The following is a 92,832-nucleotide window of genomic DNA, read 5'->3' on the forward strand; positions in this document are numbered from 1 at the left end:
TTAAAATTGCTGACGCCGACGTGCCGGACTTTCCCGGCGCGTACGACCGAGTTAAGTCCCGCGATCTGTTCGTCTAGCGAAACGTCCGATCCCGGCCAGTGCAGCAAGAGCAGATCGATATAGTCTGTTTTGAGTTTTCGAAGACTCTCGTTGACAGACGCTTCGAAATGTCTTTCGGAGTAGTTGCTTACCCAGACCTTGGTCGTCAGGAACACTTCGCTTCTTGGAATCCCGGACCCGGCGACGCACTCGCCGATTTCGCCCTCGTTACGGTAGATCTGCGCAGTGTCTATATGACGGAAGCCGGCACGAAGGGCAGCAGGAATCAGTCGATAGACGTCGGCGGCACCCATTCCGCAAGTGCCGAAACCGATGGCCGGAATTACCGCGTTACTAACTTGAACGTTTAGCATGAGGTGTTCCCGATAGAGCACGTGTATTGGAAAACGCGCCGAAACCGCTTTTTAGAGACTAGCCGATACGACCGATGCGACGCAGCTGTGCCCCAATCTCCTTTATCCTGGTTTCCCCCGCACGCAACGCTTCTGAAGACGTATGAACAGAGTAATAGCCAAGCACGAGATCGTGCGGATGTTCGACCGCGGAGCCGAGGACGAACTCCGAATCTTCGTCGGCAGTGAATGCCAAAACGTCTTCTATCTCGCCAAACACAACAAGCTCGTCGGAGACGTGTTCGTCACCGATGTGCAGTGCGCCACGTTGAATACATATCCAAACGACGTTATGACCGGCCGGCAGCGTGTAGTGCCACTGCTCTCCCGCCGAAAGCTGCACGAGCAGATAGTTGATACCAGGGGGTGCAGATACCGGGCTTTCGACATTTCCATAGCGACCCAGGATAACGCGGGCTGGACCGACGCGAGGGATTTCGCTCGCAGCTAAATACTCGCTATGGGGTGCGCCCAGTTCGAGTTCAGGTGGCAACGCGACCCACAACTGGTACCCGCGCGCCGGTCCGTTGCCGGTGGCACGGCCATCATGCCAAACGCCGATACCCGAATTCATCCACTCGACGCTGCCGGCTGGCATGATCCCCGATGTGCCAGTGGTGTCTTCGTATTCGACTTCACCTTCCAGCAACACGGTCGTCGTGGCGAGGCCGGAATGGGGATGCATGGAAAAGCGCATTTCAGCACCCACCGAACTATCGAAATAGTCGAGAAATACAAAGGGTTTCAGGAATTCCCCCAAGTCGCCCGGGCTGACCAGCCGCTTTACGGGACCGTGCTGTCTGCCTGTCGTACGTTTGACAATCGATTTCTGGCCCCGCAGTGGACCGGAGCGATGTGCAGTAGTTTGCACATCGCGCAGCGCTTCATCTTCTGCGTCACTTTGCGACGAGACTCGCGAAGGCATCGTTTTGAAAGACATGGTGTTGGCTCGCACTAATACTCCGACAACAGAGAAGCCTCGCGACGAGGCGGTCGCATACCGGATAAGGCAAGCGATCACCTCGACGAGTCCGTTTTCCTAGCCCGCGTTCAGAGCCGAAGCACCCGGAGCTACCCGCCGCGAGCGCGCGTCCATGCTAAACGCGCCGGCACCGAACCAGGTGATCTGCAGGAGGCCACCGGCCATCATCACGTTCTTGAGAAAGTGAATCATCTGGTTCTGATCTGCGAGGTTGTGGTGAAAGAAAATCGCAGTGACCACGCAGAACACTGCCATCGCCAGTGACACGGCGCGGGCCCGGTAGCCCGACAGTAGCAGCAGGCCGCCGCCCAGTTCGGTGAGCACAGCAACAATGAATGCGAGTGGTGGCACGGGTAGACCCATGGCTGCGATATAGCCAACCGTCGCGCCGTACGCCGCCAGTTTGCCCAGCCCGCTCATGACAAACGGTGCACCGATCAGAATGCGGCCGAATAGCGGCAGAAATTTGAAACGTTCCATGACAAGCTCCTTAAATGAATTTGCGGAGGTGGAATACGAAATAGGGAATTAGCCGGCGTCCACCATCACCAGCTCGGAATCTTCAAGCGCCGTAATCCGCGCTATAGCGACATGTGTGATCGCGACGCCGTCTAGCGGCCCAACGACCTCACCATTTACTTCGATGCGTCCCGAGGCCACGACGAGATAGGCGCGACGTGCCGGATTCAACTCGTGTGAAACACTTTCGCCAGCCGTTAGCATCGCGCCAAGCACACGCGCGTCGGCGCGAACAGGAAGCGCACCTTCATCGCCGGCGAAGCCGCTGGCAAGGACAACAAAGCGTCCAGACCGGTCGCTTTTCGGAAACGGCCTGGTATCCCATGCGGGTTCTCCGCCGGCTTCACGAGGTCGAAGCCAGATCTGATAAAGCTTGAGCGGCACCTCGCCCCGGTTGAACTCGGCATGGCGTATGCCCGTGCCGGCGCTCATGACCTGGACATCGCCTGCGCGGATCGTTCCTTCGGACCTCAACGTGTCTCGATGCCCGAGCAGGCCCTGGCGCACATAGGTGATGATTTCCATATCACGGTGTCCGTGCATGGGAAAACCGCTGCCAACAGCGATCTCGTCATCGTTCCAGACAATCAGGGGACCCAACGCGGCGTGCGCGGGATTGCCGTCAGCGCTGACGACGAAATGATGTTTCGCGCGCAGCCAGCCGAGTTCCGCCTTGTCCAACGATTGCCAACGCCTGTGTGTGAGCATCCCCGCCTCCGTTTCCCGCGACCGCAAAATGCGACGCCTGTCACCTGCAATCGACCGAACCAAACGTTGATGCAGGCGATGAGTAGAATGCTATATTTGCAACGAACCCATGCCTAGATCTGCAATTGATATGCATCGTTGCTGTAATTAGAATGATCAGAAGGAGCGAAAGTCTGCCCATGAACGCAATCACTGACCTTAACGATCTTCGGCTCTTCGCAGGGGTGGTCGAGTATGGAAGCTATACGGCGGCCGCTCGCAGCCTCGGCCTGCAGACGTCGAAACTGAGCCGGCGCGTTCGCGCCCTCGAAGAAGAACTTGGCGTCCGCCTGCTCAACCGGACCAGCCGCAGCCTGTCTTTGACGGAAACCGGACGGCAGTTTCACCAGCATTGCCTTGCGCTGGTGGCGGAGGCAAAGGCAGCCAAAGACGTCGTGGACCGGACGCAATCGAGGCCCCAGGGCACTGTCCGGATCAGCTGCCCCGTGGCGTTACTGGAGTGCGGCATCTCCACGATCATCGCGCGATACGTTCAGGACAACCCCGATGTACAGGTTCTGCTTGATGCAACCAACCGCCGCGTGGATGTCGTCGAAGAAGGCCTGGACTTTGCCATCCGGGTCAGACTTCCGCCGTTGGAAAACACTGATCTTGCCGTCCGCCAGTTGGGCCAATCGATCCACATTCTGGTTGCAAGTCCCGAATTGATGGCGCGCCATCCGGCGCCCGCCTCGATCGAATCCGTGAAGGAATGGCCTACCCTCTCCATGGCCAGCAGCAGCGAGCGATTCGTCTGGAACCTGGTCGACGTTGACGGGCAAGTGACATCATGGGTGCATCAGCCGCGCCTTGCGACCGATGACCTCGCCAGCCTTCGGGTTGCAGCGATAGCGGGTGTCGGCGCGACATTGCTACCCAGGGAGCTGGTTGAGGCCGATATTCAGGCCGGTCGCCTGCAGCACCTGCTGCCGGGTCTGGCTACAACGCCCGGGCTTGTACATGCGCTCTTCCCAACACGCCGAGGCATGGTTCCAGCCGTCCGTCACTTTCTCGACGCACTCGTTACAGGATTCGAAGGTCTGAACCGGCAGCACTAGAGCGGCCGCCCGGACTTGTGCATTCCAGCGAACCAGCCTCGATGCGCTCATGCGGCATGCCCGGCGTCCACGCGTTCAGCCAGACACCTGGTCCCAGGCAGAACACCTACCAGGATGGCTGCTGCCAATCAGGAAGGGGCGTACTGGCCATGTCTACCACGCTGATTGACGATCAGAACTGGCACACGAGGCCCGCGCAGCATGCCAACCTGCGGCGCGTAACGCAGATTTCGCCGGGAAGCCCTCGCCAGAAAAGCGGCCCATGCGTTGATCAGTCGACTCGTACCCGCCGACCAGTCTGATCAGACTCTTCAATCGCGGCGAGAACCTTGTGAAGTACGAGCGCGTCATTGAAACTGGGAGCCGTGTGGCTTCCAAGACGCAGATCGTCAGCCATTAACCGGTATATCCCTGCCACGTTTCGAGCCGCTATCGCATCCTCAAGACCGAAGTAATACGTTTGAGGTATCTCGAGCTCAATGTACCCGTCCTCGCCTCGACGGCCCGCTTCCACGCGCAGTGGCGAGATGTTCACCACAGGAGCCTGTTCAACCGCTGCGGTGATCCGCAGGTCCCCTTCGGTTCCATTGATCTCCCAAAGCAATCGGGTTCCGCGCGGCAGGCCACCGCGAAGTTGCAAAGACAGAGGCGCGCCAGACTGAAGCACTGCGTTGATCATTACATGATCGGGAGTCTTCATCGGGAGGCTCTCTCCCGTTTCTACGATGCTCACTGTTTGCCGACGGCGCGACAATATGGCATCGATCTCGCGGATAGGCCCCAGTACACTTTGCGCCGCCGCAATGGCATGTCCACCAATGACTGAAAGCAGGGTTGCGCCGTTTCTTGAATCCATAGCATAAGCGTCACCGCGCGATATGTGTTCGCCCCAGCTGACCCCAGCGCTGATGTAAGTCGACGACAATACGTCCCCTATGTACCCCTCGGCAACGAGCTTGCGAATGAATTTCACTTCAGGTGACGCAATCGCTTGAGTTCCAATAACGGCTAGCGCCTTCGTTTCATTGGCGAGACGAGCGAGTTCAGTGGCTTCGGCAAGTCCATTTCCAAGCGGCCATTCACAATAGACCGTTTTTCCGGACTTAAGCGCTGCCGCGACCACTTCCTTATGGTATGGAACCTTTACCGTTACGACCACGACATCAATGTCTGGAGACGCAACGAGCTCCGCCACGTTCTCGAAGGCGCGTGGAATGTCAAAAGCGGCGGCGGCGGCCCTCGCACTCGCCAGACTGGTGTTTGCCACACCGGCAAGCTCAAACACATCAGGCAAGCCGCGCAAGGCAGGAATATGGGCGGTAGTGGCCCAGCCCCGCTCAGCGCTCAAACCGACGATGCCCACACGAAAACGATTTTCCATTGCTTCCTCGAAACCATTGAGTGACTTCCATACTGACCATCAGAGACCGCCAGGAACCGCTTATACAAGCCCATACGTGTACGACGGATCATCCTTACCGCGCCGCCCAACGTTCGAGTTCTCCAACGGCGCCGACTCGGCGGGGACCGGGTCCGAACGCTGGGAATCCAGTACGACAACCCGGTCGGCAATGCGCCACTCCCCGTTTCGTCGTTCCATCCGGTCCACATACCGGACATTCACAACCCAGTCCATCGCCATCTCGCCGTCGACGGGTTTTGTCCTGTGCGATGCCTGCGCGTAATGCTCCGCGTAAGCCACATCGCCATCTACCTGCACGTACTGATTGCCGGTAAAGTGCTGCGTGCACTCAAATTTCGGCAGCAGTTCTGCAGCCCATTCAATGAAGCCTTCCACGCCGCCGTTATAGGCCCCGTGACGATCAACTGCATCCGGGTGATAGCAAGACCGCACAAGGTCCCAGTCCATCCGGTCGATGCCACGGCAGTAGCGGATATGGACGCGCTTGATTTCCGCCTCGTCTAGAAACTGTTGAATCCTCGAATCCACTTTATGTCTCCTGTGTCGGCTGGATCTAGCGCTCTAGCTGTCGACCAGAGTTCGCGCCTTAGCGCTTACTCCCGTCCCCTGCAGAGCACTTGCTCCAGCCCCATTCAAGATGGTTAGTGTTTGCGCTACGAACGGTGAAGCTCGCTCGGATGCGGTCCGTATTCGCCCGTTTCCATCAACTGTGATGCCGCAATCGCATCCGGCGTCCAACGAAGCGTTGCACGCGTTTCGAGCAACCACGCCTGATAGGTATCCGGAACGTTCTCGGAAGGTCCATGGTGAATCACACCTTTTGGCACCCAGGTCAACGTTCCTGGCTCCGAGCACCCTCCCCAGACACCCGGACCACGCACATAACAGATCACCTCATCGAAGTCCGCATTGATATGAATCGGTGGTCGATTCGAGATGCGTGAACTGAGGTTGAACATCAGAACATCACCCGCGGAGGATGACAAAAACTGACTCGGAGGTCCGCCATCAGGTAGGTAGGTGAGAACCTGAATCTTGTTCAGGTTGAGTTTCCACACCGGAACTGACTCCGACAGTTGCATGCCTAGCGAGAGCGGATCATGCGGCATCGTGAACACCGTGTTCTCTCCGTCAATGGTGTTCAGCACCAGTTTCGTCGGACCGCCCACGGGGATGTCGGGAGCAACCCTGGCATACTTCACGTCCCGCGCGACGTTGACCATTCCTGTAGGCGCCGGAGGTGAAAGTTTCAATGCCGATGGGCTCTCGACGATGATGCTGCGCATGGCATCGCCCGTCGGTGCGTATCGATACGCTATCGCGCGCGGAATGCAAACAAAGTCGCCTTCGTCAGCCGTGATACAGCCGACGTCCGTTTCGAATTTGACATTGCCGGACTGGATGAAATGGATTTCGTCCGCCTCGACATTTCGAATCACATACGGCATCGGCTTGCGCCGGCCGGACACAAGCAACTTGACACCCAGCCTGGACGTCGCCACGGTGGTCGGAAGAGCATCCGCATTGTCCCGATCGTCTGGTATCAACTTGTCAAGCACCGCCCGTCGCGGTGCATGCGGACCCTCCACAGAAAGGTAATCTGGCGCGTATGTCGACCGGGTAACGACAGAAATTGCGCCCATAAACCCATCCCGGGTCCACAGTTGCACAGGAGGCTCTCCGCCATTTGTCTGATCACTCATTTGTCACTCTCCTCGGTTATAGAACGCTCACAGTCGGCTTGGCCCATGGAGCGTCCAGGCACGCGTCGAGCACGCCAGGGCCTGAAGAATAATTATTCAGACTTGCACCAGCCACAGAATCCGACCGCCAACCGTATTGTCAGGATTCCTGGCATTGCATTTCATCGTCAACGTCGAACAACCGCTCTTTATGAATGGCGCCGCTCTCACAGCGCCACAGCAGCTACACGTTACTAGCGCGTTGGCTTTCCAACGAGCGCCCGGTACTCATTCGCAGTTGCCGGAGTGCGTCCGAGAAGGCCTGCGATGTCACGCGCCATGCTGAACATTTCGAGGTTGTCCTTGAGACGCTCGTCGCTGTTAGGGTACTTCCAGGGTGTATCTTCCGTCCCGATCCGGATGTGCAAGCCCATCATCGTGGCAAGCGTCGTCATGTACAGACTTGCGCGTCCCGCCGCACAGACACTGATTACTGAGGTTGGATCAATCTGGCGAATCTGGTCGACCATCAGGAACATGTGATGGGTCATGTCCTGAGCATTGCTGACCCAGGTGCCCGAAACCAGAGTGCGGCCAACGTTGAATGGCAGCCCGTACAGAATCAGCCAGTTGTACGGTTTCTTGAGAATGCCTGTATCAATGAGCTTGCGCTTCGCAAGTTCAATTTCTCCGGAGCTATGGATTGCCAGCTCCGGCTTGACGCCGGCGGCCTCGAGCGCCTCAATTGCCGGCACCATGAAGGCCTCCGGGTGACCCGGAGCACATGGCGCTACCTCAGTCAATCCGGCGCGCGCTGGACTCATGCACATGTCGAAGGTCGTTCCGTGGAGCACATTCAGGTTCGGAACAAAGTCGTTGCCAAAGCGCGCCCTGAGCGGCTCGAGAACGGCAGAATAGGCTTCGACCGGAGGAATGTCCCGGTCAAGGCGCCGACCCTGTGCGTCGGTCATCCATGAAAAGTCGATGTGAACGCCACATGCACCGGCCTCGATCACGCTTGACGCTGCATCCACGTATTCCTCAAATGACGTGCTCGTTTCAAAGCGTCCAGACACAGCCGCGTTGATTGCGATTTTTTCTGGAACGTCCCATTTGGGCTGCAATTCAGGTCCAGCGAGGAACTGGTACTCCTCCATTTCGCGCTTGGCGGCTTCCCAAAGTGGAAGTTTTTCCATGATGATGATCCTCGACGTAAGTAGTGAAGTAAGGGTTCGAATTTTTCTGAACCAACGGCAATCAGACAGGCATCGAACGTTCCGACGGGGCTGGTGCCTCATCAAACAACAAAGCCATAGACTCACGAAAGCCTACCGCTCTCCCAATCGAATCATTTGTGCTAAGATGATTCCGTGCACGATCGATTTATATCGAATGATGCGTTTCGGAATTAATAAAGTCAAGAGCACCAGGGAATCCCCCTGGAAAGACGCTATGACTGATTTTTCCGGGCGATCCGGCGCGTAGCCGGTTCACATTTACCCGTCGAGGAATAAGCGAATGGTTAAGCGCTACCCCACCGCAATCGATATCGCCCTGGATACGATCGAGTCGCCTTGCGACCCAGCGGAAAAGGAACCGCGGGAGATCTTCGACGATCGCGGCAGAACCGTTCCGTGGATGACCCGAACTTTGCATCGGTTGTACAACGTCGAAGCGCAGAAGATCCTCGACAGGGAGAAAGTCTCCATCGCGCATTGGTACTACCTGCGGGTGCTGGCCCAACGCGGTGAACTGAATCAACTGGAACTGAGCAAACGCGTGGGGATCGCCTCGACCACTGCTGTGCCTGCTTTGGACAGCATGGAAAAGCGCGGCTTATTAACGAGAACTCGCGATCCGAAGGACCGGCGCAAGTACTACGTCAGCCTCACTGACGACGGCAGACGTCTGGTTGATGAACTGATGCCGGAGATCGTGCACATGATTTCCGGCTCCTTTGATGGGGTGGCACCCGAGGAGAAGTGCATCTTCTGGAAGGTTATGCATCAGATCGCGCAAAACCTCACGGAGAAGTCTAATGACGGCACGATCGTAGACTAGATGACTGGCGCTGGCTTGCGTGACGCGCTGGCCTCGATCAGCGCGCGGCGAAGCACAGTAAACTGCGGCCTGGCTGCCGCAGTTCACGATATAGCTAAGCGTTACAGGCCCTGCGAGTGACCTGAATGAGAGGTCCCGCCGGTTGCACCACCGTAGCCCGACACGTCACCTTGTGCTGCGGCATTCTGTGCTGCGACTTTTGATTCAGCAGCCTGGATGTTTTCCGGGTAGTGAATCCCGTCGCGCGGGTTATAGCCAGCGCTCTCGATCCGAGCGAGTTCGTCACGTACCTGTGCACGGCTGAGCGACTGATTGGACTGCGCGAACGACGCAACGGGTGCCGCCGCGATTAGGGCCGCGATAAGGACCGCCTTAGTGAACGACTTCATGATCATGTACCTCAAGGATTGTGTGAGTGGCGTGACGAAGCAACTTTTCTGCCACGGCTGAAAATAGTCTAAGAGAAAGGAACTCCTGGGGTAAGTACCCACTCCACCGATTCACCGTTGCGTGGCGGACAACAGTCCGGACGCGACACGTTGCCTCCTTTCGCATGCGGAAACGGCTGCCTGGTTTTCCTCAGCGCAGACCGAACCACCTCAATACCCTCCGCTAGGGACATTCCCTAGGGTTCTTGACTTTGTTCATCCCGAAACACATTATTCGATATAAATCGATCTTGCATAGCACGATTCCATATCAACTTATACGTTCGACGGACATTGGGCACGGGACACGCGTTTTCTGGCATGTCCAACACAAGATCTGAACGAAGATTTCATTGAATACATAACATAGGATTGCTAACTTCACGCCTCGGATTTATGCCGGGATGTGCGCGACCTGTTCCGGTTTGCGCGATGGCACAACTCGTCATCGTCTGTTCTCGTGCGAGCTTTATCCAATAGCGAGGCTGGTGTTCAAAAGAGTGCTGTTGGGTTCGAGATGTGCCTCAACTCATTTTCGAATCCGGGTCATTACCTACCTTGAGGATCGTCATGTTCGATAAGTTTCGAGTTTGGCAAGCTGCGGCGCCAAAAATGCAGAACCAGTTCATTGCGGGAGGCGAGTCACCTGCCGGGCAGGAGGTCTGTACAGACCACACAGGCAAGCAGGACCGAGGATACCGTCCGCTCGGGCTATTTGTTCCGCTTCCGCTCCGCAGCATTGCACTGCTCATCTCGGCAGGCCTGATTGGTACTGCCGCACACGCGGCAGGCGATTCACTAACGAACCGCCAAGGCGATATAACGCCCCTTTGCGGGTCGAAGCCGATGATCGTCGGCGTGTCCGATGGATACGGTGGCAACACCTGGCGCAAGACGGGTCTGGCCGAAGTCAAGGACGAGCTCAGCCGCTGCAAGAACGTCAAGCGGATCATCTACAGCAACGCCAACGGCGATCCGCAAAAGGCGAATTCCGACATTAACAGCATGGTCGCGCAAGGCGTCAATGTGCTGATCATGCTTCCGGATTTTGGCGCCGTGCAACTCCCGGCCATGCGTGCGGCCATGAAAGCGGGTGTATCGGTCGTACCGTACTCGGCACAGATATCCGGGGTGGACGGACGCGACTATGTCGTCAACGTCGTCGGGGACACCAAGCAGATTGGTGTGCTTTGGGCCGACTGGCTCGGAACAACCCTCAAGAAAGGCAACGTCGTGTTCATGGGCGGATCGCCTGGCGCCGCCGGATCCCAGAACTTCATGGACGGTCTGAAGGGCGGCCTCAAGAAATATCCGAACCTGAAGCTGTTAAACGAGCAATTTGTCGTTACGAACTGGAATCCGGTGGATGCGCAGAAAGCCACCGCGGGCCTTATCGCGCAGTACCCGCACATAGACGCGATCGTTACAGACTATGGAGTGACCGCGCTCGCAGCGGCGAAAGCATTCGAGCAGGCACACCTCCCGGTCCCCGCCATCGTAACCATCGCAAGCGATAACGAGCTGAACTGTCACTACCTGTCGGCCAGGAAGTCGGGCGCAGCATTTCCTTACTACACGCTCGACGGCACGACAACTTACGTGCGCTTCGCAGTGCGGCATGGAGTCGCCAGCTACCAGGGTACGACTGACAACGAATCGCCCTCAATACTTCCTTTCGCATACGCCGACAGCGCCAAGGGCCTTGATCCCAAGTGCGACCCTGGCGCGCCGCCTGATGCCGACCTGTCCTCCGCCCTCCCCCCTGAAAAGCTCAAGGCAGTGTTTGAGCAGTAACGCTCGAGACGAATTATGAACGACCAGAACACTCTGCTTCAGATCGACGGTGTCACAAAAGTCTTCCCCGGTGTACGGGCACTTGATAACGTCACGTTCTCGGTGCTCGCGGGCGAAGTACATGCACTCGTCGGCGAGAACGGCGCAGGTAAGTCCACGCTCATGGCGGTTGCGTCCGGCGCACTTGTCCCCGAAAAAGGGCGCGTCGTTATCAACGGCGTAGAAACCAAAGGCGACACCGACGCGGCGCGACGGCTCGGCCTGGCGATCGTGCGACAGGAACCGGCTCTCATGCCAGATCTGACTGTTGCAGAGAATCTCTATCTCGGCGTGCCGGCCGAACAACGCCCTTCTCTGATGAACACAGCACGATGGGCACAACAGCTCCTGCGACAGTGGAGTGGCGACGTCGCGATTGACGCAAACGAGCGGGTTTTGAGCCTGAATCCAGAACAGCGCTTTATCGTCGAGATCGTGAAGGCTCTCGCTGCCAACCCGAAAGTTCTCGTCCTCGACGAGCCCACCGAGCATCTACTGGCGGAAGACGTCGACCGTCTATTTGCGCATATCCGCAAAGTGGCGGCCTCGGGTTGCTCGGTCGTCTATATCTCACACCGCATTCGCGAAGTGCAGAAGATTGCCAACCGCCTTACCGTTCTGCGCGACGGGCAAGGACAAGGCACGTATGACGCTGCCAGGCTCAGCGAACAACAGATCGTCGAACTCATCGTCGGCGGAACGCTTGACCGCGAGTTCCCCGCGAAAGTCGCAAACGACCGTGCCGGGGTGGTCCTCGATGTTATATCGCTTCGCGGAACTGGCTTCACTGACGTATCGGTGCAGATAAGGAAAGGGGAAATCGTGGGCCTGGCAGGTATAGACGGCAACGGACAGCGGGAGTTCATCCGCGCCCTCGCGGGTCTTGCCCGAAGCCGCGGCGGCGTCACCGTCAACGGAAAGCCAGCGAGAATTCAGACGTCTCAGGCTGCCGCCACCTCGGGCATCCGCTACCTCCCTGGTGACCGCCATCGGGATGCCATCTTCGGTGAATTATCCGTACGTGAGAATTTCTCACTCCGCAGTCTTCCGTTCGATTCCATTCGTGGCTGGATCAGCCAGAAAAGCGAAGCGAGACGCACAAAACTGGCAGTAGCAGGTTTCGCGGTCAAAACACCGTCTGTTGAGACGCCAATTCGCTCTTTGTCGGGAGGCAATCAACAGAAGCTGGTGCTGGCCAGTGTTCTAGCAAGCAATCCCGAGGTTCTGCTCGTCGACGAGCCAACGCAGGGTGTGGACATTGGCGCGCGGATGGAGATTTACAAAGTGCTCCGCCAGGCTGCTGCAGCCGGCACCGCCGTTATCGTGGTCTCGTCAGATGCGCTCGAGGTGGCCGGCCTGTGTGATCGTGTGTTGATCTTCTCTCGCGGGCATATCGTCAAGGAACTGCGCGACGCTGCGGTCAACGAAAACAACATCACGTCCGCGGTGCTGACTGCGACCACGGAGCGCGAGAGAGGTTCGGCAAGCATCCCTGGATTCTGGAAGTGGGCATCGGGAGACTGGGCGCCCCTCGTCATGCTCGCACTGGCAGTCTGTGCACTCGGCATCTATGCAACGCACGTCAACGAAACCTATCTGTCCGCGCGCAACCTGAGTGGGGTGCTAGCGCTCGTGGCGACATTGGCCATCGTCGCATACGGGCAGCAAGCGCTCATGCTCGTTGGAGGTATCGATCTATCTGTTGGACCACTGATGGGGCTGATGGTCGTCATGCAGTCGTTTTTCCTGAACGACGGAGCCTCATTGGGACACCAGTTGTCGGGATGGGCGATTGTCTTTCTGGTCGCAGTTGCAGTCGGGTTAGTGAACTGGATACTGGTCGACCCCTTCCGACTACATCCAATGGTCGCAACGCTAGCCACCTACATGGCTTTGCAGGCGGCGTCCCTCCTGTTACGCCCCGTTCCAGGCGGATTGATCGCAGATTCGGTGGTCGAGGTAATCGGTACGCAGGCCGGCTTTGTGCCGATTATCGCAATCTTCGCTGTCGTTCTCGCGATCGCGCTCGAGTTCGCTCTCTTCAAGACCCGGCTTGGTCTCACGTTTCGCGGCGTGGGCTCGCGGATCGAAGCAGCCCGTATGGCGGGTGTGCGTCCACATCTGACGTTACTTACTGCGTACGTGGGTTGCTCGCTCCTTGCCGGCGTTGCCGCCGTGCCGATGATGGCACAGGTCGGTTCAGGCGACCCGGGCGCGGGCATCAACTACACACTCGCGAGCATTGCCGCCGTCGTCATCGGCGGGGCCAGTCTGTTCGGCGGACGCGGGTCCTTTGTCGGCTCCCTCCTTGGCGCCCTCCTCATCATCCAGGTCAATGTGGTCACCTCATTCCTGGACATTGGAGATTCGTGGCAATCGTATCTGTTGGGCGGGATGATCCTCGCGTCTGTCGCCCTCTATTCCAAGAGCAGAGAAATGGCGGTGGCGAAATGAGACACGTCGTAAGCAATCAGGCAAATAGGGTATCGGACCTTCTGCGGTCATCCTCTTCGAAGTCGAAGTCCGGTCGGATTCCAGTGTTCGGTGATTACTGGTGGATCTGGATTGGACTGATTCTTCTCTTCTCCGTCAGTTCGGTGGTCGCACCGGGGACCGTGACCCGTGGTTCCATCCTGGCCATGCTTCCGTTTGCGGGCATCCTGGCCATTGTCGCGACGGGCCAGACTCTGGTCATCCAGCAGCGGGGCCTCGACATGTCAGCAATCGGGATGGTCTCGCTTGCGGGCGTGGTGATGGCCCGCACCGGATTTGGTCTCGAATCCGTCGGCCTTGCAGTGGTCTTCACGGTGTGCGTGGGTGCGATTGTCGGAATCGTTAATGGAACATTGGTCTCGAGGTTTGCGATTACACCCCTGGTTGCGACGTTGGCAGTCAACGCGCTTCTTGTTGGCGGCGTCCGTTCGTTGACCGGCAATGTTCCGGTCAACGTCCCGGTCATCATGCAGACCATCTCACACGCCCAGTTTATTGGCTTGCCCGCTAATGTACTGTTCGCCTGTGCTTTCGTGGTGACGGCGTGGTTCATCACCCGAAAAACCGCGATCGGCCGTCGTTTTGTCGCTGTGGGTGTCAATCCGCGCGCGGCAGAAGCCGCTGGGGTAAGGGTCCTGCAGTACAGGATTGGCGCTTATGTGGCGTCGGCGGTGTGCTTCTCTGCAGCCGGCATGCTTCTCGCCGGATTCATTGGTAGCGCGTCGCAAACGTCGGGAAATGACTACCTGCTCCCCGCCATCGCAGCAGTAGTGGTTGGCGGCACACCCTTTACCGGCGGCAAAGGCAGTGTTGTCGCCAGTGCTGTAGCGGCGCTCTTCATGGCGCAGCTCGGTCAGCTTGTGCTGGCACTCGGCTCAGGCCCCGCAGTTCAACTGCTCGTGCAGGCGGGCGCAATCCTGCTCGCAACCACCGTGCGCCATCTGCCAGCGGCCGCGAGAATTTTTCGCAAAAGCAACCAGTAGAAGATCGTTGAGTGGTGCAGGTCTTCAAGCCCACTCGTCCTGCCGGTTCGACGTTGCGTCAAAACGGCAAGCCTGACCTGGCAAGCTGATTGCATAGACCCGAAAGAGGTCACAAGGAAATTCCTGGAGATTCTTTTTTATGCTAAGGATAACGAAATGAGAAAGATCACTTTATGTACTGCGTTGATGGCGTGTGGCGTCTGCAACACCTATGCGCAGAGCACTGTGACCCTGTATGGGCGCGTCGCATCGGGGCTCGATTTCGTCACGAACGTCGCGACGCCGACCGGCCAGTCGAAGAATAATTTCAGGTTCGGCAGCAACCAGTACGGATACAGCTGGTTTGGCCTTAAAGGCGATGAAGACCTCGGAGGAGGCGTGCATGCAGTCTTCAAACTCGAAAGCCTCTTTACTTCCGGAAATGGTCAGATTCCACCTAACACGATCTTCACGCGCGATGCGTATGTCGGTTTGGCCGACGATAAATACGGAAGTATCTGGTTCGGACAGGCGATGAGTCTGACCGACGAAACCGGTTGGTACATTGACCCACTGGGGGAACAGGTGGGGATAGGTGTTGGCAACTTCGCATTCGGGCGAGCGTGGGGTCCGCGATCAAATGTCGTCACTTACAATTCACCTACCTGGGCCGGCTTCTCCTTCCGGGTCCAGGACGGATTCGGCAACCAGGCCGGCAACTTCCGTGGCAATCGCCAGTTCAGTGTGAGCGCACAGTACACACTGACCAACTTCGCCGCGTACGGAGTTTATGAAGAAATCCATGACGCCAACGGGCATTTTTCAGACCTGTATACGGCGTCACGAGAATATATGGCGGGTGCCACATACCAGTTAGGCGGACTCAAGTTCTACACCGGCTATCAGCAACTGGTCTCATCCGGACAGGACACGGTCGCCACTTCGTTTAATCCTTTCGCCGCCACACGCAGCCAGCAGGTCTGGGTAGGCGCCTCGTATCAGGCTACCCCTGCCCTCGCCTTGCAGGCCGGCTGGTATCACGGAAACGTCAATCATGGCGGCGGACAGGGAAATCTCGGTGCCATCGCCACCACCTACAACCTGTCAAAACGGACATTCCTCTACCTGACCCTCGGAGCGATGTTCAATGGCAAAAGCTCAGCTTTCCCTGTTGAGACGGCCGATTCCCAGCCTCTGCCGGGCCATAACCAGCAAGGCGGCTACTTCGGCATCATGCACTTCTTCTAACCGATGCCACGGTAGCGTACAGACACATGTACGCCAGCGCCTACAGCCGCGCGCAAGCGCGCTCGCAGCGTTGCAACATCCCCTTCCCGTAATCCGGGTAAGGTTCGCGTCCCGGGGCTGTTATTTCCCCCTGGACGCGAGCGCGCAAAAGAGCATGTGTACCTGCCCGTCCTGCTCGAGCTTGCTCCATCTCGGGTAAGACGGGCACAGCCGCGCAATCAGGTTGCTCGTGGCTACACCAGCGGCGTAACTGTGTTCTCCACACCCAGCCGGGCTTTCCCGTAAAGCTCGGCCCCAATGGCACGAAGGACAATCGCATGACAGGCCGCAGTATTCGAATCGCGCCACCAGCGTTGCATCGATAAGCGATTTCCTGAAAGGGGCATCAGCGCACAGCATTCAGGCAATCATGGAAGGGGTGGAGGACCCCAATTCATACATGGACGCCAGCGTGCGAATGACGCACATGGGACCTGGATGCACAGCCGGGCTATGCGAGAAAGGCGTCACGTTCTCACTCGATTATCTCCAGTTCTTCGTGGGAGACGACGCACATGCAAAAGAAAAAGTGGGCGCACTGATCGAGCAGCCCGGCTTCTTCGGCATCGACCTGGGTTTGCTCGAGGCCGGGGGCCGGCTGGTTCAAACCCCGGGCGGTCCGCTGCCGGTGCTCAATCTCGTCAAGTTGGGATAACCAACCAAAGGCGACCCGTGCCGTTATCCCTGGGCGGCGCCATTCAGACAGTCTTCGGCGCGCCAGCCATGCAACCACGCCAACGCGTCGTAGAACTGCTCCTGCGTGCGGCCGACCCAAAGCGAATTGCGCACCAGACGCTCGACGCCCTTCGCATGATAGATGCGGCCCATTTCACGCGCCGAGTAGAGCACGCGCGCCGTGCGCGGAATGCGCACCGACTCGTACAGCTTGAACGCCGCTTCGAAATCGCCTTCAGTCGCGGCAACGGCCGCGCCGAGCGTGACTGCGTCTTCAAGCGCCTGACAGGCACCCTGCGCGAGGTACTGAGTCATTGGGTGCGCCGCGTCGCCGAGCACGGTGGCGCGCCCCTCGCTCCAGCGTTCCACGGGATCGCGGTCCGCCGTGGCCCAGCGCTTCCATGAAGTCGGCCGGTCGAGCATCTGGTGCGGCAGCGGATGGGATCTCGGGAGCCTGCTCGAGCAGCTGCACGCGAATGCCCTGCCGTGCGAGCGCCAGCGCAGCAGCCAGTCCACCAATACCGCCGCCGATTACGAGCATGCGGCGCGCCTTGTTTGTCTCACTCATGACTGTCTCCTTTGTCGACGGGAGTGAGCGCTTTAACGCTTATGTCGATCCGGAGTTAGTGCTTCAGGACTGACTCCGGTCCCACGCAAAAGCGCTCCCGTCCCATGCAATCAAGCAACGTAATCGGGCTGGCGCTGCGGCTCTGCTGCAGCGAATGCCGGATGTTTCGAAGCGTGTTCATACACAGCGAGGCTGCGCGGACAGGCGCCCAAATCGCAGTCCATGCGCAGCGCGTTGGCGATCTGCGGCACAAGGGACACGTCAGCGAGCGTCGGTTTCGCACCGAAGCACCACGGGCCTTCGTTGCTGCGTTCGAGCAGGCGCTCGACGGCCGCCATCCCTTGAGCGATCCAGTGTCGATACCACGCGGTTTTTTGCTGCGGCGTCACCTTCAGTTCCGTTTCCAGATAGCGCAGCACGCGCACGTTGTTGACGGGATGGATGTCGCAGGCAATCAGCGTCGAAAGTTCGAGTACGCGCGCCCGCACTGCTGGTTCGAGCGGAATCAGGCGCGGCTCGGGATGGGTCTGGTCGAGATAGTCGATGATCGCGAGTGACTGGCCGAGCTTGAAATCGCCGTCGATCAGCGCGGGCACCGATGCGGATGGATTCACGTTCGCCACGTAATCCGCTGCGCGATGCTCGCCGACACGGATATTGACGGGCAACGTGTCGTATGCGAGACCTTTGAGCGCGAGCGCAATTCGCACGCGGTACGACGTCGAGCTGTTGAAGAAGCTATGGAGTTGCACGAGTAGACCTCCGTCCAATGCAAATTACGTAGGTGAGGCCACGCGTACCGTCACTTCCCCCAGACGCTCGACGCCGACCCTCATCGTGTCGCCCGTCTTCACTGCGCCAACGCCTTCGGGAGTACCTGTGAAAATGACATCACCCGGTTCGAGGCGGAAGTACTTCGACAGATCTGAAACGGTTTCGGCGACCGACCAGATCAAATGCGACACATCGCTCTTCTGCTTCGTCTCGCCATTGACGGTGAGCCACAAACCGCCGCTTTCGAAGTGACCTACCGCGCTGACCGGATGAATCGGGCCCATCGGCGCGGAACGGTCGAATGCCTTGCCGATTTCCCACGGGCGGCCCATCTCGCGCATCTTCATCTGCAGGTCGCGGCGCGTCATGTCGAGACCGACCGCGTAGCCCCAGACATAATCCAACGCCTGTTCAACCGGAATATCCGAACCGCCCTTGCCAATCACCGCGACGAGTTCCGCTTCATAGTGATAGTTCTGCGTCTGCGACGGATAGACCAGTTCGAGCGTCTCGCCATACGCGACAGGCACCACGGCATCGGCCGGCTTGCAGAAGAAGAACGGCGGCTCACGATCGGGATCGAAACCCATTTCGCGCGCGTGCGCCGCGTAGTTACGGCCCACGCAATAGACGCGGCGCACCGCGAATTGAGCGTCGCTACCGGCGACGGGAACGGCAACGGGTGCTTCGGGCGGGAAAACAAAAGTCATGATGATTTCGACTCAATAGATAAAGGAGAGCACACACGCAGGTGCAGCATGCGCGGCTGAAAAAGCAGGTTGGTCAGCCGCGTTCTTCGCGCAGCAGATTCAGCGCGGCGAGCACGGGGCGATCCGAATAGCTGAACAGCACACTTTCCGCCGACGCCGACAGTTGCACGGGCGCCCACGACGGCGCGACGAACACGTCGTGCGGTTCGAACGTGAATTCGTCATTGCCGATCTTCACGGCGCCCTTGCCTTCGACGACGCAGTAGACGGTCGCATCGGTGCTGCGGTACGGGCGGCCCTTGAAGCCTGTGGGCAGGTATTGCATGAACGTCGCGATGGTCGGCATCGGCCAGCCGCCCGTCGTCGGGTTCACATACCGCAGCTTCACGCCGTCCCACTCGTCGAGTTCGCCGTTCCGATACAGCGCGTCGAGCGCTTCGCGGCTGCGCTCATACGGATAGCTGAAAATCGGCGAGGTGGGATCGGACACGCGATGCCGCACGGGCACCATGTTGTGACCGAAGCGCGCGAAGCTGTCGCCCTCGGGGCGCGCAAGCGGCTGCGTCGCCTCGGGGTAGTTTTCGGCAAACCCGGCGTCCATCTGGGCAACGAGGGGAATATCGAGGCCGTCGAGCCACACGACGGGCTCGCCGCCGTCTTCCACCGACGGATTCCCGTGGTCGTGCCACGTCCACGACGGCGTGATGATGAAGTCGCCCGGATGCATGATCGTGCGCTCGCCATTCACGGCCGTCCACGCGCCCTTGCCTTCGACGATGAAACGCAGCGCCGACTGCGTATGCCGGTGACTCGGCGCGATCTCGCCAGGCAGGATCAGCTGCAGTCCGGCGTACAGATTCGGTGTCATGCTCGACTTACCAGGCAAGCCTGGGTTTTCGAGTATCAGCACACGACGGACGGCCTCTTCGGCGCTGATCACGGAACCGGCCAGCATCACCAGATCGCGCACCTGCGCATATTTCCAGATGGCGGGCTGGGCTTTCGGTTGCGGCGCTTTGGGTACGAGGTTGTGCAGCGATTCCCACAGCGGCGCCATACGCTGCCGCGCGATCTGCTCGTAGCAGGCTGCGCGTGATGCGCCCGGATTGTTGCTGGTCATTCGCGTCTCCTGTCGTTGTCACGTGTGGGGTACGTCGGCTGATCACGCGTCGCGCTCGTAGACCCTATGCATGATTTATATGCGACACAGTCATATCCCGTAAAATTGCGAAAACATCTAATCCATACGTTTTTGGATATATCCCGGCAGCCGTAGCGGGAATGTGGGCAACAAGTTGCATGTGACCAGAGCAGGCGCTCTGCGCTAACTCCGATCGACATGGAGGATTGGGCGATGGACTGGACTTACCGCCTTCGTCTGAGGCATCTGCAGGTGCTGCTGAGCCTCGCGAGCACAGGCAATTTGAGTCAATCGGCGGCGGTGCTCAACACCACGCAACCGGCGTTATCGAAGTGGCTCAAGGAGCTGGAGGAGGATGTCGGCCTGCCGCTATTCGAGCGACACGCACGCGGCTTGCGGCCTACGTCGTATGGCGAGGCGCTGATCGAACACGCGCGCCGCATCGAAGCCCATCTCGATGTCGCGCGCGACGATATGCAGGCCATGCGTGAAGGCGGCAGCGGTCTCGTGAGCATTGGAACGTCGGGTGTATCAGCGGCCGATACCGTGCCTCTCGCGGTGGCCCGGCTTCTGGAGCGGATGCCCCGCGCGCAGGTGCGGATCGTGGAGAGCACGATGAACCAGCTGATGCCGCAGCTTGCGCGCGGCGAACTGGATATCGTCGTTGGACGATCCGGTCAGCAGTACGACGATCCGCAGTTGCAGACGAAAACGCTCTACACGGAGCCGATCAACTTCGTCGCAGGGCCGCAGCACCCGCTCGCTGGAAATGCAACGCTCACCTGGGACGACGTGCTCGCCTATTCGTGGATCGTCTGGCCGCAAGGCACGCCTGTGCGAACTGCACTGGAGGCGGCGCTGGCGGCGGAAGGACGCGCGCCGCCAGGCCATTGCGTCGAATCCAACTCGTCGATTCTCAATCTGACGCTGCTGAACAACACGGAACTGGTGGGCGTCGCGTCGCATCGGGCCGCCCTTCGATTCGAACAATTGAACGCGCTGCGTATTTTGCCCATTCGACTCGAGGGCTTCGGATCCGTCTCTGTCTACTGGCACGCCGAAAACGTAAATCGCGTCGCAGTGGCCATGGCATTGGAGAGTCTCCGCACATTTGCGGACCCACACATGAAGGAATGGCACACCGCTTAAGGGTTATTCAATCCACCATCGTGTCATCCTGGGACATCTGGGTCAGGTTGGCTTCGATCTGATGCATGACCTTCCAGAAAACGCGCATATCCCGTTGAGTGATGCCGTCGAGTGATGCAGAGATCATCTCCGTCAACTCAGGCAAAAGCTCATCCACGAGACGTTTGCCTTCACCCTGCAGCGTGACGAAATACTTTCGTCTGTCGTTTGGATCGCGGGTTCTTTGCACGAGGCCACGCTTTTCGAGGTTGTCGAGAGCAGGCACTGCCGTGGTCGACGCAATACCCACGCGCTTGCTCAACTCAAGCTGGTTGATCTCGCCACGTTCCGCCAGCACCCGAAGGTAGTACCAGTACGCAATGGCGATGTTCTCCCGGTCGAGAATCTTCTGGGCCTGGGCGTCGTAGAGCCTGTGCACCGTTCTTGCCATCCACGGAATGGTTCTGCCACGATCATCAAATACCTCTAAGGGTTGCTTCTCCTCGGCAACCACTGGCACGGCAGCGTTTCGGGTCGCTTTGACCGCATTGGTGTTCGATTTGGGCATTCGCTCTTTCCTTGACGTTGGGATCGTCACTCAGGGATGGATCCGTATGGCGAAACAAAAGCAGCTAACAGAAGCGCGGACCAGGGCATTCCCTGGGGTTCTTGACTTTGTTCATCCTGAATCACATCATTCGATATAAATCGATATGAGATGGAATTATCTTTTTGCAGATGATCCGTCGCAAGAAAGATCATACAACACGTGGCCAGATGTGCGGCCGTTTTGTGGCGCTGACCCAGAATGCGCCGCTTGACGGGGTCGTTGCCTTGCGCGACGCAGATAGCGTATTTCAGCTCAGGATCCAGACTCACATGCAACGGTACCTTCTTGTATTCATACTTTGGCTGATGCCGACCGCCCTGCGGATCGCTGCACGCAAGCTTCCCAGCATGCGCGAACACCTCGCGTCAGGAAACTGGGTGATCCAGTTGCGACTGCGGGACAACAGTCTCGCGAGACAACTTCATTTCAGGAACGGCAGCATCTCTGCACGCTGGGGAGTATTGCCCAAGCCAGACGCTGAACTCATCTTCATGGATGCGCCAACCGCACGCCGGATGCTCGCGCCGACGACCGATCACGCCTTCCTGATCGATGCACTCAAGAACTTCAAGATCACGCAGGGCGGAAGTGATCAGGCGCTGGTGTGGTTCGGTCAGCTGGTCAACATCATGAAGACGGCTTCCTGGCGCCGGGGCATGAGGATGAAGGACGGGACAACCCGCTACGTCACGCTCACCAACGGCGGCCCGGTTTTTGTCTTCGTGAAGGATGGCAAGATCATCCGGACAACCCCAATCGATCTTGCTGACGAAGACGGACCGAGCTGGAGCATCACGGCAAGGGGACGCCGTTTCTCGCCGGCTCGGCGCGCAACGGTCAGCCCGCACGCGCTTTCGCTGAAATCGCTCGTGTACTCCGACAAGCGGATTCTCTACCCGATGAAGCGGGTCGACTTCGACCCGAAAGGCGAACGCAATCCCCAGAACCGCGGCATTTCGAAATACGAGCGCATTAGCTGGGACGAAGCGCTCGACATTGTCGCAGGCGAAATCACGCGCATGAAACAGCAGCATGGCCCGGGCGCGATCGCCATGGCCACAGGGGCACATCATCAGTGGGGGAACATTAACTACTACCTGAGCGCCATGCAGCGCTTCGGCAACCTGATCGGATACACGCGCGTCGAAATGAGCCCGATCAGTTGGGAAGGCTGGTACTGGGGTGCCATGCATCACTATGGCAACAGCCTGCGTCTGGGCACGCCAGGCTTTTACGGCACGACGGAGGACTGCCTCGAACATGCCGAGGTAATCGTATTCTGGTCGAGCGACCCGGAGTCGACCAACGGCGTCTACGCCGGCTTCGAAGGCACGGAGCGTCGCCTGTGGGCGAAACAGCTTGGCATCGAGTTTGTCCATATCGACCCGTACCTGACGCAATCCGCCCAGCTTCTTGGTGGCAAGTGGCTCCCTGTTCGCCCCGGTACCGATGCGGCTTTCGCGATTGCCATCATGCATGAATGGATGCTGAACGAAACCTATGACAAAGAGTACGTGGCCTCGAGGACAACGGGCTTCGACGAGTGGCGCGCTTATGTGCTTGGGGAGGAAGACGGCTTGCCCAAGACGCCCGAGTGGCAGGAAGCCGAAACCGGTATTCCGGCGAAAGACGTCCGCAGTCTTGCCCAGCTGTGGGCATCGAAGAAGACGTATCTCGCGGCAGGCGGCCTGGGCGCGGGCTTCGGTGGCGCATGCCGCACGGAAACCGGTGCCCAGTGGGCACGCAATGTCGTGATGATGATGGCGATGCAGGGTTGGGGAAAGCCGGGTATCAATTTCGGCAACCTGCAAATTGGCGCACCGCAGGATCTGAACTTCTACTTCCCGGGCTATGCCGAGGGCGGAATCTCCGGCGACCTGAACTACACAGCGAGTGCAGCGCACAACTACTGCCGCATGCCGCACATCATCACGATCAATCCCGTGAAGCAGTCCGTGCCTCGCCAACGGTTTGCCGAAGCGATCACCCAGGGCACGGCGGATGGCTACCTGTGGGAAGGCTTCTCGACAGAAGGACAATTTGCCCACTACTCGTATCCGCGGCCAGGCTATTCGCCCATCCACATGCTGTATCGCTATGGTTCATCGTCGTTCGGTACGGTCCCGGGATCGAACCGGCTCGTCGATGCGTACCGTCATCCGTCGCTCGAATTCATCGTCAACCAGTCGATCTGGATGGAGAACGAGGCGCAGTTTGCCGACATCATCCTGCCGGCGTGTACCGCGCTCGAACGCGACGACATCTCCGAATGGGCAAATTGCGGCGGCTATATCCAGCACGCTCAGAGCCAGCTCAATCATCGGATGATGATCATGCAGCACAAATGCATCGAGCCGCTTGGCGAATCCAGGTCCGACTACCAGATCTTCCTGGACATCCTCTTGCGGCTTGGATACGGCGGCATGTACTCCGAAGGCGGCGGCTCGGAACTGACGTGGTGTGAACGGATGTTCAACTCGACGGATCTGCCGAAGCAAACGACCTGGAAGAAATTCCTCAAGAAGGGTTATCACGTCGTGCCGCCGCCCGCGGACAACGACCGGCAACCGGTCGACATGCGCTGGTTTGCCGAAGGTCGCCCGAAGGATCTGCCGGAGGCCAACCCGCTTCCCGGCGTGTACTCGACAAAGTTTGGAGAGAGCCTTCCCACGCAGTCGGGCAAGTTCGAGTTCGTTCCATCAAGTCTGCGCCGCATCGAGAAAATCGATCCTGCACGGCCGGCAGTCAACCGGTATATGAACGGCGATAGTGCCAGACGGCAACGCTTCCCTCTGCAACTCGTGACCAACCATCCCGTGTATAGCTTCCATTCGCAGGCGGACGGAAAGAACAGCCACATCAGCACCATCAATGAGCACCGGATGAATGTTGGAGGCTATCGCTACTGGGTGCTGAGAATGAACCCCCAGGATGCTGCAGCCCGAGCGCTGAAATCCGGCGATCTGGTTCGCGTTCATAACGCGCAGGCATCGGTGATCTGCGCGGTGGACGTTTCCCAGCTTGTCAAAGAAGGCGTCGCGCGCGGCAATGAATCGTGTGCTGAACTCGACCTGATCCAGACTTCGGTCGGTCTGGTCGATCGTGGAGGTTGTCTCAACCTCCTCACTCCCGGTCGAAAAATGAGTCCGACCTCGGACGGGATCATGCCGAACAGCTGCTGGGTGGAGGTAGACAAATGGGACGCAACACTGGAGAAGGCAGCATGACCGGCTGGGCATTGATCATCGACGTTTCGCTCTGCATCAACTGCAGAAACTGTGTCATCGCGACCAAGGATGAATACAGCGGAAACGCTTTTCCAGGCTATTCGGCGCCTCATCCCCCGGAGGGTCTCGAAACGATCCGGATCGAACGTCACGTTCGCGGAGAAGGCACGCTCGTCGACGTGACCTATATCCCGAAGACATGCAACCATTGCGACAACGCACCGTGCGTCAATGCAGCCAAAGATGGATCCATCTACAAGCGCCCGGACGGTGTCGTTGTGATTGACCCGGTCAAGTCACGCGGCCGACGCGATCTGGTCAAGTCGTGCCCGTACGACATGATCGAGTGGAACGAACAGGAACAGGTGCCGCAGAACTGGAACTTTGACGCACACCTGCTCGACTCCGGCTGGAACGAACCCCGTTGTGCGCAGGCTTGCCCGACCAGGGCGATTCGCGCGTTGAAGGCAGAAGATGCCGAGTTGCGAGACATGGTCGAGAAGGAGCATCTGTCTGTCATTCACCCCGAGTTCGGAACGAAGCCACGCGTCTTCTACCGCAATCTCGACGATGCGCTCAGCCATCTGGTCGCAGGCAATGTTTGCGAAAACATGGGTGATGGTCGTATGCGCAACCTGGAGGGTGTGGAAGTTGTACTGCTCGACTCCGCCGATGGCAGCGAACGCACGACGCAGACCGACCATTTCGGCGACTTCCGGTTCTCCGGTTTGACTGAGCTGTCCTCGTCCATTGAAGTGCGAGTGCGAAAGGACGGGACTGAAAAAATCATCGCGGCGAGAGAGCGCACAGGAAGCGTCAATCTCGGCACGTTGCTGTATTGATGCCGCACGTCGTGTGGCCTCGCATCGATCGTGCAATCGCCGCGCGAGGCAGCGCGTTCCGATTCGAAGGTAATCCGTTTCGAAACCCCACAAACCTCGGAGTCACGCATGCAGCTTAAAGATAAGGTCGCGGTTATTACTGGCGGAGACAGTGGAATCGGGTTGGCTTCGGCGCGACTCTTTCTCGAGGAAGGAGCGAACGTTATCCTCATGAGCAACAATGCGGATACGCTTCATGCCGCACGTGGTCAGCTTGGCGCAAAGCTCGTGACGATCGAGGCGGATGTCACGAACGCTAATGCACTCGTCGACGCCTTCACGGAAGCCGGTCGCCAGTTTGGCCATATCGATGTGCTGCTTGCCAGTGCTGGCGTCGTATCCCCCACACCTTTGGACAACACGCCCAGCGACCTCGTTGAACGCATACTCAGGATCAACGTCGCCGGGAGCTTCTACACTGTGCAGGCCGCACTGCCACATCTGCGGTCGGGCTCGTCGGTCATTCTCATCGGCTCTGTCGTCGCGACTATGGGTATCGGCGGATTCGGCATCTATGCTGCAAGCAAAGCGGGAATATCAGGCATGGCACGCGCGCTTGCATCCGAACTGACGCCGAAAGGCATTCGCGTCAATACGCTGGTTCCGGGCCCGACTCGCACGCCGATCTGGAACACCATCGTTCAGACAGAGACGCAGTTGCAGGAGCTCGAAAAGAGCCTGATCCGAAGCATTCCGATCGGCCGCCTCAACGATGCCGAAGAAGTAGCACAGGCCGCCCTCTTTCTCGCTTCGGACTACTCGAGCAGCATGCAGGCCGCGGAAATGGTCATCGATGGCGGTGCGTCGCGAGCGCCCCAAGGTGCGCCTGCGTATCGCCAATGAGCGCCAGTTCGACCATAGTTCCGTCACCTGCGGGAGGGTGAAATACGGATCGGCATCTGCGCGCGTTACATACGACTCACCCGACAGTGTCAAATCCGTCACTGGTGATAGTGCGGCCACTCCGACAAGCCTCGCCTTGCCGGAGAGGGCATCTTCGGAAACGCGTGCGGCAAGCGCGCGCCTGCCGCAGCGCACGCCATGGCCGCTGCCCGTCCAATACCCGTGCCACCGCCCGTAACGATGATCGTCTTACCTTCAAGAGTCCGGTTCATCGGCTTACGCTCCCTTTGTAATCAATGCGCAAACAGCGGTGCAACGTCGATGTAGATACGGTAATCGTCGATCTGCCTGTCGCGTAGCCGCCAGATGGTCACCCCCGGCACCGTCAGTGTCGATCCATCCTTGCGCGTGTAAGTCACGTCGAGCCGCGATATAACGACGTCGTCGAACGACCAGACATCAAGCAGGTGATGCTTGATGCCGGCGATCAAAGCCATGAACGCCTTTGAAGCCTCGGCAACATTTGCGCGTCCGGTGACCGGGTCGCTATTGGCATAGACAAACGTGCAGTTTTCCGTCAGGTAGCGCGCTAGCTGCTGCTCGTCTTTCGAATCAATGGCTTCATACACTTCAGATACGTATTCGAATGCTGCTGTGGGCGCCTCAGTGAACATGCCAGGTCTCCTCCTCGAAGGCTGATTGAGTACGATGTTGTTGATAGCTCGGAGCACTCCCCGCACGGCGGCTGGTATCTGCATCCAGTACGACGGGGCAACCACTGCCGCCCGCTCAGTGACTCAGTGATCGCACTCCGCCGGGCGTCGGTCTGAAGACGTGCGGCAGAGCAAACTGCTTGACCAGCAAAGCGATACACGAAAGCGCTCCGGCAACGGCGATCGTCGCAAAGACACCTACGAACGTAAAATGCGACCTTACGAGTTCGGCGACGAGAAACGAGCCTGCGATCCCGCCAAAGCGGGCCATGCCGAGCATCCACGCGACACCCGTGCCGCGACCCTCAGTCGGATAAAACGCAGCCGCAAGCGCATTCATTGAGGCTTGCGCAGTGTTCATCAGCACGCCGCACACAACAACGATGGGCACAAGCAGGCCTATGTGTCCCGCTGTCTCTCCAATACAAAAGAGACTGATCGCAGCGAGTGCGTAGCACGCGGCAATCACTAAATTTGCATTGAAGCGATCCATCAGTGCGCCGCACAACACCGCGCCGATACCACCCAGCGGGAACAGTGCGGAAATTACCGTCGCGCTTCTCAGGCTCAGGCCCGCGTCCTTCAGCAGAATCGGCATCCAGTTGATTAACGCGTAGATCACCAGAAGGCCCATGAAGGCCGCGATCCATAGCATCAATGAACCGACGATGTATGCACGCGACAACACAACGCCGAGCCCCTTGTCGCCCGTCCCCGGTGCGCTTTCGGTAAGAGCGAAACCGCGCGCGTGGGTCGCTTCATCGGAGATACGCGACAGAATCGCGCGAATGCGCGCGACGGGCTTGCCGTTTGCAACCATAAAGCGCACCGATTCCGGCATCCAGAACAGCAGCAAGACACTGTGAAGTATCGGCGTGACGCCGCCCAGTATCAGAACACTTCGCCAGCCAGCGTGAGGAATCAGCCATGCTGCAAGCAGCCCGCCGCAAGCCGCGCCGAGTGGGAATCCGCAGCACATCAGGCTGGTCACAGTTGCGCGGCGCCGGGTCGGGCAGAACTCGTCCATCATGGTCACCGCGCCAGGCATCGCTGCGCCGAGGCCAATGCCCGTGATGAAGCGCAGCAGAGTCAGTTGCCCGATGTTCGTTGAGAACGCGGATGTAACGCAGGCAACACCGAAGAGAAACACGGATCCGACCATCAGCGACCGTCGTCCGACGCGATCGGACAAAGGGCCGGACACGAGCGCACCGAACGCGAGGCCGAACAGTGCGGCACTCAGGACTGGTGCGAGGTCAGGCTTCGCGAGATGCCACTCAGTCAGTAACGACGGCGCGATGAAACCGATTGCCGCAGTGTCGAAACCATCCAGCATGACAATCACGAAGCACATGAAAAAAATGAGTCGCTGAAAGCGGCCGAATGGGTGCTCGTCGATGAGCTTCTGGGCATCGATGACCGAAGCAAGTTTCATCGTTTGTCTCCTGCCAGTCGCGAAGGAGTGCACTGGCCGCGTCTATCGCGCTGGTTGTCGATCAGAACGAATGCACCACGTCCGCGCCGCGCGGATCGACGCCGCGACACGGGCTATTCCGGCCTATCCCTGCGTCTCTTGTTCAAATTGCAAAGCTTTCGAGGGTTGCCGGGTGGAATAGCTCGCGCGGTTGAAGCTGGCGAGCCGACAGTCCCTCTGCAAAATGGCGGGCAAGAAAACGGTCAATAGCATGCTCATTGTTCGCAAAGCCATACGACCAGAAGTCGGTACCCATCAGTTTGCGAGCGGCACGTAAATGGTCCTCGACGAACGGCAGCGTGACCTTGGTGGCCGCCGTATCGCTCAACCGCGTCAACGCAAGCGCTTTAGACTTCTCAAATGCCTTCATCACTGCGCCTGGCAGCCAGGGATGGCGCTCTGCCAGCGTCTTCCTGACTCCCAGCGTGTGCATGATCGGAAACAGCTTCGTACGTGTGTACCAGTCTGCTGCGGCTTTGTGCGGATCGTCGAACAGGTACTTGACCTGGGGATGCCCACGGTCGAAGCATGAAGGCGCTCGCGGTCCAATGACAGCATCGATTTCCCCGTCCGCCAGCAGGCTCGAGATCGTCTTCCCTTCGGGCGCGTTCTCCAGCTTGACGTCCGCAGGCAAGTTCAGTGTGATCTTCTCCACCCTGGTCGGATCTTCGTATCCGCCACGCACCCAGGTCACATCCGAAGGCTTGACGCCGTACTCTTCTTCGAGAAGCAGACGTACCCAGACGTTAGCCGTTAGCTGATATTCCGGCACACCGATGCGCTTGCCTTTCAGATCTTCCGCGCGGTTAATGCCCCTATCCGCGCGCACATAAATCGACGTATGTCGAAAGGCTCGCGACGGAAAGACCGGCACGGCGATGTACGGGGAAGTTCCCGCAGCGGTCTTCACCGAGTAGCTGCTGAGCGAGAGTTCGCAAATGTCGAAGTCGGCGTGCCTGAAGGCGCGAAAAAAGATCTCTTCGGGATCCTGCAACATGAAGACCGGATCCACGCCCTCGATTTGAACCTCGCCGTCGACCAATGGCCTGATCCGGTCATAGTTGCCTACCGCGACGGACAACTGAAGCTTGCTCATTGTTTCTCCTGTTGTTGCTGCAAATACGACCCCAATCCGCGACCGCCAGATAGTCGATTTATATCGAATGATCTGTCACAGAACGATCTCTGTCAAGAAATTGTGGAGACTCTCCAGCCATGTCACGGCGTCGAACCGAACGGGCTGCCTGGTGAGGCCAGGGGATTCCCTAAAACGCTTGACATCGCCCACTCCGAAACACATCATTCGATATACATTTATCCCTATCAGTATAATGCCATATCGATCTATTTGACTGCGGCATGAGGCGCACTACGCTAGTGTTGTGCGATCGGTGTTCAGGGAGTGCGTGAACACCGCTTTTCGAATCGATCTGCCAGAAACGCTTAAAACAGGACGAACACCATGGGCACCGCAACGACGGAGAATTGGGACCGCGAGGTCGACGTCATCATCATGGGTGCAGGTGCCGCTGGCTTGACGGCGGCGATCGTGTCGAAGAACGAGGGGCTCGAGCCGCTCGTTCTCGAGAAGACCGATCAGGTCGGCGGAACTTCCGCGTGGTCGATGGGAATGTTGTGGTTCGTCGATAGCGCGCCAATGCGGGCCGCCGGCTTCAAAGATTCATTCGATAAAGCGCGCCAATACTTTGCGAGGACTGTCGGTACGAGCGTCGATCGCTCATTGCAGGAGGCCTACATCCTCAAAGGCCGGGTCGCCCTCGACTATATGTTGCGCAACTCGGCGCTAGAGGTGATGGCAGTCGACTACCCGGACTACTACCCCGAGCTGGAGGGCGGCATGTTTGGCCGCGCTCATGCCCCGCTGGAATTCGATGCTCGCAAACTTGGCCAGCACTTCAAGAATTTACGTGCCCCACTACCGGCGTTTGCACCGTTCGGTGGAATGATGCTGGACCTGGTTGACCTGCTTCACTTCCTTTCCTTCACCAGATCACTTCGCTCGTTCCGCCATGTGATGAAGCGCTTTTTGCGCTATGGCGTGGATCGGTTGAGTTATCACCGTGGCACCCGGCTCGTTGGCGGAAATGCGCTCATCGCTCGCCTGTACAAGACAATTCTGGATCGGCAAATCGATATCTGGCTGCAGTCGTCCGCCACCAGACTGATCATCGATGACGGTACTGTCGTCGGTGCAGAAGTGGTTCGGGACGGACGCACAATTCGAATCCGCGCTCGCCGGGGTGTGGTGATTGCGACCGGAGGGTATCCAGGCAGCCGGGAAATGCGCAAGGAACACTCACGCAAGCCCACCGTCGAGTTGGGACTCGGACTGCCTGGTAACGTTGGCGAGGGTATTCGTCTAGGTCTGTCGGCCGGGGGGCGAATTGACCACAACTCCGAAGACACCGGTTTCTATGTGCCAATGTCCGTGCTTTCGAATGAGAAGGGCGATGAGGTCTTGTGGGGGCACTTCATGCTCGATCGTCCCAAGCCCGGGTTCATTGCAGTGGGCAAGGACGGAAACCGCTTCACGAACGAGGCAGCGTCTTACCACGCATTCACGCTGGGGATGTTCGATGCAGGCGCCATCCCCGCCTATCTCATTGCCGACGCGGCAACCGTAAAGAAGTACGGCATTGGCGTCATTCTTCCCGGTAGCTTGTCGCTGCGGCGCTACGAGAAGGCGGAATACCTCTTCAGTGGCCGGACGCTGGTTGAACTTGCCGGCAAACTCGGCGTCGACCCGAGCGGACTCGAACGCAGCGTCGCGCGCAATAACGAATTCGCAGCCACCGGCGTGGACGCCGATTTCGGGAAGGGATCGTCCGCCTACAACATTTACAAGGGCGACCCGACGCATTCACCCAATCCCTGCCTGGGACCCATCGAGCGTGGGCCCTTTTACGCTGTCAAGCTGATGCCGGGCGACTTCGGTACAAGCCGTGGTCTCGTGACCGGAAGTAACGGCGAAGTGCTCGATCACGATAACCGTCCAATCCCTGGACTCTACGCTTGCGGCAACGATATGAACTCGCCGGTGGGCGGACACTACATTGGCGCGGGGATAACACTCGGGCCCGCGTTGACGTTCGGATATCTGACCGCCATGTCCATTGCCGGAAACAGGCAGGCGGAGGTGGACAGCAATGCAAATATCCCTTCGTCCTCCACCTCTAAATCGCGCATTGCCTGATCGTTAAATTGCTTGCTGCGTAACAGAAGACAGCGGTGTCAGCTGCATCGACGAAATGAGGTGACTGCCATGAAGCGACTTGTTTGCGTGACGGGCGTGCTTGCTGCTGCAGGTTTGGCAGCCCTGGCGCTCGTATGGAGTGAGCCGGAACCGTCAAACGAGCAGTCAGACAAGATTACGTGTACCTACTACGGAGAGACTTGCGTGCCTCCGATGGCTTTTTCCAAAGCATACTTCCGCCTTTTTCCATAAGATCCTCCGACTAGTAGCATGCGAGGCGTGCTGCAGTCGATTGCACCCCAAAACCGGGCTCTACACGGTCTTGTCCTGGGACTGAAAGCAAGGCTCGCAGACATCGCTTGCAACCTTGGTGCGGCGCATGACCACCTATGGCGACAGCGTCATGAGCAACCCGCTCACCCAAGACGCGACGAAACGGCGTGACAGTCACGGATCTGGATCGCCGAGACTGGCTGCGCGCAATCGGTCGAAATCGAGAATCGCGATTTCCCCGGATTTCAGGCTCAATATGCGTTGACTTTCGAGGTTCCTGAGCAACTGATTAGTGGTTTGTCGCGACAGCGACACCATTGAAGCCAGGCTGTCTTGTGAGACCCTTATCCTGCTCTGCGAGGCGTTGAGACCGCCATAACCTCCAGCAATCATCAGCAAACGGTTCGCCACGCGCTGTGCCGCGGGCAAGAGGGTCATCGCTTCGGCGTTCTCGAACGAAACCCGAAGTCTTTGCGCCATCAACAACGCAAAATCGCGCCAATAGCGGGGCGTGGAGTCGAGCAGGTCTTGCAGCGCTGACTCGGGCACGTGCAGCAGAAGCGTCCTGCTAACGGCGGTGGCGTCGTGCGGACGCGGCAGTCCATCGAACAGCGAGATTTCCCCCACCCATGCAGTCGGTCCGAGCACCGCGAGCAACGCCTCTTTCCCATCCACCCCGACTGTGCCCATAGCGAGTGCGCCGCCCAGCACAGCGTACAAGCCATAAGACTGTTCACCACGCCGATACAGGAATTGGCCCTTTTCCAGCGTGAGCAGGTTGGCATGGCTGACCAGATAGTCCCGCAACTCGACGGGCAGGCCCCGGAACCATGGAGTCGTTTCGAGTTGTGTCCGGTAGCGGTGCAGGCTGGATTCCATTGGCGAGTCGACCTGTCGGGTATCTGACAGATTTTAGGCGGGTTCGCGAACATCATGTGGACTCGCATCTGACGACGCAATGACTTTTGGCCCTTGATGCACCTGCTGCGTCGCGGGGGCCGAATGAGCGATTTCGCAGGGCGTTGTCTCAGGTTATTCCATTGCTTGAACCATCGAATAAGGAGTGTCGACGTGGCCTCATCTGTTGTCAGTCTGAAGAACGACGTTTCACCTGCCGAATGGGAAGCGCGAGTCAATCTCGCGGCCGCGTACCGTCTCACGGCGCTGTTTGGGTGGGACGATCTGGTGTTTACCCACATCTCGGCGCGCGTGCCCGGCCCCGAACACCATTTCCTGATCAACCCCTACGGGATGATGTTCGACGAAATCACCGCGTCTTCGCTGGTCAAGATCGGCCTCGACGGCCGCAAGGTTGCCGAATCGCCGCATGACGTCAATCCGGCCGGCTTCACGATCCATAGCGCCGTGCATGCGGCACGCGAAGACGCCCTTTGCGTGATGCACACTCACTCGGTCAACGGCGTTGCCGTGTCGGCACAGGAGGCGGGATTGCTGCCGCTCTCCCAGCAGTCACTTGGCGTACTGGCATCGCTCGGCTACCACGACTACGAGGGCATCGCACTCAATGAAGCCGAAAAGCCTCGTCTCGTACAAGACCTCGGAAGCAACACTTATCTGATGCTGCGCAACCACGGCCTGCTGACGGTCGGCGCTACGGCGGCGGACGCCTTCGTCGCCATGTACTTCTTTGAAGCGGCCTCTTTGATTCAGGTGCGCGCCCTGGCAGGTGGCGGAAAGCTGACTCAGATCGCACAGCCGATTCTCGACGGTATCAGGGAGCAGATCGCGCTGGCGACGCGGGGCGTCACGCCGGGGGCGCTGGTGTGGCCCGGGCTGCTCCGTCGGCTCGACCGCCGTAACCCCGGATATGCTGACTAGCACGGTCCGCTCGCACTATGCCCGACGGCATGTGCTGAGCGAACGGCGTAAGCGTCATGGGCCGCGTTTGCCGATTCAACGCAACGCGGATGTAATTGGTAGATCACGTGAGAACCTGCATGGCAAAAATCTTTATCTACGGCGCTGGCTCCATTGGTTGTTATGTCGGCGGACGGCTTCTTGCCGGGGGTAGCGACGTCAGTTTCATTGGGCGTGCACGCGTGGCCGACCAGTTGCGCAATCAAGGCATCACGCTGTCGCGGCACGACGATAGCCGCTGGCAAGTGCCGCCGGAGCGGATCGACGTATCGACGGAGGCGGCCAGCGCCGCCGCTGCCGATCTCGTGCTCGTCACAGTCAAGTCTGCTGCGACACCCACGGCCGCGGCAGAACTGGCGAACGTGCTTCGCCCCGGCACGATCGTCGTGAGCTTCCAGAACGGGATTGGCAATGCGGACGTGCTGCGCGCCGCGCTGCCACAGCACACGGTACTGGAAGGGATGGTGCCGTTCAATGTCGTCGAACGCGGCCCTGGCAGATTTCATCAAGGTTCGGCGGGCGAGCTGGAGATCAGACATACGCCGGCCATGCAGCCGTTCGTCGACGCGTTCAGCCAGGCGGGTCTGCCGCTGATCCAGCACGTCGATATGTTGCCGGTGCAGTGGGCGAAGCTGTTGCTCAACCTCAACAATGCCATCAACGCGCTAGCGAACCGGCCTTTGAAGGAGGAGCTCTCGCAACGCGCCTATCGGATCTGCCTCGCTATGGCGCAGAAAGAAGCGCTCGCGCTTCTGAAACGGGCCGGCATACGACCGGCCAGAGTGACGCCGCTTCCGGCCACCTGGATACCGCGTGTTCTCAGCGTACCCGATGCCTTGTTCGAACGGCTGGGCCGCACGATGCTGACGATCGATCCGCTCGCGCGCTCATCGATGTGCGACGACCTGGCGGCAGGGCGCGCCACGGAAATCGACTGGATAAACGGCGAGGTCGTGCGCCTCGCCCAACGCCTTGGGCAAACGGCGCCGGTAAACGAACGGCTATGCGAACTCGTGCGGGAGGCCGAGCGAGCCGACGTGCGCCCTTCATGGCCAGGCGAAGCACTGCTGGCTGAGATGCGGGCTGCAGCGCATGCCACTTTGGCACTGCACGACAAAATCTGAACGCCGGCGCACGCGCATCCGTTCTTCAACATCCGCCCTCGAAGCGCCCTGAAATCGCCCTTCGCTGCTGGTCGTACCTGGTGAGGTACGAAGAACCGCAACATGGCCGATAAAGCAACGTTCAATCATCCTCGCGAACTGAACGGCCGCTTGCTGGGTGGGTCCGACGTCTGAACGTCCGAGGTCCGCGACGGTCGAATTGTTCACGGACGACTCAATGCAGACACCGCGGAGGACAGGCCGCCCAGGAGCTGCCCGAAAATGATCGTCGCTTAAGCGCGCCTCCAGCGATCCCTGTCGCCAGCCAATCGACAAGCCGGAGTACAGACGATGACAGAACACTTATATCTGGATGACCTGAAGGTCGGCATGCAATTCGACTCGCCCACCTTTACGGTGACGGAGGCTGACATCAAGCGCTTCGCGTCAGAATTCGATCCACAACCGTTTCATCTTGACGATACTGCCGCGAGAGAATCGATTTTCCGTGGTCTTGCCGCAAGCGGTTGGCACACTGCCGCAATTACAATGCGCCTCCTGGTGTCAGGCGGATTGCCGCTCGCTGGAGGCATCATCGGTATGAACGTCGATATTGCATGGGTCAAACCCGTGCGGCCCGGCAATATCCTCCGGGTCGTCAGCACCGTGCAGGATGTTCAGCGGTCGAAGTCCAAACCATCGCAAGGAATCGCGACAGTTGCGTCAGAGACGATGGATGAATCAGGCGAAGTCGTACAGCGTCTCGTGTCGAAACTGCTCGTGGCGGCGCGTAACGCTTGAGCGTGCCACTTCACGGCTAGGTGCTCAATTCCGTTTACACGTACAGGTGCGGGCGAAAGCGGAACTGATCGGACACATCGATCCCAATTTCGCCTGCAGCGCGGCAGTGTCCGTCAGATAATCCCATTGTGGCGAAGATGTCCAGTCCGGCATCAAGGATCTCTTCCGTATGCTCTCCGAGGGTCGGCGAATTCGCCGGTATTGCATGAGAGACTCCGACAAACGGATCGGATTGGCAACCAGTGGCACCTTTTCCGATAAAGGTAGATCAGCCTTTCCGACCCAGCGCGGCAGAGACGATCGCGACCTGCACGCCAATCATTCGCCGCATGTCTGCACCATCGCGAGCAATTTCCTTAAACCCCTTGATAGCAAACACGATCGTCTGAGCCAGGTCGCCGGCTGCTATCCCGAGGCCCGATTCGGCGAGTGGTGCACTGATGATTTCCGTCAACAAGTCGCCGAACGCGGAAAATCCATTACAGACGGACGCGAAACCCAGATCAAACATGTCTTTTGCGTCCGGGTGTGCCTGTACCAACTCGAATCCCTCTGCTCCCCACGCCTCACAGGCATAGCGCAGTTTTTTTTCGAACCCGCGATAACGAGGCAGTCGCTGGCGAATCTCGCTCAGCTTGTCAGCCACCATCGCGTCCACGACTGCATGAAAGATCGCGTCCTTGTCGGGAAACGCCAGATACAGCGTCGGACGAGATAGACCCGCCGCTTGCGCGATGTCTGCCATTGTCGTGCGCGCATAGCCATATCGTAGAAATACGCCTATCGCCGCCTGGACCACCTGGTCACGGCGCGTTGAAGTTCCTTCGCTCATGACAGCGATTATGACACATCGACGGCAAGACACTTTGACGAAAACTGTCAAATGAACTAGACTGCAACTGACAGTTTTACCCAATATGTCAGCTTGTAGCGATCATCTTCTCGCTCGGGAGATTACACATTTCCGTTGATCGAACAGGTCTACGCGGAACGCCTGAAGGTTTGGGAAAGCTGGGAAAACGTCTCGAAGGCCTCGCAGGGGGCCGCAACTAAAGGGATTCACTATGTCTGATACTTCAAAAATCTGGCTGGTAACCGGCGCTGCGCGCGGCCTTGGGCGTCTGATCAGCGAGGCGGTCCTTGCCTCGGGCGATCGTCTTGTTGCTGGCGCCCGCGATCCCGAACGCCTGGTAGATCTAGTCGAGCGCTATGAAGACCGGATTCGTGCCGTCGCACTCGATGTCACCGATGAGGTTGCCGCGCAGCGCGCGGTCGACCACGCGCTCAATGCCTTTGGTCGCCTCGACGTGCTGGTTAATAACGCTGGTTATGGCCACACCGCTCCGTTCGAGCAAATGACAACGCAAGATTTCCGCGATCAGGTGGAAACTAACCTGTTCGGTGTGGTCAACCTGACCCGTGCCGTGCTGCCAGTGATGCGAGAACAGCGCGCTGGTCATATTTTCCAGGTGTCATCGGCGGGCGGCCGCACGTCGACCCCAGGGTTGTCCGCCTACCAGGCGGCGAAGTGGGCCGTCGGCGGTTTCAGCGATGTCGTGGCGAAGGAGGTTGCTCACCTGGGCATCCGCGTATGTACGCTGGAACCGGGAGGGATGCGCACCGACTGGGCCAGCGAAGCACGTCGCGGCATTGATGACATGTTGCCCGACTACGAACAGTCGGTCGGCAAGATGCTCAGGCTTCTGGAAGCTTATGGCGGTCACGAAATCAGCGACCCCGCGAAGATCGCGACATTAATCGTCGAACTATCACGTCGCGACGAACTTCCGTTGCGCCTGTTGCTCGGTGGCGATGCGCTGCACGTCTGCAGTCTCGCAGACGCTGAGCGCGCCGAGGAACTGGAGCGGTGGCGCGAAACCACGCTTTCCACGCATTTCCCGGATGCGCAGCTACCGGAAGGGCTCGATGTGCTGAAGAAGCCGAAATGACATAAGGTGGGTCAGAACTGCTCGATTGGCAGGCTCGACCCGCTCGATGCGCCGCTGCGGATCGTCTCCAGAAGCGCATTCGCTCTGGGCAAGACCTTGTCGGCGTAGAAGCGCGCGGTGGCGAGCTTGGTGCGATGGAAGTCCACGTCTTCATTCGCAGCGCTTTTTCCTGACGCAACAAGCGCTGCGCGCCCCATCTGCCACCCGCCGCACACGTAGCCGGTGAGCATCAGATAGTCGACGGAACTGGCAAGCGCTGCATCGGGCTGAGTCGCCAATGCGTGCAGCATCCAGGCGGTGGCATCGTCGAGCGCCTCTACACCGGCCGCGAGCGCCGTGCCAACGGACGCCACTTGCGTATCCGTGCTGCGCGCCAACTCCAGCGCGGCCTGACGCATCTCCGCAACCAGTTCAGCCATCCCCGCGCCCTGATCTGACGCGAGCTTGCGGCTTACGAGGTCGGCAGCCTGGATGCCCGTCGTGCCCTCATAGATCGGCGCGATTCGCGCATCGCGCAGGAACTGGCATGCGCCCGTCTCTTCGATGTAGCCCATCCCGCCGTGCACCTGCACACCCATCGATGCAATCTCGACGCCCAACTCCGTACACCACGCCTTCAACACGGGGATCAGAAGATCGACACGCGCCTGGCGACGTGCGCGCTCACCGGCGTCGGGGTCGCGGTGCGCGTGGTCCATGTCCGCGGCCATCACGTACGCGAAAGCACGCATCGCTTCGATCTCGGACTTCATCGTCATCAACATGCGCCGTACGTCCGGGTGATGGATGATGGCAACAGCGCCACCCGATTTGCTGGCCGCGAGCCGCCCCTGGACGCGTTCCTTCGCGTATTCGCGGGCCTGCTGATAAGCGCGTTCCGCCATCGCGAGCCCCTGGATACCTACCTTCTGGCGCGCCTCGTTCATCATCGTGAACATATGCGCGAGACCTTTGTTCTCCTGCCCCACCAGATAACCGATCGCCCCACCCTGATCACCGAAGCTCATCACGCAGGTCGGACTCGCGTGAATACCGAGCTTGTGTTCGAGGGACACACAGTGAACGTCATTGCGTTGCCCGGAAGAACCATCGGCATTCAGCAGGAACTTGGGCACGACAAAGAGCGATATGCCGCGCACGCCCTCGGGCGCGTCCGGCGTGCGTGCGAGGACGAGATGAATGACGTTGTCCGTCATATCGTGATCGCCCCACGTGATAAAAATCTTCTGGCCGTAGAGGCGATAGTGGTCGCCAACGGGCACCGCTTTCGTGCGCACGGCGGCGAGATCCGAGCCCGCTTGCGGCTCGGTCAGGTTCATGGTGCCCGTCCACTCGCCGCTGACGAGATTGGGTAAATAGCGTCCCTTGAGTTCTTCCGAGCCGTGCTGCCTCAGCGCCTCCGTGGCGCCCGCCGTCAGCAGAGGACACAGTGCGAACGCCATGTTGGACGAATTCCACATCTCGACGGTCGGCGCATGCAGCAACTCGGGCAGCCCCTGGCCACCGAAATCCGGGTCGCCGGAGAGGCCGCTCCAGCCGCTTTCGACGAACTGCCGGTAGGCTGTCGCGAAACCGTCCGCTGCAACGACGCCGTCCTTCGTCAGGCGCGCGCCCTGCCCGTCGCCGGGCTTGTTGAGCGGTGCCAGCACTTCAGTCGCGAGCTTCGCCGCCTCGTCGAGCACAGCCTCGGCGAGTTCGGGCGTCACCTCCTCGAAGCCCGGCAGCGAAGACAACTCGCCGAGACCGGCCAGTTCCGTCATCACGAAGCGCATGTCGCGCAGCGGTGCAATATAGGTGCTCATCCTGGTCTCCGGCATCAGTTTTGTTGCAGTTTGTCCAGTGCACCGGACAGCTCTGGCAATACCTTGAAGAGATCGCCGACGATCCAGTAATCGGCGACCTGAAAGATCGGCGCCTCCTCGTCCTTGTTGATCGCGACGATCACCTTTGAGTCCTTCATGCCGGCCAGATGCTGGATCGCGCCGGAGATGCCGACCGCGATATAGAGTTGCGGCGCGATGACCTTGCCGGTCTGGCCCACCTGATAGTCGTTTGGCACGAAGCCGGCATCCACGGCAGCGCGCGACGCGCCGACCGCTGCGCTCAGTTTGTTGGCGATGTCCTCCAGCAATGCGAAGTTTTCGCCGGAGCCCATGCCCCGGCCGCCCGAGATCACCCGCTGCGCCGATGTCAGCTCAGGACGCCCGGAGCGGGTCAGTTGCTGGCTCACGAAGCGTGAGCCCGGGACCTCGACGGCCGGCGCGAGCGATTCGATCGCCGCCGCGCCGCCTTCGGCGGGCGCCGCCGCAAAGGCTGTCGTGCGTACTGTGATGACCTTGATGCGGTCCGCGCTTCGCACTGTCGCCAGCACGTTGCCCGCGTAGATGGGGCGCACGAACGTATCGGCGGACTCGACGGCAACGATGTCGGAGATCTGCGCGACGTCGAGCAGCGCGGCCACGCGCGGCATCGCGTTCTTCGCGGTCGTAGTGGCGGGCGCCAGCACGTGGCTGTAGCCGGCCGCGACCGTCGCGATCAGCGCGGCCAGGTTCTCGGCCAGCGGATGCGCATAGTGCGGCGCATCGGCGACCCGCACGCGGCTCACGCCGGCGATGCGTGCGACCTGTTCGGCCACAGTCACGCATTGCGATCCGGCGACGAGAACATGAATGTCGTCGCCAAGACGCGCAGCGGCGGTGACGGTGTTCAACGTCGCAGCCTTCAGCGTCTGATTGTCGTGTTCTGCAATAACGAGTATGGACATGTTTCCCTCTTCCGATCAGATGACGTGTGCGACGTTCTTCAGCCTCGCCACGAGATCTGCGGCATCGGCCACGCGTATGCCCGCCTCGCGTTTCGGCGACTCCGCGAGCTTCAGCGTCGACAGCCGTGGTGCGATGTCGACGCCGAGGGCATCGGGTGTCACCACGTCGAGCGGCTTCTTCTTCGCCTTCATGATGTTGGGCAGCGTCGCATAGCGCGGTGTGTTGAGCCGGAGATCGGTGGTCACGACGGCCGGCAGATCGACCTCGATCGTCTCAAGTCCGCCGTCGATCTCGCGCGTCACGGTCGCCTTGCCTGCTTCGACGCTCACCTTCGATGCGAAGGTCGCCTGCGGCCAGCCGAGCAGCGCAGCGAGCATCTGGCCGACCTGGTTCGCGTCGTCGTCGATGGCCTGCTTGCCGAGCATCACGAGTTGCGGCTGCTCCTTGTCCACCAGCGCTTTGAGCAGCTTCGCCACGGCGAGCGGCTGCAACTCGGCGTCGGTCTCGACGAGGATGCCGCGGTCAGCGCCTGTCGCCATCGCCGTGCGCAACGTTTCCTGGCAGCTCTGCACCCCGCAGGACACGACGACCACCTCTGACGCCGCGCCGGCTTCCTTCAAAAGCACGGCCTCTTCCACGCTGATTTCGTCGAAGGGGTTCATCGACAGCTTCACATTCGCGATGTCGACGGCGCTGCCGTCGGCTTTCACGCGGACTCTCACATTCGCGTCGACGACGCGTTTGACAGGAACCAGTACTTTCATTGCCTGCTCCGTTTCGATAAAGGACTCCACCACGCCGGCCATGTGAACCGATCGCTCGAGGTTTCGTTTTGTTTGTCCGGGATACGCGCCGCCGGCCTGAGTTTGTGCGGCGCAATACGATTCGATGCGATAGGCATGTCTCCTCCCTCAGGATGGTTGGGCGTATCATTTCGTGAACAAAACACCGGTTCAGGCGGCGCCCGCCGAGGGGCGACTTCCCCATGACCGGCCGGCGTGCCGCACCGCTGTCCAGCCGTGGAACTGCGCGTCTCCTCGCTGGAATCCATAGTGTCCGAGCGCGAGACCGCGCAAAATCCCCCTTAAAGGGGAGCACGATTGCATGGACGGGGGATGGCAGCCAGGGTCAACCCGAACGCCTGGAGCAGCTGATGCACGTGACAGAAGCGACGTTCCCGAACAGGCCACCTCTGTTCCTCGCAACGAAGGTCCTTCCGCCACGCCTGCCCGCCGGCCTGATCGATCGTCCGCGCCTCGCCGGTCTTGCCGCGCAGATAGAAACGAAGCGCCTGACGGTGCTCAGGGCTCCCGCTGGATTTGGCAAGACGTCGCTCGCGCTCACCTGGCTAAACATGCTGGGGACAAGCAGTGCGCGGGTCGCCTGGCTATCTCTCGACGCCGACGATGACGAACCCGCTCGATACTTCAATCATCTCGCGCAGGCGTTACGGCAATCCTGCGGCAACGTTGGCGCCTCAGTGATAGCCTTGACCGCTGAAGCGTCGTTTGTGCCGGCGTATGCGCTCGCGTCGACGCTGATTGACGAGCTTGTCGACGTCGACGACGAGGTCTACCTTTTCATCGACGACTACCACTTGATCAGCGAGGCACCGATTCACGAAGCGATGTCGCTCTTCATTGCCAAAGTGCCCTCGCAGGTCCACGTGGTGCTGTGCACCCGAACGGATCCCCCTCTTCCTACGGCCAGGCTGCGAGCCCGAAACGATCTCCTGGAAATCGACGCGTCGACGTTGCGATTCAACTTCGACGAGACGCGCCGCTTCGTCGAGCGCGAATGCCCCGGCAAGCTCCGCACTACGGACATGAAGTCGCTGTTCGCGACCACCGAAGGCTGGGCTGCCGCGCTACGCATCTCCGCTTCGGTGCTGGCCCGGGACGATCGCCCCCGAGGCTGGCGGGCCAGCGCGCCGACCGGCGCATCAAGGCCGCTTGCAGACTACCTCGAAGACATACTCCAGTCCTTACCTGCCGGGATGTTCGAGTTCATGCTGCGTACGGCGATACTCGAACGTCTGAGCGCACCGCTTTGTGAGGCGCTCACCGGCCTCAAACCGAGCCAGATCATGCTGGACGCCATTGTCGCGCGCCAGTTGCTGCTGGAGCCGCTGGACCTGGAAGGACACTGGTTCCGCTATCACCCGCTCATGGCCGAGTACCTCCAGCGTCGGCTGGAGGTCCGGTACCACGAGGAGATCGCCGACCTGCATCGCCGCGCGTGGCAATGGTACGCGGCGCAGCGCCAGTGGACCGACGCAGTCAGGCATGCGATTGCGGCCGGCGCAACCGACGATGCCATTCGCCTCATGGAACACTGCGCCATGTCCCTCCTGAAAGGAGGCGATCTGCTCACGCTGGTCGGCTGGCAGCGTCAATTCCCAGCCGACCTGATGCGGGCACAGATCACAGTCACGCTCGCAATTGCCTGGGGCACCGTACTCGCCATGCGCTTCGATGACGCGGTCACCATGCTGGATTCGATCGAACGCGATGCCGCCGACAAGGGTATCGACGCTGACCATGTCCGGTGGGAGTGCGTCGCCATTCGCTCGGCACTTGCAGCCTTACAAGATGATCCGCAAAAGGCGCTTACGCTCGCGCAAGAATATCTGGCCCGGCCGTCGCGCGATTCATGGACCACCAACGCGGTCTCAAACGTGGCGCGCTTCGCCCACTGGAAAGCGGGTAATCTTGAGGCCCTTCACGCCACACCCTGGATTCCCGACTCGATCGAGGAAGACCAACGCAGCGTATTCTCCTCGGTCTATCGGCTCTGCCTGCTCGGCCATGTGGAAATGCAGCAACTGCACTTTTCGCATGCAGAGCGCCATTTCAGCGAAGCGATGGAGCTCGCCGAGCACCATTCGGGCCCGCAGTCGATAGCGGCGGCGTTGTGCGCCCCGATGATCGCCCAATTGCGTTATGAGCAGGGCCGGCTGGACGAAGCTGAAGCGCTGCTCGTCGAGCTCATGCCGGTCATTGAACTTGCCGTATTTCTCGACAGCGTGCTGATCGGCTATCGCATACTCGTTCGAATCGCCGTGGCGCGCTCCAATTTTGCGCAGGCGTATGCCTTGCTCGACGGTGCACAGGTGCTGGGTCAGGCGCGTCGATGGAACCGGCTGATTGCCGCCGCGCTCGCGGAAAGAACTCGACTGAATCTTGCAGAAGGCAGGCTTGCCGAAGCAGGCGCGTGCGTGGCACAGCTGCGTCAGTTGGCCACCTCCAGCTCCGGGTCGTCCGCTCCGGAGTCGCCGGAGATCGAGAACTACCGGGACCTCGCGGCTGCGTGCCTGGCGATACGAAGGCAGCAAAGCCAGGAGGCGGTCGGGATTTTGAGCGGTGCACTCGAGCGTCTCGAACACCTCCACGGAAGTTATCTCGCGCTGCGACTGCGGACCCTCCTCGCGCTGGCGTGGCTGAACGCAGGCGAGCGCGATCGGGCGCTCGAGGTATTCCACGACGTTGCGACGGTCGCAGCGCCAGCCGGGATCTGCCAGTCCATTGTCGATCAAGGGCCGGAGATCGGCCCGCTATTGAAGCTGGCGCGCGACAGCGCCCGCACCCCTGCCAAAGCGCAGGAAATAGTGCCCTGGCTAGACCGACTGCTGGATAGCTGGCGATCACAGCACGAACCCAACAGCACGCCCCGGCGAGAAGGCGAGCGGACCCAGCTCAGCTCGCGAGAGCGCGGCATTGTCGAGTTGATCGCACAGGGGCAGTCAAACAAGGAAATTGCGCGTACGCTCGGAATAACACCTGAAACGGTCAAGTCCCACGTAAAGAGCATCTTTACCAAGCTGGCCGTCGACAAACGCGCTCAAGCTGTCGCGCGCGCGCAGGTGCTTGGACTGGTCAAACATAACTAATAGCACGCAGTACGCGGACAGTACCTGGCTTACCGCAAGACAAGAAATACACATGCATGGATCAGGACGCCCACCGTGCCACCGACAAACGTGCCGTTGATTCGAATGAACTGCAGATCCCGGCCTATCTCGGCCTCGAGCTTCCGGCTCACCTCCTTCGTGTCCCAACCTTTCACGACGTCGGTGATCAGCGCCGACAGTTGATGGCGATGGCGCAACACGAGCAGGCCGGCAATATCAAGCCACCATGCGTTCAACTTGTGCTGAATGGACGGCTCACTCGCAACGCCTTTACCGATGGATACGAAGGTACCGGCGATCATGTCGCGCACCGCGGAGTGCCTGCTTCCGAGATCAGCAAGCACGTGCGCACGGACGTGACAGAGCAGGACACGGTAATAGCCCCCCTCTTCGAGATGCCGAATGCAGTCGCGCAGCAACAGTCGACCAAACCGGCGATAAACAGCTGACGTCCGCAGGTTGCTGGATAGATCTTGCACCGCCCCGTCGAACTGACGCCGAAGCGCGTGCTCGGGGTTCGCCACGACCTCATGGATGAGCGCAATGATGCCTTCGACAAACTTGTTGACGATGTATGCGTCCAGCGGCGCCGGCGTGAATTTCGACGCCTCGCCGAACTTCGCCTTGATCAGGTCCACATGGGTGCTCAACCACCTTTCCACGGCGCTCAGTCCGCGATCCAGCAAAGGCTGATGACGGTTGCCTTCGGTGAGGATATCCAGGACCTGACCCGCCATGCGAGACACCTCGAGCGTGCGCAATCGCGGAATGACGAGACGACCGAAGAGATGTTCGACGTCCGTCTCGTCCATGCCGTCGAGCAATCGGGGGAGCGAACCGGCCACCACATCCGCGATCACCGCGCTGTTTTCACGTACCGCGAGCCATCCCGCCAGCGCTTGCGCCGCGTTGAAACCACTCAGTCGCCCGACGATGATTTCGGGGGTCAGGAAGTTTTCCTCGACGAAGCTGCCCAAACTCTCGGCTATGCGCTGCTGGTTCTTCGGAATGATGGCCGTGTGCGGGACCGGAATCCCGCACGGGTGCCGGAACAACGCGACGACGGCATACCAGTCTGCAATCGCACCGACTGTACCCGCCTCGGCAAAAGCACGTGGCCACGCTAGCCAGGGATACGCAGCCTGCCAGGCCACACACGTGAGGAGTAGCACGATCATCGCCGCGAGCAAACAGGTCGCTGTCGTGCGCATGCGCTTCAGCCGAACCAGCTTTTCGTCCCCAACTGGGTCAGCCTGTGCGTGCCCGGAGTTCCTGTCTGTCCCAGTCACGAAGCTCAACTCGCCTCCTGCCGCAGGAACCGCTTCACCACCGGAGCGACTTCACTTGCCCGGGTGATCAGAAAAAGATGGCCGTCATCTATCACGTGCAGGGTCGCATTTCGAATCCTTGCCGCGAGAATCCTGGCGTTTGTGAGCGGCACGATGGGGTCGTCGCTTCCATGCACGACGAGCGTCGTTTGCCGAAGCGCGCCCAGCCACGGCAAGCTGGTCCAACCGGATGCAGCCAGCAATTGATAGAGATAGCCACGGCCGCGTGGCGCCTGGATATGGCGGCTATGTTCCTCGAGCAGCGCGGCATCGTGGCGGTAGGCGCCCCCGTATATCTCCGCCCCGATTTGCCGCAGGTACGCCGGATCGGTATAGCGTCGCGGCCCGATCAGTTTTGAAAGCACCGACAGCCGCGCAGGCACCATGATTACCCCGGGAGAGGTGGCCGCGAGAATGAGCCTGCGACAGCGCCGGGGGTAAAGGTGCGCGAACTGCTGGGCCAGCGCCCCACCCCACGATACGCCGAGCACGTCGACAGGGCCGGCGTATCCGAGCCGCGTCAGCAGCTTGTCAGACAGGACGGCAAGCGTCGAGAACCGATACGGGATCAAGGGGACGGGCGAGCCGCCAACGCCGGGGGCGTCGAAGACGATGACGGTCACGTCATCCAGTGCCGCAACGAATGGTTCAACCAGTTCGAGATTTGCGCCGATGCCATTGAATAAAAGCAGCGGCGGCGAGGCGTCGCTACCACGCCGGACTGCGACACGCAGCAACTGGCCGTCCAGATCGATCGTCTGAATTTGCATGGCGTCGACACACTCCGCGCTTGTTTGTAATCCGGTCATCCGGTTGATCCTCTGTGTCGACCAGAGTTAGCGTGTCGGCTGGAGTTAGCGCTTTAGCACTTTAGCGCTTACTCCTGCCCCATAGCGCTTACTCTGGTCCCATGCAAGATGGTTGCTGGTTGGACGCTTCGCTTCGTATCGCTATGGCGGCGGCTCGCACCAGCCCGCCAGATCACTTCCTGGGCTGCATGAGCGCTTTCAATTCCTCGACATGCTCCGCAAAGCGCTTCGTGACGACAGCGATACTGTCGGTTTGAGCCCGGTACGCCACATCCGCGAGCTCCTGCATGTCCACGAATGCCTTTTGCAGTGTCTTTTGAACCCCTTCGCCCGTCGCAGCAGCGGGTTCGCTGCCAGGGGACCTCAAGCGGGCAACGAGCGATTGCAGTTCAGTCATCGTCGAACGCACGATATCCACCTGCTTCTGACCGAGTTGCTGTACGCCAGCGAGCGCAGTCATATTCGCCTCAGCGAGCGCTTCAATGTCCTTGCGGCGCGATTCGAGGATGGCGGCTACGTCGACGCCCGGTAGCTTGAACTGCGTGATGAGCTTCGTATATTCAGCAAAGATATTGCTGGGATGGGTTGCTGTCATGATAACTCCGTTAAAGTAGTTGCAAAAAAACGTTTTCGCTATCCGGCAATGATGCCGGTCAGGCTTCCGAAACATAGGTCCCGGGTGCTTTCACACCAGCCGGGTGTTGTTCGCTGCCGGGCGCCGCAGGCGCTGCCCGCTTGTCGCCGGACCGGGCGACCAGCCAGTCTCTCCAGTTGCCCCACCACGAGTCCGTTTCAGCCTGTGCGCCGGCGAGCCACGCATCGGCGTTCGCGGGCAACTCGGGGTTGAGGTAGTACTTTGCCTTCGGATTACCGGGAGGATTGATCAGGCTCTGGATATGACCGCTTGAACTCAGGACGAAACGGGTATTGCCACCAAACGTCGTGGCGGTGTTGTACACGCCCTTCCACGGCGTAATGTGATCCGTCATGCCTGCCACCACATACTTGTCGCACTTGACCTCGGAAAGGTCTATCGGCGTGCCCAGCACCGTCAGCGCGCCTGGCTTGCTGAAGAGGTTTTGCGTGAAAATGTCGAGCAATTGCCCATGCGTCTTCGCTGGCAGCCGAGTCGTATCGTTGTTCCAGTAAAGGACGTCAAAAGCAGGTGGTGCGTTGCCCAGCAAGTAGTTGTTGACCCAGTAGTTCCACACCAGATCGTTGGGCCTCATCCAGGCGAAGACGCGTCCCATTTCCTCGCCCGCCAGCACCCCACGTGAAATGCTGTGCTGCTTCGCCGCCGCAATGGCCTCAGGCGTTGCAAAGAGGCCGAGTTGCGAGTCGGCGGTGTTGTCGAGTACGGCAACCATCAGCGTGGTCGCATTGACCGTCTTTTCACCCTGGCTCGCGAGATGTCCAAGCAAAGCCGAAATGGTCATCGCACCCGAGCAGGCGCCGTGCAGGTTGACGTCGTCGCACCCGGTGATCTCGCGCACAGCCGCAATGGCTTCCACGAGCGCGCTGACGTACGTGTCCAGATCCCAGTGCCTTTGAGCCGCGGTCGGATTGCGCCAGCTGACGACAAAAACCTGGAGCTCGTTCTTGACCAGATAGTCGACGATGCTCTTGCCCTCGGAGAGATCGAAGATGTAGAACTTGTTGATCTGCGGCGGCACGATCAGCTGCGGCCGGCTGTAGACTTCCTGCGTCGCCGGCGCGTACTGGATCAGTTCTAGCACTTCGTTGCGAAAGACGACCGCGCCTTTGGATGTACCGAGGTTCCTGCCTACGTCGAAAGCCGTCTTGTTGACCTGCGCGGGCATCCCGTGATTCTTGAGCAGGTCCATCACGACGTTGTTGCAGCCGTCCAGCAGGCTGGCGCCACCCGTATCAATGACCTTCTTGAGCGCCGCAGGATTGCCCAGCAGCGTGTTAGTCGGGGACGCCGCGTCCGTAATGAGCGACATTACAAACCGCGCGCGCTCCTTGTTATCAGGATCCAGCCCGGAGCGCTCGACGAAACCTGCAAGGGCATTGCGCCACGCGAGGTAGCCTTGCAGCGTCACGCGATACAGCGAATTGTTCTGCCATGCGGCGTCGGTGAAGCGTTTGTCGCCCTTTGGCGGCGTAGATTCCGCGCTACCCGAGAAAAGCCCGAAAAGCTCGTGAGCGAAAGCCGCTTCCTGCTCCATGACCAACCCAGGTTGCCGCCATGCCTGAGCGCCGATTTGCTGCGCAGTTGCGACGATATCGCATGGCCGCAGACCGACAAAGGGATTGGGACCCAGCATTCCCTCAGCAGCCGACGCCGCGAGATCATCGGCCTTGTCGCCTTGCTGCGGGCTTTCAGTGGTTACCGCCATTTTGCTGCTCCTTCAGGAATATCTTCCGCTGCGCCAAAAGTCATGAATCACGCGACCAGCATCGCAAGGGTTTCTGCAACCAGTGCCGGCTTGTCCTCGCCATCAATCTGCAGCTCGTTCATTGCCTTGATGAGGATGCGGCCGCCGCCCTTGTTCTCCACCGACACGAGCGTGACACGACTACGCACCCGCGCGCCTGCCTTGACGGGCGTCATGAAACGCACTTTGTCCAGACCGTAGTTGAGCCCCGCCGAAGCGTCCTTGGGAACGATGCCGATCTCGATCGCGAGGCCCGCCAGCAACGACAGGGTCAAATAACCGTGTGCGATCGTGCCGCCGAACGGGCTCTCGCGCTTCGCCCGCTCCTCGTCCACGTGAATCCATTGCCTGTCGCCCGTACACTCGGCGAACGCGTTGATACGCATCTGATCGACAACGACCCAGTTCGATACTCCCAGCTCGCGACCCACGAAGTCGCCGATGTTGGCCACGCTGTAATTGCCCGTGCTCATCGCTTCCACTCCCGGAAATTTTCTTGACAATCAGGCGAACTGCTCGCGCAGCCACTTCTTGTTCATCTTGCCGACACTCGTCTTGCTGATCGCATCGACGAACTTCACGATCTGCGGCACCGCGTATTTCGATATCTTTCCGGATGTGCTGAACGACAATACGTGCTGCTTGATGTCGTCCTCCGTGACTGCCGCCCCCTCCTTGAGCACGACCAGCGCCACCGGTCGCTCCCCCCACTTCTCATCCTTGATGCCGATGACGGCCACTTCGGAAACACCCTCGTATTGCGAAATCAGATCTTCTATCTCGAGCGATGAAACCCACTCGCCGCCGGACTTGATCACGTCCTTCGAACGGTCGGTGATTTGTATGTTGCCCGTTGGATCGATATTGGCAATGTCCTGCGTATGGAGATAGCCGCCGGCCCAAAGCTGTTGGGAAGCCTCGGGATTGTTCAGATAGCCCTGCGTGAGCCACGGGGCGCGCACGACGATCTCGCCAGTGGCTTTGCCGTCGTGGACGAGCTCGTCCATGTTGTCGTCGACGACACGCAGGTCAACGAGAGGAACAGGCCGACCGGTCTTGCAGCGCAGGCGAAGCTGCTCGTCGGCGCCGAGCTTTTCGGTCCCGGGTGGAAGTTGCGCGAGACTGAGCACGGGGCAAGTTTCCGACATCCCGTAACCGACAAACACATCGATGCCCCGGTCTAGCGCCGCCTGGGCGAGGCCTTGCGGCAACGCGCCACCGCCGATGACGATCTTCCACTTGCTCAAGTCCGTCGCCTTCCCCTCCGCGCACGAGAGCAGCATGTGCAGGATCGTGCCGACGCAATGTGAAAACGTGACGCCCTCTTCGCGCACGAGTCGTGCGAGCCGGTCCGGCAGGTAGCGCCCGGGATAGACCTGCTTCACACCCATAACCGTTGCGATATACGGCATGCCCCACGCGTGGACGTGAAACATCGGGGTGAGTGGCATGTACACGTCGCCACGATGGAAACGCTGTCCCGAGACAGGGCTCGCCAGTGCCGCCATCAGGGTGATGGTGTGCAGAACCAGTTGCCGATGCGTAAAGTAGACGCCCTTGGGAAGACCGGTCGTACCGGTGGTGTAGAACGTCGTTGCACGCGTGTTCTCGTCAAAATCGGGGAACGCGTAGCTCGTGCTGTTCGCCGCCAACATGGCCTCGTATTCAGCCGGGAAGGGAATATTGTGTACACAAGCTTCGGCGCCTCCCTCATCGATCCAGATGAAAGTACGCACTGTTTCCAGTTTGTCCTTGATCGCTTCGACGACGGGCAGAAAATCGGTGTGCACCAGCAGGACTTCTGCGCCGGCGTGATTGATCGTGTAGGCGATTTCAGCCGGGGACAGACGCACGTTCACAGTCTGCAAGACAGCGCCCATCATCGGAACAGCGAAATAGCATTCGAGATAGCGGTGGCTGTCCCAATCCATCACCCCGACGGTGCTGCCATGCTGCACGCCAAGTTGGCTCAAACCGTTGGCGAGACGTGCAATACGCTCGCGCAAGGTCGCATAGGTCATCCGGAACTGATCCCGGTAGACGATCTCCTCGTCCTGCGCCTGAACGAACGGCGTAAGCAACAGCTGCTTGATCAGCAACGGATAGACGTAGGCGGTGGACCCTGGCGTCTTGACTTCGTCGTGCATCGATATCTCCTTTAGTCCAAATATGAATTGCGAGCGAATGCTGATCTGGTTATTTTTCTCGGCCTGCTGTGGCATCGCGTTGGGACAATGATCCAGGTGTCAGGACTCGGGAAGTACCCCCTGAATGGGGGAGTGCTGTAGATACAGTCGGGGGAGACAGGTTTTTGCATGTGCGGTATTTCCCGCGTCTCGCCGCTGGACAACACAAACAAAAGCGCGCCAGGTGGACCTTGCATGGCGATTTTCCACAGGGATAGAATGAATTGAGCTTCTCGATCAGTGGCCCGAACCCGATAATGGGGTGGAGGCCTCCGGCCGCGCGGTCCGATATGGACGCGTTGGAGGCCGCATCAACTTGCGATCGTCCGTCGCGTTTTCAGCACATGTATACATTGACCGCTTCAAAATGGCATTCATGACCGACACGTCCGAAGAAATGCGGACAAACCAGTGGTTCTGCGCCTTGCCTGCGGTCGAGCAGGAGGCGCTTATCCAGCGAAGCGAATTGATCACGCTGCAGGCTGGCGAATTTCTGTTCCGCCGCGGCGATACGCCGACCAGCTTCTGTGGTCTCAAAGACGGCAGACTCAAAGCCTTCACGCTTCGCGAAGACGGCAAGGAGGCGATCCTGGCCGTCATCGAAGCCGGTAACTGGTTTGGACAGACTTCCATGACCAGTCGCCAGCCACGTGCACGTGATGTCGTAGCGATCGAGCGCTCGACCGTCTTCGTGGTCAGGACAGCAGCGTTTGAAGAACTGATGCAGAGTCAAGCGTTCCTCCGGGCCATCGCCGAATTGCAGTCCATCCACATCAATTGGCTCTATCGCATGGTCGAAGATGCCACCCTCCACTCGACGCGCGCACGTGTTGCGCGGCGCCTGCTGCTGCTCGCGGCGGGCGACGTGGCAACGTGGCCACAGAGTCGCCAGGACGTCAGCGTCTCCCAGGACACACTGGCCATGATGCTCGGCATCACGCGCCAGACACTGTCGCTGGAGCTCAAGGCAATGGCCGAAAAAGGAGCGATCGCTCTCCGGTATGGTCGAATCGAAATATGTTCGAAGGACATCCTCGCGTCCTTTCAGGATTCTTAGTGATCGCTCCCGCCGGTGCGCTCCCGAGCCGCTCGTCGTCCCGAAGCTAGAACGTATGCCGTACGCCAGCCATGATGCCTAGCTGGGTCGTGCCGTACGCCGAGCTCAGGGCGTTGATGCCCTGGAACTGGGCGCCAACCATTCCGCCGCGGTACAGCGAGTAGTCGGCTTCCAGATAGGTATCCGTGCGTTTCGACCAGCTATAGTCCGCCAGCAGCTGGAATTGCGTCGCGTTCCCGTTGGCTGCCTGCGTCTTCCCGGTCTGAATCGTGCGCCACACGTTCGCAGAAAGGTGCGTCGCGTCCCCTATCAGCTGCGTGACCCCACCATAAAACATTTGCCGGGAACTGAACGTATTGAATTTCAGCGCGGACAATTCCGGCTGGCTGAATGGACCGTTAGGGAAATTGCCGACAAATTTGGCGTCCTGCCTGTTCACGGCCCAGCCGGCAATAAGCGTCGTTTCTTCGAACGAATAGGACCCGCCGGCAGTCCAGGATTTGAAGTGCGCGGACCCGTTCACGGCATCGCGCGAGTCAAGGTACGCGGCAGCCAGGCGCAATGGCTGACCGGGCAAATAGAGAATCGATGCCCCAATCTGACTTCCCGAACCAAATGCGCCTGCATTGCCACCAAACGCGTAGGACACCTCAGCCGTCAGGTATTGCCATCGCGCGGCGTATTTGACCATGTTGCTGGTCCACACGCCCTGAGCCATCGTGACTTCCGGCCGAAACTGGTAGAAGGTCGGCAGCCATGGATTAGTTATGAAGGCGCTCAGAACAGCGTCGGCAAGCGGGTTGAGCTGGCGGCCCATTGTCAGCTTTCCGTAACTGCTCGACTGCACGCCAACAAATGCGGTATTGAAGAACGGATAAGCGGGGTCGGTCGCCCCGGAGTTCGGGAAGAAGCGATTCTCGAACTGGAATACGACCTTCGTTCCGCCGCCGATGTCTTCCGCTCCCCTGAATCCCCAAGTACTCTCGTTTGCGCCGTTGGCGAGCTGCACGCGAGAATCGCCTTGCGGATTCGCATGAGTCGTGTAGCGAATTCCCTCATCGACGAGGCCGAAAAGCGTTACCGACGACTGCGCGGCTGCTGAGACGGAATACAGCGTCGCAGTAGACATGATGGCAGCCAGCAGGCTGGCCTTGCGTCGATGCAACTCTTTTTCGGACAATCTCCTTACCTTCCTCATTTATAAACTCCGATATTATGATTATGTCGCACTACGAACTATATGAACCACATCTACAACTTATTGATTGCCAGCAAAGTTCGAGCGCTTGATTTCTGCTTGTTGCGTGACTCGACGGGCCGCGATGACTTGATCAACCTGCGGATTCGACGAAAACTTCGTCCTTGACGGCACTGGCTCCGATCAAGGCGTTGTGCCCACAACCACACGTTGCCCGGAAACGTTGACCACAACTGCCAGAAAATTTACATTCCGCGCTGCGAACGCATCGACCACTGCGGCACGCCTTATTCCATCGCATTGAACGGGCGTGCGGGATAACCCTACGCCTGGCAAAGCAGATCGCGCAGGCGCCGGCAAACGAGAACATCTCCCCCGATATGCTTCAGGGGCGACCTTCGGATTGGGCGTTTCGACTGCGCGCTTCCTCTTCCTGCAGCAGTCTCCACTGGATCTTTCCGCTCGAAGTACGGGGCAAGCTGGTGGCAAACTGAACGACACGTGGGACCTTATAGGACGCCATGCGCTCGCGGGCCCATGACACAATGTCTTCTTCCGTCGCGTATTCGCCGCTCCGTAGCACGATGAGCGCCTTTACCGACTCGCCTCGGCGCGGATCGTGAGTCGCAATGACACACGCCTCCTGGACAGCGGGATGCTCGAACAGCATGGCCTCGACCTCGGCCGGCCAGACTTTGTAGCCGGAGGCATTGATCATGCGCTTCAGCCGGTCGACGACGAAGAAATAGCCGTCCCGATCGACGTAGCCGAGGTCTCCGGTGCGCAGGTAGCGCTTCCCATCGATCAGAACGAATGCATCTCGCGTGGATTCCGGCGCCTTCCAGTACCCATCGAATACTTGAGGTCCGCTGACGAGAATCTCGCCTGTTTCTCCTTCGCCGAGAGGCTCGAGCGTCTCTGGATCGACGACGAGTGAATCCGTGCTGAAGACCGGCACCCCCATGCACTGTTGCTTGCTGTGCTTCGGTGGATTGATGTGGGTCGCCGCCATCGTCTCGGTGAGACCGTACCCTTCTACGTACGGGATGCCCCAACGCTCCTCTATCTGCCGCGCGACAGCCTGCGGCATCGCGGCGCCGCCGCCGCTCAGGTACGCAATGGAACTCAGGTCGAACCTGTCGACGTCCGCCAGGTTCAGCAGGTCGATGAGCATCGTGGGAACAGTGATCCACGTGCTTACGCGGTAGCGTTCGATCACGTGCGCGGCACATTTCGCGTCCCAGCGGGTCATGATCGCCATCGTGGCGCCGATGAATATCGGCATGTTCATGCAGTTCTGCATGCCGGTGACGTGAAACAACGGCACGGAGCACAGCATCACGCTCTTGTTCGCGAGGCTCGGCCATTCAGCGCACGAGACCGTCGAATGCATCACACTGCGATGTGTATGGATGCACCCTTTGGGACGACCGGTCGTCCCGGACGTATACGGAATGACTGCCAGATCCTCGGGCCGGGATTCGTGGTCGCGCGGAATGCACGCGCGAGAGAGCGCGTCGTTCCAGCCGATTGGGGCAGCATGGCCGTCGACAGATTCTGCATGAGGCTGCGGTCCGGGCGATGTCAGGACGTCGGGCAGCGGCAGATCGGTCTGGTCGTGAAGATAGTCGGCATAACGTGCAGGGATCACATAGTCCACGTGGCGGCCCGACAGCGACCGTACGTGCTCCATGAGTTCTTCGCCGACGAAGGCGACTCTAGCCCCACTATCTTCGAATATGTGTTGCAGCTCCGAAGTCCGGTTCATCGGATTGACGGGCACGACTACCGCATCCGCGCGCAGCACCGCATAGAAAGCGACGACGAACTGCGGACTGTTCTGCATGTACAGGACGACGCGGTCACCCCGGGTGATGCCGCAGTGCTGCTGCAGGAAACCCGCCATCGCTTGAACTTCGTATTGCAACTGCCGGTAGGTTACGGTACTGCCGTAGTAAAGGATTGCGGCCTTTTCTGGATGGCGGCTCGAGGAGACTTCGAGATTGGTGTACAGCGATGTCTGCGGCGCGGATAGTTGCCGCAGCGTGTCGACCAGTCGACGCGTTGATGTTGCCGTCATGTCTACTCCGGGCATGAGACGAAATGCAGTGATATGGCGAAGCGCCTTGAAACCGATTGCTTGCGTCACTGGCAAACCGCTTGTGACGCAAGCGGGACCTGCCCACGCCGGCGACGCGTGAGCAGGTTGTCGCATCCGAACCTGGCGCCATGCGCGAGGCGGATGCGTCTCTCTACTTCTGAAGGAGCTCGCGGCTCCACTGGCCGATTTCTTCGAGCGTCCCGGCGGTTTCCGGCAAGAACGGGAAGAGCGTGAAGACGTGAACCGAATCGGCCACCATCTTCAACTTCACGTTCGCGCCGGCTGCCTTTGCCCGCTCCGCAAAACGAGTCGTGTCGCTTTCCAGCACCTCTCCCTCGACGGCCGCAAGGAATACCGGCGGAAGCTCTGCGAGGTCCGCGAACAGCGGCGACACCATCGGATCGGTCGGCTCATGGCCCTGGAAGTAAGACGCGACGAGGTTGGACAACGTCTCGCGATTCGTGGCCGGGTCGTCTCCCGAATTCGCCATGACGGAGGGGCCACCAAGCGTGAGGTCGGTGAGCGGGCAGATTGCAATGACGCCGCCCGGCAACGGCAGCCCCGCGCGACGCAACGCAGCAGCCAGCGCCAGGGCGAGGCCGCCCCCGGACGATTCGCCGCTCAGGAACACCGTCGACGGATCGACACCCGAAGCGAGCAAGCCGCGATACGCGCTGAAGGCGTCATCGAATGCCGCCGGATACGGATGCTCGGGCGCAAGGCGATAGTCGACCGTGTAGCACGGACCGTTCAGGGCGCGCGAGAGACGGCTTGCGTATTCAATCGAGCTCTTCGCCGAACCCAGCACGTAGCCGCCGCCATGGAAATGCAACACGGTCGCCTTGTGAGGGGCTCCCGCTGCAACCACACGCAACGCGCTCACCCCGTGAAGATCGACGTCCGTCACTTCGGTGCTTGCCGGCGCCGGGAACTGCTCCAGCAGGAACCGTTCGTAGGCCGCACGCTGCCCCCGGTCGCCACGCGCAATGTCATCCGGCTTGAACACGCCCTTCCAGAGATCGAAAGCGCGCTGGCTCTCGGGGCGCGCCATCCGCTTTCCTTCGCGTGCCGCGCTCAAGCCTACGACCTCGCCCGGTGGCAGCCTGGCGGCCTCGAGGACGTCGTGCCCCCAGGCGAACGACCACGAAGCCTCTGCCAGCGGATCGATACGCGAGAGTCCCTTGAGTCGCCCGTTGCGCTGGCGTACCCGCGCCTCGTCGGGCTCGTGTGCCCAATCGACGACAAATCGCGCTCCGGCCTGAATCCGCGTTGTACGCGGCTGGCGGCGCCGTTCGTATTCCAGCAGCGCGTCCTGAACGCCGGCCGGGCCATGGTTCTTGAGACAGGTGGCAAGGACCCAGGCGTCTTCGATCGCCTGGCAGGCGCCTTGCGCCAGGTAGGGCACCATCGCATGCGCAGCATCGCCGAGCAGGGCGATTCGTCCGGTACTCCAGTGTTCGATTGGATCGCGGTGGTACATCCCCGTGATGAACGTTGAGTCGACGGCTTCCAGCATTTTCTGGACGGTTGGCTCGGAACCCGCGAACGAGCGCCGCAGTTGCGCGACGTCCCCCGACTGCGTCCACGACTCGCGGCTCACTTCGGTTGCCGGCACCGACGCAAGAATGCTGTAGAGGTCCTTGCGCACCCAGTACGAGACGATATTCCTGCCCACGCCGAACCAGTTGTTCCCCGCCACCGGCAACTTCAGGCCCTTGAGCCGGTCGGCAGGAATGAGCGAGCGCCACATCAGAATATTGGCGAACTGCTTCTCCTCGGGTCCCCGGAGGGCCGTCCGAACGGCGGAGTGAATGCCATCCGCGCCGATCACGGCGTCGCCACGAATCACTTCGCCATTTTGCAGCGTGACGCAGGCGCCCTCCTCGTCCTGGGAAACCGACGCGCATTGCGCCCCCAGCCGGATCACATTGGGCGGTACGGCCTTCGCGAGCAAGTCGATCAGGTCGGCACGGTGGACGTTGTAGAGCAGCGCGCCGTAACGTGCCTCTGCCTCCTTGCCCAATGGAGCAACGTACAGGAGACGCCCTGTCGACAGTTCGAGGTAGTCAAAGCGCTCCGGCACGGTCGCAATGCTCGCCAGCGCCGGCTCGAGCCCCAGTTCCCGGAGCAGAATCGTGCCGTTCGCGGCGATCTGAACGCCCGCTCCGACCTCCGTCAATTGCGGGGCACGCTCCAGTACAATCGGCTCGATGCCGTGGCGCAGCAGCGCCAGAGCGGTCGTTAAGCCACCAATGCCTCCTCCAACAACTACGACTTTCATGTTAAGTTTCTCCAACTGGGTTAGTTAAGCCAGTGTAGTTAATTAACTCGACACGGTAAAGTAATGACGACATCAGGGAAAACCCTTCGCTCGGATGGGGCGGAGACACGAATTCGCTTAAAAGAAGAAGCCCAACGCCTGTTCGCGCTGCGTGGATTGGACGGGGTTTCCGTGCAGGACATCATCTCCGCCGCAGGGCAGCGAAACAGCGCCTCGCTGCGCTACTACTTCGGGAACAAACTGGAACTGGCACGTGAGCTGGTAGTCGACGGTGCGCGCCTGATAGACGAAGACCGTCAGGCGCGGCTCGACAGACTGGAGGCAGAAGAAGGGATAAACGTGCGAGCGGTATTAGGCGCGCTGCTCTTTCCGATGCTTGAGCTGGCGGATCGCACGGGTCAGGCGACGTACATCCGCATGATTGCCAACTTGCAGTTGAACAATCGCGCGTTCTTGCGGGAGGCGCTGGAAAACAAGTGGAATCTGGGTTATCAGCGTTGCAACGCCCTGCTCCGAAACCTGCTTTCCGATATTCCGCCGGCAATCGTTGATCACAGACTGTCGCTCGTCGGCATCTACGGCAATGCCTCGCTTGCAGCGTGGGAAGCGAGCCGGGACAGTGGCGATTCGGGAGGACTCTGGTCCCCGCAATACGCGGTGTCCAGCTTGATGGACACCTTTGAAAGCGTACTTACTGCGGAGCCCTCAGAGGAAACGCGGTCCCTGTTGGGGGGATCTGACGGCGAGTGCTAGTCGTCTCGCCAACGCACCGGAAACCGCATTGGCACATCTTGCGCCTGGCGATGGAAGCTCAACGCACTGCGGGGGATCGACCTCCCTGGAGGGCCTTAACGTTGAGAATATTCATGCCACTCGCCGCCCAGGCCCCCCGCAGGGTCACTCTTTGAAACTGGCTCCAGGCATTACGCCGAAGCCATCAGGTAGGGATTATCCTTCCCCTGCTCATAGGGCTGCGCCTTGATTTCCATTCGTGCAATGCTCTGCAAGTGAACCTCGTCCGGGCCGTCTGCGAACCGCAACGCACGGCCCCACGTCCAGCTATCGGCCAATGGCGTGTCGGGGCTCAGCCCCATCGCGCCAAACACCTGCATCGCCCGCTCGCAAACGGCGGTGTGAACACCCGGTACGAGCGCCTTGATCATCGAGATCTCCTTGCGCGCCTCCTTCGCACCCACGTTGTCGATCATCCACGCGGCTTTTAGAACAAACAGCCTCGCTTGATCGATTTCGATTCTGGACTTCGCGATCCATTCGGCGACAGACCCATGCTCGTGCAGCATCTTTCCGAATGTCGTGCGCGCCTGGGCCCGTTCCACCATCAACTCGAGCGCCAGTTCCGCGGCGCCGATCGAACGCATGCAGTGGTGAATCCGTCCCGGCCCAAGGCGCGCCTGCGCGAGCGCAAAGCCGCTGCCCTCTTCACCGAGGAGATTCGACCGGGGTACGCGCACCCCTTTGAACTCGATCTCACAGTGTCCTTCCGGTGCCAGGTGATTGACCACCGTGATATTGCGGATCACCTTGACGCCGGGTGTATCGCGGGGCACGAGAATCATGCTCTGCTGACGGTGGCTCGGTGCGTCCGGATCCGTTTTGCCCATCACGATGAAGAGCTTGCAATTCGGGTGTGCTGCATTCGTGATAAACCACTTGCGGCCGTCAATGACATAGTCATCCCCGTCGCGACGAATCGACGTCGTGATATTGGTCGCGTCTGAGGAAGCCACCGCCGGTTCCGTCATTGCAAACGCCGAGCGGATCTTGCCGTCGAGAAGGGGCTTGAGCCACAGTTCGCGCTGAGCGGGCGTGGCAAACATATGGAGCAGCTCCATATTGCCCGTGTCTGGCGCATTGCAGTTGAACACCTCCGATGCCCACGACACCCGCCCCATGATTTCAGCGAGGGGCGCGTACTCGAGATTGGTCAGGCGGGTACCGGGCTCGTCATCGCGCAGATGCGGAAGGAACAGGTTCCAGAGACCCTCTTCACGCGCTCGCTCCTTCAAGGTCTCCATAAAGGAAACTGGATATTGACCGGCATTCACCTCCTCGTGCCATTGCCGGATGCGCGGAACGATGTGAGCTTCCATGAACGTACGCACCTGTGTGCGCAGCGCTTCGACCTTCGGGCTGTATGCGAAATCCATTTTTACGCTTCCATAATCCTGATTAATGTCGTCGAGGCATTGGCCAGCAGCGCGGCCAACAGCGTGCTTCGACCACTTGACTAGATCGTCAGTCCACCGTCGACGACGACACACTCCCCATTGGTATAGCTCGCAGCGTCGGACACCAGGTAAAGCACCGTACCCGCCATCTCACGAGGTTCCGCGTGGCGGCGCAGCGGAATGCGCGACATCCAGTTTTCGTACGTGGCCTGATCCTCGAACAGTGCCCCCGCAAATCGGGTTTTGGTCAATCCGGGAAGCAGCGCATTCACTCGAATCCCCAACGGCCCGCACTCCTTCGCGAATGCCCGCGTCATGTTGACAACGGCGGCTTTGGTGATCGAGTAGATTCCCTGCCTGTCGCCAGGCTGCAATGCATTGACCGAAGCCGTGTTGACGATCGCACCGCCGCCGTGCTCCCGCATCAACTTGCCCGCCTCCACAGACATGAAGAAGTAACCGCGCAAGTTGACTTCCACCGTTTTTTCGAATGACGACAGATCGGTATCAAGAATGTGGCCAAAATACGGATTCGTCGCTGCGTTGTTGACGAGGATGTCCAGACGGCCATGCCGTGCACGAATATGCTGGAAGATCGCGAGAATGTCCTCGACACGCCCGACATGGCACGGTTTCGCTTCAGCGCTCCCGCCCGCTTCCTTGATCTCGCGTGCCACAGATTCGCAATCTTCCAGCCTGCGGCTCGACACAATCACGTGAGCACCCTGCTCGGCGAGAAGTTTGGCGATCTCCTCACCGATCCCCCGGCTGGCGCCCGTCACCAGAGCAATCTTTTCTTTCAGATCAAACAAATTAGTAGTCACAATCATCTCCGATATGTCTACATCCCGTTTTTCCTGCCTGCGTTCAGATCAGGTCAACGCCCATCTTCGCAAGCACCCCAGCCATCTCCCCCACCTGTCGCGCCTTTTCATTCGATGCGTTGCCGCTCAAGGCCCGCTTCTTCACGCCCTGTGCGATAGCGGCGAGCCGGAAGAAGCTGAACGCCAGGTAGAAGTTCCAGTTCTCAATCGACGAAATTCCCCGGAGCTCGCAATATCGCTCGACAATCGAGGCCTCGTCCGGCACCCCTAACGCCCCTCGATCCAAGCCCTCGAGTCCGGCGATATGGCTGCCCGGCGGGAGCCGCAAACACATGCAGAAGTACGCGATGTCAGCCAGTGGATTGCCCAGCGTCGATAGCTCCCAGTCGAGAACAGCGCGAACTTGCGGCGCATCGCGCATGAAAATGAGGTTGTCGATACGGAAATCTCCGTGCACGAGCGAAGGCTTTCCGGCTTCCGGCGGGCAGTGGGCAGGCAGCCACTCGATCAGCGACTCCATCGCCTCCGATGTATCGGTCTGCGCGGCGCGATATTGCCTGGTCCAGACGTCGATTTGACGCGCGAAATAGTTGCCAGGGCGGCCGTAGTCCGACAATCCGGCTTCGTCGATATCCACGCCGTGGAGAGCCGCCATCGTGCCGAGCAGTGCGTCGTAGATGGAGCCACGCTCCTCGACGGGCACTTCGGGCAGCGCCGGATTCCAGAAGATTCGCCCGTCTTCGTAGCTCATGACGTAAAACAGGCTACCGATGACGTCACGGTCCTCGCAAAGGTGCATGGCACAGGCGACAGGGACCGGTGTCCGGCCGAGCGCCGACAGCACGCGAAACTCCCGATCAACGGCATGTGCGGACTTGAGCAGTGCGCCGGGAGGTTGACGCCTCAGCACGTAGTGACCGCTTTGCGCCTTCAAAAGAAACGTCGGATTGGATTGTCCGCCGGGAAATTTCTCGACGGACAACGGCCCTTGAAACCCGGGCACGTGCACCGTCAGATAACGTGTGAGATCTTCGATGTCGAATTGAAGGCTGGCATTCATGTTGCCTCCCGCCGGGCCGCCCAAAGGGAGGCAACGGCCCCCTCGGGGGGCAGCGAACGTAAGTGAGCGTGGGGGTAGTTCATATTGCGCAAATCCCGACTGAGGTCAGCCATAGGTGACAAATTCATGCCTCTCGGCACGTTCGAGATGAGGCAGCGAATTGAAGCTGACTAGAGACATCGCGCCGTCGTTAAAGACATATTGGCAAACGCTGCTGTTTCGAATCTGCATGTTCAGTGCAATTGCGGTCGCAGCAGGCGCCTGCAGAACCTGTTGGGCACTTACCGCAATCGGACCACCCGAACTCACCACCAGAACGCGCCTGCCGCCAGCCCGCTGGATGTCGATGCGCGCACGCTGGACACGCGTCTGGAATTGATGCCATGTCTCTGGAACACGGCCAGGCAAACGGTCATCGGCCCAAAGCTGCAGCACGTGCCTGAGTCCTTTGTAAAAGTCCTTTTTTGAACTTGTGGCCGACAGACCTGCAGACAAACCCAGCGGCAAACCCTCGTCGCCGAGGGCTGCGAACAATGCCTGGAAATCGTATTCGTTCAAACCCGCGTCTTGCGCGATCTCGACTTGCGGCCCCCCCATTGCGGCGAGAATAGCATCGGCAGTTTGACGATGCCGCTGCATCGTTCCGATGACAACGCGATCGAACCGCAATTTCGCCTGCGCGAAGTACTCGCCGAGCCAACGCGATTGGGTACGACCGGAATGAGATAGCTCGTCATAGTTTTCGGCGCCAAAAGACGCCTGACCATGCCGTACAAGATAGAGTTCTGCCATACCAACCTCGTTTCAACATGGCTAGCAGAATACCCAGCGCCGCGTCATTCGGGAAATTTATTGTCGTGATAGCCGACAATAAATTTTCGTGACACCGGGCACGTATACCCCATAGGCCTCGCAGGCCCTGGCTACTGGTTCATTTCCCGCATGAGACGGCCAACCTGCTCGCGCAGCCAGCGATGAGCCGGGTCCCCGGTCACGCTTCGATGCCAGTAGCAATGAGACTCGAGATCCGGAAGATCGAACGGCAGCGCCAGGATTCGCGCGTCATACCGCCGAAGGAGCACAAGGGGGGCCGTGAGGACGAGATCGGTTCGCATCGCGATCAACGGGGCGACCAGATAGTGTTGAACCCGTGTCTGAATCGATCGCCTGAGGCCCAGCCTGTTCAGTTCCGCATCGACGAGACCAGGTCCCTGGGGGCGGCTGGATACGTGGATATGACCGAACCTGAGGTAGTCATCGATCGTCAGCTTCTTCCTGGTAAACGGATGGTCGTGACGCAGCATGCATGCATACCGGTCGCGGCCCAGCGGCTCCTGCTCGACGTATGGGTCATCAATCAGCGGCGCGTCGATCGCAAGATTGACCGCACTGCTGGCTAGCGCTTCCGGAACCTCTTTACGCGTCGTGAAGTAGCTTTCGATGCGGATGCCAGGAGCCTGTCGCTGCAGCACTTCCTCCAGTGCGGGCAGAAGGAGCGCCTCCGTGAGGTCGGTCATGCTGAGCCGGAACGTACGCTCAGACGAGGCGGGGTCGAAGCGTCCTCCGACGTGAGTACTCGAGTCAAGCAGTTGCAGCGCCTCACGAACCTGGCCGATGATGTTTTCCGAAACAGCAGTCGGTATCATGCCGGCCGACGTACTGACAAAGAGCTGATCGTCGAATGCCTTGCGCATCCGCGCCAACGCATTGCTAACAGCTGGCTGAGTGATGAATAGCATCTCCGCCGCGCGCGTCAGGTTTCGCGTTCTGTAGACGGCTTCGAAGACAACGAAGAGATTCAGATCAACCTTTGACAGACGCATTTTCGAATTCCCCGACGCCACTCGAACTGTATTTCCGACTCCTTTTGTTCACGCGCATGCATCGGCACAAAGCGACGATCGGCGTGGTATCACGGAGCAACCCCGGCGAGTCTACTCCCGCCAGGGCAAGACAGCCAAACAGGGAAATGAGGACGCTTCGCGCTCGCTTATCCTGCGCTTCTGCGCGGTCGTGCAGACGGTGATCGATTCGTCTGCCCGCCCCGCTTAACCCGGCAAGTCCTATAAATTCTCGCGGATCATGGCGAACACGTCGGCGGACTGCCCCTGCAGCATGGCCTTCGCTGAATACAGGACCATGCCGTACGCAGAACCCCACTCGATCTTCGGCGGCATCACGAGCGTCATCGTATCGACCTTGACCTTCAGAAGTGCGGGGCCCGGCTCGTTCAGCCATGTGATGACTGCCTCTTCGAGCTCATCGGCTTTCGCCACCGTGCGCCCCCATAATCCGATCGCCTCGGCGACCTTGCCGAAGTCAGGGTTTTGTAGACCGGTATAGAGTGGGAGCATGCCCTCGGACTTCTGCTCGATGTCGGCGGTTTAAGGCGTGGCAGCAACGCCTCCATCGTGGACTTGATATCTCCAACCAGTCCTGGCGTGACCGGATGCCAGCGGCCGAGATGATCGGAAGCGAGGTCGATCTGAACGATCGTGGCCTTCTCCGGGTAGAACTGCCGCCACGCGAAGTCGGCGCCAAGCATCAACAAGGTCTCGCATTCGGATACCGCCAGATAGCCCGCTTCGCCGCCGATAATGCCTGTCATACCGACGTTGTACGGCTTGTCGTGCTCAAGCACGTCCTTGGCGCGGGACGTGTGTGCAATGGGCGCCTTGAGGCGCTCGGCTACCGCAAGGATTTCGGCGTGGGCGCCACGGCATCCCGAACCCCCATAGATGTCGATCTTCTCGCCTGAATTGAGGATGTCAGCGACACGGTCGAGGTCAGCTTCACCTGGCCGGACAATGCGTGATCGGTGCCGCAGCGGTTCAGTACGAACTTTCCGACGAGATCGTCCGGTTCTACACCTCGAACCAGAACGCCGCCCCGTCACGCTTCACGTGCCCGGCCGTCGGCGCGGCATAGTGGGCGCCGATAACTAGAATCGGCTGGTCGGCCCACTCGGCGAACAACTTTGCGCGGGTGGCCGTCGCGGCCTGGATGCCGCTGTCGAGGCTCGCGGCCCGCTCGGGGTGCTCCATTTGGCAGGGAGGGTGGGCAATGTCGCCGGCGTGGCTGGCCAGGGATTAGCACGTTGCATCTAGTCCCCAACTTTCAGAAGAACTTTTCCGCCTCTCGCCTGATGGGCGATTGCCGCGCCGATTTCCTCAAGCCGATATGTCGCGGCCAGTGGAATGGTGATTTCGCCCGAAGCCACCATCGTTGCCGCCTGTGTGATGGCGCTGGGAATTTTTCCGGCAAAGTCCGGATTACCTAGTGAAAAGCCACGAACGGTCAGGTCATTGAAGATGACGTCGAACGGGCCAACCGTCATGGCCGCAAAGCTCGGGGCGGCGTACGACACAAGGGTGCCGCCTGGTCCCAGCAACGTGGCCAGGCGGCCAGTGGCCTCGCCGCTGACGGCGTCCAGCGCAAGCCGCATGCGCTTTACGCCCAGCGCTTCGGCCATCTTCTCGGGCGCGTTCTCGTCGTCCAGGAGGACTAGTTCGCATCCCGCTTCCCGCGCGGCACTCATAGCCTCGGCGCGGCGCACCAAGCCAAGAGTCTTGACACCTTTTCGCTTGGCGAAACTGACTATCCAGCGCGCTATGGCCGAATTGGCCGCGTTGATGACAATCCAGTCATCCGGCCGCAACTGCACGTACGTCTCGAGCAGCAGATGAGCGGTGGGCGGATTGATGCTAAGCATTGCCAACTGCCGAGGGTCGGCATCGGCAGGAAGCGCGACCATACCTTGCACGTCGACGACCATCCGCTCGCGCCAGGTAAAGCTGCCCAGCGGGAGAGTCACGCGGTCGCCGACCCTGACGCTGTCGACTCCTGTACCGACCTCCAACACCCGCCCCGCACCCTCGTTGCCGATAACGGACGGCAACTCGGGATGCAGCGCGTACAGGCCCCGCGCGACGAGCATGTCGCTGAAGTTGATCGGGGCATACTCGACTCCAACCAACACCTGTCCCGCGCCCGGACCGGCGGGTTCGGGCAACTCGCGGAATTCAAGTCCAGTTGCGGGGTCGCCATAAGCGGTGAGTACGACGGCTTTCATGATGACTCTCCTCTTCGATGGACACCTGAGTAGGCACGGTGCCCGGGCATGCCTTATACGGCTTCGGGTTGCGGAACGTCAGCCAATCCGTTGGGGAAGAACGCGCGCGCTGTCGCGACGATGTTCAGCGCTTCGCGTAACAGCTTGATTTGCCCATTTTCGACGTGGAAGTAGCCGAAAAAAATGCTGCCTGAACGGCCGCTGCGTCGCGACGGCGAGTGCCTCCACCTTGTATTCGGCAAATGGGTGCTCCGGGGTGTCGATGAGCACCACGATGTCTCGAAACTCCCACCAGGAACAACTTGGAGAGGCAACGCATACCGGGATGCAATCTCGGTGCGCCATTTGTATTGCCACCGCATGCCGAGGTCCGCCAGATACGGAAGCTCGAAAACTCCATCTTCAGCGAACAAGGCGGCGGCCTCCTTCGGGTTGCGAACGAGCGGGGGGAATTCATGCAAAAGTTGCGCTGCCGTTTTCATGGCTGATTCCCACACGAAGTTCACGTTGGTAGCGGCGTCGAGTCGAGGTCCGGGGTACTCACGATTCCCGGCGTCTCCGCCATTTACATATGCACGTGCACGCCAGACTGCGCTCCGCTTGAGCTATAATCTGCCGTCCGGTCGTAATGCAGAATCAGTATTACGAACGTACGGCACAATGTCAAGCTACTTCGTGAGGAACCTTGGGATATTCACAGGCAGACAAGGCACGCAGCAGGGAGCGCATTCTCGATGCCGCGGCACGGCAAATCAGCGAGCACGGCCTGGACAGCGTCAGTGTCGCGGACGCCATGCAAAGCGCGGGACTGACCAAGGGCGCCTTTTACGCGCACTTCGGGTCGCGCGAAGCCATGATTGCGGAAGCCGCCGACCGGGTTATGCAGCACGGCCAGGCGCCCATAGACCAATTCTTCCGGGTAAAGAAAAAGCCGACCGTTGCGCAGGTTGCGGCTGTCTGGCTCGACCCGGAGCACATCGAGAATCCAGGTGACGGATGCGGGATGTGCGCGTTGGCGGGCGAAGCCCGGTACGCCGGGCCTGAAGTACGCCAGGTTATCGCCGGTCAGTTCGAGAAAAACGTGGAGCAGATTGCTCAGGCGCTTGGTGGAGGCAGCGCTGCCACCGCAAGAGCCACCGCCATCCTGACGGCAATAGTGGGCGCTGTAAGCATGGCCCGCGCGGTGGGCAACCCGGAACTCGCGCAAGCGATCGTGGAAAACACTCGCGCGATGGTGACTCATCCGGCCTTCCTGAAGTCCAGTAGTGAATAGCGGAACGCACGTCGCACCTCCTTGAGCGGCCGTCTGGGTGAGCTTGGCTCCGGTGTTCCACTTCGGTGCTGAAGCACACGTCGATTACCCTGGACGACCGATAAAGTCGCGATCCCGTCACTGCGAAATCGGGCCTGCTGCTGTCATCAGTGCAGGTAGAGCGTATGGCGACCGACCAGCCTGAACATCCCACCCTGGCGATATGCCCCGTGGCGCCGAACATGCGGCGGGCGGAGCGAATCAATCGACGATCAGATCTGCGCTCTGCCGCCATCCACGAAGAGTTCGATGCCCGTGACGAAACTGGAGTCATCCGAAGCCAGAAACAAGGCAGCTTTGGCAACTTCGTCGGCTTTCCCCATCCGTCCCATCGGGATGGTAGATAAGATCCTCGCAATAGCGTCCTGAGGCTGCTGATCAATGATCGGGGTATCAATTGGGCCCGGGCTAAGGACGTTTGAACGGATGCCACGGTCCTTCAGCTCCACGGTCCATCCTCGCACGAAATTGCGGATAGCCGCCTTGGTCGCGCCGTATACCCCGAAGGCGGGCGTCCCTTTGGCGCTCGCGACGGAGCCCGTGAGAATGATGGATCCGCCGTCATTCAAGAGCGGCAGAGCCTTTTGGACGGTGAAGAGCAATCCCTTCACGTTGGTACTGAACAGTTTGTCGAAATGCGCTTCGGTGATATTGCCCAAGGCGGCGAACTCAGCGATGCCGGCGTTGGCGAAGACAATGTCGATTCTTCGTCCTGTCGCGTTGACGCTTTCATAGAGACGATCAAGATCAGCCAATTTGGCGACGTCTCCCTGGATGCCGGTCACATTGTCCCCGATGGCCCTCACGGCTTCGTCGAGTTCCTTCTGGCGACGGCCGGTGATAAAAACGTATGCGCCCTCGGCGACGAAGAGCTTCGCGGCGGCGAAGCCTATCCCCGACGAGCCGCCGGTGATGACGGCCACCTTTCCCTGCAACTTACCCATAGCGATCCTCCGTTGATTGCTAATTCCGATTGGCAACGCCTCTGGGCTGGCGGTCAGTTGCCAAAAAATAACCGAGCGCCCATGCTCAGCTGCATTCGAGGGTGGTTTGCGCGTGCCGACCAACGCCGGCCAGCCAGTCGATCATCTCCTTGTCCCTCCGGCAGCTAGAGCTCGAACCGGAACGCCGCCCCGTCGCGCTTCACGCGTCCAGCTGTCGGCGCGGCATAGTGGGTGCCGATAACCAGAATCGGGCGGTCGGCCCACTCGGCGAACAACTTTGCGCGGGTGGCCATCGCGGCCTGGATGTCGCTATCGAGGCTCGTGGCCCACTCGGGGTGCGCCATCTGGCAGGGATGGTGGGCAACGTCGCCGGTGATCACCGCGCTCTGCCCTTCCGATTCGATCATTACGCTGACATGGCCCGGTGTGTGCCCGGGGCTTGGCGTCAGGCGCACCTCAGGCGAGATGCGGTGATCCATCTCCACCAGGTCGACCAGGCCCGCGTCGAAGATCGGCCGCACGCTGTCGCCCATGATCGCCTGCTGCTCCTCGTCGCCCTCGTTGCTCCAATGCTCGAATTCGCGCTTGCCAATCAGGTAGCGGGCCTTGGGGAAGGTCGGAACCCACTTGCCGTCCACCAACATGGTGTTCCATCCCACATGGTCCACGTGCAGGTGGGTGCAGACCACGACGTCGACGTCGTCGCGGCTCCAGCCCGCATCCGCCAGGTGTTGCAGGAACGGCGTCGCCAGCGGGTTTCCGCCCACCAGACGGCGCGGCTTGTCGTTGCCGATGCAGGTGTCGACCATCAGCCTCAGCCCAGGCGCCTCCACCAGCAGGGCCTGGACGGACACGTTGAGCGAACCATCCTCGTTGGCGAAGTGCGGATAGAGCCAGGGGCTGGCCTTCAGCGCCTCTGGCGTCGCGTCACGCAGGAAGAAGCTCTCCGGATCGTAGGGGAGGGTCATCAGCATCTCGACCACGCAGGTAATCTTCACCGCGCCCACTTGCCAATTCAACATAACGACCTCCTCATGGTTGCATCGCGTCGAGGAAACCTCGTCCGCTCATCGCCTGACCCGCTTCGACCGAAGCGCGGGGATCGCACCAATGGAAAAGGCGCGCGCGGGAGCTGTGAATATCCGCTTGTCCTGTCGGTCACGTCGTTAAAATGACTTTGCCAAACGGCCGATCCTCTATCAGGTGACGCAGGGCTTCGCCTGCTTCGGCGAGGGGATAGACCCGCTCGACGATCGGCTTGACGGATCCGCTGGCGATCAGCGAGAGGATGTCCTGCCACGCGGTAGCAACCACAGCCGGTGACTGGGCGAACAGAGAGAAGCCTTCCATACGCGCGCGCTTCCAGATGAGGTCCGTCACATCGATCATGGTTCTGCGTCCAGCGGAGTAGCCCAACGTGATCAGGACACCACCGGGACCAAGGCTCGTTAGCGCCTCACTGGTCACGCTCCCGCCAATGCTCTCAATGACGATATCGACGCCCTTGCCGTCCGTTATCCGGCGAACGCCGTCGGCGAGGCCTTCTGCACTAAGGTCGACCACGTGCTCGAAGCCAAGCTCGCGCGCCCTGGCGGCCTTGGCCGCACTGCCGGCCGTCGAAAGCACCTTGCCGGCGCCCTTCGCCCGCGCGAGTTGACAGGTCGCGTTGCCTACCGATCCGCCGATCCCCGGAGCCAGCACCGTCATGCCCGGCTCGAATCCGGCCAGCGTCAGCGTGATCTGTGCCGTCAGCCAGGCCACTGGAAGGCTGGCCGCGACTACGTCGTCGATCGCGTCGGGCACGAGCGCCAGATCATCGGGCTTCACCAGCAGCCATTCTTGCCACGCGCCATTCTCACGAACCCCGTAGGGTCCTGTGAACATCACGCGGCTGCCCACCGCGAGCCCCGAATCGCCAGCATCCTCGATGACACCGGCGCCCTCGTTGCCGAGGACCAGCGGCGCCGTGGCCCGAGGGTGCCCACCTGACAGGATCGTGTGATCGAGCGGCGTGACACCGGCCGCCGTGACACGGACCAGCGCCCTGCCCTCTGCCGGTTTCGGCTTGGGCAAATGGGTCTGCAGCAGCCCGCCATAGCCCGAAAAAGTTTTCGCCTCGATCGATCGCATGGCCGCCCTCCAGAAAGTTACGGACCTGTTTGTAACTTGAAGGTTACGAACAAGTCTGTTACTTTGTCAACCAGAAAATCGGAATGAGAGGAGCTTGCGGATATGAAGGCAGGAGCCCGACCCCGGCGGGGTGCCCCGCCAAAGGGCGAAGTGAGTGCGCGCGAGCGTATCCTCGCGACGGCAAGTGAGTTGTTCTACCGTGAGGGCATCCGCGCCATCGGTGTTGACACGGTCGTCGAGCAATCTGGCGTGTCGAAGACCAGCCTCTATCGCCTGTTTGACTCCAAGGACGATTTGATCGCCGCCTTCGCCACCGAAAAAGATCGGTCGTTCTGGACGTGGTGGGATCGCACTGAAAAGCTGCACGCTCATGACCCGCGCGCCCTGCTGGACGCGCTGCTATCCGGAATCGCGAAGCGGATCGGGCACCCGGCCTTTCGCGGCTGTCCGTTCCTGAACCTGGTGACGGAGTTTCCTGATGCCAACCATCCAGGCCGGGTCATCGCCCGGAACAACAAGGAGGAATTGCGGGCAAGGCTCGCGACCATCGTTGTCAAGCTGGGCGTCAGTGATCCCAACCGTACCGCGTCTCAGATCGCGCTGCTCATCAACGGCGCGTACGTCACCGGCCTGATAGCGGAGCCAGCTGATCTGGAGGCCGACCTCGTCGACGCCGCCATGAAGTTATTGGCTTAGTGTGTGGGAGGAGTACGAACGCGATCATTTTCCGGAATCGGTTCTTGCCTCGAGTGCGCGGACGACAGCCGCCATGTCGGACTGGCCGTGCCCCAAAGCCAGCGTTTCGCCGAATAGCGCATAGCAGACATCCAATAGCGGTGACGCGACCCCGGCTTCTCTGGCCGCTTCCGCAATCAATCGATTGACTTCCAGCACATTGATGATCGACCCCTCGACATCGAAGTCACGCATCACCAGCTTGAGAATTTTCACGCGGGAGATGTCGCTCGCCATCTGACCGGCGTCGACGATGGCGCGGAACTGCTGCATGTCCAGACCATGCCGTTCGGCAAAATGAGCCGCTTCCGCAAGGCCGGTGACCGTGGTCATCAGAAACAGGTTCACCGCGAGCTTCATGAGAAGCCCGCTCGGAACCGGGCCGCACACAATCGTCTGATGGCACATTGGCTCGAGTAGAGGGCGGACGCTTTCGACGGCCGCTTCTTCGCCCGCCAGCATCGCTACGAGCTGGCCCGTCTCGGCGGGCTTGCGCGAGCCCGAGACTGGCGCTTCCACGTAGCTGCCACCGGCGTTGCGAATATCGGCTTCGAGTCCGCGCGAGTAGTCGGGCGAGGTCGTCCCCATGTGGACGATCGTGTGGCGCGCAACGTTCGCGCTGAAATGCGGCGTGCCGCGGCCGAGGACGACGTCGATTGCGTCGCCGTCGACCAGCATCAGGAATACCACGCGGGTCCGTTCAAATATCTCGGCAGGATTTGTCGCGACGGTTGCGCCCGCCGCTCGCAAAGACTCGCATCTGTCAGCGGAGCGATTCCAGACAATGAGTTGTGTGCCTGCGCGGGCCAGATTGAGCGCCATGGGCTGTCCCATGACACCTAAGCCGATGAAACCGATGCCCATATTCATCTCTATCCCAAGGCGGTTGTCGGTTGTCTCGAATGTTGTTTCCGGCGCAGCACGACCATGTTCACGACATACACCAGCACGGCCTCGTCGTCCTGGTTCAGGGTGGTCGTTCGGACCTTGATCAGGCCCTGCTCTGGACGCGACTTTGACGGTCGCACCTCGATCACCTCGCACTCGATGCGCAACTCGTCACCGGGGCGCACTGGCCGGGGCCAGCGGCACTCGTCGAGGCCAGCGCCGACGTAGCCGCCAGCCGGCTTGAGTTCGGTCTCAATCAGCAACCGCATCGTCACAGCAGCGGTGTGCCAGCCGCTGGCGGTCAGTCCACCGAAAATCGAACGACGCGCCTCCGCCTCTTCGAGGTGGAAAGGCTGCGGATCGAACTCGGCAGCGAACGCGATGGCCCGTCCCCCATCGATGCGCAGCCGCCCTGAACCGAACGTCTGCCCCACTGCAAAATCCTCTAGATAGCGCTCATTCAACTGATTCATGAATCAACTCCAGGTTTAGGTGATGGTTTCGAGCGGGAGCGCGATGTCTTCCCTGCCGCCGATGCACAAGGTGACGATGACCCGATCAGGTGGCCACGAGCAATGGGGCCGGCTTCGACATTGACGATGTCCTGGGACAGCCTGAGAAAGTCTCTGCGTCCATCACTCGCATGGCCATTCCTCATAAAGTAACTAACCTGTAAGTACCGTGAATACTACGAACAGGTCTGTTACTTTGTCAAGCGAGAAATCGGAGCGGGAGGAGCTTGCGGATATGGAGACGGGAGCCCGACCCCGGCGGGGCGCCCCTGATTGGGCTTTAGCGCCGAATGTCCTCGGCTTTAGCAGGATCACGACAATCTCTTCGCGACGCCTGCGATCAGTTCATCCACTCTCGAGAGGAACAGCTTCAGAATCGGAGAGGTATTTTCCCTCCTGTAGCCGATAACCAGGTCGATTGTCGGCGCCTCGCCTTCGAGCGGACGGCTGACGACCGACCAAGGCATCAGGTTTTCGACATAGGCCGGGATCAGCGTCACGCCTCGCGTCGACGCAACAAGTGACATGACTACCGCGGGGTTGTCTACACTCTGCGCTGACGTGATCTGGACTCCGGAGCGATCCAGGTAGTCGTCGATCACCGCGCGCAGCACCCTGGCCTTGCTAGCCATCTCGATGAAAGGCTCACCAACGAGTTCTTGTGGAAGGATTGCAACGCGGGACGCCAGCGGATGGTCACTCGGCATGAGCACCACGAGCGGTTCCCGTCCCACGACCTGGTAGGCGAGATTGAAGTCTGGTTCGGCACGCAGGAACGCCAAATCCAGCGTTCCGCGCGCGAGTCCTTCGGCAAGATCCGGCGAATAGCCGCTGGACACGATGACGTCGATGTTCGGCAACTCGCCGCGCAGAATGCGCATAGCCTCAGGCAGCCAGGTCATTTCCTGCCCAGTGAGGAAGCCAAAAGAGAAGCGCTGCTTCGCAGGTTGCGCTGCCCTTCGGGCGGATTCGACTGCAGCTTCCACCTGGGTCAGCGCCAGTCGGGCGTGATCGATGAATGCCTTGCCTGCTGGAGTCAGCTCCACGCCGCGTGCGCTGCGGCTCAGCAACTCGACCCCGACCTGATCCTCCAAATCCCGAATCTGCCGACTCAATGACGGCTGCGAAGTGTGCAGGCGCCGTTCGGCTGCCTCTGTCAGGCTGCCCGTCTCGGCGACAGCGATGAAATACCGAAGATGTCGAAGTTCCATATTCTCCTCGCCCGCATCCCATGCCTCATAGGCATGCCCACCAGCCTACAAAGTCTTTTTGCTTTTCGCAACCGACCATTAGATTAGCGAACAAGGGCGACGCGGCGCCTGTCAGCAACCCACAACGGACTGACACCGGCCGTCGCCCCATACCTCTCATCTATATCGCAGGAGAACGTGAAATGGACACCCCAGTCGTTGTAATTACCGGTGCGCTTACAGGCATCGGCCGTGCCACGGCACTGGCCTTCGCGGACAGCGGCGCGCATCTCGTCATTTCCGGCCGCCGGGAAGCCGAAGGCAAAGCGCTCGAAGCTGAACTTCGCGGACTCGGCGCAGACGTCATCTTTGTCCGTGCCGACGTCCGTGACGACGATGATGTTCGCGGCCTCGTCGATCAGGCCGTCGCCCGCTTCGGCCGCATCGATGTTGCCATCAACAATGCCGGCACGGAGGGAGAACCCGGCTCCGTCGTTGACCAGACGGCGGAAAGCTACGCCGCGACCTTTGACACCAACGTGCTCGGCACGCTGCTCAGCATGAAGCACGAACTACGCGTGATGCAGGCACAGAAGCGCGGCAGCATCGTCAACGTGTCGTCGACGTACGGCCACGAAGGCGCGGCTTACGCGTCGGTCTACGCCGGCAGCAAGCACGCGGTCGAAGGCATGACGAAGTCCGCCGCGCTCGAAGTCGCTGCGCAAGGTGTACGCGTCAACGCGGTCGCGCCGGGACCAACCGACACCGGGATGCTCGACCGCTTCACCGGCGCAGCCGAGCGCAAGGCGGCGCTTGTTTCGACGGTGCCGTTGGGCCGCGTCGGTCTGCCTGACGATATCGCCCGCGCGATCCTGTTTCTTGCATCGGAGGCAGCGTCGTTCGTGACGGGCCAGATCGTCACCGTCGACGGTGGCAAGACGGCGGGCTGATGCCGAACCCACAGCGATCAGGAGAACTGTCATGAGCCACCTCGACGGAAAGACCGCGCTCGTCACGGGCGCCTCACGCGGCATTGGCCGCGCCAGTGCGCTCGCACTCGCGAAAGCAGGCGCACAGGTGCTCGTTCACTACAGCAGCGGAGAAAAGGCGGCGGATGCTGTCGTCGCCGAAATCCGTGCGGCCGGCGGCAACGCCCAGAAAATCGCCGCGGATCTGCGCGAAGCAGACGGCCCGCATACGCTCGCAAAACGCGTACGCGCTGTCGTCGGCCATCGTCTGGACATTCTGGTAGCGAACGCCGGCATTTCAAAGGCCGCAAGCATCGAGGAAACGACCGTCGAAGATTTCAACGACCTGTTCGCCGTGAATGTGCGTGCGCCCTATTTCCTCGTGCAGCAGTTACTGCCGGTGATGTGCAAAGGCAGCAGCGTTGTCCTGCTCTCGTCGCTCGCGGCGCATGCCGCGGTCGGCAAGCTCCCTGCATACGCGGCTACCAAGGGGGCGGTCGATACACTCGTCAAGCATTTCGCTTCGGCACTGGGTGAACGCGAGATTCGCGTGAATGCAGTCGCACCCGGCGTCGTCGAAACCGACATGTCGAACTTCACCAGGACCAACGCGGGACGCGAGGTCACGCTCGGCATGCAGGCGTTAAAGCGCGTCGCGCAACCTGATGACATCGGCGGTGCGGTTGCGTTTCTCGCCTCGGACGCAGCGCGCTGGATTACCGGTGAAACGCTGCGTGTCGACGGCGGCTCGAAACTCTAGTCCAACCCGATTCACACCCGTTTCCAGTGCCTTCGATAAGCTTGATTAATCAGGTATCCATACTTTTACGAAACATCAGTCAGGACGATTCAAATGACAACCGCTACACCCATACTGTACGAATCGAAAGGCTCTCCAAATGCTCGCCGTGTGCGCATCTTCATCGCGGAGAAGGGAATCGACATCCCGACGAAGCCTGTCGACCTGGGCACCAAAGAACAGTTTTCCGATGCTTACCGCGCAATCAACCCGCGCAGCCAGGTGCCGGCGTTGGCCCTCCCCGACGGCCCCGTCATCGCCGAAGTGCTCGCCATCTGGCGTTATCTGGAAGAAGCGTATCCGCGGACCCCATTGCTGGGCAACACGGCAAAGTCGAAGGCCCTCGTCACGATGTGGGAACGCCGCGCAGAACTGGACGGCTTCGCGCCGGTCATGGAAGGCGTGCGTAACGCGGTCGCGGGACTGAAAGGCCGTGCGCTGTCAGGTCCGCATGCCTATGAGCAGATTCCCGAACTGATCACGCGAAGCAAACAGCGCGTAGCCAACTTCTTCGCCGACTTCAACGAGCGGCTCGAGACAGTCCGGTTCATCGCCGGCGATGATTTCTCCGCGGCGGACATCACCACGCTCGTGACAGCCGACTTCGCCGCCAACGCGTTGAAGATGCCGATTCCAGTTGAACACACCGCGTTTCAGCGATGGCACGACGAAGTATCTGCCCGGCCGAGCGCCGCCGCATAGCGCATTGCTCCGGCGGTGGCTGGCTGTCGGGAACGAACGCCCCTGAGGCGCCAACGCAAGGAGAAACCCATGGTCAGCAACTCCACTCCCGCCGCCCGGCAAGAGAGGCCGGCCGCTTCGACCGACAACTGAGCGCCCGCAGTCGCTCACCATCGCGCGCACGACGCTCGACCTTTCGCGGAGATTGACATGACTATCACCAGGCCCGAACAGAACAAGGCCCTCAGCCAGAGGGCATGAACCGTTGCCCTTACGCGCCAATAGCTCTTCGGAATCAGCAACTGCGGGGTCTCATATTTTGGAGGTAAATGTGTCCAGGCTTTTCTCACCGATCACGATCGGCTCGATCTCTCTTAAGCATCGTCTTGTCATGCCGCCGTTGACCAGGCTGCGCTCCAATCCTGACGACAGCGTTAGCGACGTGATGGTCGAACACTATGCGCAACGCGCCTCCGACGGAGGTCTCATCATCGTCGAGTCGGCAAACGTCTCAATCCAGGCCCGGGGTTACATCGGTGCTCCAGGGCTCTATCTCGATAGCCATATCGATGGCTACCGTCGGATCGCGAATGCGATCCATGCAAAAGGCGGGCGAGTCGTCGCGCAGATCGTGCATTGCGGGCGCACTTCGCATATCGACATAACGGGCGGTCGGCCGCCGGTAGGACCTTCGGTGATCCCCTTTAACACGATGGCGTTCACATCGGATGGATGGAAACCCGTTTCGCCGCACCATGCCATGGATCTCGAGGATATTCGCCAGACTGTGAAGGACTTCCGCGACGCTGCACAGCGGGCTCTCGACGCCGGCGTCGACGGTGTGGAGATTCACAGCGCCAATGGCTATCTGCTCGACAGCTTCCTGTACGACGGCAGTAACAAGCGAACCGATGCTTATGGTGGGCCCGTAGACAATCGGGCGCGGTTCCTGCTGGAAGTCGTGGAGGCCGTGTCTGCGCTGCGCGGCGCCGACCGCATTGGCGTGCGGCTTTCGCCGAGCGGTGAGTGGAACGACATGGTCGACAGCGATCCAATGGCGACGTTCAGCCGGGTAGGTGAACTGCTCAATCAGTTCGGGCTTGCCTATCTGCACCTCATCGAACCTCGCGTCAAGGGCGATGACACCAAGGTCGGCCACGAAGACATGGAGCCGGTTGCTGCCGCGCATCTGCGGAAGGTCTTCAATGGGCCGATCATCGCGGCCGGCGGCTTTAACGGCGACAGCGCCGAGGCGATCTTGCAGAGAGGCGATGCAGACCTGGTCGCAATCGGGCGCCCCTTCACCTCAAACCCGGACCTTCCAGAACGACTTCGACTGAAGTTGCCGCTTACGCCTTATGATCGCTCCGCCTTTTGGGGTGGAACCGAGCAAGGTTACACGGACTTTTCTCGATATCGCGAACTCGAAACTGAAAGGCAATAGAGCGTCGAACAGCCGGTTTGTGGGAATGAACCCCTGGCAAGCCTATGATCGAACGGCCGGCAATGCTCCAGTTACTCTCAACGCCTTTTCGACTCGCGTTCAGCACGTTCAACAGAAGGCGCAGCGGGCGTGATTGCAGCACTCGGCCCGGATGTCTCCGGATTCGTCATCGAGAGCCCTTGTTTGCACGCCGGTTGCATCGCGCACGCTGGGCAAGGTGTTCTGCGACCCGATCATCGCGTTCGGCGGTCTCGCTGCCGAGTGGCCACAGCCGCGATCAAGGATGGCGACGCCGACCTGGTCGCCTTCGGACGCGATTATCTTGCCAATCCGGACCTGCCGCATCGCATGCGCCATATCTCCCGCTCAACGCGTTCGACCGCAATACGTTCTATGGCGGCGATCACCGCGGCTATACCGACTATCCATTTTCATCAACCGAAGTCGGCGCTGCCTAAGCAAGTCACTGAGCGCAAGTCAACCAATGTGCGTCGACTGGCCAGTCCAAAGCTAGTCGGCCTTCATGGAGAGATCCGATGCTTTACGAAATCCGCACCTATACGTTCAAGCCGCTGCGTGCCGCCGACTGGCTTGCTTTATACAAGAGCGAAGGCCTTCCGCTTCAGCAGGAATTTCTCGGCGTGATGATTGGTTTCTTCACGACTGAAATCGGCGATATCAGCCAGATCGTGCATATCTGGGCCTACAAGAGCCTCGACGATCGCATCGAGCGTCGCGACCGGATGGCGGTGGACAGCCGCTGGCAGGAATTCGGCCGCAAGGTGAAAGCGCTCGACATTTTCGTGAGCATGGAGTCGCGCATCATGCGTCCAACCGACTTCTCGCCGCTGAAGTAACAACCCGAGACGCACCCGCATGCGACTCGATTGCATGCCCTCAACTGCCATGAACGGAGGGAAAACCGCCTCGTGAGGCAGCAGGGAACGGACGCCCTTTCCCGATCTGCGTTGAGCACAGCGTCTTATTTGAATTCAGTCAAAAGGAAACCATGTCCAACCTTCAATCCACCGTCGAAGTCTGTCCCGACGAATTTTCCCATCCCGTGATGCCAGCGCCGCTCGCCCGCATGCGTGCCGACCATGCGCTCTATCGCAACGACGCGCTGGCAGCGTAAGTGGAGTACACGATGAGCGCCCTCTTTGCGTCTACTGAACTGCGCCAGCTGAAGTTGTCCAACCGCGTGGCGATTTCTCCCATGTGCCAATACGTGGCCGATGATGGGCGCGCCACGCCCTGGCATCTGATCCACTATGGCGGCCTCGCCTCGTCCGGCGCGGGACTGCTGTTCATTGAGGCGACAGCCGTGGAGCCGGATGGCCGCATCACGCCAGGCGACCTCGGTTTGTGGGACGACGTCACAGAAGCCGCGCTGAAGCCTGCCATCGACGCCATCCACCAGTACTCGCCGACGGCCGTGATCCTGCAACTGGGCCACGCGGGACGCAAGGCATCAAGCGAGGTGCCGTGGAAAGGCGGCCAGCAGATCTTGCCGGCGGATGGCGGATGGCGCACGCACGCGCCGTCGGCCCTGCCCCAGATCGACGGCGAGAGCCTGCCGTTGGCGCTGGACCGGACCGGCATGGCGCGCATACGCGATGCCTTCATTGCATCCGGGCGGCGTGCCGTGCGGCTGGGCGTGGACGGGCTGGAACTGCATGGCGCGCATGGCTACCTGCTGCATCAATTCCTCTCTCCGATTGCGAATCAGCGCCGCGACGAGTACGGCGGCTCGCTGGAAAATCGCATGCGATTCCCACTGGAGGTTTATGACGCCGTGCGCGCCGTCTTGCCCGAAGGGATGCCGCTGGGCGTCAAGGTCTCGGCCACCGACTGGATAGATGGCGGCTGGGATCAGGAACAGACCAACGCCTTCGCACGCGCACTCAGGCTGCGTGGCGTGGACTGGATCACAGCGTCTTCCGGGGGTGTTTCGCCGCGGCAGAAAATTATGGTGGCCCCGGGGTACCAGACACCGTTCGCCCAGGCGATCCGCGACGCGACCCAGGTGACGACCATCGCTGTGGGTTTGATCACAGAAGCCCAGCAGGCCGAGGAGATCATCGCTAGTGGCCAGGCCGACTTCGTCGCAATGGCGCGCGCCTTCCTTTACGACCCGCGCTGGGGCTGGCATGCGGCGGCCCGGTTGGGCGCTAGCGTCACGGCGGCACCGTCGTACTGGCGCGCCCCGCCGCGCGAACATCCGCATCTGTTCCAGGACACGCACTACGGTGCTCGCTGAACTTGAATCGCTAATGCTCTCAAGCCAGATGGTCGGTATGCTGCTGCTTTCGCGTGCTGTTGCAGACGTTGGCCCGGCGCTCGCGGATGAAATTCTTGAAGAGGGCCGCCAGCATCTCCTCGACGCCGTGGACACGCAGCCCGGAATTCAACGCGGACAAGAGACTTCAGCGATAACGAACGGCACTATCTCCCGGGCTTGCAGATGTCAGGTCAGCATTCAGCCTCGCCGCGAAGAGTCATAACGTCCTTGGCAGCGGTCTATTATTTAGCGCCATGCCCCCTTGGAAGCCTTCCCCCGTTGCCTGGCCCTAGCGAAAGGAGACCGTGGCAATGTCGATGGCAACCAGCAACGGTTCGTCAATTTTCTGGCCATCAGCGTCATGAGCGAACACGCGCCGGGTTGTCGGCACCATAATGCCGTCAAAGTCCCGGTAGTTCGATGCATAGTTTGCGCCGGTAGCGCCGCCCATTATGTCCACGGTGTAATCATGGCGCCGCAGCAGACCATCCGGGCCAAAGTACGAAACCTGCTCGCGCGAATGCGTATCGATGGAACCTGGGAACGTTACTTTCAGGCGTCGCCATTGCTCACCGTCTTCATGCCACGGCGACAACTCCTCGGTGACTACGCCAGGGTAGGTGTAGAGAAACGGCGTGTTGAAATAGGTCCACAGCGCATAACTGCAGAAATATGCCGCATGAAGATCGTCCCAGGGCGTCTGCTGACTATGTCCGGCGAAGGATGAACGCGGATTGTCGCGACTCTCGAGTACGCGCCCGTCCGTCGATTCGACGGCGACGCGGCCCGGGGTAAAAAAGGAGTGTCGGTCGGGCGCTGTGAAAGGCCGCAGTTCGACATGCTCGGCTTGCGTCTCCATTGCGGCGACAACGTGCCTGAAAATATCTGGCTTCTGCTTGACGTGCCAGATGCCACCTGTGATCGACATTTCGGCTTCGAGCGTTCTGAATGCGTTCCAGCGTGCAAGGCCTCCATGAGCCTCGATAGCCAGCTTCAAAAGATCACTCGTCATATCGTTTCCTCTACTGTTGGTCTGCCCCGGTGGCCTATCACCTTTCCGATGCAGGTTCCTGAACTACCGTGGCGCTCGCTCGGGTGGTGGAGCGACTCAGATTAGCCAGCGAACTTTTCCCCAAACATCGGCGAGCCGCTCTTCAATTCCTTCACTGGCCTCGCTCAATGTGCGCGCTGTGCTGGATATAGTCAGGCGACCAGAAGCGCTCAGCTGCAACGTAGTCGCGCTTGTTGAACAGGGTGCCGAACGCTTCCAGCACAAGCGCCTTGTTCTGTTCAGGGGTTGTCTTCGTCATGTATCCGGCAGGCAGCGAATCACCCAGCCAGCACCGCCATCATCTGTGCATTGAAGCCATTGACCAGATCGTGTTCACCGGGACCCGGGTTCCCGCGGAACAGCTTCGCACCTTCAACCAGAACCTCATCCGCATCTGTTCCGAGGACAGCGATCGTTTCGTCGATGAACGCGTCAAGCGGCATCGCCTGTTCGGCTTCGCGGCTGTTCATGAGGTCCGTGCGCACCCAGGGCGGTGCGATCTCGAGTACGCGAACCTTCGTGTCCCGCAGCATAAAGCGTTGCGAGAGGATGTACGAATGCAATGCCGCCTTGGTCGACGAATACACTGCGGTCGCGGCCAACGGCACGAAGGCAAGCACCGAGCTTGTATAGGCGACGACAGCGTCGTTCCTGGTCTTGAGATGATCGATCAGCGCCGACGTCATGCGGATCGGCCCCATGAGATTGGTCGTGATGGTGGACACCATCAGCGCGTCGTCGATCTGGCCACCCGCCTGGTCCGGCTGCATGACGCCGGCGTTATTGATCAGCACGTTGAGATCGGGATAGTCCGCGATCAGTTGCGCCGCCACCCTGTCGATGCTGGTTACATCGACAATGTCGAGTTCGATTGCAGCCATGCCGGGATTCGCCGCCACCACCTCGTCGAGATGGCTGCGTCGGCGGCCGCTGATGATGACCTTGTTGCCGCGCTTGTGGAGCGCCTCGGCTAGCCCGCGGCCAATGCCCGAACCGCCGCCCGTAATGAAGATCGTGTTTCCGGTGAGTTTCATGATCATTTCCTGTTGATGTTGCTGTAGGTGGGGTTGGCGTGGTCAGGCAGGGAACCGGTCGCCGAACATCGGCAGGCCGCTCGCGGATTCGGCCCTGGTCGCTTCGTCCTGAAGGACGTCCCAGTGCTCGGCGAGCTTGCCGTCTTCAAAGCGGACGACGTCAACTGCAATCCACGCAGCGGCCCTGCCGATCCCAGAGAAGCGGCCATGTGCGAAGACATGATCACCCTCGGCCACGATCAGCTGGTTCTCATAGCGCGCGGTGTCAGGCAGCGCGCGAACCAGGTCGAAAAGGCCATCGCGTCCCGGTGCAATATGGGCGCTATGCTGAATGTAGCGGTCGGACCAGAAGCGCTCGGCTGCAACGTAGTCGCGCTTGTTGAACAGGGTGTCGAATGCTTCCAGCACGAGCGCCTTGTTCTGTTCAGGGGTTGTCTTCGTCATGTCGCGGTCCTCCTTGAAGGTTCAGGTGACGACGCGGTCAGGCGTCAGATAATCGATGTGCCCCCTGCTGCCTGAACGTTCAGGTAAAGAAGGCTATACTTAAGACAATGGTGAATGACATTGTCATTGTGACGGATTCTGGGCGTCCGTCCTGCCGATGTCAATGGTGATCGACATTGTATTTTTCGATGGGTCTTATTGGGTCGCTCGCGGCCGAAGAGAGGGGAAATGGGTGTTTCCAGGCAACAGACGGTTGAAAACCGGCGCGCGATCGTGGCAGCCGCCGAGAAGCTGTTTCGTGAGCGCGGCGTCGATGCGGTTGGGCTCACCGAGCTGATGAAGGCGGCGGGCTTTACACAGGGCGGTTTCTACAACCACTTCAAATCAAAAGACGCGCTGGTCGCCGCAGTGATGGAAAAGGCCATGGAAGCGGCTGGAGAGGCTTTTGCCTCGCTGATCGAAAACGCAAGGTCAGCTGACGCTGACCCGGTCACGCAAAACATTCAGTGGTACCTGTCCCCCGAGCATCGCGCGAATATCGAGGCGGGCTGCCCCTTGTCGGGTTTTGCAGGCGACGCCCGCCGGTTAGACGACGTGGCGCGCGGCTCTTACGCAGAAGGTCTCGCGGCGAACCTTAAACGATTCGCCAAGGTCATCGAAGAGACGGAGGGAATCAGCGAGGGCGGCCACAGGAAGGCGATCACACTGTTCAGCCAGATGGTTGGTACGCTACTGCTTTCGCGTGCTGTTGCCGACATCGACCCGGCGCTCGCGGATGAAATTCTTGATGAGGGCCGCCAGCAGCTCCTCACCGCCGTGGATGGGCAACCCGGAATTCAATCGCGCGGCCACTCGCGCCCACGGTAACCCAACGTCCCGAAATAACGCGACATGGGTTTGCATACCTTGCAGTCCTATGCGACGACCCAGTCGTGGCCAGCAATCGGACCACCCGCTTGCTGCATGCGACCGCCCGAAACCAGACCGCCAAGATCCATTGGTGCGTAGCCAAAATCCTTGACGAGTCCGATCACCACCGCCTTTGCGTCCTTGTCGTCACCGGAGACGAAGATGACGCGCTTTCCGTCATGAAACTTCGGACCCTTGTCGTAGTGCTCCATGCGGATAGCATTGAACGCCTTGACGACGCGAGCCTCTGGCGCGTGTGCCGCGACGATCTCGCTGGCGCCCGTGCCCCCCAGGTCCGCCAGAACGAGCTCAGGCTCGAGTTGCGTAAAAGGGTTGGTGGTATCCACCAGAATGCGACCTGCCCAACTGGGCAGCCCATCCAGGGCCGACGGCACTTGAAGCCATGGAACGGCGAGCATGACCAGCTCGAGCCGGGCCACCTCTTCTACCGTATCTGCCGACGCGTTCGGACCGAGTCCGGCCACGATATCGCTCAAAGCCCGCGGCCCACGACGAGCGCTCAAGACAACCTCATGGCCTGCTTGAATGGCACTCCTGGCGATGGACTGCGCTACAGCACCGGCTCCAATAAAACCAATTTTCATTTCGACACCTCAGCGGCAACGTAAGTCAACGAAGCCATGCCCGTCGAGGAGCACGGCACTTGGGAGAACAGCCAGGTCAGTTCGATGAGCGCAAGTCGAGCAGCACCTTGCCACCCTTGATTGCGTGAGCGACGGCCTTTTGGTAGTCCGCAAGCGGATAGACGGCAGCCACAGGCAGGTCAAGCTCGCCGCGAGCCATCAGTTCGGCAGACTCCCTGATTGCGCCCATGATGTACGGCTGGTATTCGGGAAGGTCGATGTATATGCCGCGCACGACGATGCCGCGCAGATGCAGGTCCACGACCTTGAGCGGCGTGACCAGCTCGCCGCTTGTGAACGCATAGCTCACCAGCGTACCGTTTTGCGACAGCACGTCGATCAGGCGCACCGCAGCCGAACCGCTCAGGCCGTCGATGGCCAGACGGACGTTGCCCGGACCGACCGCGGCCCTGGCCTTGTCGACGGCGCCCGGCTCATCGACGAGAACGATGTCCCCGCCAGCTTCTTCCAGCTCCTTGACCAGTTCCGGGCGACGCACGAAGTTGATGGTTCGCAGGCCACGCTTCTTCGCCAACGCGATCACGGTGCGGCCGATGCCGGAGTTGGCCGCGTTTTGCACGATCCAGTCGCCTTCCTTGAGGTCAACGAAGCGCCCGAGCAGAAGTACCGCCGTGGGAGGATTGATACGCAGCATGGCCAGTTGACGTGGATCGACGTTGGCAGGCAGCGCAATCAGCCCCTTGGCCAGGATCACCAGGCGCTCGCGCCAGGTCAACGCATAAAGCGGGGGCAACACGCGGTCGCCGACCTTCACGTTGGAGACATTAGAGCCTACCTGCAGAACTCGCCCGACGCCTTCGTTGCCCACGATCGAGGGCAGTGGAGTCGAGTAGACGAAGCGATTGGTGATGACGGCCAGGTCATTGCCGTTGATGGGGGCATACTCCATCGCGATCAGGACTTCATCCGGGCCGGGGTTGGCCGGCTCCGGAAGGTCAACGAGTTTCAGCGTCTCGACGGGGTCGCCGAAAGCGGTGTTCTGGATAGCACGCATGGCTTACGTCCTTTCATAAGATGCCTGACTGGAAAGCCGGGAGGCAATCCTTCGGCACTCGGGGCTCATTTCGAAATCGTGCAAAAACCGGGGTGAACGCTACCAGGCCGCCCCCCATGACGAGGAGCGCCTCACATTGCGCAGGACGCGTAGCGCTAGAAGGCGAGCAGCACCATGCCGGTCCTTCCCCTGCGGTACGTATGTTCGAGCGCTCCCAGGTAGTCGCTCGCCTGATATCGTTCCGCTACGGGGAAAAGGCTCGGGAAGTTGCGTGCGAGCTCGAGGGCGTTAGCCAGGTCCGCTTCGCGTACCGTCGCAGCTTCGAATTGCCAGCTGAGCAACGACACACCCTTGATGGTCAGCGCTCGAGGGGCGATGGAACGAATGTCCGTCGTAGCGCCGCCCAGGGAGCCATAGCTAACGATCGTTCCACCGCGAGCGAGGAAGCTCGCTACGTCGGGCAATAGCGCGCCGCCGACGCCATCGAACGCCACGTAGACTGGCTTGTTCGCAAGCGCATCGCGAAGCTCGTCCTTCCAGCCCTGATTCTCCGTGACAATGACCGAAAGGTTGGGACGAGCAGCTTTAAGCGCTTGCGCGCTCGCCGCGGAGCCGACGAGCAGGATCGGATTGACGCCCACTTCGACGAGCAGATGAGTGAGCAGCTTTCCGACGGCGGAACCGGCAGCCGTCTGAATGACCGTGACATCTTCGCGCTTGTCTTCAGGCAACGCGTTGTGACCAGCCCGCATCGCAAGGCGTGCAGTCAACGTGTTGACCAACATCTGCGCTGCGACCTCATCGCTCACTTCATCGGGCACGGGTATCAGCGACTGGACAGGCGCGGCGATCCTTGAGCTCCAGGCGCCGTTGACGGGAAAGAAGGCCACACGTGTGCCGACCTGAATCCGATGTGAAGGGTCGATGTCAGCGGCCAGCGCCTGCACCACCCCTACACCTTCGACGCCGGGCACTCGACCTCCCCTCGGGATGAGGGGAGTCGCCCCGAAGGCAGGAGAAGCGGAGACGCCCAGCAAGTCGCCCGGATGAACCGGTGCGGCGGACACACGCACAAGCGCCGCTCCGCTCACAAGAGAAGGGGCATCGGAAAATGCTTCCAGCGTGAGCACCTCAGCGGGCTCGCCATGGTTGGTGTGAACAATTCGCTGCATCACAGACTCCTCTCGCAAGGATTTGATTATTGGAGCGATCGCTCCGTTATGGCAGAATAGGTTCATCTCCACAGCATGTCAATTATTTTTGGAGCCATGACTACAAAAAAAGATACGCAACCCCGGCGCAGCCGCGGCAGGCCCTCAACCTTTGATCGTACGGAAGCTCTGAACCGGGCCATGAAGCTCTTCTGGGAGCATGGATACGAAGGAGCCTCCTTCGACCAGTTGATCCAGGCCATGGGGATCAGCCCCTCGAGCTTCTATAACTCGTTCGGCAGCAAGGAGCAGCTCTACAAGGAAGCGACTGACGCATACCTGAGCATGTCCGAAGTCTGGTTCGCTGGCAGACTGTTCGGCACGGCCGACACGCGAGAGGCATTCAAGAAACTTCTCGATGCCACCGTCGTGGAGTTCACTCGAAACAGCCACCCATCGGGCTGCATGATCTCTCTGGCCGGCACTCACCTGCCCCCCGAACTCGCTTCTATTCGCGAGACGATGGCCGAGCACCGCGCAAACGCTGAAGAGATGATGGCGCAGCGGTTGCGCAAGGGGGTCGAAGACGGCGACTTACCGCCCGACACCGACGTGCCCGCACTTGCTGCCTTCTACAGCGCCGTGACTCGCGGAATGGCCGTTCAGGCACGAGACGGAGGCGGCCCGCAAAAGCTGAAGGCGATCGCAGATGTCGCCATGCAGGCATGGCCAGCTCAAAGCGGTCGGGGAAAATCTGCAAGGCCCCGGGGGACTCGCGTTGCCTGACCGGCCATGCTGCACGGAGTGGTCCAGCACCGGCGGCCGCAGGGCGTCGATCTGGAGCGTCATGCCGATCAGCCACGTACCATAGCGACCCGTTTAGGGCAGCGTGTCGAAGAAGAGATAAACGGCGGCTATGCGGCCTTCCCGGGCAACGATGAAGTCAGTTCCAGCGTAAGCTGGAGCCTCACCTGGACGGCCGGATACCCATCGGATCCGCCCGCCATCGCCCGACACATCGGGCTCAGCGATTGGCTGGTACTGGAAATCAGGGTGAGTTGCCTTGATCGCGCCCGCGATCCGATCAATCTCGTCACGGCCGCGGTAGATGCCGTTGTTGGGATCACAGAACACGCAATCCTCGGTGAAAATTTCGTCGATAACCGCGCGCCGGCGCGCGGGATCGTTCTCACCGAAGACGTCGAGATTGCGTCTCAGCAGGGTCGGAATGCTGTTGGACATTCGCTGCCTCCTTAAGGCAAGTAGTTGTCTCTCAATGGCCTGCCACTGGAAATCGATGCTAGCTATAGCAATACAGGCTATAGCGATACAGCGGTCGAATTACTGAGCAAGCGCCAAGGTCTTTGCGATGCCTCTGGCAACCGCAGGTCGAGCCGAGATCTCGGCATACCATCGAGCGACGAATGGGAACTTGTCGAGGGTTGCACCGACCGCCTGATGGCGCCACGCCCACCCGAAATGGGCGATGTCCGCAATACTGTAGGTGTCACCTGCAACGTACCGTTGATGCTTAAGGCCGTGATTGAGCACGCCCAGCGTCCGGTCAACCTCCGATAGCGCGCGCGCCTGGGCCTCAGGTTGGGGCGACGACTGATTCGCGACCAGAAACGCCTGGAGGAACGCCGGGCTGAGGCCGGACGCGTGGAAGAAGAGCTGCTCGAAGACCTTGCCCCGGTGGGGGCCATTCTTCGGAAGAAGTTGTCCGGTCTTCTCAGCAAGGTAGACCAGGATCGCGGCGGATTCGCTGAGGACCACATCGCCGTCTCCGAGAACGGAACGGTCGATGAGAACGGGGACTTTCGCGTTGGGATTCATCGCCTTGAAGGCGTCAGTCTTCTGCTCGCCCTGGCGCAGATTGACGGGAACGAGCCGATAGTCGAGCGCCATCTCTTCCAATGCGATCGGGACTTTGACGCTGTTGGGCGTGGGGAATGCGAGAACTTCAATCATTGTCGTATTTTTTCCTGGTGGCGGACGGGAGCGGACCAAGCCGCTCCAGGAAATGTGTCAGGAGCGGCGACCGTCGAGGCTGATACGGTCGCCACCGAAGGCGAGCACATGCAGTAAGCCACCCACCATCGCGATGTTCTTGAAGAAGTGGATGAACTGGTTCTGGTCGCCGGAATTGCGGTGGAAGAACACGGCAGTTGCAAGCGCGAACAGGAAAAGAACACCCGCGACGGCCGGGCGCATGATCTCGGACTGAACATAGGTCTGGTTGCTCATGGCAATGTCCTTTGTGATTGATCGCCTGTGGCGACGTTTGAAGCGCTGCTGGAATTGAGTGGGTGGTCCGAGAGCCCGCAGCGGCTCTCGGACATCTCGTTAAATCTGAGCTTGTCCGCCGTCGACGAAGAGTTCGGTGCCGGCAATGAAGCTCGCATCCGAGGAGGCGAGGAAAACGGCTGCACCTGCGACGTCGTCGGGATCACCGACGCGCCCAAGTGGGACGGTCGAGGCCATGTAGTCGAGCAGGCCTTGCTGCTGTGTGGCATCGGGGCCGGCCAGGTTAACGAGGCCAGGTGTCTTGATCGGGCCGGGGCTGATGACGTTCACGCGGATGCCGCGAGACTTCAGGTCGAGCGTCCAGCTTCTGGCAAAGTTGCGCACCGCGGCCTTCGAGGCGCTATAGACGCTGAACGCTGGTGTGCCTTTGATGCTGACGTTGGAAGCAGTAAGGATTACTGAGCCACCGTCGACCAGCAGCGGCAGTGCCTTCTGCACCGTGAAGAGCACGCCCTTTACGTTGCGACCGAACGTGTCGTCATATTGCTCTTCGGTGATTGATCCCAAAGACTGCATGGAGCCGCCACCGGCATTGACGAACAGCACATCGATACGACCTGCCTCTGTCTTCACACGCTCGTAGAGACTATTGAGATCGCTGAGACTGGCGGAATCCGCCTGGATGCCAGTGGCCCTCGGCCCGATCGCCGCAACGGCCGCATCGAGCTCGGCTTGACGACGGCCGGTAACAAAGACCTGCGCGCCTTCAGTTGCGAAACGCCTGGCGGTGGCCAGGCCGATGCCGGTCGTGCCGCCGGTGACGACGGCAATTTTTCCTTCGAGTCTGCGTACCACGATCTATCTCCTAAGTGGGGTGAGACAAATCTACGGCCGCATGCTATTTTTCGAAATAGAAATGAATGAAAACCATCGTTGCAGGATTGTCGATGTCAAAGCTCCCGGATTTCGAAGGGCTCGCGATGTTCGCGAAGGTCGCCGAAGAAGGTTCGTTCGCTGCGGCGGCCACGGCCATGGGTGTCTCGGTCGCCACGGTCTCTCGGGCGGTTACCCGCCTTGAAGAGCGGCTGGGAGGCCGACTGTTCAACCGTACCTCCCGACGACTTGCACTCACGGACTATGGCCACACACTCGCCGAACGAGCGGCGAAAATCTATGCCGACGCCGAGGAGGCCGAGGATTTCGCCCGTGAGACCTCAAGCCGACCGCGTGGTCTCGTCAAGCTCGCTGCGCCGCTTACTTTTGGCGCCCGGTGGGTTGCCCCGCAGCTACCCGAATTTTTCCGGACCTACCCGGATATTTCCGTGGATCTTCATCTCACGGATGCCCATGCCGATCTGATTGGGGAAGGCTTCGATGCCGCCCTGCGCATCGCCATCATGGAAGACTCATCTCTCGTCGCGCGTCACATTGCACACGTGCGTCGGTTTGTCGTGGCATCCCCCGCCTACCTGGCTCGCTATGGTCGTCCGCAGCACCCACAAGATCTGGGCGCCCACCAGTGTCTTACCTACATGAACAGGAGTAAGCGCGACGTTTGGCGCTTTACCCACAAAAGTGGCGAGGAATGCGCGGTTACACCAACCGGGGCGTTGCGAGGAACGAGCGTGGAAGCCTTGCTGCCCACGGTCCTCGCGGGACTTGCCATCACTGAACTCCCTGAATTTGTTGCGACGCAGTACTTTTCCGACCATCAGCTTGAACCGATTTTGACTGACTGGCGCTTGCCCGAAGGCGGCATTTATTTCGTCACACCCACTGCGCGCGCACGACCAGCAAAGGTTAGCGCCCTGGCCGATTTCTTCATCACCAGGCTGACCACGGCAGATTGGAGCGCAAAGTGATGGCGTCCGCAGGGTACATCTCGAAATAGTGCAGGCTAGCAGAGCATATAGCGTCGCAAGAACACGCTTAACCATCTGCATCCTGTGTTGATCAATGGCCCTTGTGTGGACGAAACCGGCGTTCGAATGTCTGCGGGAGCAAGGCAGCAAACGTCCCAAACTGGCCGAACACGGTCCGATGCTGAGTGGATGACGATGCAGTCGCATCCCGGCCTCCGTCCGCTCAGTTCGACCCACTCCGGCCAGTCAGTCCCCTCCGAAGCAGCCGTTCAACGTTTGACATGAGTCGCGTACGCCCGCTTGTTCGCGCCTCGCCGCTCGATGAAGAAGAAAACAGATTGCCCGCTCCGCTTTTCCGAATAGTACGGACGTGGGTCCGTTGAATGCAGTCAGGCGGCAAGAGAGCCAGAAGTGCCGCATTGTGACGAGCCCGGGGGATTTGCAAAAGGCACGTCTGGACGAATCAGGCAAGACGTGGGCGTGAGGAGTGGACGGTGAGGCCGGTTGCGTACGTCCCAATCCGCCCGCTGAACTCACGCGCTGCCAGTCGAAAGGCAAAGTTACTTCAGGTGAATGAGGACTGATCCCTCCGATATCTCCGGCGCGCCCACGCCCGTGCTTTCGGCGTTTTTCGCGATCCAGTCCTTCGCCTTTTGCACGCTTTCATCAATGCCTGCCTTGTCCTCGCAAACAGTCACCGAGAATCCGCCATCGCCGCTGCGTGCGAGGGTGTAGCCGACAAAGCCTTTGACCGAACGCATCAGTTCTTCGACGTCAGCCGTGCGCTTCTCCAGCAGATCGAACAACTCCTTTGCGCCCTTTCCGGAAAATCTCCTTATAACAGTTTGCATGATTGCATCCTCCTGTTTGATGAACCAGCGAGACGAGCATGCCGCACGAACAAAGTGTGCAGCGTGCAACTGCTCTTTTCGACAGCGTGTAGTGCGTGGAAGAAATTGAGAAGGCCACGCACCTGATTTCCGCGGCCCATACCAAGTGTAGTCGCTGTGCCTTCGTAGTAAACCTGGGAAGCGGTGCAAAATCCGGTGCCTTCAGCCAACGTCCGCAATTGGCCGGCCGAGTCCGGTCAGACGCCACTCGGCCGCGAACTTCGGTAGTCGGCCCTTACCGCACCTTCGCCTCGCGAGAAATCACCCGCTCAAGGGCCACGCTTGCCACCCCGAACCGCCAGTTGGCAAGTGAACGCTCATCCACCTCGCGGACCGGCTGAAAGCGCTGCTCGGGCTGGGGTCTAGCGCGTTTGCCTGTACTGGAAACACGAACAGCTCAACCTTTTCCGCAACTCGCCGATATACCGCTCGAACGCAGCGTCGAGCACGTCGCCGCTTACCACTATCCGTGGCTGCCCGTGAAGTGGCTGCTGCGCGACCGATACGACAGCGTGACCCACCTGGCGTCGTTCGGCCGCCCTGTTCTCGTCGTGGTTGCGGAACGCGACAGCATCGTCCCCCCGCGCTTCGGCGAAGCGCTCTACAACGCTCTGGCCGAACCGAGACAACTCATGGTGGTGAAGGCGGCTGAACATAACGACTGGATGGGCCGCGTCGACGAAACCTGGTGGCGGGAGGCGATCGACTTCCTGCTCACGCCTTCGCATTGAAATATGAAATCACGCTCCGTCCCGTCCAGCAGGGAACGCTTCTATGTCCTCGATGCGAAGAACAGGCCCGTCGCGGTGTCCGACCGCAGCGAGTGGTCGCGCTGGATGACAGAGAACGAACTGATCTTTCGTCGCACGCTGCTGGACGAATCCGGTGTGACGGTCACGACCCGCTTCCGCGGTCTGTCCGAACCGAAAACCGGGGAGGCTTCGCTGTTCGTGACGCGCGTCGCCGGAATGGAAGCGCGAGACAACCGGAGCTACGGAGCACGTACGCTCGATGAGGCGCTGGAGCAGCATGAGCGCGTCGTGCAGAAAATCCTCCGGATGCTGACCGGGCGGTGATCGCCACAGGGCGACGATTCTCCGCGACCGTAACCATGCGCCGCGCGGACAACATTGCTACCCGCGCGTCCGTCCGAAGGTCGCCACGCCCAAAGAGACTATCTGTGCCCGGCACACCGCGACCCACGTCGCGGATACCACCAGCCTTTATGCCTCGCAGGAATGATTGTTATGCGGTTGGCGAGTCTTCTCTACTCGTCTCCATTGACTGACTATCCATCCAACGCAATGCAACTTCAACACACCGCGCCATTCATTTGAAAGAAGGAGATCGTCATGTCACTGCAAGCCAAGCTCGACGCATTCAAAGCGGATTTCAAAGCCGGCAAAGCCCCGTACTTCGCACCGCCGGAAATCCATCCGGTCATGGAACGTGCCACAGCCGAACTCGTGGCATCCGGTCAGGCAGAACGCGTGCTCAAGGCGGGCGACATTGCACCGGAATTTACCCTCAATGACCCAGAGGGAGAACCCGTGTCGTCCGTCGAACTGCTGAAGCGCGGGCCGCTTGTCATCAGCTTCTATCGCGGCGTGTGGTGCCCGTATTGCAATCTCGA

The 92,832-nt window shown here is 60.0% G+C and carries 93 protein-coding genes and 4 pseudogenes; 34 read left to right on the top strand and 63 right to left on the bottom strand.

Annotation, left to right across the window (positions count from 1 at the left end; all coding sequences use genetic code 11):
• The 4 genes from P3T21_RS30545 to P3T21_RS30560 form a co-directional block, all read right to left on the bottom strand.
• Nucleotides 1-413: aldo/keto reductase (locus P3T21_RS30545; RefSeq protein ID WP_429259675.1), on the bottom strand; the 413-nt coding region annotated here is incomplete at its 3' end.
• Between the two features lie 58 nt (nt 414-471).
• Nucleotides 472-1,392 carry a pirin family protein gene (locus P3T21_RS30550; RefSeq protein ID WP_429259676.1) on the bottom strand — a complete coding sequence of 307 codons (921 nt, stop codon included), beginning with the start codon at nt 1,390-1,392 and terminating at the stop codon, nt 472-474.
• A 99-nt stretch (nt 1,393-1,491) separates the two neighbouring features.
• Nucleotides 1,492-1,914, bottom strand: a complete 423-nt coding sequence (locus P3T21_RS30555; protein WP_429259677.1) for a DoxX family protein — start codon at nt 1,912-1,914, stop codon at nt 1,492-1,494.
• A 48-nt stretch (nt 1,915-1,962) separates the two neighbouring features.
• Nucleotides 1,963-2,661, bottom strand: a complete 699-nt coding sequence (locus P3T21_RS30560) for a pirin family protein (protein WP_429259678.1) — start codon at nt 2,659-2,661, stop codon at nt 1,963-1,965.
• 179 nt (nt 2,662-2,840) lie between these two features.
• Between P3T21_RS30560 and P3T21_RS30565 the strand changes: the two genes are divergently transcribed.
• Nucleotides 2,841-3,758, top strand: a complete 918-nt coding sequence (locus P3T21_RS30565; RefSeq protein ID WP_429259679.1) for a LysR substrate-binding domain-containing protein — start codon at nt 2,841-2,843, stop codon at nt 3,756-3,758.
• A gap of 271 nt (nt 3,759-4,029) precedes the next feature.
• Here the strand turns inward: P3T21_RS30565 and P3T21_RS30570 are convergent, their stop codons facing one another.
• The 4 genes from P3T21_RS30570 to P3T21_RS30585 all read right to left on the bottom strand — a co-directional run bounded on the left by P3T21_RS30570 (nt 4,030) and on the right by P3T21_RS30585 (nt 8,062).
• Nucleotides 4,030-5,139 (bottom strand): Gfo/Idh/MocA family protein, encoded by a 1,110-nt coding sequence (locus P3T21_RS30570; protein WP_429259680.1) that lies wholly within the window; start codon nt 5,137-5,139, stop codon nt 4,030-4,032.
• 60 nt (nt 5,140-5,199) lie between these two features.
• Nucleotides 5,200-5,709, bottom strand: a complete 510-nt coding sequence (locus tag P3T21_RS30575; RefSeq protein ID WP_429259681.1) for a nuclear transport factor 2 family protein — start codon at nt 5,707-5,709, stop codon at nt 5,200-5,202.
• Nucleotides 5,710-5,834: 125 nt separating this feature from the next.
• Entirely contained in the window at nt 5,835-6,884 is a 1,050-nt protein-coding gene (locus tag P3T21_RS30580) for a cupin domain-containing protein (RefSeq protein WP_429259682.1), read from the bottom strand.
• A 233-nt stretch (nt 6,885-7,117) separates the two neighbouring features.
• The gene (locus P3T21_RS30585) at nt 7,118-8,062 is read right to left on the bottom strand and encodes a 3-keto-5-aminohexanoate cleavage protein (RefSeq protein ID WP_429259765.1); all 945 of its coding nucleotides are present in this window, start codon (nt 8,060-8,062) and stop codon (nt 7,118-7,120) included.
• Nucleotides 8,063-8,381: 319 nt separating this feature from the next.
• Here P3T21_RS30585 and P3T21_RS30590 point away from each other — a divergent pair, with 319 nt between their 5' ends.
• Entirely contained in the window at nt 8,382-8,924 is a 543-nt protein-coding gene (locus P3T21_RS30590; RefSeq protein WP_429259683.1) for a MarR family winged helix-turn-helix transcriptional regulator, read from the top strand.
• A 101-nt stretch (nt 8,925-9,025) separates the two neighbouring features.
• Here the strand turns inward: P3T21_RS30590 and P3T21_RS30595 are convergent, their stop codons facing one another.
• Nucleotides 9,026-9,313, bottom strand: a complete 288-nt coding sequence (locus P3T21_RS30595) for a DUF4148 domain-containing protein (protein WP_429259684.1) — start codon at nt 9,311-9,313, stop codon at nt 9,026-9,028.
• A gap of 609 nt (nt 9,314-9,922) precedes the next feature.
• Between P3T21_RS30595 and P3T21_RS30600 the strand changes: the two genes are divergently transcribed.
• The 5 genes from P3T21_RS30600 to P3T21_RS30620 all read left to right on the top strand — a co-directional run bounded on the left by P3T21_RS30600 (nt 9,923) and on the right by P3T21_RS30620 (nt 16,582).
• Complete coding sequence (locus P3T21_RS30600; protein ID WP_429259685.1) at nt 9,923-11,146, top strand: substrate-binding domain-containing protein; 1,224 nt, start codon at nt 9,923-9,925, stop codon at nt 11,144-11,146.
• Between the two features lie 15 nt (nt 11,147-11,161).
• Nucleotides 11,162-13,639 (top strand): ATP-binding cassette domain-containing protein, encoded by a 2,478-nt coding sequence (locus P3T21_RS30605; RefSeq protein ID WP_429259686.1) that lies wholly within the window; start codon nt 11,162-11,164, stop codon nt 13,637-13,639.
• 83 nt (nt 13,640-13,722) lie between these two features.
• Entirely contained in the window at nt 13,723-14,661 is a 939-nt protein-coding gene (locus P3T21_RS30610; RefSeq protein ID WP_429259687.1) for an ABC transporter permease, read from the top strand.
• Nucleotides 14,662-14,817: 156 nt separating this feature from the next.
• Nucleotides 14,818-15,888, top strand: a complete 1,071-nt coding sequence (locus tag P3T21_RS30615; protein ID WP_429259688.1) for a porin — start codon at nt 14,818-14,820, stop codon at nt 15,886-15,888.
• A 439-nt stretch (nt 15,889-16,327) separates the two neighbouring features.
• On the top strand, nt 16,328-16,582 hold the full coding sequence (locus tag P3T21_RS30620) for a hypothetical protein (RefSeq protein WP_429259689.1): 255 nt from the start codon (nt 16,328-16,330) through the stop codon (nt 16,580-16,582).
• Nucleotides 16,583-16,605: 23 nt separating this feature from the next.
• On the opposite strand, the pseudogene P3T21_RS30625 reads toward P3T21_RS30620, so the two are convergent.
• The 5 genes and pseudogenes from P3T21_RS30625 to gtdA all read right to left on the bottom strand — a co-directional run.
• Nucleotides 16,606-17,043, bottom strand: a pseudogene (locus P3T21_RS30625) (FAD-dependent monooxygenase); the annotation flags it as partial.
• 40 nt (nt 17,044-17,083) lie between these two features.
• Nucleotides 17,084-17,170, bottom strand: a pseudogene (locus P3T21_RS30630) (hypothetical protein); the annotation flags it as partial.
• 110 nt (nt 17,171-17,280) lie between these two features.
• Complete coding sequence (gene maiA, locus P3T21_RS30635) at nt 17,281-17,922, bottom strand: maleylacetoacetate isomerase (protein WP_429259690.1); 642 nt, start codon at nt 17,920-17,922, stop codon at nt 17,281-17,283.
• Between the two features lie 24 nt (nt 17,923-17,946).
• Nucleotides 17,947-18,654 (bottom strand): fumarylacetoacetate hydrolase family protein, encoded by a 708-nt coding sequence (locus P3T21_RS30640; RefSeq protein WP_429259691.1) that lies wholly within the window; start codon nt 18,652-18,654, stop codon nt 17,947-17,949.
• A gap of 73 nt (nt 18,655-18,727) precedes the next feature.
• Entirely contained in the window at nt 18,728-19,774 is a 1,047-nt protein-coding gene (gene gtdA / locus P3T21_RS30645) for a gentisate 1,2-dioxygenase (protein WP_429259692.1), read from the bottom strand.
• Between the two features lie 234 nt (nt 19,775-20,008).
• Here gtdA and P3T21_RS30650 point away from each other — a divergent pair, with 234 nt between their 5' ends.
• Nucleotides 20,009-20,944 (top strand): LysR family transcriptional regulator, encoded by a 936-nt coding sequence (locus tag P3T21_RS30650; RefSeq protein WP_429259693.1) that lies wholly within the window; start codon nt 20,009-20,011, stop codon nt 20,942-20,944.
• Nucleotides 20,945-20,951: 7 nt separating this feature from the next.
• Here the strand turns inward: P3T21_RS30650 and P3T21_RS30655 are convergent, their stop codons facing one another.
• Nucleotides 20,952-21,491 carry a MarR family winged helix-turn-helix transcriptional regulator gene (locus tag P3T21_RS30655; protein ID WP_429259694.1) on the bottom strand — a complete coding sequence of 180 codons (540 nt, stop codon included), beginning with the start codon at nt 21,489-21,491 and terminating at the stop codon, nt 20,952-20,954.
• A 311-nt stretch (nt 21,492-21,802) separates the two neighbouring features.
• Here P3T21_RS30655 and P3T21_RS30660 point away from each other — a divergent pair, with 311 nt between their 5' ends.
• The 3 genes from P3T21_RS30660 to P3T21_RS30670 all read left to right on the top strand — a co-directional run bounded on the left by P3T21_RS30660 (nt 21,803) and on the right by P3T21_RS30670 (nt 26,484).
• A complete protein-coding gene (locus P3T21_RS30660) occupies nt 21,803-24,760 on the top strand; it encodes a molybdopterin-dependent oxidoreductase (protein ID WP_429259695.1) in 2,958 nt (985 codons plus the stop codon).
• Complete coding sequence (locus P3T21_RS30665; protein ID WP_429259696.1) at nt 24,730-25,602, top strand: 4Fe-4S dicluster domain-containing protein; 873 nt, start codon at nt 24,730-24,732, stop codon at nt 25,600-25,602. Before P3T21_RS30660 ends, P3T21_RS30665 begins: the two co-directional genes overlap by 31 nt.
• A 108-nt stretch (nt 25,603-25,710) precedes the next feature.
• Nucleotides 25,711-26,484 (top strand): SDR family NAD(P)-dependent oxidoreductase, encoded by a 774-nt coding sequence (locus tag P3T21_RS30670; RefSeq protein ID WP_429259697.1) that lies wholly within the window; start codon nt 25,711-25,713, stop codon nt 26,482-26,484.
• Nucleotides 26,485-26,582: 98 nt separating this feature from the next.
• On the opposite strand, the gene P3T21_RS30675 is transcribed toward P3T21_RS30670, so the two are convergent.
• The 4 genes from P3T21_RS30675 to P3T21_RS30690 form a co-directional block, all read right to left on the bottom strand.
• Nucleotides 26,583-26,756 carry a hypothetical protein gene (locus P3T21_RS30675; RefSeq protein ID WP_429259698.1) on the bottom strand — a complete coding sequence of 58 codons (174 nt, stop codon included), beginning with the start codon at nt 26,754-26,756 and terminating at the stop codon, nt 26,583-26,585.
• A gap of 21 nt (nt 26,757-26,777) precedes the next feature.
• On the bottom strand, nt 26,778-27,158 hold the full coding sequence (locus tag P3T21_RS30680; RefSeq protein WP_429259699.1) for a nuclear transport factor 2 family protein: 381 nt from the start codon (nt 27,156-27,158) through the stop codon (nt 26,778-26,780).
• Nucleotides 27,159-27,273: 115 nt separating this feature from the next.
• Nucleotides 27,274-28,632, bottom strand: a complete 1,359-nt coding sequence (locus P3T21_RS30685) for an MFS transporter (protein ID WP_429259700.1) — start codon at nt 28,630-28,632, stop codon at nt 27,274-27,276.
• A gap of 142 nt (nt 28,633-28,774) precedes the next feature.
• Nucleotides 28,775-29,767 (bottom strand): ABC transporter substrate-binding protein, encoded by a 993-nt coding sequence (locus P3T21_RS30690; protein WP_429259701.1) that lies wholly within the window; start codon nt 29,765-29,767, stop codon nt 28,775-28,777.
• A gap of 366 nt (nt 29,768-30,133) precedes the next feature.
• On the opposite strand from P3T21_RS30690, the gene P3T21_RS30695 reads away from it, so the two are divergent.
• A complete protein-coding gene (locus P3T21_RS30695; RefSeq protein WP_429259702.1) occupies nt 30,134-31,885 on the top strand; it encodes an FAD-dependent oxidoreductase in 1,752 nt (583 codons plus the stop codon).
• Nucleotides 31,886-32,332: 447 nt separating this feature from the next.
• Here P3T21_RS30695 and P3T21_RS30700 read toward each other — a convergent pair whose 3' ends face one another.
• Complete coding sequence (locus tag P3T21_RS30700) at nt 32,333-33,037, bottom strand: Crp/Fnr family transcriptional regulator (protein WP_429259703.1); 705 nt, start codon at nt 33,035-33,037, stop codon at nt 32,333-32,335.
• A 192-nt stretch (nt 33,038-33,229) separates the two neighbouring features.
• Between P3T21_RS30700 and P3T21_RS30705 the strand changes: the two genes are divergently transcribed.
• The 3 genes from P3T21_RS30705 (at nt 33,230) to P3T21_RS30715 (ending at nt 35,940) form a co-directional block, all read left to right on the top strand.
• Nucleotides 33,230-33,997 (top strand): class II aldolase/adducin family protein, encoded by a 768-nt coding sequence (locus P3T21_RS30705; protein ID WP_429259704.1) that lies wholly within the window; start codon nt 33,230-33,232, stop codon nt 33,995-33,997.
• A gap of 119 nt (nt 33,998-34,116) precedes the next feature.
• Entirely contained in the window at nt 34,117-35,160 is a 1,044-nt protein-coding gene (locus P3T21_RS30710) for a 2-dehydropantoate 2-reductase (RefSeq protein ID WP_429259705.1), read from the top strand.
• Nucleotides 35,161-35,490: 330 nt separating this feature from the next.
• Entirely contained in the window at nt 35,491-35,940 is a 450-nt protein-coding gene (locus P3T21_RS30715; protein ID WP_429259706.1) for a MaoC family dehydratase, read from the top strand.
• A 268-nt stretch (nt 35,941-36,208) separates the two neighbouring features.
• On the opposite strand, the gene P3T21_RS30720 is transcribed toward P3T21_RS30715, so the two are convergent.
• Complete coding sequence (locus P3T21_RS30720) at nt 36,209-36,772, bottom strand: TetR/AcrR family transcriptional regulator (RefSeq protein ID WP_429259707.1); 564 nt, start codon at nt 36,770-36,772, stop codon at nt 36,209-36,211.
• 232 nt (nt 36,773-37,004) lie between these two features.
• Here P3T21_RS30720 and P3T21_RS30725 point away from each other — a divergent pair, with 232 nt between their 5' ends.
• The gene (locus P3T21_RS30725) at nt 37,005-37,889 is read left to right on the top strand and encodes an SDR family NAD(P)-dependent oxidoreductase (RefSeq protein WP_429259708.1); all 885 of its coding nucleotides are present in this window, start codon (nt 37,005-37,007) and stop codon (nt 37,887-37,889) included.
• A gap of 11 nt (nt 37,890-37,900) precedes the next feature.
• Here P3T21_RS30725 and P3T21_RS30730 read toward each other — a convergent pair whose 3' ends face one another.
• Genes P3T21_RS30730 through P3T21_RS30740 form a run of 3 tightly spaced genes read right to left on the bottom strand, consistent with a single transcriptional unit; the run spans nt 37,901 to nt 41,418 of the window.
• Nucleotides 37,901-39,691 (bottom strand): acyl-CoA dehydrogenase C-terminal domain-containing protein, encoded by a 1,791-nt coding sequence (locus tag P3T21_RS30730; RefSeq protein WP_429259709.1) that lies wholly within the window; start codon nt 39,689-39,691, stop codon nt 37,901-37,903.
• 14 nt (nt 39,692-39,705) lie between these two features.
• Nucleotides 39,706-40,653: an electron transfer flavoprotein subunit alpha/FixB family protein gene (locus P3T21_RS30735; RefSeq protein WP_429259710.1), complete on the bottom strand. Its 948-nt coding sequence runs from the start codon at nt 40,651-40,653 to the stop codon at nt 39,706-39,708.
• A gap of 15 nt (nt 40,654-40,668) precedes the next feature.
• A complete protein-coding gene (locus tag P3T21_RS30740; RefSeq protein WP_429259711.1) occupies nt 40,669-41,418 on the bottom strand; it encodes an electron transfer flavoprotein subunit beta/FixA family protein in 750 nt (249 codons plus the stop codon).
• Nucleotides 41,419-42,134: 716 nt separating this feature from the next.
• Between P3T21_RS30740 and P3T21_RS30745 the strand changes: the two genes are divergently transcribed.
• Nucleotides 42,135-44,543: a LuxR C-terminal-related transcriptional regulator gene (locus P3T21_RS30745; protein WP_429259766.1), complete on the top strand. Its 2,409-nt coding sequence runs from the start codon at nt 42,135-42,137 to the stop codon at nt 44,541-44,543.
• A 29-nt stretch (nt 44,544-44,572) separates the two neighbouring features.
• Here the strand turns inward: P3T21_RS30745 and P3T21_RS30750 are convergent, their stop codons facing one another.
• The 6 genes from P3T21_RS30750 to P3T21_RS30775 form a co-directional block, all read right to left on the bottom strand.
• Nucleotides 44,573-45,775, bottom strand: a complete 1,203-nt coding sequence (locus P3T21_RS30750) for a DUF445 domain-containing protein (RefSeq protein ID WP_429259712.1) — start codon at nt 45,773-45,775, stop codon at nt 44,573-44,575.
• 83 nt (nt 45,776-45,858) lie between these two features.
• Nucleotides 45,859-46,701, bottom strand: a complete 843-nt coding sequence (phaZ, locus tag P3T21_RS30755) for a poly(3-hydroxyalkanoate) depolymerase (RefSeq protein ID WP_429259713.1) — start codon at nt 46,699-46,701, stop codon at nt 45,859-45,861.
• 172 nt (nt 46,702-46,873) lie between these two features.
• Nucleotides 46,874-47,296 carry a phasin family protein gene (locus P3T21_RS30760; protein WP_429259714.1) on the bottom strand — a complete coding sequence of 141 codons (423 nt, stop codon included), beginning with the start codon at nt 47,294-47,296 and terminating at the stop codon, nt 46,874-46,876.
• 58 nt (nt 47,297-47,354) lie between these two features.
• The gene (locus P3T21_RS30765) at nt 47,355-49,061 is read right to left on the bottom strand and encodes an alpha/beta fold hydrolase (RefSeq protein ID WP_429259715.1); all 1,707 of its coding nucleotides are present in this window, start codon (nt 49,059-49,061) and stop codon (nt 47,355-47,357) included.
• Nucleotides 49,062-49,108: 47 nt separating this feature from the next.
• Nucleotides 49,109-49,573, bottom strand: a complete 465-nt coding sequence (locus P3T21_RS30770; protein ID WP_429259716.1) for a MaoC family dehydratase — start codon at nt 49,571-49,573, stop codon at nt 49,109-49,111.
• Between the two features lie 30 nt (nt 49,574-49,603).
• Entirely contained in the window at nt 49,604-51,247 is a 1,644-nt protein-coding gene (locus P3T21_RS30775; RefSeq protein ID WP_429259717.1) for a fatty acid--CoA ligase, read from the bottom strand.
• A gap of 406 nt (nt 51,248-51,653) precedes the next feature.
• On the opposite strand from P3T21_RS30775, the gene P3T21_RS30780 reads away from it, so the two are divergent.
• Entirely contained in the window at nt 51,654-52,343 is a 690-nt protein-coding gene (locus tag P3T21_RS30780; RefSeq protein WP_429259718.1) for a Crp/Fnr family transcriptional regulator, read from the top strand.
• A gap of 46 nt (nt 52,344-52,389) precedes the next feature.
• Here the strand turns inward: P3T21_RS30780 and P3T21_RS30785 are convergent, their stop codons facing one another.
• The 3 genes from P3T21_RS30785 to P3T21_RS30795 all read right to left on the bottom strand — a co-directional run bounded on the left by P3T21_RS30785 (nt 52,390) and on the right by P3T21_RS30795 (nt 57,923).
• Nucleotides 52,390-53,541: a porin gene (locus P3T21_RS30785; RefSeq protein WP_429259719.1), complete on the bottom strand. Its 1,152-nt coding sequence runs from the start codon at nt 53,539-53,541 to the stop codon at nt 52,390-52,392.
• 385 nt (nt 53,542-53,926) lie between these two features.
• A complete protein-coding gene (locus tag P3T21_RS30790) occupies nt 53,927-55,621 on the bottom strand; it encodes a long-chain-fatty-acid--CoA ligase (RefSeq protein WP_429259720.1) in 1,695 nt (564 codons plus the stop codon).
• Between the two features lie 172 nt (nt 55,622-55,793).
• The gene (locus tag P3T21_RS30795) at nt 55,794-57,923 is read right to left on the bottom strand and encodes an alpha/beta hydrolase fold domain-containing protein (RefSeq protein ID WP_429259721.1); all 2,130 of its coding nucleotides are present in this window, start codon (nt 57,921-57,923) and stop codon (nt 55,794-55,796) included.
• 63 nt (nt 57,924-57,986) lie between these two features.
• On the opposite strand from P3T21_RS30795, the gene P3T21_RS30800 reads away from it, so the two are divergent.
• Nucleotides 57,987-58,676: a TetR/AcrR family transcriptional regulator gene (locus tag P3T21_RS30800; RefSeq protein ID WP_429259722.1), complete on the top strand. Its 690-nt coding sequence runs from the start codon at nt 57,987-57,989 to the stop codon at nt 58,674-58,676.
• A 170-nt stretch (nt 58,677-58,846) separates the two neighbouring features.
• Here the strand turns inward: P3T21_RS30800 and P3T21_RS30805 are convergent, their stop codons facing one another.
• The 10 genes and pseudogenes from P3T21_RS30805 to P3T21_RS30850 form a co-directional block, all read right to left on the bottom strand.
• Complete coding sequence (locus tag P3T21_RS30805) at nt 58,847-60,091, bottom strand: acyl-CoA dehydrogenase family protein (protein ID WP_429259723.1); 1,245 nt, start codon at nt 60,089-60,091, stop codon at nt 58,847-58,849.
• Nucleotides 60,092-60,171: 80 nt separating this feature from the next.
• Nucleotides 60,172-60,936 (bottom strand): SDR family oxidoreductase, encoded by a 765-nt coding sequence (locus P3T21_RS30810; RefSeq protein ID WP_429259724.1) that lies wholly within the window; start codon nt 60,934-60,936, stop codon nt 60,172-60,174.
• A gap of 43 nt (nt 60,937-60,979) precedes the next feature.
• A complete protein-coding gene (locus P3T21_RS30815) occupies nt 60,980-61,996 on the bottom strand; it encodes a phosphotransferase (protein WP_429259725.1) in 1,017 nt (338 codons plus the stop codon).
• 105 nt (nt 61,997-62,101) lie between these two features.
• Nucleotides 62,102-62,788, bottom strand: a complete 687-nt coding sequence (locus tag P3T21_RS30820; RefSeq protein WP_429259726.1) for a histidine phosphatase family protein — start codon at nt 62,786-62,788, stop codon at nt 62,102-62,104.
• Nucleotides 62,789-62,919: 131 nt separating this feature from the next.
• Entirely contained in the window at nt 62,920-63,819 is a 900-nt protein-coding gene (locus P3T21_RS30825; RefSeq protein ID WP_429259727.1) for a LysR family transcriptional regulator, read from the bottom strand.
• 240 nt (nt 63,820-64,059) lie between these two features.
• Entirely contained in the window at nt 64,060-64,350 is a 291-nt protein-coding gene (locus tag P3T21_RS30830; protein WP_429259728.1) for a thiamine pyrophosphate-dependent enzyme, read from the bottom strand.
• A gap of 104 nt (nt 64,351-64,454) precedes the next feature.
• Nucleotides 64,455-64,892 (bottom strand): annotated as a pseudogene (locus tag P3T21_RS30835) (ubiquinone-dependent pyruvate dehydrogenase); the annotation flags it as partial.
• On the bottom strand, nt 64,861-65,040 hold the full coding sequence (locus tag P3T21_RS30840; RefSeq protein WP_429259729.1) for a hypothetical protein: 180 nt from the start codon (nt 65,038-65,040) through the stop codon (nt 64,861-64,863). The gene P3T21_RS30840 and the pseudogene P3T21_RS30835, both read right to left, overlap by 32 nt.
• Nucleotides 65,041-65,099: 59 nt before the next feature.
• Nucleotides 65,100-66,068: a zinc-dependent alcohol dehydrogenase family protein gene (locus tag P3T21_RS30845; protein ID WP_429259730.1), complete on the bottom strand. Its 969-nt coding sequence runs from the start codon at nt 66,066-66,068 to the stop codon at nt 65,100-65,102.
• A 53-nt stretch (nt 66,069-66,121) separates the two neighbouring features.
• A complete protein-coding gene (locus P3T21_RS30850; protein WP_429259731.1) occupies nt 66,122-66,550 on the bottom strand; it encodes a hypothetical protein in 429 nt (142 codons plus the stop codon).
• A gap of 203 nt (nt 66,551-66,753) precedes the next feature.
• Between P3T21_RS30850 and P3T21_RS30855 the strand changes: the two genes are divergently transcribed.
• Nucleotides 66,754-67,341 (top strand): TetR/AcrR family transcriptional regulator, encoded by a 588-nt coding sequence (locus P3T21_RS30855; protein WP_429259732.1) that lies wholly within the window; start codon nt 66,754-66,756, stop codon nt 67,339-67,341.
• Nucleotides 67,342-67,592: 251 nt separating this feature from the next.
• Here the strand turns inward: P3T21_RS30855 and P3T21_RS30860 are convergent, their stop codons facing one another.
• From P3T21_RS30860 to P3T21_RS30870, 3 genes are all read right to left on the bottom strand, one after another.
• A complete protein-coding gene (locus tag P3T21_RS30860) occupies nt 67,593-68,324 on the bottom strand; it encodes an SDR family oxidoreductase (RefSeq protein WP_429259733.1) in 732 nt (243 codons plus the stop codon).
• A 164-nt stretch (nt 68,325-68,488) separates the two neighbouring features.
• On the bottom strand, nt 68,489-69,346 hold the full coding sequence (locus tag P3T21_RS30865; RefSeq protein ID WP_429259734.1) for an MBL fold metallo-hydrolase: 858 nt from the start codon (nt 69,344-69,346) through the stop codon (nt 68,489-68,491).
• A gap of 136 nt (nt 69,347-69,482) precedes the next feature.
• The gene (locus P3T21_RS30870; protein WP_429259735.1) at nt 69,483-70,454 is read right to left on the bottom strand and encodes a quinone oxidoreductase family protein; all 972 of its coding nucleotides are present in this window, start codon (nt 70,452-70,454) and stop codon (nt 69,483-69,485) included.
• Nucleotides 70,455-70,556: 102 nt separating this feature from the next.
• Between P3T21_RS30870 and P3T21_RS30875 the strand changes: the two genes are divergently transcribed.
• On the top strand, nt 70,557-71,150 hold the full coding sequence (locus tag P3T21_RS30875; RefSeq protein WP_429259736.1) for a TetR/AcrR family transcriptional regulator: 594 nt from the start codon (nt 70,557-70,559) through the stop codon (nt 71,148-71,150).
• Nucleotides 71,151-71,174: 24 nt separating this feature from the next.
• On the opposite strand, the gene P3T21_RS30880 is transcribed toward P3T21_RS30875, so the two are convergent.
• The 3 genes from P3T21_RS30880 to P3T21_RS30890 all read right to left on the bottom strand — a co-directional run bounded on the left by P3T21_RS30880 (nt 71,175) and on the right by P3T21_RS30890 (nt 73,800).
• Nucleotides 71,175-72,053 (bottom strand): NAD(P)-dependent oxidoreductase, encoded by an 879-nt coding sequence (locus P3T21_RS30880; RefSeq protein WP_429259737.1) that lies wholly within the window; start codon nt 72,051-72,053, stop codon nt 71,175-71,177.
• Nucleotides 72,054-72,061: 8 nt separating this feature from the next.
• Complete coding sequence (locus P3T21_RS30885; RefSeq protein WP_429259738.1) at nt 72,062-72,550, bottom strand: MaoC family dehydratase; 489 nt, start codon at nt 72,548-72,550, stop codon at nt 72,062-72,064.
• Nucleotides 72,551-72,900: 350 nt separating this feature from the next.
• Complete coding sequence (locus P3T21_RS30890) at nt 72,901-73,800, bottom strand: LysR family transcriptional regulator (protein ID WP_429259739.1); 900 nt, start codon at nt 73,798-73,800, stop codon at nt 72,901-72,903.
• A 182-nt stretch (nt 73,801-73,982) separates the two neighbouring features.
• Here P3T21_RS30890 and P3T21_RS30895 point away from each other — a divergent pair, with 182 nt between their 5' ends.
• The 4 genes from P3T21_RS30895 to P3T21_RS30910 all read left to right on the top strand — a co-directional run bounded on the left by P3T21_RS30895 (nt 73,983) and on the right by P3T21_RS30910 (nt 77,671).
• Nucleotides 73,983-74,729, top strand: coding sequence for an SDR family NAD(P)-dependent oxidoreductase (locus P3T21_RS30895; RefSeq protein WP_429259740.1), 747 nt, complete (start codon nt 73,983-73,985; stop codon nt 74,727-74,729).
• 31 nt (nt 74,730-74,760) lie between these two features.
• Nucleotides 74,761-75,507, top strand: a complete 747-nt coding sequence (locus P3T21_RS30900) for an SDR family NAD(P)-dependent oxidoreductase (protein WP_429259741.1) — start codon at nt 74,761-74,763, stop codon at nt 75,505-75,507.
• Nucleotides 75,508-75,600: 93 nt separating this feature from the next.
• Entirely contained in the window at nt 75,601-76,248 is a 648-nt protein-coding gene (locus P3T21_RS30905) for a glutathione S-transferase family protein (RefSeq protein WP_429259742.1), read from the top strand.
• Nucleotides 76,249-76,558: 310 nt separating this feature from the next.
• Nucleotides 76,559-77,671 (top strand): alkene reductase, encoded by a 1,113-nt coding sequence (locus P3T21_RS30910; RefSeq protein WP_429259743.1) that lies wholly within the window; start codon nt 76,559-76,561, stop codon nt 77,669-77,671.
• 108 nt (nt 77,672-77,779) lie between these two features.
• On the opposite strand, the gene P3T21_RS30915 is transcribed toward P3T21_RS30910, so the two are convergent.
• Nucleotides 77,780-78,028, bottom strand: a complete 249-nt coding sequence (locus P3T21_RS30915; RefSeq protein WP_429259744.1) for a hypothetical protein — start codon at nt 78,026-78,028, stop codon at nt 77,780-77,782.
• Between the two features lie 179 nt (nt 78,029-78,207).
• On the opposite strand from P3T21_RS30915, the gene P3T21_RS30920 reads away from it, so the two are divergent.
• The 3 genes from P3T21_RS30920 (at nt 78,208) to P3T21_RS30930 (ending at nt 79,931) form a co-directional block, all read left to right on the top strand.
• Nucleotides 78,208-78,528 carry an NIPSNAP family protein gene (locus tag P3T21_RS30920; protein WP_429259745.1) on the top strand — a complete coding sequence of 107 codons (321 nt, stop codon included), beginning with the start codon at nt 78,208-78,210 and terminating at the stop codon, nt 78,526-78,528.
• Between the two features lie 152 nt (nt 78,529-78,680).
• Entirely contained in the window at nt 78,681-78,806 is a 126-nt protein-coding gene (locus tag P3T21_RS30925; RefSeq protein WP_429259746.1) for a hypothetical protein, read from the top strand.
• 12 nt (nt 78,807-78,818) lie between these two features.
• Nucleotides 78,819-79,931: an NADH:flavin oxidoreductase/NADH oxidase gene (locus P3T21_RS30930; RefSeq protein WP_429259747.1), complete on the top strand. Its 1,113-nt coding sequence runs from the start codon at nt 78,819-78,821 to the stop codon at nt 79,929-79,931.
• A 19-nt stretch (nt 79,932-79,950) separates the two neighbouring features.
• On the opposite strand, the gene P3T21_RS30935 is transcribed toward P3T21_RS30930, so the two are convergent.
• From P3T21_RS30935 to P3T21_RS30955, 5 genes are all read right to left on the bottom strand, one after another.
• On the bottom strand, nt 79,951-80,091 hold the full coding sequence (locus P3T21_RS30935; RefSeq protein ID WP_429259748.1) for a hypothetical protein: 141 nt from the start codon (nt 80,089-80,091) through the stop codon (nt 79,951-79,953).
• Nucleotides 80,092-80,241: 150 nt separating this feature from the next.
• Complete coding sequence (locus tag P3T21_RS30940) at nt 80,242-80,949, bottom strand: hypothetical protein (RefSeq protein WP_429259749.1); 708 nt, start codon at nt 80,947-80,949, stop codon at nt 80,242-80,244.
• Nucleotides 80,950-81,115: 166 nt separating this feature from the next.
• Entirely contained in the window at nt 81,116-81,262 is a 147-nt protein-coding gene (locus tag P3T21_RS30945) for a hypothetical protein (RefSeq protein WP_429259750.1), read from the bottom strand.
• A gap of 19 nt (nt 81,263-81,281) precedes the next feature.
• Nucleotides 81,282-82,037: an SDR family oxidoreductase gene (locus P3T21_RS30950; RefSeq protein WP_429259751.1), complete on the bottom strand. Its 756-nt coding sequence runs from the start codon at nt 82,035-82,037 to the stop codon at nt 81,282-81,284.
• Nucleotides 82,038-82,079: 42 nt separating this feature from the next.
• Nucleotides 82,080-82,481: a nuclear transport factor 2 family protein gene (locus tag P3T21_RS30955; RefSeq protein WP_429259752.1), complete on the bottom strand. Its 402-nt coding sequence runs from the start codon at nt 82,479-82,481 to the stop codon at nt 82,080-82,082.
• Nucleotides 82,482-82,709: 228 nt separating this feature from the next.
• Here P3T21_RS30955 and P3T21_RS30960 point away from each other — a divergent pair, with 228 nt between their 5' ends.
• Complete coding sequence (locus P3T21_RS30960; RefSeq protein ID WP_429259753.1) at nt 82,710-83,348, top strand: TetR/AcrR family transcriptional regulator; 639 nt, start codon at nt 82,710-82,712, stop codon at nt 83,346-83,348.
• Nucleotides 83,349-83,395: 47 nt separating this feature from the next.
• On the opposite strand, the gene P3T21_RS30965 is transcribed toward P3T21_RS30960, so the two are convergent.
• From P3T21_RS30965 to P3T21_RS30975, 3 genes are all read right to left on the bottom strand, one after another.
• Nucleotides 83,396-83,995 carry an NADPH-dependent F420 reductase gene (locus P3T21_RS30965; RefSeq protein WP_429259754.1) on the bottom strand — a complete coding sequence of 200 codons (600 nt, stop codon included), beginning with the start codon at nt 83,993-83,995 and terminating at the stop codon, nt 83,396-83,398.
• 76 nt (nt 83,996-84,071) lie between these two features.
• Nucleotides 84,072-85,049: a zinc-dependent alcohol dehydrogenase family protein gene (locus P3T21_RS30970; protein ID WP_429259755.1), complete on the bottom strand. Its 978-nt coding sequence runs from the start codon at nt 85,047-85,049 to the stop codon at nt 84,072-84,074.
• A gap of 155 nt (nt 85,050-85,204) precedes the next feature.
• The gene (locus tag P3T21_RS30975) at nt 85,205-86,221 is read right to left on the bottom strand and encodes a zinc-binding dehydrogenase (RefSeq protein ID WP_429259756.1); all 1,017 of its coding nucleotides are present in this window, start codon (nt 86,219-86,221) and stop codon (nt 85,205-85,207) included.
• A gap of 180 nt (nt 86,222-86,401) precedes the next feature.
• Between P3T21_RS30975 and P3T21_RS30980 the strand changes: the two genes are divergently transcribed.
• Entirely contained in the window at nt 86,402-86,986 is a 585-nt protein-coding gene (locus tag P3T21_RS30980) for a TetR/AcrR family transcriptional regulator (protein WP_429259757.1), read from the top strand.
• A gap of 93 nt (nt 86,987-87,079) precedes the next feature.
• On the opposite strand, the gene P3T21_RS30985 is transcribed toward P3T21_RS30980, so the two are convergent.
• From P3T21_RS30985 to P3T21_RS31000, 4 genes are all read right to left on the bottom strand, one after another.
• Nucleotides 87,080-87,442, bottom strand: coding sequence for a nuclear transport factor 2 family protein (locus P3T21_RS30985; RefSeq protein WP_429259758.1), 363 nt, complete (start codon nt 87,440-87,442; stop codon nt 87,080-87,082).
• Nucleotides 87,443-87,541: 99 nt separating this feature from the next.
• Entirely contained in the window at nt 87,542-88,171 is a 630-nt protein-coding gene (locus P3T21_RS30990) for a glutathione S-transferase family protein (protein WP_429259759.1), read from the bottom strand.
• A 57-nt stretch (nt 88,172-88,228) separates the two neighbouring features.
• Entirely contained in the window at nt 88,229-88,447 is a 219-nt protein-coding gene (locus tag P3T21_RS30995; protein ID WP_429259760.1) for a hypothetical protein, read from the bottom strand.
• Nucleotides 88,448-88,546: 99 nt separating this feature from the next.
• Nucleotides 88,547-89,302 carry an SDR family NAD(P)-dependent oxidoreductase gene (locus P3T21_RS31000; protein WP_429259761.1) on the bottom strand — a complete coding sequence of 252 codons (756 nt, stop codon included), beginning with the start codon at nt 89,300-89,302 and terminating at the stop codon, nt 88,547-88,549.
• Between the two features lie 92 nt (nt 89,303-89,394).
• Between P3T21_RS31000 and P3T21_RS31005 the strand changes: the two genes are divergently transcribed.
• Complete coding sequence (locus P3T21_RS31005; protein ID WP_429259767.1) at nt 89,395-90,309, top strand: LysR family transcriptional regulator; 915 nt, start codon at nt 89,395-89,397, stop codon at nt 90,307-90,309.
• A 560-nt stretch (nt 90,310-90,869) separates the two neighbouring features.
• Here P3T21_RS31005 and P3T21_RS31010 read toward each other — a convergent pair.
• Complete coding sequence (locus P3T21_RS31010) at nt 90,870-91,160, bottom strand: hypothetical protein (RefSeq protein ID WP_429259762.1); 291 nt, start codon at nt 91,158-91,160, stop codon at nt 90,870-90,872.
• A gap of 479 nt (nt 91,161-91,639) precedes the next feature.
• On the opposite strand from P3T21_RS31010, the pseudogene P3T21_RS31015 reads away from it, so the two are divergent.
• From P3T21_RS31015 to P3T21_RS31025, 3 genes and pseudogenes are all read left to right on the top strand, one after another.
• Nucleotides 91,640-91,930, top strand: a pseudogene (locus P3T21_RS31015) (alpha/beta hydrolase); the annotation flags it as partial.
• A 3-nt stretch (nt 91,931-91,933) separates the two neighbouring features.
• Entirely contained in the window at nt 91,934-92,275 is a 342-nt protein-coding gene (locus P3T21_RS31020; protein WP_429259763.1) for a hypothetical protein, read from the top strand.
• Nucleotides 92,276-92,551: 276 nt separating this feature from the next.
• Nucleotides 92,552-92,832: redoxin domain-containing protein (locus P3T21_RS31025; RefSeq protein WP_429259764.1), on the top strand; the 281-nt coding region annotated here is incomplete at its 3' end.

It is taken from the genome of Paraburkholderia sp. GAS334 (assembly GCF_050436625.1).
GTDB lineage: Bacteria > Pseudomonadota > Gammaproteobacteria > Burkholderiales > Burkholderiaceae > Paraburkholderia.

Bases quoted from the DNA above. Each gene is read 5' to 3' on its own strand.
- P3T21_RS30550 (WP_429259676.1), bottom strand. From the start codon at position 1,392: ATGTCTTTCAAAACGATGCCTTCGCGAGTCTCGTCGCAAAGTGACGCA.
- P3T21_RS30555 (WP_429259677.1), bottom strand. From the start codon at position 1,914: ATGGAACGTTTCAAATTTCTGCCGCTATTCGGCCGCATTCTGATCGGT.
- P3T21_RS30560 (WP_429259678.1), bottom strand. From the start codon at position 2,661: ATGCTCACACACAGGCGTTGGCAATCGTTGGACAAGGCGGAACTCGGC.
- P3T21_RS30565 (WP_429259679.1), top strand. From the start codon at position 2,841: ATGAACGCAATCACTGACCTTAACGATCTTCGGCTCTTCGCAGGGGTG.
- P3T21_RS30570 (WP_429259680.1), bottom strand. From the start codon at position 5,139: ATGGAAAATCGTTTTCGTGTGGGCATCGTCGGTTTGAGCGCTGAGCGG.
- P3T21_RS30580 (WP_429259682.1), bottom strand. From the start codon at position 6,884: ATGAGTGATCAGACAAATGGCGGAGAGCCTCCTGTGCAACTGTGGACC.
- P3T21_RS30590 (WP_429259683.1), top strand. From the start codon at position 8,382: ATGGTTAAGCGCTACCCCACCGCAATCGATATCGCCCTGGATACGATC.
- P3T21_RS30595 (WP_429259684.1), bottom strand. From the start codon at position 9,313: ATGAAGTCGTTCACTAAGGCGGTCCTTATCGCGGCCCTAATCGCGGCG.
- P3T21_RS30600 (WP_429259685.1), top strand. From the start codon at position 9,923: ATGTTCGATAAGTTTCGAGTTTGGCAAGCTGCGGCGCCAAAAATGCAG.
- P3T21_RS30605 (WP_429259686.1), top strand. From the start codon at position 11,162: ATGAACGACCAGAACACTCTGCTTCAGATCGACGGTGTCACAAAAGTC.
- P3T21_RS30615 (WP_429259688.1), top strand. From the start codon at position 14,818: ATGAGAAAGATCACTTTATGTACTGCGTTGATGGCGTGTGGCGTCTGC.
- P3T21_RS30620 (WP_429259689.1), top strand. From the start codon at position 16,328: ATGGACGCCAGCGTGCGAATGACGCACATGGGACCTGGATGCACAGCC.
- P3T21_RS30640 (WP_429259691.1), bottom strand. From the start codon at position 18,654: ATGACTTTTGTTTTCCCGCCCGAAGCACCCGTTGCCGTTCCCGTCGCC.
- gtdA (WP_429259692.1), bottom strand. From the start codon at position 19,774: ATGACCAGCAACAATCCGGGCGCATCACGCGCAGCCTGCTACGAGCAG.
- P3T21_RS30650 (WP_429259693.1), top strand. From the start codon at position 20,009: ATGGACTGGACTTACCGCCTTCGTCTGAGGCATCTGCAGGTGCTGCTG.
- P3T21_RS30655 (WP_429259694.1), bottom strand. From the start codon at position 21,491: ATGCCCAAATCGAACACCAATGCGGTCAAAGCGACCCGAAACGCTGCC.
- P3T21_RS30660 (WP_429259695.1), top strand. From the start codon at position 21,803: ATGCAACGGTACCTTCTTGTATTCATACTTTGGCTGATGCCGACCGCC.
- P3T21_RS30665 (WP_429259696.1), top strand. From the start codon at position 24,730: ATGGGACGCAACACTGGAGAAGGCAGCATGACCGGCTGGGCATTGATC.
- P3T21_RS30670 (WP_429259697.1), top strand. From the start codon at position 25,711: ATGCAGCTTAAAGATAAGGTCGCGGTTATTACTGGCGGAGACAGTGGA.
- P3T21_RS30675 (WP_429259698.1), bottom strand. From the start codon at position 26,756: ATGAACCGGACTCTTGAAGGTAAGACGATCATCGTTACGGGCGGTGGC.
- P3T21_RS30680 (WP_429259699.1), bottom strand. From the start codon at position 27,158: ATGTTCACTGAGGCGCCCACAGCAGCATTCGAATACGTATCTGAAGTG.
- P3T21_RS30685 (WP_429259700.1), bottom strand. From the start codon at position 28,632: ATGAAACTTGCTTCGGTCATCGATGCCCAGAAGCTCATCGACGAGCAC.
- P3T21_RS30690 (WP_429259701.1), bottom strand. From the start codon at position 29,767: ATGAGCAAGCTTCAGTTGTCCGTCGCGGTAGGCAACTATGACCGGATC.
- P3T21_RS30695 (WP_429259702.1), top strand. From the start codon at position 30,134: ATGGGCACCGCAACGACGGAGAATTGGGACCGCGAGGTCGACGTCATC.
- P3T21_RS30700 (WP_429259703.1), bottom strand. From the start codon at position 33,037: ATGGAATCCAGCCTGCACCGCTACCGGACACAACTCGAAACGACTCCA.
- P3T21_RS30710 (WP_429259705.1), top strand. From the start codon at position 34,117: ATGGCAAAAATCTTTATCTACGGCGCTGGCTCCATTGGTTGTTATGTC.
- P3T21_RS30715 (WP_429259706.1), top strand. From the start codon at position 35,491: ATGACAGAACACTTATATCTGGATGACCTGAAGGTCGGCATGCAATTC.
- P3T21_RS30720 (WP_429259707.1), bottom strand. From the start codon at position 36,772: ATGAGCGAAGGAACTTCAACGCGCCGTGACCAGGTGGTCCAGGCGGCG.
- P3T21_RS30725 (WP_429259708.1), top strand. From the start codon at position 37,005: ATGTCTGATACTTCAAAAATCTGGCTGGTAACCGGCGCTGCGCGCGGC.
- P3T21_RS30730 (WP_429259709.1), bottom strand. From the start codon at position 39,691: ATGAGCACCTATATTGCACCGCTGCGCGACATGCGCTTCGTGATGACG.
- P3T21_RS30735 (WP_429259710.1), bottom strand. From the start codon at position 40,653: ATGTCCATACTCGTTATTGCAGAACACGACAATCAGACGCTGAAGGCT.
- P3T21_RS30740 (WP_429259711.1), bottom strand. From the start codon at position 41,418: ATGAAAGTACTGGTTCCTGTCAAACGCGTCGTCGACGCGAATGTGAGA.
- P3T21_RS30750 (WP_429259712.1), bottom strand. From the start codon at position 45,775: ATGCGCACGACAGCGACCTGTTTGCTCGCGGCGATGATCGTGCTACTC.
- phaZ (WP_429259713.1), bottom strand. From the start codon at position 46,701: ATGACCGGATTACAAACAAGCGCGGAGTGTGTCGACGCCATGCAAATT.
- P3T21_RS30760 (WP_429259714.1), bottom strand. From the start codon at position 47,296: ATGACAGCAACCCATCCCAGCAATATCTTTGCTGAATATACGAAGCTC.
- P3T21_RS30765 (WP_429259715.1), bottom strand. From the start codon at position 49,061: ATGGCGGTAACCACTGAAAGCCCGCAGCAAGGCGACAAGGCCGATGAT.
- P3T21_RS30770 (WP_429259716.1), bottom strand. From the start codon at position 49,573: ATGAGCACGGGCAATTACAGCGTGGCCAACATCGGCGACTTCGTGGGT.
- P3T21_RS30775 (WP_429259717.1), bottom strand. From the start codon at position 51,247: ATGCACGACGAAGTCAAGACGCCAGGGTCCACCGCCTACGTCTATCCG.
- P3T21_RS30780 (WP_429259718.1), top strand. From the start codon at position 51,654: ATGGCATTCATGACCGACACGTCCGAAGAAATGCGGACAAACCAGTGG.
- P3T21_RS30785 (WP_429259719.1), bottom strand. From the start codon at position 53,541: ATGAGGAAGGTAAGGAGATTGTCCGAAAAAGAGTTGCATCGACGCAAG.
- P3T21_RS30790 (WP_429259720.1), bottom strand. From the start codon at position 55,621: ATGACGGCAACATCAACGCGTCGACTGGTCGACACGCTGCGGCAACTA.
- P3T21_RS30795 (WP_429259721.1), bottom strand. From the start codon at position 57,923: ATGAAAGTCGTAGTTGTTGGAGGAGGCATTGGTGGCTTAACGACCGCT.
- P3T21_RS30800 (WP_429259722.1), top strand. From the start codon at position 57,987: ATGACGACATCAGGGAAAACCCTTCGCTCGGATGGGGCGGAGACACGA.
- P3T21_RS30805 (WP_429259723.1), bottom strand. From the start codon at position 60,091: ATGGATTTCGCATACAGCCCGAAGGTCGAAGCGCTGCGCACACAGGTG.
- P3T21_RS30815 (WP_429259725.1), bottom strand. From the start codon at position 61,996: ATGAATGCCAGCCTTCAATTCGACATCGAAGATCTCACACGTTATCTG.
- P3T21_RS30820 (WP_429259726.1), bottom strand. From the start codon at position 62,788: ATGGCAGAACTCTATCTTGTACGGCATGGTCAGGCGTCTTTTGGCGCC.
- P3T21_RS30825 (WP_429259727.1), bottom strand. From the start codon at position 63,819: ATGCGTCTGTCAAAGGTTGATCTGAATCTCTTCGTTGTCTTCGAAGCC.
- P3T21_RS30830 (WP_429259728.1), bottom strand. From the start codon at position 64,350: ATGCTCCCACTCTATACCGGTCTACAAAACCCTGACTTCGGCAAGGTC.
- P3T21_RS30840 (WP_429259729.1), bottom strand. From the start codon at position 65,040: ATGGAGCACCCCGAGCGGGCCGCGAGCCTCGACAGCGGCATCCAGGCC.
- P3T21_RS30845 (WP_429259730.1), bottom strand. From the start codon at position 66,068: ATGAAAGCCGTCGTACTCACCGCTTATGGCGACCCCGCAACTGGACTT.
- P3T21_RS30850 (WP_429259731.1), bottom strand. From the start codon at position 66,550: ATGAAAACGGCAGCGCAACTTTTGCATGAATTCCCCCCGCTCGTTCGC.
- P3T21_RS30860 (WP_429259733.1), bottom strand. From the start codon at position 68,324: ATGGGTAAGTTGCAGGGAAAGGTGGCCGTCATCACCGGCGGCTCGTCG.
- P3T21_RS30865 (WP_429259734.1), bottom strand. From the start codon at position 69,346: ATGTTGAATTGGCAAGTGGGCGCGGTGAAGATTACCTGCGTGGTCGAG.
- P3T21_RS30870 (WP_429259735.1), bottom strand. From the start codon at position 70,454: ATGCGATCGATCGAGGCGAAAACTTTTTCGGGCTATGGCGGGCTGCTG.
- P3T21_RS30875 (WP_429259736.1), top strand. From the start codon at position 70,557: ATGAAGGCAGGAGCCCGACCCCGGCGGGGTGCCCCGCCAAAGGGCGAA.
- P3T21_RS30880 (WP_429259737.1), bottom strand. From the start codon at position 72,053: ATGGGCATCGGTTTCATCGGCTTAGGTGTCATGGGACAGCCCATGGCG.
- P3T21_RS30885 (WP_429259738.1), bottom strand. From the start codon at position 72,550: ATGAATCAGTTGAATGAGCGCTATCTAGAGGATTTTGCAGTGGGGCAG.
- P3T21_RS30890 (WP_429259739.1), bottom strand. From the start codon at position 73,800: ATGGAACTTCGACATCTTCGGTATTTCATCGCTGTCGCCGAGACGGGC.
- P3T21_RS30895 (WP_429259740.1), top strand. From the start codon at position 73,983: ATGGACACCCCAGTCGTTGTAATTACCGGTGCGCTTACAGGCATCGGC.
- P3T21_RS30900 (WP_429259741.1), top strand. From the start codon at position 74,761: ATGAGCCACCTCGACGGAAAGACCGCGCTCGTCACGGGCGCCTCACGC.
- P3T21_RS30905 (WP_429259742.1), top strand. From the start codon at position 75,601: ATGACAACCGCTACACCCATACTGTACGAATCGAAAGGCTCTCCAAAT.
- P3T21_RS30915 (WP_429259744.1), bottom strand. From the start codon at position 78,028: ATGGCGCATGCGATGCGGCAGGTCCGGATTGGCAAGATAATCGCGTCC.
- P3T21_RS30920 (WP_429259745.1), top strand. From the start codon at position 78,208: ATGCTTTACGAAATCCGCACCTATACGTTCAAGCCGCTGCGTGCCGCC.
- P3T21_RS30925 (WP_429259746.1), top strand. From the start codon at position 78,681: ATGTCCAACCTTCAATCCACCGTCGAAGTCTGTCCCGACGAATTTTCC.
- P3T21_RS30930 (WP_429259747.1), top strand. From the start codon at position 78,819: ATGAGCGCCCTCTTTGCGTCTACTGAACTGCGCCAGCTGAAGTTGTCC.
- P3T21_RS30945 (WP_429259750.1), bottom strand. From the start codon at position 81,262: ATGACGAAGACAACCCCTGAACAGAACAAGGCGCTTGTGCTGGAAGCG.
- P3T21_RS30950 (WP_429259751.1), bottom strand. From the start codon at position 82,037: ATGAAACTCACCGGAAACACGATCTTCATTACGGGCGGCGGTTCGGGC.
- P3T21_RS30955 (WP_429259752.1), bottom strand. From the start codon at position 82,481: ATGACGAAGACAACCCCTGAACAGAACAAGGCGCTCGTGCTGGAAGCA.
- P3T21_RS30960 (WP_429259753.1), top strand. From the start codon at position 82,710: ATGGGTGTTTCCAGGCAACAGACGGTTGAAAACCGGCGCGCGATCGTG.
- P3T21_RS30965 (WP_429259754.1), bottom strand. From the start codon at position 83,995: ATGAAAATTGGTTTTATTGGAGCCGGTGCTGTAGCGCAGTCCATCGCC.
- P3T21_RS30970 (WP_429259755.1), bottom strand. From the start codon at position 85,049: ATGCGTGCTATCCAGAACACCGCTTTCGGCGACCCCGTCGAGACGCTG.
- P3T21_RS30975 (WP_429259756.1), bottom strand. From the start codon at position 86,221: ATGCAGCGAATTGTTCACACCAACCATGGCGAGCCCGCTGAGGTGCTC.
- P3T21_RS30980 (WP_429259757.1), top strand. From the start codon at position 86,402: ATGAAGCTCTTCTGGGAGCATGGATACGAAGGAGCCTCCTTCGACCAG.
- P3T21_RS30985 (WP_429259758.1), bottom strand. From the start codon at position 87,442: ATGTCCAACAGCATTCCGACCCTGCTGAGACGCAATCTCGACGTCTTC.
- P3T21_RS30990 (WP_429259759.1), bottom strand. From the start codon at position 88,171: ATGATTGAAGTTCTCGCATTCCCCACGCCCAACAGCGTCAAAGTCCCG.
- P3T21_RS30995 (WP_429259760.1), bottom strand. From the start codon at position 88,447: ATGAGCAACCAGACCTATGTTCAGTCCGAGATCATGCGCCCGGCCGTC.
- P3T21_RS31005 (WP_429259767.1), top strand. From the start codon at position 89,395: ATGTCAAAGCTCCCGGATTTCGAAGGGCTCGCGATGTTCGCGAAGGTC.
- P3T21_RS31010 (WP_429259762.1), bottom strand. From the start codon at position 91,160: ATGCAAACTGTTATAAGGAGATTTTCCGGAAAGGGCGCAAAGGAGTTG.
- P3T21_RS31020 (WP_429259763.1), top strand. From the start codon at position 91,934: ATGAAATCACGCTCCGTCCCGTCCAGCAGGGAACGCTTCTATGTCCTC.